General features: G+C 42.3%; 102 protein-coding genes and 1 tRNA gene (2 of these 103 cut by a window edge). 68 read left to right on the forward strand and 35 right to left on the reverse strand.

What is annotated here, in order from left to right:
- From atpH to LX73_RS01550, 9 genes are all read left to right on the forward strand, one after another.
- A protein-coding gene (gene atpH / locus LX73_RS01510) for an ATP synthase F1 subunit delta (RefSeq protein ID WP_148897698.1) crosses the window boundary here: on the forward strand, positions 1-186 show its end. Its footprint begins 363 nt before the window's first position; only the last 186 of its 549 coding nucleotides appear in the window; its start codon lies beyond the left edge, outside the window; its stop codon occupies positions 184-186.
- A gap of 31 nt (positions 187-217) precedes the next feature.
- A complete protein-coding gene (atpA, locus tag LX73_RS01515) occupies positions 218-1,843 on the forward strand; it encodes a F0F1 ATP synthase subunit alpha (protein ID WP_148897699.1) in 1,626 nt (541 codons plus the stop codon).
- Between the two features lie 3 nt (positions 1,844-1,846).
- Positions 1,847-2,737, forward strand: coding sequence for an ATP synthase F1 subunit gamma (gene atpG / locus LX73_RS01520; protein ID WP_148897700.1), 891 nt, complete (start codon positions 1,847-1,849; stop codon positions 2,735-2,737).
- 14 nt (positions 2,738-2,751) lie between these two features.
- Positions 2,752-2,840 (forward strand) — tRNA-Ser (locus tag LX73_RS01525).
- A gap of 103 nt (positions 2,841-2,943) precedes the next feature.
- Positions 2,944-4,392: a TolC family protein gene (locus LX73_RS01530; protein WP_148897701.1), complete on the forward strand. Its 1,449-nt coding sequence runs from the start codon at positions 2,944-2,946 to the stop codon at positions 4,390-4,392.
- A 1-nt stretch (position 4,393) separates the two neighbouring features.
- Positions 4,394-5,002: an MlaC/ttg2D family ABC transporter substrate-binding protein gene (locus tag LX73_RS01535; RefSeq protein ID WP_148897702.1), complete on the forward strand. Its 609-nt coding sequence runs from the start codon at positions 4,394-4,396 to the stop codon at positions 5,000-5,002.
- 58 nt (positions 5,003-5,060) lie between these two features.
- Entirely contained in the window at positions 5,061-6,083 is a 1,023-nt protein-coding gene (locus LX73_RS01540; RefSeq protein ID WP_148897703.1) for a glycosyltransferase family protein, read from the forward strand.
- Positions 6,084-6,088: 5 nt separating this feature from the next.
- The gene (locus LX73_RS01545) at positions 6,089-7,528 is read left to right on the forward strand and encodes a capsule assembly Wzi family protein (protein WP_148897704.1); all 1,440 of its coding nucleotides are present in this window, start codon (positions 6,089-6,091) and stop codon (positions 7,526-7,528) included.
- A gap of 51 nt (positions 7,529-7,579) precedes the next feature.
- The gene (locus LX73_RS01550; RefSeq protein ID WP_148897705.1) at positions 7,580-8,542 is read left to right on the forward strand and encodes a hypothetical protein; all 963 of its coding nucleotides are present in this window, start codon (positions 7,580-7,582) and stop codon (positions 8,540-8,542) included.
- Between the two features lie 30 nt (positions 8,543-8,572).
- Here LX73_RS01550 and LX73_RS01555 read toward each other — a convergent pair whose 3' ends face one another.
- Positions 8,573-9,367: a glycosyltransferase family 2 protein gene (locus tag LX73_RS01555; protein ID WP_148897706.1), complete on the reverse strand. Its 795-nt coding sequence runs from the start codon at positions 9,365-9,367 to the stop codon at positions 8,573-8,575.
- Positions 9,368-9,629: 262 nt separating this feature from the next.
- Between LX73_RS01555 and LX73_RS01560 the strand changes: the two genes are divergently transcribed.
- From LX73_RS01560 to LX73_RS01580, 5 genes are all read left to right on the forward strand, one after another.
- Positions 9,630-10,403: a DUF3047 domain-containing protein gene (locus LX73_RS01560; protein WP_148897707.1), complete on the forward strand. Its 774-nt coding sequence runs from the start codon at positions 9,630-9,632 to the stop codon at positions 10,401-10,403.
- Positions 10,404-10,492: 89 nt separating this feature from the next.
- Positions 10,493-12,997, forward strand: coding sequence for an efflux RND transporter permease subunit (locus tag LX73_RS01565; protein ID WP_148897708.1), 2,505 nt, complete (start codon positions 10,493-10,495; stop codon positions 12,995-12,997).
- 458 nt (positions 12,998-13,455) lie between these two features.
- Positions 13,456-14,838, forward strand: coding sequence for a magnesium transporter (gene mgtE / locus LX73_RS01570; RefSeq protein WP_148897709.1), 1,383 nt, complete (start codon positions 13,456-13,458; stop codon positions 14,836-14,838).
- A 32-nt stretch (positions 14,839-14,870) separates the two neighbouring features.
- Positions 14,871-15,719 (forward strand): thymidylate synthase, encoded by an 849-nt coding sequence (locus tag LX73_RS01575; protein WP_148897710.1) that lies wholly within the window; start codon positions 14,871-14,873, stop codon positions 15,717-15,719.
- Complete coding sequence (locus LX73_RS01580) at positions 15,716-16,189, forward strand: dihydrofolate reductase (RefSeq protein WP_148897711.1); 474 nt, start codon at positions 15,716-15,718, stop codon at positions 16,187-16,189. The genes LX73_RS01575 and LX73_RS01580 overlap by 4 nt, the downstream gene beginning before the upstream one ends.
- A gap of 161 nt (positions 16,190-16,350) precedes the next feature.
- Here the strand turns inward: LX73_RS01580 and LX73_RS01585 are convergent, their stop codons facing one another.
- Together LX73_RS01585 and LX73_RS01590 are read right to left on the reverse strand one after the other, a co-directional pair.
- On the reverse strand, positions 16,351-17,607 hold the full coding sequence (locus LX73_RS01585) for an HD domain-containing protein (protein ID WP_148897712.1): 1,257 nt from the start codon (positions 17,605-17,607) through the stop codon (positions 16,351-16,353).
- A gap of 65 nt (positions 17,608-17,672) precedes the next feature.
- Positions 17,673-18,119: an acyl-CoA thioesterase gene (locus tag LX73_RS01590; protein WP_148897713.1), complete on the reverse strand. Its 447-nt coding sequence runs from the start codon at positions 18,117-18,119 to the stop codon at positions 17,673-17,675.
- Between the two features lie 152 nt (positions 18,120-18,271).
- On the opposite strand from LX73_RS01590, the gene LX73_RS01595 reads away from it, so the two are divergent.
- A complete protein-coding gene (locus LX73_RS01595) occupies positions 18,272-19,351 on the forward strand; it encodes a M20/M25/M40 family metallo-hydrolase (RefSeq protein WP_148897714.1) in 1,080 nt (359 codons plus the stop codon).
- A 59-nt stretch (positions 19,352-19,410) separates the two neighbouring features.
- Positions 19,411-21,390: a M1 family metallopeptidase gene (locus LX73_RS01600; RefSeq protein ID WP_148897715.1), complete on the forward strand. Its 1,980-nt coding sequence runs from the start codon at positions 19,411-19,413 to the stop codon at positions 21,388-21,390.
- A gap of 93 nt (positions 21,391-21,483) precedes the next feature.
- Here LX73_RS01600 and LX73_RS01605 read toward each other — a convergent pair whose 3' ends face one another.
- From LX73_RS01605 to LX73_RS01620, 4 genes are all read right to left on the reverse strand, one after another.
- Positions 21,484-22,416, reverse strand: a complete 933-nt coding sequence (locus tag LX73_RS01605; RefSeq protein WP_148897716.1) for an L-threonylcarbamoyladenylate synthase — start codon at positions 22,414-22,416, stop codon at positions 21,484-21,486.
- Positions 22,409-25,756 carry a transcription-repair coupling factor gene (gene mfd, locus LX73_RS01610; protein WP_148897717.1) on the reverse strand — a complete coding sequence of 1,116 codons (3,348 nt, stop codon included), beginning with the start codon at positions 25,754-25,756 and terminating at the stop codon, positions 22,409-22,411. The genes LX73_RS01605 and mfd overlap by 8 nt, the downstream gene beginning before the upstream one ends.
- 130 nt (positions 25,757-25,886) lie before the next feature.
- Complete coding sequence (locus tag LX73_RS01615) at positions 25,887-26,879, reverse strand: vWA domain-containing protein (RefSeq protein ID WP_148897718.1); 993 nt, start codon at positions 26,877-26,879, stop codon at positions 25,887-25,889.
- The gene (locus LX73_RS01620; protein ID WP_148897719.1) at positions 26,876-27,994 is read right to left on the reverse strand and encodes a hypothetical protein; all 1,119 of its coding nucleotides are present in this window, start codon (positions 27,992-27,994) and stop codon (positions 26,876-26,878) included. Before LX73_RS01620 ends, LX73_RS01615 begins: the two co-directional genes overlap by 4 nt.
- Positions 27,995-28,098: 104 nt before the next feature.
- Between LX73_RS01620 and LX73_RS01625 the strand changes: the two genes are divergently transcribed.
- Positions 28,099-29,415, forward strand: coding sequence for a peptidoglycan DD-metalloendopeptidase family protein (locus tag LX73_RS01625; RefSeq protein ID WP_148897720.1), 1,317 nt, complete (start codon positions 28,099-28,101; stop codon positions 29,413-29,415).
- Here LX73_RS01625 and LX73_RS01630 read toward each other — a convergent pair.
- On the reverse strand, positions 29,383-30,258 hold the full coding sequence (locus tag LX73_RS01630; RefSeq protein ID WP_148897721.1) for a DUF58 domain-containing protein: 876 nt from the start codon (positions 30,256-30,258) through the stop codon (positions 29,383-29,385). The genes LX73_RS01625 and LX73_RS01630 overlap by 33 nt on opposite strands.
- A 339-nt stretch (positions 30,259-30,597) precedes the next feature.
- On the opposite strand from LX73_RS01630, the gene LX73_RS01635 reads away from it, so the two are divergent.
- The 8 genes from LX73_RS01635 to tkt all read left to right on the forward strand — a co-directional run bounded on the left by LX73_RS01635 (position 30,598) and on the right by tkt (position 38,808).
- Positions 30,598-30,924 (forward strand): helix-turn-helix domain-containing protein, encoded by a 327-nt coding sequence (locus tag LX73_RS01635; RefSeq protein ID WP_148897722.1) that lies wholly within the window; start codon positions 30,598-30,600, stop codon positions 30,922-30,924.
- 93 nt (positions 30,925-31,017) lie between these two features.
- Entirely contained in the window at positions 31,018-32,130 is a 1,113-nt protein-coding gene (gene ald / locus LX73_RS01640; RefSeq protein ID WP_148897723.1) for an alanine dehydrogenase, read from the forward strand.
- A 210-nt stretch (positions 32,131-32,340) separates the two neighbouring features.
- A complete protein-coding gene (locus LX73_RS01645; RefSeq protein ID WP_148897724.1) occupies positions 32,341-33,141 on the forward strand; it encodes a ParA family protein in 801 nt (266 codons plus the stop codon).
- Positions 33,142-33,155: 14 nt separating this feature from the next.
- Complete coding sequence (locus LX73_RS01650) at positions 33,156-34,097, forward strand: ParB/RepB/Spo0J family partition protein (RefSeq protein ID WP_148897725.1); 942 nt, start codon at positions 33,156-33,158, stop codon at positions 34,095-34,097.
- Positions 34,081-34,713, forward strand: coding sequence for a DUF5683 domain-containing protein (locus LX73_RS01655; protein WP_148897726.1), 633 nt, complete (start codon positions 34,081-34,083; stop codon positions 34,711-34,713). Before LX73_RS01650 ends, LX73_RS01655 begins: the two co-directional genes overlap by 17 nt.
- 6 nt (positions 34,714-34,719) lie before the next feature.
- Positions 34,720-35,424 carry an LOG family protein gene (locus tag LX73_RS01660; protein ID WP_148897727.1) on the forward strand — a complete coding sequence of 235 codons (705 nt, stop codon included), beginning with the start codon at positions 34,720-34,722 and terminating at the stop codon, positions 35,422-35,424.
- A 214-nt stretch (positions 35,425-35,638) separates the two neighbouring features.
- Positions 35,639-36,661 carry a tetratricopeptide repeat protein gene (locus LX73_RS01665; RefSeq protein ID WP_148897728.1) on the forward strand — a complete coding sequence of 341 codons (1,023 nt, stop codon included), beginning with the start codon at positions 35,639-35,641 and terminating at the stop codon, positions 36,659-36,661.
- 140 nt (positions 36,662-36,801) lie between these two features.
- Entirely contained in the window at positions 36,802-38,808 is a 2,007-nt protein-coding gene (tkt, locus tag LX73_RS01670; protein WP_148897729.1) for a transketolase, read from the forward strand.
- A gap of 13 nt (positions 38,809-38,821) precedes the next feature.
- Here tkt and LX73_RS01675 read toward each other — a convergent pair whose 3' ends face one another.
- On the reverse strand, positions 38,822-39,967 hold the full coding sequence (locus LX73_RS01675; RefSeq protein WP_148897730.1) for a PP2C family protein-serine/threonine phosphatase: 1,146 nt from the start codon (positions 39,965-39,967) through the stop codon (positions 38,822-38,824).
- Between the two features lie 129 nt (positions 39,968-40,096).
- On the opposite strand from LX73_RS01675, the gene polA reads away from it, so the two are divergent.
- Positions 40,097-42,874 (forward strand): DNA polymerase I, encoded by a 2,778-nt coding sequence (gene polA, locus LX73_RS01680; RefSeq protein ID WP_148897731.1) that lies wholly within the window; start codon positions 40,097-40,099, stop codon positions 42,872-42,874.
- On the opposite strand, the gene LX73_RS01685 is transcribed toward polA, so the two are convergent.
- The 8 genes from LX73_RS01685 to LX73_RS01720 all read right to left on the reverse strand — a co-directional run bounded on the left by LX73_RS01685 (position 42,871) and on the right by LX73_RS01720 (position 55,637).
- Positions 42,871-43,263, reverse strand: a complete 393-nt coding sequence (locus LX73_RS01685) for a DUF2914 domain-containing protein (protein WP_148897732.1) — start codon at positions 43,261-43,263, stop codon at positions 42,871-42,873. The genes polA and LX73_RS01685 overlap by 4 nt on opposite strands.
- 84 nt (positions 43,264-43,347) lie before the next feature.
- Positions 43,348-43,971 carry a trimeric intracellular cation channel family protein gene (locus tag LX73_RS01690; protein WP_148897733.1) on the reverse strand — a complete coding sequence of 208 codons (624 nt, stop codon included), beginning with the start codon at positions 43,969-43,971 and terminating at the stop codon, positions 43,348-43,350.
- A gap of 110 nt (positions 43,972-44,081) precedes the next feature.
- Complete coding sequence (locus LX73_RS01695) at positions 44,082-45,206, reverse strand: DUF6588 family protein (protein ID WP_148897734.1); 1,125 nt, start codon at positions 45,204-45,206, stop codon at positions 44,082-44,084.
- A gap of 77 nt (positions 45,207-45,283) precedes the next feature.
- Positions 45,284-46,210 (reverse strand): ribosome small subunit-dependent GTPase A, encoded by a 927-nt coding sequence (rsgA, locus tag LX73_RS01700; RefSeq protein ID WP_148897735.1) that lies wholly within the window; start codon positions 46,208-46,210, stop codon positions 45,284-45,286.
- Positions 46,211-46,308: 98 nt separating this feature from the next.
- Positions 46,309-48,837: an endopeptidase La gene (gene lon / locus LX73_RS01705; RefSeq protein WP_148897736.1), complete on the reverse strand. Its 2,529-nt coding sequence runs from the start codon at positions 48,835-48,837 to the stop codon at positions 46,309-46,311.
- Positions 48,838-48,995: 158 nt separating this feature from the next.
- Positions 48,996-50,489 carry a DUF5723 family protein gene (locus LX73_RS01710; RefSeq protein WP_148897737.1) on the reverse strand — a complete coding sequence of 498 codons (1,494 nt, stop codon included), beginning with the start codon at positions 50,487-50,489 and terminating at the stop codon, positions 48,996-48,998.
- A gap of 82 nt (positions 50,490-50,571) precedes the next feature.
- A complete protein-coding gene (locus LX73_RS01715) occupies positions 50,572-52,839 on the reverse strand; it encodes an ATP-dependent helicase (RefSeq protein WP_148897738.1) in 2,268 nt (755 codons plus the stop codon).
- Positions 52,840-52,937: 98 nt separating this feature from the next.
- The gene (locus LX73_RS01720) at positions 52,938-55,637 is read right to left on the reverse strand and encodes a valine--tRNA ligase (protein WP_211359337.1); all 2,700 of its coding nucleotides are present in this window, start codon (positions 55,635-55,637) and stop codon (positions 52,938-52,940) included.
- Positions 55,638-55,922: 285 nt separating this feature from the next.
- On the opposite strand from LX73_RS01720, the gene LX73_RS01725 reads away from it, so the two are divergent.
- A complete protein-coding gene (locus LX73_RS01725) occupies positions 55,923-56,168 on the forward strand; it encodes a hypothetical protein (protein WP_148897739.1) in 246 nt (81 codons plus the stop codon).
- Positions 56,169-56,441: 273 nt separating this feature from the next.
- Here the strand turns inward: LX73_RS01725 and rsmB are convergent, their stop codons facing one another.
- Both rsmB and LX73_RS01735 read right to left on the reverse strand, forming a co-directional pair.
- Entirely contained in the window at positions 56,442-57,761 is a 1,320-nt protein-coding gene (gene rsmB / locus LX73_RS01730; RefSeq protein WP_148897740.1) for a 16S rRNA (cytosine(967)-C(5))-methyltransferase RsmB, read from the reverse strand.
- 178 nt (positions 57,762-57,939) lie between these two features.
- Complete coding sequence (locus tag LX73_RS01735; protein ID WP_148897741.1) at positions 57,940-59,511, reverse strand: DUF4139 domain-containing protein; 1,572 nt, start codon at positions 59,509-59,511, stop codon at positions 57,940-57,942.
- A 221-nt stretch (positions 59,512-59,732) separates the two neighbouring features.
- Between LX73_RS01735 and atpD the strand changes: the two genes are divergently transcribed.
- Positions 59,733-61,235, forward strand: coding sequence for a F0F1 ATP synthase subunit beta (atpD, locus tag LX73_RS01740; RefSeq protein WP_148897742.1), 1,503 nt, complete (start codon positions 59,733-59,735; stop codon positions 61,233-61,235).
- A 9-nt stretch (positions 61,236-61,244) separates the two neighbouring features.
- Positions 61,245-61,664 carry a F0F1 ATP synthase subunit epsilon gene (locus tag LX73_RS01745; protein WP_148897743.1) on the forward strand — a complete coding sequence of 140 codons (420 nt, stop codon included), beginning with the start codon at positions 61,245-61,247 and terminating at the stop codon, positions 61,662-61,664.
- 466 nt (positions 61,665-62,130) lie between these two features.
- On the opposite strand, the gene LX73_RS01750 is transcribed toward LX73_RS01745, so the two are convergent.
- The 3 genes from LX73_RS01750 to LX73_RS01760 are packed head-to-tail and all read right to left on the reverse strand — an operon-like array spanning position 62,131 to position 66,316.
- Positions 62,131-64,494, reverse strand: a complete 2,364-nt coding sequence (locus LX73_RS01750) for a penicillin-binding protein 1A (RefSeq protein ID WP_148897744.1) — start codon at positions 64,492-64,494, stop codon at positions 62,131-62,133.
- 8 nt (positions 64,495-64,502) lie between these two features.
- The gene (locus tag LX73_RS01755) at positions 64,503-65,282 is read right to left on the reverse strand and encodes a UDP-2,3-diacylglucosamine diphosphatase (RefSeq protein ID WP_148897745.1); all 780 of its coding nucleotides are present in this window, start codon (positions 65,280-65,282) and stop codon (positions 64,503-64,505) included.
- Between the two features lie 14 nt (positions 65,283-65,296).
- A complete protein-coding gene (locus LX73_RS01760) occupies positions 65,297-66,316 on the reverse strand; it encodes a polyprenyl synthetase family protein (RefSeq protein WP_148897746.1) in 1,020 nt (339 codons plus the stop codon).
- A 148-nt stretch (positions 66,317-66,464) separates the two neighbouring features.
- Here LX73_RS01760 and LX73_RS01765 point away from each other — a divergent pair, with 148 nt between their 5' ends.
- The 11 genes from LX73_RS01765 (at position 66,465) to rnc (ending at position 75,267) form a co-directional block, all read left to right on the forward strand.
- Positions 66,465-67,751, forward strand: a complete 1,287-nt coding sequence (locus LX73_RS01765; protein ID WP_148897747.1) for a glucose-6-phosphate isomerase — start codon at positions 66,465-66,467, stop codon at positions 67,749-67,751.
- Positions 67,752-67,755: 4 nt separating this feature from the next.
- On the forward strand, positions 67,756-68,424 hold the full coding sequence (locus LX73_RS01770; protein ID WP_148897748.1) for a deoxynucleoside kinase: 669 nt from the start codon (positions 67,756-67,758) through the stop codon (positions 68,422-68,424).
- 46 nt (positions 68,425-68,470) lie between these two features.
- A complete protein-coding gene (locus tag LX73_RS01775) occupies positions 68,471-68,989 on the forward strand; it encodes a YceD family protein (protein WP_148897749.1) in 519 nt (172 codons plus the stop codon).
- A gap of 24 nt (positions 68,990-69,013) precedes the next feature.
- Positions 69,014-69,190, forward strand: a complete 177-nt coding sequence (rpmF, locus tag LX73_RS01780) for a 50S ribosomal protein L32 (RefSeq protein ID WP_148897750.1) — start codon at positions 69,014-69,016, stop codon at positions 69,188-69,190.
- A 23-nt stretch (positions 69,191-69,213) separates the two neighbouring features.
- Entirely contained in the window at positions 69,214-70,197 is a 984-nt protein-coding gene (gene plsX, locus LX73_RS01785) for a phosphate acyltransferase PlsX (protein ID WP_148897751.1), read from the forward strand.
- A gap of 12 nt (positions 70,198-70,209) precedes the next feature.
- The gene (locus LX73_RS01790; RefSeq protein WP_148897752.1) at positions 70,210-71,205 is read left to right on the forward strand and encodes a beta-ketoacyl-ACP synthase III; all 996 of its coding nucleotides are present in this window, start codon (positions 70,210-70,212) and stop codon (positions 71,203-71,205) included.
- Positions 71,205-72,092, forward strand: coding sequence for an ACP S-malonyltransferase (gene fabD, locus LX73_RS01795; protein WP_148897753.1), 888 nt, complete (start codon positions 71,205-71,207; stop codon positions 72,090-72,092). The genes LX73_RS01790 and fabD overlap by 1 nt, the downstream gene beginning before the upstream one ends.
- Before the next feature lie 20 nt (positions 72,093-72,112).
- Positions 72,113-72,862: a 3-oxoacyl-[acyl-carrier-protein] reductase gene (gene fabG / locus LX73_RS01800; RefSeq protein WP_148897754.1), complete on the forward strand. Its 750-nt coding sequence runs from the start codon at positions 72,113-72,115 to the stop codon at positions 72,860-72,862.
- A gap of 137 nt (positions 72,863-72,999) precedes the next feature.
- Positions 73,000-73,236 (forward strand): acyl carrier protein, encoded by a 237-nt coding sequence (locus tag LX73_RS01805; protein WP_148897755.1) that lies wholly within the window; start codon positions 73,000-73,002, stop codon positions 73,234-73,236.
- A gap of 27 nt (positions 73,237-73,263) precedes the next feature.
- A complete protein-coding gene (gene fabF, locus LX73_RS01810; protein WP_148897756.1) occupies positions 73,264-74,511 on the forward strand; it encodes a beta-ketoacyl-ACP synthase II in 1,248 nt (415 codons plus the stop codon).
- Between the two features lie 3 nt (positions 74,512-74,514).
- Positions 74,515-75,267, forward strand: coding sequence for a ribonuclease III (rnc, locus tag LX73_RS01815; protein WP_148897757.1), 753 nt, complete (start codon positions 74,515-74,517; stop codon positions 75,265-75,267).
- Here the strand turns inward: rnc and dnaB are convergent.
- From dnaB to LX73_RS01875, 12 genes are all read right to left on the reverse strand, one after another.
- Positions 75,264-76,784: a replicative DNA helicase gene (dnaB, locus tag LX73_RS01820; protein WP_148897758.1), complete on the reverse strand. Its 1,521-nt coding sequence runs from the start codon at positions 76,782-76,784 to the stop codon at positions 75,264-75,266. The two genes, rnc and dnaB, sit on opposite strands and share 4 nt — an antisense overlap.
- A 138-nt stretch (positions 76,785-76,922) precedes the next feature.
- On the reverse strand, positions 76,923-77,798 hold the full coding sequence (locus LX73_RS01825; protein WP_148897759.1) for a uracil-DNA glycosylase: 876 nt from the start codon (positions 77,796-77,798) through the stop codon (positions 76,923-76,925).
- A gap of 291 nt (positions 77,799-78,089) precedes the next feature.
- The gene (gene mtaB, locus LX73_RS01830) at positions 78,090-79,424 is read right to left on the reverse strand and encodes a tRNA (N(6)-L-threonylcarbamoyladenosine(37)-C(2))-methylthiotransferase MtaB (RefSeq protein WP_148897760.1); all 1,335 of its coding nucleotides are present in this window, start codon (positions 79,422-79,424) and stop codon (positions 78,090-78,092) included.
- Between the two features lie 178 nt (positions 79,425-79,602).
- Positions 79,603-80,622: an NADH-quinone oxidoreductase subunit NuoH gene (gene nuoH, locus LX73_RS01835; RefSeq protein WP_148897761.1), complete on the reverse strand. Its 1,020-nt coding sequence runs from the start codon at positions 80,620-80,622 to the stop codon at positions 79,603-79,605.
- A 13-nt stretch (positions 80,623-80,635) separates the two neighbouring features.
- Positions 80,636-82,378, reverse strand: coding sequence for an NADH-quinone oxidoreductase subunit G (locus tag LX73_RS01840; RefSeq protein ID WP_148897762.1), 1,743 nt, complete (start codon positions 82,376-82,378; stop codon positions 80,636-80,638).
- Between the two features lie 105 nt (positions 82,379-82,483).
- Positions 82,484-83,773 carry an NADH-quinone oxidoreductase subunit NuoF gene (gene nuoF, locus LX73_RS01845; RefSeq protein WP_148897763.1) on the reverse strand — a complete coding sequence of 430 codons (1,290 nt, stop codon included), beginning with the start codon at positions 83,771-83,773 and terminating at the stop codon, positions 82,484-82,486.
- Positions 83,773-84,324, reverse strand: coding sequence for an NADH-quinone oxidoreductase subunit NuoE family protein (locus tag LX73_RS01850; RefSeq protein ID WP_148897764.1), 552 nt, complete (start codon positions 84,322-84,324; stop codon positions 83,773-83,775). The genes nuoF and LX73_RS01850 overlap by 1 nt, the downstream gene beginning before the upstream one ends.
- 72 nt (positions 84,325-84,396) lie before the next feature.
- On the reverse strand, positions 84,397-85,689 hold the full coding sequence (gene nuoD / locus LX73_RS01855; RefSeq protein WP_148897765.1) for an NADH dehydrogenase (quinone) subunit D: 1,293 nt from the start codon (positions 85,687-85,689) through the stop codon (positions 84,397-84,399).
- Positions 85,690-85,698: 9 nt separating this feature from the next.
- A complete protein-coding gene (locus LX73_RS01860) occupies positions 85,699-86,211 on the reverse strand; it encodes an NADH-quinone oxidoreductase subunit C (RefSeq protein ID WP_148897766.1) in 513 nt (170 codons plus the stop codon).
- Between the two features lies 1 nt (position 86,212).
- A complete protein-coding gene (locus tag LX73_RS01865; protein WP_148897767.1) occupies positions 86,213-86,695 on the reverse strand; it encodes an NADH-quinone oxidoreductase subunit B in 483 nt (160 codons plus the stop codon).
- Between the two features lie 15 nt (positions 86,696-86,710).
- Positions 86,711-87,091 (reverse strand): NADH-quinone oxidoreductase subunit A, encoded by a 381-nt coding sequence (locus tag LX73_RS01870; protein ID WP_148897768.1) that lies wholly within the window; start codon positions 87,089-87,091, stop codon positions 86,711-86,713.
- Between the two features lie 151 nt (positions 87,092-87,242).
- Positions 87,243-87,617 (reverse strand): Mth938-like domain-containing protein, encoded by a 375-nt coding sequence (locus tag LX73_RS01875; protein WP_148897769.1) that lies wholly within the window; start codon positions 87,615-87,617, stop codon positions 87,243-87,245.
- Between the two features lie 147 nt (positions 87,618-87,764).
- On the opposite strand from LX73_RS01875, the gene LX73_RS01880 reads away from it, so the two are divergent.
- The 15 genes from LX73_RS01880 to pssA all read left to right on the forward strand — a co-directional run bounded on the left by LX73_RS01880 (position 87,765) and on the right by pssA (position 101,652).
- Positions 87,765-88,337, forward strand: coding sequence for a bifunctional nuclease family protein (locus LX73_RS01880; protein WP_148897770.1), 573 nt, complete (start codon positions 87,765-87,767; stop codon positions 88,335-88,337).
- A gap of 5 nt (positions 88,338-88,342) precedes the next feature.
- On the forward strand, positions 88,343-89,965 hold the full coding sequence (gene bshC / locus LX73_RS01885) for a bacillithiol biosynthesis cysteine-adding enzyme BshC (RefSeq protein WP_170245550.1): 1,623 nt from the start codon (positions 88,343-88,345) through the stop codon (positions 89,963-89,965).
- Position 89,966: 1 nt separating this feature from the next.
- Positions 89,967-90,542 (forward strand): 5-formyltetrahydrofolate cyclo-ligase, encoded by a 576-nt coding sequence (locus LX73_RS01890; protein WP_148897772.1) that lies wholly within the window; start codon positions 89,967-89,969, stop codon positions 90,540-90,542.
- Positions 90,543-90,622: 80 nt separating this feature from the next.
- A complete protein-coding gene (locus LX73_RS13155; protein ID WP_211359339.1) occupies positions 90,623-91,306 on the forward strand; it encodes a PspC domain-containing protein in 684 nt (227 codons plus the stop codon).
- 103 nt (positions 91,307-91,409) lie between these two features.
- Positions 91,410-92,009, forward strand: a complete 600-nt coding sequence (tmk, locus tag LX73_RS01900; protein WP_148897773.1) for a dTMP kinase — start codon at positions 91,410-91,412, stop codon at positions 92,007-92,009.
- A gap of 165 nt (positions 92,010-92,174) precedes the next feature.
- A complete protein-coding gene (locus tag LX73_RS13160) occupies positions 92,175-92,834 on the forward strand; it encodes a DUF4331 family protein (RefSeq protein ID WP_148897774.1) in 660 nt (219 codons plus the stop codon).
- A gap of 26 nt (positions 92,835-92,860) precedes the next feature.
- The gene (locus LX73_RS13165; RefSeq protein ID WP_148897775.1) at positions 92,861-93,400 is read left to right on the forward strand and encodes a DUF4331 family protein; all 540 of its coding nucleotides are present in this window, start codon (positions 92,861-92,863) and stop codon (positions 93,398-93,400) included.
- A 112-nt stretch (positions 93,401-93,512) separates the two neighbouring features.
- Positions 93,513-94,838 carry a tetratricopeptide repeat protein gene (locus LX73_RS01915; protein ID WP_148897776.1) on the forward strand — a complete coding sequence of 442 codons (1,326 nt, stop codon included), beginning with the start codon at positions 93,513-93,515 and terminating at the stop codon, positions 94,836-94,838.
- A gap of 189 nt (positions 94,839-95,027) precedes the next feature.
- Positions 95,028-95,531, forward strand: coding sequence for an SRPBCC family protein (locus tag LX73_RS01920; RefSeq protein ID WP_148897777.1), 504 nt, complete (start codon positions 95,028-95,030; stop codon positions 95,529-95,531).
- 281 nt (positions 95,532-95,812) lie between these two features.
- Positions 95,813-96,673: a shikimate dehydrogenase gene (gene aroE / locus LX73_RS01925; protein WP_148897778.1), complete on the forward strand. Its 861-nt coding sequence runs from the start codon at positions 95,813-95,815 to the stop codon at positions 96,671-96,673.
- Positions 96,654-97,424 carry a peptidoglycan editing factor PgeF gene (gene pgeF, locus LX73_RS01930; RefSeq protein ID WP_148897779.1) on the forward strand — a complete coding sequence of 257 codons (771 nt, stop codon included), beginning with the start codon at positions 96,654-96,656 and terminating at the stop codon, positions 97,422-97,424. Before aroE ends, pgeF begins: the two co-directional genes overlap by 20 nt.
- 234 nt (positions 97,425-97,658) lie before the next feature.
- Positions 97,659-98,807: a 1-deoxy-D-xylulose-5-phosphate reductoisomerase gene (locus LX73_RS01935; protein WP_148897780.1), complete on the forward strand. Its 1,149-nt coding sequence runs from the start codon at positions 97,659-97,661 to the stop codon at positions 98,805-98,807.
- 18 nt (positions 98,808-98,825) lie between these two features.
- Complete coding sequence (rseP, locus tag LX73_RS01940; protein ID WP_148897781.1) at positions 98,826-100,160, forward strand: RIP metalloprotease RseP; 1,335 nt, start codon at positions 98,826-98,828, stop codon at positions 100,158-100,160.
- Between the two features lie 21 nt (positions 100,161-100,181).
- On the forward strand, positions 100,182-100,832 hold the full coding sequence (locus LX73_RS01945; RefSeq protein WP_148897782.1) for a phosphatidylserine decarboxylase family protein: 651 nt from the start codon (positions 100,182-100,184) through the stop codon (positions 100,830-100,832).
- A gap of 1 nt (position 100,833) precedes the next feature.
- Positions 100,834-101,652 (forward strand): CDP-diacylglycerol--serine O-phosphatidyltransferase, encoded by an 819-nt coding sequence (gene pssA / locus LX73_RS01950; protein ID WP_148897783.1) that lies wholly within the window; start codon positions 100,834-100,836, stop codon positions 101,650-101,652.
- 147 nt (positions 101,653-101,799) lie between these two features.
- On the opposite strand, the gene LX73_RS01955 is transcribed toward pssA, so the two are convergent.
- Entirely contained in the window at positions 101,800-102,744 is a 945-nt protein-coding gene (locus LX73_RS01955; protein ID WP_148897784.1) for a PorV/PorQ family protein, read from the reverse strand.
- Positions 102,745-103,091: 347 nt separating this feature from the next.
- On the opposite strand from LX73_RS01955, the gene trpE reads away from it, so the two are divergent.
- The 13 genes from trpE to bioD form a co-directional block, all read left to right on the forward strand.
- On the forward strand, positions 103,092-104,555 hold the full coding sequence (gene trpE / locus LX73_RS01960) for an anthranilate synthase component I (RefSeq protein WP_148897785.1): 1,464 nt from the start codon (positions 103,092-103,094) through the stop codon (positions 104,553-104,555).
- A gap of 101 nt (positions 104,556-104,656) precedes the next feature.
- On the forward strand, positions 104,657-105,643 hold the full coding sequence (gene trpS / locus LX73_RS01965; protein WP_148897786.1) for a tryptophan--tRNA ligase: 987 nt from the start codon (positions 104,657-104,659) through the stop codon (positions 105,641-105,643).
- 64 nt (positions 105,644-105,707) lie between these two features.
- Positions 105,708-106,295: an anthranilate synthase component II gene (locus tag LX73_RS01970; protein ID WP_148897787.1), complete on the forward strand. Its 588-nt coding sequence runs from the start codon at positions 105,708-105,710 to the stop codon at positions 106,293-106,295.
- 7 nt (positions 106,296-106,302) lie between these two features.
- The gene (gene trpD, locus LX73_RS01975) at positions 106,303-107,340 is read left to right on the forward strand and encodes an anthranilate phosphoribosyltransferase (RefSeq protein WP_148897788.1); all 1,038 of its coding nucleotides are present in this window, start codon (positions 106,303-106,305) and stop codon (positions 107,338-107,340) included.
- Between the two features lie 3 nt (positions 107,341-107,343).
- Complete coding sequence (gene trpC / locus LX73_RS01980; protein WP_148897789.1) at positions 107,344-108,153, forward strand: indole-3-glycerol phosphate synthase TrpC; 810 nt, start codon at positions 107,344-107,346, stop codon at positions 108,151-108,153.
- A 6-nt stretch (positions 108,154-108,159) separates the two neighbouring features.
- Positions 108,160-108,834: a phosphoribosylanthranilate isomerase gene (locus LX73_RS01985; protein ID WP_148897790.1), complete on the forward strand. Its 675-nt coding sequence runs from the start codon at positions 108,160-108,162 to the stop codon at positions 108,832-108,834.
- A 109-nt stretch (positions 108,835-108,943) separates the two neighbouring features.
- Complete coding sequence (trpB, locus tag LX73_RS01990) at positions 108,944-110,131, forward strand: tryptophan synthase subunit beta (protein WP_148897791.1); 1,188 nt, start codon at positions 108,944-108,946, stop codon at positions 110,129-110,131.
- 118 nt (positions 110,132-110,249) lie between these two features.
- Positions 110,250-111,062 (forward strand): tryptophan synthase subunit alpha, encoded by an 813-nt coding sequence (gene trpA / locus LX73_RS01995; RefSeq protein ID WP_148897792.1) that lies wholly within the window; start codon positions 110,250-110,252, stop codon positions 111,060-111,062.
- A gap of 24 nt (positions 111,063-111,086) precedes the next feature.
- Entirely contained in the window at positions 111,087-112,199 is a 1,113-nt protein-coding gene (locus LX73_RS02000; RefSeq protein ID WP_148897793.1) for a DUF4837 family protein, read from the forward strand.
- Between the two features lie 3 nt (positions 112,200-112,202).
- Positions 112,203-113,372 carry an 8-amino-7-oxononanoate synthase gene (gene bioF / locus LX73_RS02005; protein WP_211359340.1) on the forward strand — a complete coding sequence of 390 codons (1,170 nt, stop codon included), beginning with the start codon at positions 112,203-112,205 and terminating at the stop codon, positions 113,370-113,372.
- Complete coding sequence (locus LX73_RS02010; RefSeq protein ID WP_148897794.1) at positions 113,365-114,042, forward strand: alpha/beta fold hydrolase; 678 nt, start codon at positions 113,365-113,367, stop codon at positions 114,040-114,042. Before bioF ends, LX73_RS02010 begins: the two co-directional genes overlap by 8 nt.
- A 33-nt stretch (positions 114,043-114,075) precedes the next feature.
- Positions 114,076-114,885, forward strand: a complete 810-nt coding sequence (locus tag LX73_RS02015) for a methyltransferase domain-containing protein (protein WP_148897795.1) — start codon at positions 114,076-114,078, stop codon at positions 114,883-114,885.
- Positions 114,886-114,924: 39 nt separating this feature from the next.
- Positions 114,925-115,343, forward strand: the 5' portion of a protein-coding gene (bioD, locus tag LX73_RS02020; RefSeq protein WP_148897796.1) for a dethiobiotin synthase. It continues 211 nt past the right edge of the window; only the first 419 of its 630 coding nucleotides appear in the window; it begins with the start codon at positions 114,925-114,927; its stop codon lies off the right edge, out of view.

Genomic DNA, 115,343 nt, shown 5'->3' on the forward strand with positions numbered 1-115,343 from the left:
CAGCAAGAAGAGTTACACGATGAACTTGAGGAAAAAACACAAAAAACAGTTGAAATGAATGTCACCGTTGATGAAGATCTTAAAGGTGGTATGGCCATCCGTATTGATGACACAGTTATCGACGGTACGGTTAAGCACAAGCTTGAAAAGCTTAAAGAAGAATTATTCTCAGCCACTGTAAAATAGCAATTATACGTTTTAAACAATATTAGAACCAATGAGTCAAGTTAGACCAGACGAAGTTTCTTCAATACTACGTAAACAATTATCCGGCTTTGATGACGAAGCTGATACCTATGATGTGGGAACAGTCCTCGAGGTAGGGGATGGTATTGCCCGCGTGTATGGATTGTCTAAAGTACAGGCCGGTGAACTTGTTAATTTGCCTGATTCAATAGATGAAGACGGCAATTCCATTCGTGGGATGGTATTAAACCTTGAGGAAGACAATGTTGGCGTAGTTCTTTTTGGTGGAACCAGCGCTGTCGAAGAAGGTGATACTGTTCGTCGAACCAAAGAAATTGCATCCATTAATGTAGGTGACGGACTCCTTGGTCGAGTTATCGATCCACTGGGACGTCCGCTCGATGGTGACGGCCCTATTTCTGGGGATACCATTCGTATCCCGCTGGAGCGAAAAGCACCCGGTGTTATTTACCGTGAGCCAGTAAAAGAGCCGCTTCAAACTGGGATTAAGGCTATTGACTCGTTGATTCCGATTGGACGTGGGCAGCGTGAACTTATTATTGGTGATCGTCAAACGGGTAAAACGTCGGTTGCAGTTGACACAATTATTAACCAGAAAGAAACGCAGGATACTGACAAACCTGTTCACTGTATTTATGTAGCTGTTGGACAGAAAGGTTCTACCGTTGCGGGAATTGCTAAGTCTCTGGAGGATAATGATGCAATCGATTATTCAACTATTGTTTCCGCTCCTGCAAGTGTTTCTGCACCAATGCGATTTATTGCGCCTTTTGCCGGTGCAGCAATTGGAGAATATTTTCGAGATACAGGACGCCACGCACTGGTAATTTATGATGATCTTTCTAAGCAGGCGGTAGCGTATCGTGAGCTTTCCCTCTTGCTTAAGCGTCCACCGGGGCGTGAGGCATATCCTGGCGACGTGTTTTACTTGCACAGTCGTCTGCTTGAGCGTGCTGCGAAAATTATTGACGATGATGAAATTGCAAAGCAGATGAATAATGTGCCGGAGGAACTACAACCCAAAATGAAGGGGGGCGGTTCGTTGACAGCACTGCCAATTATTGAAACGCAGGCCGGTGATGTTTCTGCTTATATCCCGACAAATGTTATTTCGATTACAGACGGACAAATTTTCCTCGATATTGATCTGTTTAACTCTGGTGTCCGTCCTGCTATTGATGTTGGTACTTCGGTATCACGAGTGGGAGGTTCTGCACAGGTTGACGCGATGAATGATCTCTCGGGAACAATGAAGCTTGACTTGGCACAGTATCGGGAGCTCGAGGCCTTTGCAAAATTCGGCTCGGATCTTGATCCTGCTACACAGCGCCAGCTAAAACGTGGTGAGCGGACTGTTGAGCTGCTCAAGCAGGATATTTATGAGCCGCGTCCTGTTGAAGATCAAGTTGCACTCTTGAAAACGAATGATGAGGGTGTGCTTGACAAACTTGATGTTGATCAGGTGCAGGAATTTGAGAAGAAATTTCTTGAAACCATTCATGTTAAGTACAGTGAGGAGTTAGCTGAAGTTGGTGACTCTGGAGAACTTAGTGATGAATTGGGTGAGCAGTTGGTAGAAACAGCAAAGACTATTATTGATCAGATTAATGCTGCATCAGAAGACGAGGACGAATAACAGATGGCGAATCTTCGTGACATACGAAATCGAATAGAATCGATTAAAAACACGCAGCAGATTACCCGTGCTATGAAAATGGTTGCTGCTGCTAAGCTTCGAAAGGCTCAAGATCGAATAATTGAGACGCGTCCTTATGCTTCAAAGATGAAAGAAGTAGTAGGACGGATGGTCAAGAGCGGGTCTGATGAAAATGTATTGTTAGACAAGCCCGAATCGACTGATAAGTTGCTTCTTATCGTCGTAAGCTCTGACCGTGGTCTTTGTGGTGCTTTTAACAATAACTTATTTAAGGTTGTAAAGAGCACTATTGATGAGCAATACAGCGAATACCAAGAAAATGGTAACTTATCGCTTATATGTATTGGTCGTCAGGCTACTAAGCATTTTGGGAAGCGAGACTATGAGATCGAAGCGGAACTTCCGGGTTTTTGGGATGAGATTGAGTTTTATAAAGCGACCGAAATAATGAAATCAGTAACAGCTGATTTCAAATCTGGTAAATTTGATGAGGTCAAACTGATTTACAATGAATTTAAATCGGTGATTGCCCAAAATCGTTTGGTAGAGCAAGTTTTACCCATTGATGCTGATGGTTTGGTTGGAGAGGAAGAAGAACTTGAAGATGATACCGAGTATATCTTTGAGCCTGATACAGATCAAATTCTTGAAAAATTACTACCATTACACTTGAACTTGCAGTTGTGGAAGGCTATCCTAGAGTCGAATGCAGCAGAGCAAGGTGCACGTATGACGGCGATGGATAATGCCACAGAGAATGCACAGGAAATGAAAGAAGATCTCCAGCTTGAATACAATCGTGCTCGACAAAGTGCTATTACTACTGAGATATCTGAAATTATATCTGGTGCACAGGCACTCGAAGATGCATAATTATTGATTTTTTTGGAGGGATGGCAGAGCCTGGTTGATTGCACCGGTCTTGAAAACCGGCAGGCCCTCGCGGGTCTCGGGGGTTCGAATCCCTCTCCCTCCGCTCAACTACACCAAGGTTGGTAGAGTATTTTACTCTTTTATCTTGGTATTTATGAAATAGATGGTAGCCTCTTCCTGATGGAAGGGGCTATTTTTTTAAATAAATGTCCACAGTACTCGTTAGGTTTATGATGATGAATAATAAATCCCAGATATATAGAATTATAGTGGCAACGGTTTTGCTATTGGCCTTGGGTGTCGGGATCCCTTTGAGTAGCTGGGCTCAGCAAGATACGGTTGAAGTTTCGCTGCAGGAGTTTATTAACAAAGGGCTAGAAAACTCCGAAAAAATAAATTACGAAAAGCAAAAAGTACGGCTTGCGGAAAACAAAGTGAAGCAGGCTCGTTCTCAGCGAATTTTACCTAAATTGGAACTTAGTACCCAACATGGAATAGTCCCCGGTGTAGAAAGTGATGTACCGGGACTTGCTAAAGACGAGTATTATTTGGATCCCGACCTCGAAAATGACTGGCAAGACTGGGGTATTTTTACAAGAGCGGAGATTAATGCTGTGCAGCCGTTGTTTTCATGGGGTGCCCTCAAAAATGCTGTAAATGCAGCACGTTCTGCAGCAGTAGCAGCACAAAAACAATTTAAAAAACAAAAAGCTGATCTTAGGCTGCGCCTTTTTGATCTATATCAAAGTTATTTACTTACCAGTGAAATTGTTCGGCTTTTGGATGATGCAGAGGATAAAATTGCCGATATAGAAAAGCAGATCAAAAAGAAGCAGAGCGAAAAGAATTCTGACTTTGATGATTCTGATGAATTTAAGTTTGAGATCTATAAGTCTGAGTTTGAAATCCGGGCAGCTGAGGTACGTCAAAATGCAGCAACTACTCAGCGCATTTGGAATTATGTGCTACAAGCTGATTCCGGAACGGTATATATGCCGGATACGTACTTTCTGGATCCTTCGTCTCAAAAGATTAAAGAAATAGCTTTTTATCGGAGTAAAGCTATGTCCAGCCGAGCAGAAATTAATGCGGCTGAAGCTGGTATAGAGGCGGCAGAGTATGGCTTGCAGGCCCTTAAGCAAAAGAACTATCCTGCATTGTTTTTAGGATTAACAGCTAGTTATGCTAATACTCCCAATAGGCCTCGGCAGAGTAATCCATTTATCATCAATAATTCAAATTATGCTACGGCTACATTTGGAGTGGGGATACGACAAAATCTTAATTTTTTAAGCATGAAGAATGACCTGGAGAAAGGTCGAGTGCAGAAAAAACAGGCAAAATATTTGAAAGAGGCGGCCGTTGAAGGTATTGTTCTTGAAATTAATGAGGCTTATAAAGAAGCTTCGCTTTCCCGCATCAAGGTAGATAAAACTGATAAGGCATTGGTAGCAGGAAAAAAATGGCTTCGACAGGAACAATTGGACTATGACTTCGGTACAGGAGAAACCAAAGATCTGATAGATGCATTGAAAAAAGAACTTGAATTACGTGTGCGTCTCAAACGTGAGATCTTTCAGCTCAATACTAATATGGCTGAGTTGTATCGAAAATCAGGTCTGCCAATAACTAAAATTATGACAGAGGAAGAGTAGTATGGTAACGATCAAAAAATTTAGTTCTGCATTATTGCTTTTATTAGTGACTGCAGCTTTTATCAATCCCATTGATGGATGGGCGCAACAAGAACGTCCTGATATTAAACAATTGCTGGAAGATCGCGATCAGGAAATTAAAGAGCTGATAGGTCCAAAAGGTACTGAATATACGACTGAACAGCGTAATAAGCTTAAAGACATTATAAATGCTATCATTGATTATCGAGCAATGGCCCAATATGCTTTGCAAGAGACCTATGATACGCTTTCTACAGACCAGCGGGACGAATTTATCGACCTGTTTTCTACCATTGTCCGTGACCATTCTTTAAATAATCTGGATATATATCGGGCGGATGTACGGTACCAAGAAATAAATCGGGTTAAAGATACTGCAGTGGTAAAGACGCTTGCACAGTTAGAAAAGGTACGGACGCCGGTAACTTATAAAATGATGTATGAGCAAGAGAATCAACAGTGGGTAGTTACGGATATGATTATTGATGATGTTTCTACTGCTGGGTCTTATCGCCGGCAGTTTCAAAGTATTATTAGAAAAAAAGGATATGATTCTCTATTAAAAACACTTCGAAAGAAAGTACAATAGCGGACTTTAGTAAGGGATGGGATAGTTCGTATATTACGATGAATTTTTAACGGTTTCTATGTTAAAATCTGTACAACACAATAAGTTGGCGCCCGAGGGATACGTCTATAATACGTATGGGCACCCCAAATATTTAAAGCATGCTGTTGCATCGGTTGTATCGTTACGTCGCTATGACAAGAAGCGTCCGGTAGCCTTAGCGTGCGAAGAGAAGCATAAAAATATTTTGGAGGAACACGGACTGTCAGATTTGTTTGACCATATTGAAATTTTGCCGGCTGAACATGCTTCGATTGTGGGTTTTAAGCATCATATTCACAAGTTCATGTTTTTTGATAAAAATATTTTTCTAGATAGTGATATTATTTGGTGTAAGAATCCCGATTCCTTGTGGCAGTCTTTTGAGCCGTATCCTTTTACAATTACGGGTACGCAGATTTCGGATAACTTTTTTGGCGGTCCCAAAAATATTGGCATCATTGGCGATTTGTTGTTCCGGCGTCGCCAGCGTACGCTCAATCATTTTGGATTAACCTATTTAAGTAGGGTGCAAACAGGACTGATTTATGCTCAGGATTTTAATCTGACGAAAAAGATGTGTGAGCTGGCTCAGCAGATGTTGAGCCGAAAAGATGAGACTCATTTTCGCAGTCGCACCTTGGAGGAAGGACGCAGTGAGGAAACTTGCGAGTGGAGTATAGCCATGGCTATGTCGAAGCTTGATTTGCCGGTTTATCCATGGCTGCAGGGACATACCAGTCCTCAGCTTGATTATATTGCTGACTATACCTCCCACGATCCTGATTTTGAATATGTAGTATGTAAGTATTATTGCGATCAGTTTGTATATAATTTCCGAGGCTTACAAGTCAAATGGCTTCGCAAGCTGTTAACTTCTCTTTTTTCACTAATACCTGGCAAAGGAGATTATTTAAAAACAACGCCTTATTGCCTGCATTTTGGATGGTATCATCAAAAACAGCCCTTCTTTGAATTTTCTGAACGTACATGGAATGGGTTGAAAAAAGAGAAATACCGAGATCTTTTGGAAGATAAAAATCGACTTGTAGAGAACGGATAGCTTTTATGAATTTTTCTTTTCGTTATGGATGCTGTATTGGTCTGCTATTATTGCTAACAATTCCCTCGCTTATTTTAGGGCAGGATAAGAAGTCCTTGAACTATGGTATTAGTACTTCTGCCTATTCTGCTATCGGCGACAGCGAACTCCCTTTTTGGTTGTATGCCAATACCGACGGCCGGGTGGATAAGGAGTCGGCTAATTTCATTACGCGGCTATACAGCCATTATAGCTCATCAAATGATAATGGGACTTTGCGATTTGGAACAGGAATAGATGTTACTTCTCGTTATTCTCAAAGTAACAGTCTTTTCTTTAATGAGCTTTATGGATTAATCGGGTATAAGTTTTTAAATCTAAAAGTTGGTCGTTTTTATAATACGATCGGGCTGAATGATTCCGACTTAACAATGGGCTCGATGCAGGTTAGCCGAAATGCCACGCCGGTTCCCAAGATTGAGCTGTCCACAAATGGCTTTACGGATATCCCTTTTACAAAGGGTTATGTACAGTTTAAAACCATGCTTTCTCATGGATGGCTGGAGGAGAATCGCTTTGTGCGCAATGCGTATTTGCATCAAAAGTATTTTTATTTAAAGGTAGATCTTGACAATGTTGAACTAATTGGCGGCGGTATCCATAATGTTGTTTGGGGTGGGGATCATGCGAATCTTGGTCGGTTGCCATCTTCTTTTGCTGATTTTGTAGATGTAGTTCTAGGTTCTTCTGCCTCCGCTGACAGTAATGCCCCCGGCAGTGATATTACAAACGCTATAGGCAATTCGGTGGCAGCGTATGATTTTGGTATCAAAGTTGATGCTCAAAATTTTGATTTTAAGGCATATCGCCTTTTTTACCTTGAAGATCGAGTTTCAACCCGATTCCGGAGTCCATGGGATGGAACTTGGGGTGCAGGCATTGAATTTTCTGAACAAGATCAATTTGTCAATGAGATCTTGTGGGAACATATGAACACCAAGCGGCAGGATTCATTTGACTATGAGCCAAGAGGTAGCGCCAGTTATTATTATAATGGAATTTATCGGTCCGGTTGGGCATATCAAGGAAGGGTGTTAGGTAATCCACTAATTACGTATGGAACCAACCCCAACTTTTTGGGAAGAGGTGATATTGCTAATAATATAATTATCGCCCATCATTTGGGATTAAAAGGCCAACCTACTGACCGCTTCCACTATAAGGTATTTTTTACGTATTCGAGAAACTATGGAACGGTTGTTGATCAGAAACAGGAGAGTCCAACCATTCCCATAAGCGAATTGAGAGTTGACAATTATTCCACCTTATTGAAGGGCAATTACTTGCTTTTACCATATTCGGGCATTAGCCTCACGGCATCAGTTGCATTTGATATTGGCGATTTGTACCAGTCCGATAGAATTGGTTTACAATTAGGAATTCGTTGGAACAATTTTTTGAAATAGGTTGATGAGTAAACGAATATTTCGAGTAGTTTTGCATCAAATACTTGTTGAATGACTGAGGAAGCTAAAAATCAAGAATGGAAGTCATACCTAAAGAAGGGCATACGATATCTTCTGCAGGCTATTATTATTGGTTATTTAGGGTACAAGCTTTATGAGATTGGTTTTAGAACAGTTGTTGAATCATTACCGGTCAATCCGTTTTTCTACCTGCTCTTTTTTGTAATTTATTTCTCATTGCCGATTTCCGAAATTTTTATTTATGGTGTCAAGTGGGATTTTCGCGGATTTCGGGCTTTTCTGGTATTTGTTCAGAAGAAAGTGTTGAATACCGATGTACTTGGATATTCAGGAGAGTTTTATCTTTTCTATTGGGCCAAAGAAAAGTTGGGCATAGCATCTGTAGAGGCCATGAAGTTTGTCAAGGATAACAATATTCTTTCTTCCCTGTCTTCAACATTTGTTTCGGTTATCCTACTTATTTTCTTTTTAAGTGAGGGGCACATCGATCTTGCAGATTATATTCCCCAGTTCGAGAATAATCTTATGTATCTTTGGATTGCATTGGGCATTTTGGTTGTCGGTTTTATTGCCTATAAGTTCAGAACGTATATACTAAGTGTGGGTCTTAAAGAAGCCCTGACTATCTCAGGTATTTATACCGGCCGTCTTATTTTTATCAACTTTGTGCAGGTATTTCAATACTATATTGCAGAACCAACAGTACCTTGGGCGGTATGGTTTACTTTAATGGCTGTTGAAATTATGTCGACCCGCATTCCCTTTTTGCCGAGCCGAGATGTGTTATTTGCCAGTTTGGCCCTGGAAATGGCTACTGTCATGAATGTACCCGAAGCGCAAATTACCGGTGTAATTACAGCTAATCTTATTTTGAAGAAGTTAGTTGGGGCCTCATCATTTCTTTTGAGTTCAGTAACCCAAACAAAGCTTCCTGTCAATCCGGAAGAAATTAACTCAAACAGTTTTGAAGAAGAGGAGTCACTTCAAGAGTAATGGATCATGCTCGAAGTTGACGAGATGTTACTATAATAGGCCTAGCCCTTTTGAGTCTTGAAGGTATCTTTTAAATGCTTTTCGTTGATCTTCTGTTATTTGGAATCGGGGATGTTGAAATTGATCCCCTTTGACAAATTTATACCAGACGTAAAGAATTGCATCTTTGGGATTATTTCGGATGCGTCGCAGAAAATGGTCTTTTTCCCAGGTGTTGGACCCATGGTAACAGCGAATAAAAAGGTGAGAGTAATCATCTGAAAGCTGTAAATAACGTCGTTCCATCCATTCGTTTAAATAAACAGTATCTTCAGCACGCCGAGTGTGAGGATATCGGATATCCGCATTAGCACGGTGCATAATACTGCCGGGAATACCGTTTGATAAATACCCTACATAGGGATGGTTCATATATGGTTCTTCATCAAGGTGCATGAGAGAGCCCGAGAGGCAACAGGCATCATATCCCTCCATGAGTTTATTCACCTGGATCTCAATACGTTTGGGATGGTACCAGTCATCATCATCCCATTGCACTAAAAAATCGCCGTTTGCTTCTTCCAGTGATTTGTTACGAAGTTTCCCCAACGTATTTTCCGGTTTGTTCTCCAACTTTACATAGGTTACTTCCTGAGAGGGCAGGGGGGCTAAAATATCATCCAGATCTTGGTTACCATCATCAATGATAACCAGTTCTTTATTGTCATGAGTTTGGTTCCGGAAGCATCGAACTGCTCGTTTCATTAACTGCTTTCGATTAGCAGTAACGGTGAGACAGCTAACTTTGGGAGTTTCTGAAACTGTTCCCTGATTCGGTTCGGACATAAAAAAATGAAATGTTATCTTGGTCTGTTTTACAGGTGGCTAATATTAAAGAATATTTTGGAAAAGCTCATAGATTTAATTCATCAGAAGATGGTTCATTATATAAAAATTGTTGGGTGAGGGAAGTATTTAAGGAGTGTCATCCGATTAAGATGATAAGAGAACAAATAATATTCGAGAGCAAACGTTACTGATTCGAATATTGTATTAAAGAAGTATGGGTAAAGTGAAAATAGATATCAAGTTTAAGCTATAGGCGTAGATGATTAATATCAGTAAAGTTAAGTTCGGAATTGTTGCAGCATTATTTGTAATTATTTTTGTTAATCCGGTATTTGTGGTGGGCCAATCCCCCGACGCTATACAGAAAAAAGATGGCATTGTACTATTAGAAAACTTCGAAGATGATCCGGTAGGTGGGTTTCCGCTGGAATGGTATGATCGTGATGGTAATAAAAAATTAGTTAACCACAGTAAGAAGTTTACCAAAAATTACCTTTATAAAGTAGCACAGGATTCGGGGAATAAATTTTTGCACTATGAAGGCACAGCGGCTAAGCATATCAACCTCCCGTTGATCAATGAAGACAAAGAGAATATTTACAATATTAATCTCTACGAGACTCCTGTTCTCTCGTGGAAAATTCGGGCGCACGAGCTACCCAAAAATGCACGAGAGAATGATGACGATGTAAATGACTCGGTAGCAAGTATTTATGTAGCTTTTGATATGGGGCGCGTTGCCTTATTCAAGAAAGTGCCTAAAACTATTCGTTACTCTTGGAGCAGTACATTGCAGAAAGGGAAGACCGCTTCAAAACTTTTTGGTAACCAACAGATTATTATTGTTAAGTCAGGCAAAGAAGATAGCGGTAAATGGATTACATTTGAGCGAAACCTTGTAGAAGATTATCGCCGCATGTTTGGGGATGATCCGCCCAAAACACCGATAGCAATTTTAATTCTAAGTGATGGTGATAGTACTGGGAGCTTTGTAAAAGCCGATTATGATGATATCATGTTAAAGCCTGAGTAATAATACTGTAATTAAGAGAGGCTAAATAAGTTTATTTAAAATGGTTAACTTCATCGCTTCTAAAAAGAATTCGTTGATCGGGTAGCTACATGCACAAATTTTTACAGTTTTTTCGACCTCTTATAAAATTTAACTACAACTATCCCTACTGGGTATTAGGTACAACAGCATTAGCAGCTATTGTGCTTGGCAGTTTTGCAGTTCAACTCACAGTTGACACTGATCTTGCTAATCTGCTACCAGATCAAAACCCTCATGTAAAATCACTTGACAAGCTACAGGAAACGGTCGGAGGGGAGACGGCCATGTCAGTGGCTATAAAGTCGCCCAGCTTTGAGGATAACAAAGCCTTTGCCCGTGATCTTATTGACAGTACGCTTGCGATGTATGATAACAAGCGGGATGCGCCCTTTTTTGAGCGGGTCTCATTTCGCAGAGAAACAACATTCTTAGAAAATAATGCTCTTTATTTTGCAACCAACAACGAACTGAGTGATATCAAGACCTATCTGAAGGAAGAGATTCAAAAAGCCAAAGAAGATGCTAATCCTTTCTTGGTAGATTTTGGTGAAGATGAAGAATCAGCATCAGAAGAAGAAAGTATGAGCGATTTTGAAGAAAGTTACAACGCTCTCATTCCTTCAGAGTACGCCATCAGTCCCGACAGCACGGTGATGGTTGTCGAATTTTACCCTACCGGTTCTAAGAGCAATTTGAGCTATCTGCGGCGTATGTTTAGCTCGTATGATTCACTTCTTGCCGAGATTAATCCTCAGTCGTATAACCAGGCCATGGAAGTAGAATATGGCGGACGATTAAAGCGGCACCTGTCCGAGATTGATTCCATAATGAATGACGTTTTCAATAGCTTTGCTTCAGGTATATCCAGTGTAATACTGTTGGTAATGCTATATTTCTCTTTTAAAAAATATACCAACTATCGTTCTGCTTCCAATGGTGAGGAGAGCAGTTTCTGGATCCATTTAATTCGCTTGCCGGTGCCGGCACTGGTCATAGGTATTCCATTGCTTATTAGCTTAGCATGGACTTTTGGGATCACCTACTTTGTACTCGGATCACTTAATACAATGACTTCCGTATTATTTGTGATTCTTTTTGGAATGGGGATTGACTACGGTATTCACTTTTATGCCCGATATATAGAGTTTCGGGCAGAAGGTACGCCTATTCTGGAAGCATTTTATCAAACCTATGATAATACCGGATCGGCTATAGTAGTAAGTGGATTTACGACGGCCTTTTCATTATTTGTGTTGATATTAGCCCAGTTCAGAGGGTTTTCAGAATTTGGATTTATAGCAGGTTCAGGCATTATTCTGGCACTGTTGAGCATGCTCTATATTATGCCGTCGGTGTTGCTCATATTTGAACGACTCAATTGGATTAAGTTTAATGAACGAGAAGTTGTTTCAAATGATAATTCCGACTCTATGATGAATCGATTTCCCATGGCGCGGAACCTGGTTGTACTGGGATTGGTGATCTCAGTTTTTGTGGGTATGAACTATCAAAAACTGGGCTTTGAGTATGATTTTGGTAAGTTGGAGCCTGAGTTTTCAGAATATGAGCAGTTTAATAAGATGGCTGGGCAGGTCTCCCACTCTGATAAGCGAAATCCTGCCTACATTCTTGCTGACAATCAGCAGCAGGTGATTGAAATTGTGGATAAAATTCGCCAGAAAATGAAGACCGACAGTACACCTACTGTGCTCAGCGTAGAGGCTCTTCCGGAACGATTTCCCACTTCAGAGGAAGCTAATAATGAGAAGCTCAAAGAAATAGCTGAAGTCCGCTCTTTGCTTAATGACCCTTTTCTCAAAGAACAGGACGATCCCCAGCTGGATAAGCTTCGAAAAGCAGCCCAAACACAGCAGAAGCTGGATGTAGATCAGATACCGGATTATTTCAAAAATCAGTTTTTAAATAAACAGGGCGAAGTTGGGAATTTTGTGATTGTATATCCCAGTGTGGGTCTTGCCGACGGGGAAAAATCCATCGCTTTTAAAAATGATATCGGCAAAATAACGCTTGATAGTGGCAAGACCTTCCACGCAGCGAGTACTTCGATTATTGCAGCTGAGATGTTGGAGCTAATGCGTAGTGAAAGCCCTTGGATGGTTGGTGCTACCTTTACTGTGGTGTTTTTGTTAATGCTGGTAGCTTTTCGCTCATTGAAGTGGACTATTATTGCTATGCTGCCGCTTACCGTAGGGTTAGTGTGGCTTTTTGGAATTATGATGCTTACCGGAATGATGTTCAACTTTTATAATCTGGTGGTATTACCTGCAATCCTGGGAATAGGGGAAGACAATGGAGTCCATCTTGCCAGTCGATATCGTGAGGAAGGGAGTAACAGTATGTGGGAGGTACTTTCAAGTACGGGCCAGCATGTGACGATCGGTTCTCTTACAACCATGCTTGGATTTTCTGGACTGTTGTTAACCAATCACCCGGGCTTACAGTCCATCGGGGAAATTGCTGTTATTGGTATCGGGATGACACTGATTGCTGCACTCACATTTTTACCGGCACTTATTCAATGGCTCGACGATCGCAACTGGATTCGCTTCTGATCTTCCAACACCGAGATCGATATTGTGATCACTGATTTTCTACGGCCAATAATAAGTATCCAGCATTTAGGCTCTTCCTCTTTACGGTCTCCAGAATGTGGGAGTAAAAATTAAGGAAACGGTAACAGTTTTGATTTGATCAAAGTTGCTCTTAGGTCCCAATTCGTCTCATTTCGCCCAATGATATCAACAATCCAATGCTGGCTCTGATTGACGATTTCATTTCAAAGCACATTGTGGACATAATTAGCACGCCCAAACCACATGGAATAAGATAGAGCACAAAAAAGTTGAACACAGGGCGCTAAATGTCTGAACCTCCAGTTTCGTCTAGTTCTTATTGGTAGGATAGCTTTGGATGCAATTATTTGTGATCTTCAATCTGCAATTTGTACATTCCCAACGATAAACCCGCGGTTTAAAATCCCGGTAATTGTAAATATGGAAAAGATATTCCAATGATCGTTCATTTACTGAAACCTGAATTTGACGAACTTATTGAGGCCAAAGACTGGGTGGCACTTAAGGATATACTTAATGATGTGCCGGCTGTTGATGTAGCTGAACTGCTCGAGGAGCTGGATGCCGAAATTGCGATTGTGATTTTTCGCCTCCTGAAAAAGCAGAAAGCGGCTGATGTATTTACCTATTTGAGCTCGAGTACCGGTCTTGAGTTAATGAATATGTTTACCGCTCAACAGCTCAGCGAGGTGATGTCAAACCTGGAACCTGATGAACGAGTAGCGTTGATGGAGGAGTTGCCCGGCCACCTTACTCAGCGGGTAATAAATTCCATGAAGACGGATGATCGCAAGTTGGTGCAGCAGTTGCTCGGCTATCCTGATGAGAGCGTAGGGCGGTTAATGACTCCTCGCTATGTAAAGGTGAAAAAGCATTGGACTATTCAAAAGGCTATGGATCATATCCGTAAATTTGGCCACAGCGTAGAGACAGTAAATGTTATTTATGTAGTTGATGAAAATGAGCAGCTTATCGATGATCTTCGGCTCAACCAGCTTATTTTAGCTGATCCTGAAGCGACCATAGACACCTTGATGGACGAAAGTTTTGAGGCACTGAGTGCATTTGATGATCAGGAAGATGCGGTAAAGATGCTCAGTAAATACGATCGGGTGGCCATGCCGGTGGTTGATTCAGATGGCATTCTTGTAGGTATTGTAACAGTAGATGATGTTATTGATGTAGCCGAGGAGGAAACCACCGAGGATATGCAGCTGATGGCCGGTATGGATGTGCTGGATGACTACTATTCCCAGACTTCAATATTTCACATGGTGAAAAAACGAATTGGCTGGTTGGCATTTTTATTCGTGGGACAGCTTTTTACTGCTACTGCCATGGGAGCTTATGAAAGTGTCATTGCCAATGCGGTATTTCTGTCACTGTTTATTCCGATGATTATATCAACGGGTGGTAACTCTGGGACACAGGCAGCGACACTCATTATTCGTGCCTTATCTACCGATGATATTAGTATGAGTGAATGGTTTAGGGTATTAGGGCGTGAATTGTTGTCCGGGTTAATGCTGGGTTTGATTATGGCTATTGTTGGCTTTTTGGTGATCATAAGCTGGGGATTTGTTACCACAGGTGGATTAAGTGAGGAACTTGTGTTAAGTGCATTAGTGGTGGGGCTTAGCCTGATTGGAGTCGTGCTGTGGGGAAATCTAAGTGGTTCTATGTTACCGTTTGCACTTTCAAAAATGGGATTAGACCCAGCTGTAACCTCTGCTCCGTTTGTATCAACGTTAAGTGATGTTACTGGAATTGTTATTTATTTTTCCATTGCTATTGCCTTACTTGAAGGGGTAGTACTTTAACCAAAAGATGAATTGTTAGCAGTGATAAACTCATGAAACAATATCTGGATTTAGTAAACAGCGTATTAGAAAATGGGACCCAAAAAGAAAATCGTACGGGTATCGATACTATCTCGAATTTTTCGGAATTTTATAAGGTCGATCTTTCTGAGGGCTTTCCGCTGTTGACGACTAAAAAAATGTACTTTCGGTCTGTTATCCTTGAAATGCTGTGGTACTTGCGCGGCGAAGATCACATCCGCTGGCTCCGAGATGAAAAAGACTGTCATATTTGGGATGAATGGGCAGACGAGGATGGCAATGTAGGACCTATCTATCCGGTTATGTGGCGACGTTTCCCTTATCATGAAGAGGAGGAGGTACGGTTCGAGGGGAATGCCTCGCACATTGTAAATTCGATGTGGGTTAAGAAAGAATTTGATCAGGTACAGCGTGCTATTAATATGCTTAAAGAAAATCCCAACAGCCGTCGTATTGTTGTAAGTGCCTGGCATCCGGGCCTGCTCGACCAAATGGCTCTGCCGCCCTGCCATGTGATGTACATTTTTAATGTCACTGATGGTAAGCTCAATTGCCATCTTACTCAGCGTTCAGGAGACATTGCACTTGGAATTCCTTTTAATCTGGCGTGCTATTCGGCGCTTACTATGGCTATTGCCAATGAAGTAGGGCTAGAATATGGAGAGTTTGCCCACACCATTGTGGATGCGCACATTTATGAAAATCATGTGGAGGGTCTAAAAGAACAGTTAGAGCGTGAGCCACGCGAACTCCCAACGCTTGAAATTGCTGATAAGCCGGTTGATGATCTTGTCTTTGAGGACTTTGAACTTAAAAATTATGATCATCATCCCGCTATTAACTTTGAGGTGGCTGTATGACCCTTGCTGCAATTGTAGCGCACGATCCCCAGTTGGTCATTGGCAATGAAGGTGATTTGCCGTGGCATTATTCTGAGGACCTGCAGTATTTCAAAGAAACAACAATGGGGCATCCCATTATTATGGGGCGTATTGTTTTTGAAGAGCTAGGTGAAGAGCCGCTGCCCGGTCGCGAAAATATTGTTCTCAGCCGCAGCAAAGAGTATGATCATGTGCCTGCTTTTTCGTCATTTGATGATGCTATTGAGCACGTTAAAGATGAAGAGCTGGTGTTTTTGATCGGCGGCGAAGAAATTTACCGACAGTTTTTGTTTCGGGTGGATAAACTTTATGTAACCGAAATTCACCAGGCATATGAGGGGGATACTTTCTTTCCGGAATATCGCGATGAAATTGGCAACGTGTGGAAAGAAGTTAGCCGTGAGGACAAAGATGATCTTTCGTTTGTCGTTTATGAGCGGGTAGATTAGATATGTTACCATTGAGGTACTAAGAACACGACGGGTTTTCTCTATCTTATCTGGCTTGTAGCTGCTATCCAATGAAAAAATTACAAAAGTTATGCTAATTCGTTTGGTAGCACACTGAGTACTGCCGAGGGTAAAAACGTTCTCGTTCTCTCAGTGATTGTTTATATTTCAATATCTTTCAGATGTACTACATAAGGTTTTACCACAGGTTCAGTGAGGGCAATAATATTTTGGGTATCCGCTGCTTTTGAAAACTCAACCGCTTTATCTTTTTCCTCTAAAATCCAGATACCTTCATTTTCATAGCGATAGGCTTCGCTATAGCTCACAGCAAAGTTATAGTAGTATTTTGATGAAGTCTCATCATGAGGGAGTCCTCTATCTTTAAGCGATCTCTGGGTTTTGACCTTTACTTTTTCCGTAAGTTCGTCTGAGGGCTTGTTATCCAAAAAGGTTGTTCTAAACAAAGACCGCGATTGAAATCGTTTGCAAAGATTAGCGAGAACAGGATCATCTTCATATTGCCAGTATTTGATACTTTGGAACACATCATTATCGTCAAGGCGCAGATATTTTTTAAGTACCTTTTTGGGAATTTCTTTTTTTGCACTTGGTTGTTCTTCAAGGAAAAACTGCAGGGCAGGGGAGGCGTGATACAGATCTGTTCCTGATTGTATAAGCTCCCGCACGCGCTGAAAAATGTTGCGAATTAAAATATCAGCACTTAATACAGTTTTATGAAGATATACCTGCATATACATTAATCGCCGCGCAAGAATATAGTTCTCTATTGCATAAATGCCCTTCTTTTCGATTACAATGTTTCCCTTATGTACACGCATGGTTTTCAGGATACGCTCAATGCCTACCGACCCTTCATATACAGATGTAAAAGCACTGTCGCGCTTCAGGTAATCCAGCCGGTCTATATCAAGCTGGGATGAAATAAGTTGGTTCAGGAAGGGTTTCTTAGGATACTGATCGGTAAATATTTTTATAGCTGTATCCAGTGCACCGTCCATTTCTTCATTGAGATGACGCATGACGGCCAGAGTCATCTTTTCGTGGTGGAAATCTTCAATAAGATTGAATTCTAACGTATGCGAAAGGGGACCATGGCCAACATCGTGTAGTAAGACTGCAATTAGTGTGCCTTCATATTCGGCCGGGCTAATAGTGGTATCTTTTTCGCGAAGATTATTGAGCGTTTGTTGGGCAAGCTCCATGGCACCCAAGGCGTGAGAAAACCGAGAGTGTTCGGCTGCAGGAAAGACTAGATATCCCAGTCCCATTTGCTTAATACGTCGTAATCGCTGAATATACGGATGGTCGATCAGGTCTAGGATAATACCTTTTGGCACGGTAATGAAACCGTGAATGGGATCGTTAAAAATTTTGTACTGCGTACTCTTATCCATCTGGTTATTATTAGAACTTCATTATATCAGTTTTTACAAATCCTGAATTGCTTAAAATAAAAATGTTAGTCAAAAAGGCTATCTGGTAATATAACTTCATTTGTGTTGGCGATGTCAGGTAGTCGGGCAGGACGCTGTTTTTCAAGGTCAAACCAAACACCGTGCGCTTTGGCCACCGAAGCCAGCTTCTTGTCATCAGCTGTGTAAATAGCTTGAAAGCTGGTGATGCTGGAGTTACCGAGTTCTTTAATGCCGGATCCAATGAGCAGATCGGCGGGGTATTCCACGGGAGAAATAAAGTCAATTTCAATATTCGCCAGTACAAAACTATAGTGGCTTTTCATCTGCTCGGCAAAGCTGGGGACCTGACGGATAAAATTGATGCGTGCCTCCTCATAATACGTACTGAAAATAGCATTATTAACATGGTTTAGCGGATCTAAATCCCGAAAGCGAATGGGGAGCTTACTCCAGTACGGGAAATGGTCTTGTTGATATTTTGGTCGATGCATAAGTCTGATTATAAGCTAGTAATGGTGAACTCAAAGATGTGATCTTCTGTGGCTAAATCAAAAGATGATCACTATGAAATTACATTTAGTTGATCACTGTTGAATGTTTATATTCTGAAACTTGAAAAGAAAAATGAATGTAATATTGAACTATGTTTGACAACACAGAAAAAGAATTTCTCGAAAAATTATTGATCACTCCCAGCCCCACCGGTTTTGAATCCGCTGGACAAAAGGTCTGGAAAAATTATGTCACCGACTTCGCTGATAAGGTACAGGCGGATGCTTACGGTTCTGCCAGTGCTAAACTCAATACCAGTTTTGATGTGGTTACGGTGATGATTGAAGCTCACTGTGATGAAATTGGCATGATTGTGCAGCATATCACTGACGAGGGATATATTTACGTAAACAAGCTGGGTGGCAGCGATTCGACTATTGCACGTGCTAAACGTGTTCATATCCATACAAGAGAGGGTATAGTATCAGGTGTAACAGGTAATACAGCTATCCATTTACAAGAGAAGAAAAATGGTGGTGGTGAGGAACCTGCTTGGAAAGATATTTACATCGACATTGGTGCCGAAGATAAAGAAGAGGCCCAGAAGATGGTACAGGTGGGTAACCCAATTACCTATGCCGATGAGTTTGATTACTTGTCTGATGATATTCTGTCGGGCCGTGGTGTTGACAATCGCATTGGCGGATTTATGATTGCACAGGTGCTCAAAAATTTGACCGAACGACGTGATGAGCTGGATGTAAATGTGGTAGCTCTGAACTCCGTACAGGAGGAGGTAGGCGGGTATGGGGCCCGTATGATGAGTTATCGTATTGATCCCGATTTTGCCATGGTGACTGATGTAACGCACGCTACGGATACGCCCGGTATCAGTCAGAAAGAACACGGGCAAGTAAAACTGAAAAAAGGACCCGTTATGCAGCACGGCGGTGCGAACCACCCCAATATTGTAGAATTTGTAGAAGATGTTAGTGACGAGCAGGAAATCGATATCCAACATGCAGCTACGAGTGTACGTACCGGCACTGATACCGACAGTATTTTCTATCAGAAAGCAGGTATTCCAAGTGCGCTGATTTCTCTGCCATTACGTTATATGCATTCGCCCGTTGAGACAACGTCTATGACGGATGTACAGTCTCTTATCTCATTAATGACCGAATCAATTTTAGCCCTGGATCCCGACCAAACTTTTCACGTATTGGAGTGATCCAGACGTTAAACCAATAGTACATTGCAATTATAAAGCAAATTAAACCGATCATTCTTATGAAACGAAGATCTACACTTGTTCTGCTTTTGGCGCTGTTTATGGTTGCTCCATTATATGGCCAGCAGACAAACACTGTTCAAGAAGCTTTTTTACCCTTTGATACCGGTCGTAGTACCGACTATAGAACGGCCGGCGGGGCTCCGGGAGCTGATTACTGGCAAAATTCAGCTGATTACGAAATTGATGCTCAGCTTCAGCCTTCGAAGCATAAAGTAAAAACATCTATTACCATACACTACACGAATAACAGCCCCAATGATTTGGAATTTGTATGGCTCAAGCTTGACCAAAACCTTTTTGATAAAGATTCCTGGGGAGCTAAGCTAACACCTTATGAGGGTTCACGATTTGGGAATAAGGCTTTTGACGGCGGTATTACGCTTAACAAGGTGTCAGTTTCTCAAAATGGATCTTCTTACAATCCGGAGAAACATAGCGTTGGTACAAACCTGAAGCTCGAATTACAGGATGCGCTCGAAGCCAAAGGTGGTAAGGCCACAATCACGATTGATTACACGTTTATTATTCCTGAATACGGATCCGACCGTCTGGGCCGTCTGGAAACGAAGAACGGTATTATTTACCAAGTGGCGCAATGGTATCCGCGCATGGCCGTCTATGACGATGTAAAAGGGTGGAATATTCTACCTTATTTAGGCGCGGGTGAGTTTTATATGGATTACGGAACCTTTGATTATTCCATTACAGCCCCGTCGGATTATATTGTTGCAGCATCCGGAAAGCTGGAGAATCCTGACGAAGTACTAACGAACCAACAGCAGCGCCGATGGAAGAAGGCAACGAATAGTGATGAACGTGTGTATATTATCAACAAAGAGGAGGTAGGCACCGATGCTTCTCGTCCACAGGGTAGTAAGAAGCTTACTTGGGAATACAAGATTGAGAATGCCCGCGATGTCGCTTGGGCTGCTTCAAAATCCTTTATCTGGGATGCAGCACGCATCAACTTACCTGACGGTAAGCAGTCGCTGGCTATGTCGCTATATCCCGAAGAAAGTGCAGGAGACTCTGCTTGGGGACGGTCAACAGAATATGTAAAAGGCAGTATTGAATTTTATTCAGATTATCTGAAATCATATCCTTACCCCACTGCCATAAATGTTGCAGGAACAGTAGGCGGCATGGAATACCCCGGTATTGTGTTTTGCAGCTGGAAGGCTACTGAGGGAGGATTATGGGGCGTAACAGATCACGAGTTTGGTCATATCTGGTTTCCCATGATTGTAGGATCAAACGAGCGCGAACACGCCTGGATGGATGAAGGCTTCAATACGTTTATCAATAGTTTAAGCACTAAGAATTTTAATGATGGAGAATACTACAGTCCTTCGACGCCGCGCGATGTTGCTGATTGGCTTGATAGTCCAAAGTCGGAGCCTATCCTTTCGGCACCTGACCAGGTACAGCCGGGTAACTTGGGCATTGTAGCATATTATAAACCATCATTAGGGCTGCAGATGCTCCGTGAATCTATTATTGGTCCGGAGTTGTTTGATGAAGCCTTTACCGAATATCTCGATCGCTGGGCTTACAAGCACCCTACACCCAATGATTTCTTTAATACGATGGAGGATGTAAGTGGTCGTGAGCTAGACTGGTTCTGGAGAGGATGGTTTAAAAAGGCATGGAGTTTGGATCAGGCTGTAGATTCCGTTAGCTATATTGAGGGCGACCCATCTGAGGGTTCTCTGATCAGCATCAGCAATAATGATAAGATGGTAATGCCGGTGAAAATGAAAATTACGCAGTCTAATGGTAATACCGAGACGGTTCGCCTGCCGGTGCAAGTTTGGCACCGCGGTAACAGCTGGACTATGGATTACAATTCGAATTCGAAAATTGAAAAGGTTGTGATTGATCCGAAGAAGGAATTTCCAGATGTGAATTCCGAGAACAATATTTGGAAGTCAGAACCGACGGATGAGAAAAAAATGAAGGGTTCGTCCGGTAATTAAGAATAAATAAATCTAGCAAAAAGGTCTGCTCGTTGATGAGCAGACCTTTTTTATTTATTAATACCTTTTCCCAAAAAGGTGCTGTTTTTTTTACTACCCAATAGCTTTTTCGATGCGGTTGAGTAGTGGAGATACCATTGGTTTTGTTAGCAGGTTCTTGGAAAATGGCTCTACGGCGATGGTTGTAAAATTACCATGATCAGCCTGTCGAAATCGGTCGTACAATTCGTGAGCCATACGCTCATAATCTCCCTGATAATGTAGAATGTTATCAGTTGTTGTTTTTTGAGGACGGTTATGCAGTATATAGAGGGTACTATCATCAGTAAGGTCAGCGTCTTCTGTCATCCATCGAACCGTAGCTGTTGGGGAATAATGGGTATATTTTGTACCCGGACTTTTAGCTGGGGTATTGTCGCCGGTGCTTTTAGTGATCTCAACTTTTTTATCAATTACCTGCTCAATTTGCTTTGCACTTATGGCACCGGGACGATAAATACGGTATGGCTCTTGTGATACGTCAAGCACCGTTGATTCTAGCCCAATATTAGTTTCACCCGCATTAATGACGGGAAAATCATCGCCAAAATCTTCTTTTACGTGTTTAGGTTTGGTAGGGCTGGGCCGTCCCGAGGAATTAGCACTAGGGGCGACCAGCGGTCCGGTTTGTGTAATAAGCTGTTGAGACAGTGGATGATTGGGCCAGCGGAGCGCTACGGTATCAAGTCCTGCAGTAATAATATCCAGCACTTCCGGTTTCTTACGAAAGATTAACGTAAGCGGACCGGGCCAGAAGGCATCCATTAACTTTTCGGCATCATCGTGAATGTCTGTTGCAAAATCTTGTACTTGTCGACGATCTGAAACATGTACAATAAGCGGGTTGTCCGCGGGACGCCCCTTGATTTTAAATACCTTTTGGATGGCATTTCGATTTTGAGCATCTGCACCCAGCCCATACACTGTTTCGGTCGGGAAGGCTACCGGCTGCCCTTCTTTTATGAGTGAGATATATTGATTAAGCAAGGTTAACCTCTTTACGTTTTGATGTAGTTAGTTCCTTTAAAAACTCTGCAGCAGCCTCCAGATTCGGAATATCGTGAATTACAAAGCGTACACGGTCGTCTTTTTGAACCAACTTAAACCGATCTTCGGCATTGTCCTGCATCTTTTTGAGCAACATTTGAAATCGGTCCCCATAAAATTCTTCACCCAGTTCAGAATCATGTTTGGGTAAATTGAGCCACATACGATCAGAACGGATGCGTGCTTTGGTGACAAACAGTTCTGAAGCATAATGTGTAATAACAGTAGAGGTAATAAGATTTTGTGCTGCATCCGTAATGGGACCAAATCGGTCTTCCACCTCTTCTTTCCATTCGTGGATTTCTTCAAGCGATTCAGCACCGGCCAGCTTTCGATAGAGGTTCAACCGTTCTACATTATCCGATACATAATCGTCTTCAAGCAGGGCAGGGCGGTCAAATTCAACTTGTGTATCGGGGCGCTCTATCTCTACTTCTACATCATCAAACACATCGTTAAACTCTTGTTCTTTAAGCTCTTTAACAGCGTCATTGAGAATCTTTTGATACAAGTCAAAGCCAAGGTCATTAATGTAACCGCTCTGTTCAGCACCCAGGATGTCGCCGGCACCGCGAATGTCAAGATCACGCATGGCAATATTAAAGCCAGATCCGAGATCTGAAAATTCTTCGAGTGCAAGTAGCCGCTTTCTTGCTTCATCAGTAAGCGATTTTATATCTGGTGTAATCAGATAACAAAATGCTTTGCGGTTGGATCGGCCTACACGTCCACGAAGCTGATGCAGTTCGGCCAGCCCAAAGTGGTCGGCACGGTTAATAATCATTGTATTGGCGTTGGGGATGTCGATGCCGTTTTCCACAATATTAGTAGAGAGCAGTACGTCAAATTTGTGGTCATAAAAATCTTCGATAATGTTTTCGAGCTTTGAAGAGCTCATCTGTCCGTGGGCGTAGCGGATGCGCACATCGGGTACCATCTTACGTACCATATTAGCTACCGACTCAATATTCTTAACTCGGTTGTGGATAAAGAAAACCTGCCCGCCGCGGGCCGTTTCCTGGGTAATGGCATCCCGAATTAAATCTTCATCGAAGCTATGTATTTGTGTTTGTACCGGCTGACGGTTCTTTGGCGGTGTGTTGATGATGCTGAGGTCACGTGCACCCATCAGCGAAAACTGTAGTGTCCGCGGGATAGGTGTGGCAGTCAGGGTTAGAACATCGATAGTAGCACGGTATTCTTTGAGCCTTTCTTTTGCTTTGACGCCAAAACGTTGTTCTTCATCCACAACAAGTAGTCCCAGATCATCAAAATCCACATCTTCGGATGTCAGCCGGTGGGTTCCTACCACGATATCTACCTTGCCTTCTTTAAGCTTCTTGATAGTTTCTTTTTGCTCTTTTCGCGATCGAAAGCGGGAGAGGACATCCACCGTAATAGGAAAATCTTCCATCCGCTCAGCAAATGTCTTGTAGTGCTGATCGGCCAGAATAGTGGTTGGTACCAGCACAGCTACTTGTTTATGATCCATTACAGCTTTAAAAGCAGCACGGACAGCCACTTCAGTTTTACCAAAACCCACATCGCCACAGATAAGACGGTCCATGGGCGTGGTGCTTTGCATATCATCTTTAACTGCCTCGATAGCCTCGCGCTGGTCAGGCGTTTCTACAAATTCAAAGCGGGCTTCCATCTCAGTTTGCCAAGAAGTATCCCGCGAAAAATCGAAGGCTTTTTTAGATTTACGTTTTGCATACAGTTCTATAAGATCACGCGCAATGTCTTTGACCTTGTCTTTTGTCTCGGCCTTTTTGCGTGCCCAGCGGCCTGATCCTAGCTTGCTGATACGGGGACTGGTCCCTTCTTTACCAGAATACTTCTGAATTTTATGCAGGCTCGAGACGTTTACGTAAAGCACCGAATTTTCCTGGTATCGCAGTACCACTGATTCTTGTTCAATACCGCGAACTTCTATTTTTTTGAATCCCGCAAATTTCCCGATCCCATAATCGACGTGGACCACATAATCTCCCACATTGAGGTCGCGCAGCTCCTTTACTGAAATATTATTTTTGTGCTTCTTACGGCGGACCTTTGGCCGGTGATAGCGATTAAAAATCTGATGGTCCGTAAATACGGCTAGCCCTTGTTTGTTAAGGGTAAATCCCTCGTGGATAGTTTCTACAGAAAGATGGTAGCGCAGTTCTTTAGATGGTTCACCAAGCAGTTCTTCAAAACGGTCACGTTGCCCCTCATTATCGCAGAGAATATAGGTATCAAAACTTTGATTGGTCAGCGACTTTATTTTGTCGCGCAATAGTTTAATACTGCCGTTAAAATCAGGCTGAGGCTTGGCGTCGAGACGGTAAGTCCAATCCACAGTTTCTTCCTCCGAAAAGCCCCCCATATAAATAAGCGGATGATTATCCAGTGACTGTTCAAAATGTTCAGGACTCACGAAAAGTTTATCAGGGGATAGGTGTTCTTCATCCTGGTCCAGTTCGTCATAAGTGCTTACAGCTTCTGTATATTGATCCTCTATTTCACCATGGATAAGCGAGTGATTAAGCATGATGATGACGGTATCATCATCGAAATAGGAGAGAAGACTACTTTTTTGGTCTTGGCGAAGTCCTGAAGCATCGGGGACAAATCGAACGGCATTTAAAAATGAGACAGACCGCTGAGAATCAGGGTCAAATTCTCGAATAGAATCAACTTCGTTACCGAAAAATTGCAGTCGGATAGGGTATTCACCTGAAAAAGGGTAGACATCCAAAATACCGCCCCGATGGGCAAATTCTCCGGGGTGATTTACAAATTTTACCGGTTCGTAATCCTGATCTACGAGTTGTTCTTTTAGTTGGGCTGGATCAACAGTTTCTTCAATCTCTATTGTGATGGAAGCTTGGGCAAAATCATCTGGAGCTACTATTTTTTCAAAAATAGCAGGAGCTGAAGTGATAGTGAGAGATTTAGGATCATTTATTACTTTTTCAAGTACCTGCGAACGTTGTACTACCGGTGCGCTGTTGGTAATCTGCTGTTCATCATAGGGATTATGTCCCGTGGTGGGGAAAAAATTGGCATGTGATATATCAAGATTTTCGAGATCACCCTGCATAAATTCAGCAGATTCTGTATCTGGATGGATGACAACCAGTTTATCATATTTTTGTGCAAGTTTGGCAACAAGCATGGATGGGGTAGATCCCACGAAGTGGTCCAGAAATACTGTATGCTTATTATTGATTTGGGTATGCAATTGCTGCCACGGCACTTGGGCAGAAAATGTTTTAAGAACAGACTGTAACGCCATGAAAAAAGAAGAGATTAAAATTTATGCTTTTAGAAATGCTGGCTTAAAAATAAGTAATTAAACAGTCTTTTTCTGTTCTCTGAGGGGATCTTTTTAACACAATTGGAAGGTTCAGAGTTGTTTATGATTGCTACTCAATTGCTTTTCTGAAAAGGAACTGGTCAGAAACAAGTGCGAGAATAAACAACAGGATGGCAGGCAACAGAAATCGCGGATACAGATCGGTGTAATCCGTGTAGATAATCTCATCGATTTCTGATTTTTCGAGTTGGTCTATCTTGTTATAAATTTCTTTAAGACTTTCGGTATCTGTAGCACGAAAGTAGGCGCCGCCCGTCATGTTAGCAATCTGTTTGAGCATTTCTTCATCAATATTTACTTCAATATTGCGTGTACGACGCCCAAAAACGGGATCATTGACAGGGTAAGGGGCGGTACCCCGTGTTCCGGCGCCAATGGTATAAACTTTAATATCGTACGAAAGTGCCAGGTCGGCGGCTGTAACAGGGTCAATTTCACCGGAATTGTTTTGTCCGTCGGTAAGCAGAATGATGACTTTACTTTTGGCCTCACTTTTTTTCAAGCGGTTGACAGCTGTGGCTATGCCCATGCCGATAGCCGTTCCGTCTTCTACTGTGCCCATTTCTACGTCACCAAGAAGTTTTTTGAGTAAATCATAATCCAAAGTAGGGGGCACCATGGTAAAACTTTTGCGGGCAAAAAGGACGAGCCCAATGCGGTCTGAAACACGTTTATTGATAAAGCTTTTAGCAACGTCTTTGGCCGCTTCCAGTCGATTGGGTTTAAGATCTTGGGCTTTCATAGAAGTTGAAATATCAAGCGTAAGCACAATGTCGATACCTTCAGCATTGCGCTCTACTGTGGTGTTTTCGTACTGGGGGCGAGCCAGTGCAAGCACTACGAGTCCGAATGCAATCCATTGCAATATCGGTGCAGCCCAAATGCCGTACGAACGCCAGCTTTTGGATAGTTTTTGCAACTCTGAGGTATCCGAAAACAGAAGGCTTGGAGTGTTTTTCCAGCCGATCTTCCAGACATGATATCCGATAATCGGAATCAGTAAAAGTAATAACCATAACCATTGTGGATTTGCCCAACTCATGCTTCACCCTCTGTGGTCTCTTGCTGTTCTTGTTGAAAACGACGGCGTTTCTTCTCCATTTTTTTACGGTGTCGGCGACGAAGGTAATCGATACGGGGACTGTCAACTTCACTGGCGCGACCCAGAAATTGATTAGCTTTTGCTATGGCACGGTTAGCTTGTTTGGTCGTAGGTGTAAAGTTAGCAAACTTGACCATGTCTGCCTCTTGTAGTACTGCTTTTGTGTCTTCAAGAAGCTTGTCATCTACTGCACGTTTTTTAAGCATTAATAGTAGTTCTCTGCTGGTGGATTCCAATGCAGGCAGAGTATAGGTGGATTCGTAATATTGTCGAATAGCATCACCCAGCGTGATGTAGAATTGCTTGAATTCTTCCTGAGTTTGAGGATTGGCGTCCTCGAGCTTTTTAATAGATTGTTGCAGCTGCGTAATGGGGTTGGTGAAAGCCGTAGGCTGAAATGATGGCTGGGATTCTGGTTCTTTTGTCTCTTCCTGTTTTTGATAATAATAGTAGTAATACCAATAACAACCAGCGCCGATAAGGAGTAATCCACCTAAAATGTAAGGCCACCATGCAGATGCAAAAGCGAAAATAGGTTTTAGGGGACGGAAAGATTGTTCTTGCTCAGAAAGTACGCTGCTAAAGCGTATTGGCACGGGATTTGTATATTGGGTAGTGGTATCTTGTCCCAGTATCAGCATCACCGGTAGTTGGGGAATGGTAGTATCAGCGGTACCAAAGAATTGTATTTTGTAGGCTACACTATCTTTAAAAGATGAAGCTTGGTATTGTTTACGGGATCGAATATCAAAGACGTCACCAAAATTTGAGGAGTCGGGAAAGATGATCTTATCGTATTCTTTGTTGCGGTCCAGCACAATGGTGTAGCCAAAAATATCTCCTACCTGTAGTGAGTCAATAGCTGCAAACTCACTTACCGACTGTGCATTGGCATGGGTTGCAAAAAGGCTGGTAACACCAATACAGATAGTGATGATAAAATTTCGCAAAGTCTTTTTACTCACTTTTTTGCCGGTGATAATTCTGTGTGATTTGCAATGTTTATCAGTAGTTACCGTTAATACCGCCGCTAAAAATAGAAAAAATCTATCCATTCAGAAAAACCTATACCACAGATAAAATAATTAAGATTATTTTGATGTGAATTCGATTTATGAAAATGCTATGTTAGCAGACAGTTTTTAAAACAAGAAATACTATGTATCGCATAATTTTATTAAGTATTGTTGGCTTTGGGATAATCATGGGATGTAGCCCTGACCGGCCTGTTGATAGCGATCAGTCAAAAGAGGTTACAGTAGCTGCTGCAAAAGATACCATGTGTATTCCTCATCAAGATAAATTTGGGCTCCCTATCAATGGAATAAAAGTGGCAGATTATACTGTCAAACGAAATGAAAGCCTATATCTTATACTTAATAAGCTGGGGTTTAATGCTCAGGAAATATATAATGCTTCGCGTCGGGCAAAACAGGTTATAGATTTAGATAACTTTAAGCCTGGTCAACGATACCGTGTATATTTTTCTGCCGACAGTACGAATCGGGTCAAAAAACTTCTTTGGCAGCCGAGTAAATTGGAATATGTTGTTTTCAACTGGACACAGGATTCGTTAGAAATTTCTCGAGCTGCCCGGCAGCTGAATACCAAAAAAGCGATGTTCTCGGGTACGATAGAGAACTCACTTTATAAAACAATTCATCGACAAGGCGCCCATCCTGTTTTAGCGTATAAAATGGCCAATATTTTTGCATGGCAAATAAATTTTTTTGGATTACGTCCCGGCGACTCGTTTAAGGTATTGTACGATAAAACATTTGTCGAAGATGAATTTTTAGGAGTGGAAAATATTTTAGCTGCTGAATTTACTCATCGTGGGGAGACCTACAAAGCCTATAAATTTAGCCGAGGTGGGATTGACGGGTATTTTGATGAGGAAGGGAATAGCGTGGAAAAGGCCTTGCTGAAGGCTCCATTTGAATTTAACCAGCGCATTAGTTCAGGTTACACCTCAAGTCGTTATCATCCGATCCTAAAAAAAAATATGCCGCATCGCGGGGTAGATTATGCAGCACCTGTTGGTACGCCAGTATTGGCGGTAGGGGATGGGGTTGTTACCGAAGCGCAATATCGCGGTGCTAACGGTAATATTATTAAAATAGATCATAATTCTACCTACCGGACGGCCTATTTACACCTCCATGGATTTGCGGACGGTATTCACCGTGGAGCTTCCGTAGAACAGGGACAAATTATTGGGTATGTTGGTTCTACAGGTCGATCCACAGGTCCGCATTTGGATTATCGATTGTATAAAAATGACCGTGCTGTCAACTCCCGAACAGTTGATTTACCATCTTCAAAGGGTATACCAGACAGTTTGATGGATCATTTTATGGAAAGGAGAGAAGCATTGGCTCGTCAGCTCGAAAAGGATAAGGAAAAACAAAAAATAACGTCTCTGACTGCTGACGTACAGTGGTTAGTACCGATGTACACGGCGGCGAAAAAATGACATCAGCGGACGAACGTAAGAAGTATTTGTGTTTAACTCGATAGTATCAATTTTCATCCGTAAAAATTGATCCCGCAGTTCGTTTTTGAGGGCTTTCCGTTGTTTTTTGTATTTCTTTCGGATAGCTTCGCTGGATGAATCAACCAATACTTCTTCACCCGTTTCGGCATCGCGGAGCGGAATAAGTCCCAGATCAGGTAGTTCATCCTCGAGCTCATCATTGATTAGGATATTTACCAAATCGTGTTTCTGGCTGGTGATTTTCATTTGCTTATCGTATCCCTCATCTTGAAAGTCACTAGCAAGAATGACAATAGCGCGACGGTTCAGCAGCCGATTTACGTAAGAGAGTGCACCGCTCACATCTGTGCCGGTTCCTTGTGGCTCGTTGGTTAACAATTCGCGGATAAGTCGTAATACATGCTTGCGGCCTTTCTTGGGTGGAATCACCTTTTCAATTTCATCCGAAAAGAGTACAAGGCCTACCTTGTCGCCGTTTTTGATGGCACTAAAGGCCAGTACGGCACATATTTCGATAGAAAGTTCTCTTTTGCTTTGATTGTGGCTGCCAAAAATTCCGCTGGCAGAAATATCTACGCACAGCATCAGGGTTTGTTCACGCTCTTCCTCGAACTGCTTGATGAAAGGGTCGCCGGTACGGGCAGTAACATTCCAGTCGATCTGACGAATGTCGTCGCCATAGTTGTATTCACGGACCTCCGAAAATTCCATTCCGCGCCCTTTAAAGGCTGATTGATATTCACCACCTAAGATATTGTTAACCATTCCTTTAGTTCGAATCTCGATCTTTCGAACTTTTTGGAGTATCTCTTTTGAAATCATAATCCGGATTTTTACTTACATGATCATTGCAAGGATAATGCAATTACGTGGTATTTGAAAGCTCAAGATTTAGGTATTTTTGGGAGCCTCTAAATGGGATATAAGTTTTGTTTTTTATGAAAAAAAGCTGATATTACTGAGCGCCCTGAAACGGGTGTCTCTCTTGATGAATAGTCAGGGCCTCACAACTGATACTTGTGAGGCCTTATTTTTTTTAAAAAAGGGATTTGCCGATCTTTGTTCTTAATTGATGAGTCTGCTTTAGACTTTTAATTGCCCATCTTCTAGAACAGTTCTTAACAGTTTATTAATGGTTAGGTAACTGTTTGTTCAGATGAAATGCTTGTATTACAGCCTATCATATTTTTTGATACAGTTATACATCAGCACATGATTATTGGAAATAAATTTAGTGAAAAGTACCATCAATTTCTTATTGAGATTGGAAAGTTAGCGAATGGGGATACATCATTAAAAATTTCAGTTAAAGACATTAATACAAATCTATGTCTTGATCGCACAGAGATTAAGAACCTCTTGGAATATCTGGAAGAGCTGGGTTACATTAATATCCAGACTATTGGTGGGCCCTTGCTTTATGGCCATATCTCTATTACTGAATCGGGTTTGACAAAATTTAGAGAGCTTGAAAAACAAAAAGAGTAAAGAAAGTCATGTTGTTATATTAATTTTCTGATAAAATTTACCTACCTTTTGCACGGATTTTATCAACTTATTTACTAACAAAACTTTATAACTATGGTTATTGGTGTACCAAAAGAAATTAAATCGCATGAAAACCGAGTAGCTCTTTTGCCCGGGGGCGTGATGAAAATGAAACGTAACGGTCATGATGTTCTCATTGAAAAAGGAGCTGGCATAAATAGTGGGTTCCCCGATGAGAAATATGAAGAGGCCGGAGCATCTATTGTTGATGATGTGGACAATCTATGGGAACAATCAGAGATGATCATGAAAGTTAAAGAGCCTATAGAAGTAGAATATGACCGGATGCAGGAGGGACAAATAATCTTCACTTATTTTCACTTTGCTGCCAGCCAAACGTTGACTGAAGCCGTTGTTGATTCGGGATGTATTGCTATTGCTTACGAAACTGTTGAAAAAGCTGATGGTTCCTTGCCGTTGCTGGTGCCTATGAGTGAAGTAGCCGGACGGATGGCTTCGCAGGAGGGGGCCAAATATCTTGAAAAATCACAGGGCGGCCGTGGAATACTGCTTGGAGGTATCCCCGGCGTAAAACCAGCCAATGTAATGGTGATTGGCGGCGGCATTGTAGGGGTTAATGCTGCAAAAATTGCTGCCGGCATGGGCGCCAATACAACCATCATGGATATTGATATGCAGCGTTTGCGCTATCTGGATGATGTAATGTCAGATAATGTGGACACCATGTTTTCCTCACAAGCGAATATCAAAAGCTTGCTCCCGAATACTGATATGATTATTGGTGCTGTACTCAAACCCGGAGCAAAAGCTCCCCACTTGGTTACTCGTGAAATGTTGGGAGATATGCAGAAAGGGGCAGTATTAGTTGATGTGGCAATTGATCAGGGCGGTTGTTTTGAAACCTCAAAACCTACCACCCATGAAGATCCTATCTACGAAGTTGATGATATCGTTCACTACTGCGTAACAAATATGCCTGGTGCTGTTCCCTATACTTCAACACTGGGGCTCACGAATGTAACGCTGTCTTATGCCGTGAATATTGCTAATAAAGGCTGGAAGCAGGCGTTACAAGACGATAGTGAGCTGCAAAAAGGACTCAATATTGCTAACGGACAGATTGTTTACCGTGATGTAGCTGATGCCTTTGACATGCCTCATACCGATATATCCGAGGTAGTATAATGGATCTTCGGGAATATTATTTCCCGGTTTTTCTGGTAAAAATAGGCGTAAAATAAATTATTAGCTGATAAGTTGTAATATCATGTGATGCAGTCTAATAGGATTGTTGATAAGTGGGTTAACAATTTGTTAATAAGTATTTTTGTTTACCGAGTAACATCCTATTATATTTTCTTTTCACAGCGTTATTAATTCTTATATACTTTGCACATGGGTAAAATCATTTCCATTGCCAATCAAAAAGGAGGTGTTGGTAAAACAACATCCGCTATTAATCTAGCTGCAAGTTTGGCTGCTGTTGAACATTCTACTCTTCTTATTGATATTGATCCGCAGAGTAATACAACCAGTGGGCTTGGAATTGAAGCCAAGACCATAACCAACTCTATTTATGAGGTTATGGTAGGCGGGATTGAGGCCGCTGATGCTGTTTGTGAGACGGAGCTTCCCTTTTTGGAAATTCTGCCTTCTCATATTAATCTTGTAGGAGCAGAGATAGAAATGATTGATCGGGATGAACGCGAACGCATCCTGGAGAAAGCCATTGGCGATTTAAAAGACCAGTACGATTTTATTGTGATTGACTGCCCGCCTTCGTTGGGGCTTCTTACCATTAACGCTCTTACGGCATCACACTCGGTGCTTATTCCCGTACAATGCGAATATTTTGCGCTCGAAGGGCTCGGACAGTTGTTAAACACCATTAAGATCGTACGACAGCATTTGAATACCGAACTCGAAATCGAGGGCGTGCTTCTTACAATGTATGATGGACGTACACGGTTGTCTGATCAAGTAGCTGATGAGGTCCGCAAATATTTCGAGGATCGTGTTTTTGAGTCTATTATCAACCGTAATGTTCGCTTGGCAGAAGCACCCAGCTTTGGTAAACCCGCGGTGCTGTATGATTCGACGAGTGTTGGGGCAGAGAATTATTTGGCACTGGCCCGCGAAATTATTCATCGAAATAAAGATTTGTTTGAAAATAGTCCTGTGCTGGCTGAAAGTTAAACCGTTGATCATTTATGGCTTCAAAAAAAGTTTTGGGTAAAGGTTTAGGTGCTTTTTTTCCGGAATATAATGAGGATGATGAGGCGTCAACTTCTCAAGGTGAATCGGAAGCTAGTCAAGAGGGGGAATCGCCGTATGTAGAGCCCAAAAAGCGAGTTAATGTAGTACTTGAAGTGCCGGTTGAGAATATACGTCCCAATCCGCATCAGCCTCGCAGTGAGTTTAATAAGGATCGCCTTGCTGAGCTTGCTGGTTCTATCAAAAAGCATGGATTAATTCAACCGATCACCGTTCGGTATATTGGTGAAAAACGATTTGAGCTAATCAGCGGAGAACGTCGCCTGCGCGCAGCAAAACAGGCAGGTATTGAAGAAATCCCTGCTTATATTCGTGAAGTAAATGACGAAGATATTATTTCTTTTGCGCTGATTGAGAATATTCAGCGCGAAGATTTGAATCCTATTGAAGTAGCTTTAGGTTATCAGCGTCTGATAGAAGAAGCCGGATATACTCAGGCAGAAGTAGCCGAACGGGTGGGAAAAAGTAGAACGACTGTTACGAATATGTTACGGTTGTTGAACTTGCCAGCTTATATTCAGGCCGGCCTTCGAGATCAGCAGATATCAATGGGGCACGCGCGGGCTCTTCTGCCGGTAGAAGATGAAGAGGATCAGAAAGAGATTTTTAATAAAGTCATCGACAATGGCTACTCTGTAAGAAAAACCGAAAAGGCTGTAAATGCACTTTCCAAAGAGCCTCAACAAAAACAAAGTGCTGAGACTGAAGAAGATGATAAAAATGAGGCTATATTAGATGAAATATCTGACCGTCTGCGCCGTAAGCTAAGTACAAAAGTTAATATTAAGCCCAAAAAGAATGGTGGCGAAATACATATCGAATATTATTCGGATGATGAACTCGATCGCCTGCTCGATTTGTTTGATTCTATTTCTTAGCCTTTCTCTTGTTGGAGTTTTAGCTACTACAGGTTATTCGCAGTCACCGATTTCGGCGAAAGAGAACTTTCTTGCCTCACAGCTGCAAAATCCTACTTACTTTAATGCAGCTACTGATACCACATGGTCAGATCGTAATCCTGGGTTGCCGAATCCCAAAAGCGTAATGTTTAAATCCATGATGATACCCGGTTGGGGACAGGTGGCGAATGATCAGATTTGGAAGGTACCTATTGTCTATGGTCTTTTAGGGGGGCTGGGATGGTACAGCGTACGCATGACTAAACGATACCATGATTACAGAGCCGCTTTTTATAATCTGAATCCCAAGACGCCTGATGATATGAAATTTGGTCCTACTCCGGGATATATTTCTCAGAATGCAAATACTGAACAGCTTAGATCCATACGAAATAAGTTTCGTAACCGCAGAGATCTGATTTACGTGGGTATTTTTTTGGCGTATGGACTTAATATTGTTGATGCATTTGTTTATGCTCACATGCGATCATTTGATGTGTCAGATGATCTTAGCTTAAGGACCAATATAGGCCCGACAGTTACGGCTCAGGCCGCGCCGGGATTTTCGTTATCAATAGATTTTGTAACAAGGTGATTATTTATGAGTAATTCTGAAAAAAAGGAACAACTACAGGTCCCTGAGAAATTTGATGAAACGCATTCCAGTGATACTTGGAGTGTTTTTAAAATTATGGGAGAGTTTGTGGAGGGATTTGACAAGCTGTTCAAAATTGGACCGTGTGTGTCCATTTTTGGATCAGCACGTACTCCTGAAGAAGATCCATATTATGAGATGGCGCAATATGCGGCCAAAGAAATGACTAAGCAGGGGTTTGGAGTTATAACTGGCGGCGGTCCGGGTATTATGGAGGCGGCCAACCGCGGAGCACAGCAAGGTGGCGGTAAATCAGTAGGAGTAGGTATTACCTTGCCCCATGAACAGGGATTAAATAAATATGTGGATGAGGATTATACCATTTACTTCAATTATTTCTTTGCTCGTAAGGTAATGTTTGTAAAATATGCGCAGGGCTTCATCGTTTTTCCGGGTGGTTTTGGCACCTTGGATGAGTTTTTTGAAGCATTGACCTTGATTCAAACAAATAAAGTATCAAAATTTCCGGTGGTCTTAGTTGGTACTGATTATTGGGGTGGTCTTGCTGATTGGATTGAAACGAGAATGGTGGAGAAAGGAACTATTGCTTCAGATGATGTAAATTTATTTCATCTGACTGATGACCCTGATGAAGCGATAAATATTGTATGTGATTTTTATCAAAAGCATACGCTTAGCCCCAATTTTTAGACTACCTGTTGCAATAAGTTCATATTATTATTTACAATAAATATCGATATTTACTGTTATAGTAATAATTGAAACAAAATTTTAGCTTTGGGATATTAAGTTACAAAGGAAAGATGTTTTAAAGTTGTTAACTAATGTATATTTCCTTTTAAAAAGGATATTTAATTAGTTACTTTAGTTTGTTTTTAAAATCTAACACCAAACTGTACGAATAATGAAGTTCTTAAAATTAAGTCTTACAACCGTAATAGTAAGCATTTTGTTATTGGGATTGAATATGCAGGCCAATGCCCAGAGTAAAAGAGCTGCTATCAAATCTTATAATAAAGCTCTTGACCTTTCCAAATCCGGTGAATATGAGCAAGCGATTAATGTTTTAACTCAAGTAGTGGTACAAGCCGAAGAATTGGGTGAAGAAGGGAAAGATATTCTCAAACGTTCGCAACAAAAGCTGCCGCAGGTTCACTATCAGCTGGCTATTGAAAAATACAAGGCATTTAAAAATAATAAGAACTTGGAGAATATTGATGCGGCTATTGAAGAATTTAGAAATACAAAAGATGTAGCCGAAGAATATGGTGATGATAAACGAGCCCAGAAAGCAAATGGGATTGTTACTCAGCTCATGTACAGCAAATCACTAGTACAATTTAATCAGTCAAATCATGAGCAGGCATTAGCTACTTTAAATCAGGTCATTGAACGCAATGCCAACTATGCCAAGGCCTATTACCAGAAAGGAATTGTGATAAAGAATATGGATTCCAAAAATTTGGAGAAGGCTATAACACAGTTCGACAAAGCTATAGAAGTAGCTGAGGAGACGGGTGATAATCAAATTGTTACCAAAGCTCGTAAATCTGCTCGTGACGAACTTGTATATCGTGGCGTTAAGGCTACAGAAAATAAAAAAGTTGATCGTGCACTTGAGCTTTTACAACGTGCGTTAACCTACGATTCTAGTTCTGCCAAAACACATTACCGACTGGCAGAAGCGTATAATAAAACACAAGATTGGCAAAAAGCTCTCGACCATGCACAGAAAGGACTTGAAAACGAAAGTGGTGGAAAAACAGAAAAGGCCAGAATTTACTTTGAGCTTGCTACTGCCTATCAGGGAATGGGTGATAAGGAAAATGCGTGCACGGCTTTTGGCAACGCAGCCTATGGTTCATTTAAATCACCGGCAGAACATGCTATGGAATATGATCTTAAGTGCGAAAATACTACCAACTAGAGTATAATAGTTACCTACTCTTACAAGGCCTCCGAAACGGAGGCCTTTTTTATTTTATAGACTTTTATGTGGGTTGGTCTTTAACTATTTTTGGCCTCCTGTTTAAGATTTTAATCATTAATTTTGCCATACATTCCACCATGGACCATAACATAAAATCGCTCGACGAATTATGTGTCAACACCATAAGAACGTTATCAATGGATGCTGTGCAAGCAGCAGAGTCGGGCCACCCGGGCATGCCGATGGGGATGGCCGATGCTGCCTATGTACTATGGACTCAATTTTTGACGCACGATCCTGCACATCCCAACTGGTATGACAGAGATCGATTTGTCTTGTCAGCGGGCCATGGATCTATGCTTCTGTATAGTCTTTTGCACCTTACCGGTTACGATTTATCATTGCAGGAGCTTAAAGATTTTCGCCAACTGGATAGCCTTACACCCGGTCATCCCGAATATGGACATACACCCGGCGTAGAAACAACAACCGGTCCGTTGGGACAGGGGTTTGCTACAGGCGTCGGAATGGCAATGGCAGAGCGGCATATGGCAGCCAAATTTAATGAAGAGAACTTCGAAATTACTGACCATTACACATACGGTATCGTTAGTGATGGAGATTTAATGGAAGGCATTTCGCAGGAGGCGGCATCACTAGCCGGACATCTGGAGCTTGGAAAAATCATTTATTTATATGATGATAATGAGATTTCTATTGACGGCAGCACAGACTTAGCTTTTACTGAAGATGTAACACAGCGGTTTCAAGCAAGCGGATGGCACACCGAAGAAATTGACGGTCATGATCGCGGTGCGATATCAAAAGCAATAGAGCAGGCACAGGCTGAACCTAATAAGCCATCACTTATCCGTTGCCACACCCATATTGGATTTGGGAGCCCAAACAAACAGGACAGTGCTGCATCACACGGAGCTCCACTGGGAGAAGAGGAACTGAAAAAGACAAAAGAAAATCTGGGTTGGGATCCCAGTGCTAAATTCCATATTCCCGAGGATGTACTCAATCATTTTCGTTCAGCTAAAGAGGAGGGGGCGCAAGATTACGAACAGTGGAAAGTACTTTTTGAAAATTATGAAGAGGAGTACTCGAATCAAGGGCAAACATTTTCTGCGGCATTATCGCGTGAGCTTCCCACTAATTTTGATAACGTTCTGCCGAATTTTGAGGCCGATGCAGAGGGAATGGCTACCCGCGCCGCTTCGGGTACGGTCATACAGTCGCTTGCGGCAGAGGTTCCACATCTTTTAGGGGGATCAGCTGATTTAACCGGCAGTAATAAAACGTGGATTGATGACGCCGGCATTTTTGATTCTTCTGATTACAGTGGACAAAATATCCACTTTGGAGTGCGTGAGCATGCTATGGGAGCAGCTCTTAATGGTATAGCTTTGCACAAGGGAGCCATACCATTTGGTGGCACATTTTTAATTTTTTCTGACTATTGCCGTCCGGCCATTCGAATTGCAGCCCTTTCTGAAATCCCCTCAATATTTGTATTTACGCACGACAGCATCGGATTGGGTGAAGATGGTCCTACCCATCAGCCTGTTGAGCATTTGGCCTCGCTACGTGCTATGCCTAATACCTTGGTGCTTCGTCCTGCTGATGCTAATGAAGTAGCATGGTGTTGGAAGGCAGCGCTAGAACATACAGAAGGACCATCGCTGTTAGCCTTAACTCGACAAAGTATTCCTGTTTTTAGGCGTAATACTGATAATGATGTTTCTCAAACAATGCGCGGTGCATATATTTTGGCAGATTCTGAACAAGACCAGCCGGATGCCATTTTAATGGGCAGCGGATCAGAAGTACAGTATGCTGTAAAAGCCAAGCAGATCCTTGCAGAGCGTGATATTGATGCTCGGGTAGTAAGTATGCCCTCGTGGGAGCTATTCCGTCGGCAGGAAGAGGAATACAAGCAGCAAGTGTTACCCAAAGAAGTTACAGCCCGCTTGTCGGTAGAGGCAGCTGCTACGCTGGGATGGCGCGAATGGGTAGGTACCGAAGGAACAACAATTGGACTTGATCACTTTGGCGCTTCTGCTCCTTACCAGGATATTTATAATAAATTTGGGATTACACCGCAACGAATTGCCGACGAAGCTGAACAACTGGTATAAGCGTAATCACTCACTACTTTTTGTGATGCACACATGTGAATGTGATATCATCAGTTTGATTTTCGGTACCCATAAAATTTTCCAGCGATGATGTTATTTTTTGGATAATTGTTTTGGCATGTAGGGATCCATATACGCTAAGAATGCCGTCCAACCGGTCTTCACCATAGGCTTCTCCCAGTTCATTACGCGCCTCCGTAAGCCCATCGGTGTAGAAAAGAATGCTGTCGCCGGGCTTGAAATGAAATTTCTTTTCTTTGAGGTGTGCTTTGAGATTTTCAGAAGAAGTCATTCCCAGTGCGTAACCGTCAGAGCGTAAATCAAAGGTAGCATCCCGTTCATTACTGAAAAACAGAGGGGCATTGTGACCTGCACGTGCAAAAATAAAGTTGTCTTCATCATTAGGGAAAAACGCAGCACAAGCGGTAACAAATGTTTGATCTCTAATACTGGATTTCACATAGTTGTTGAGTTCGATAAATAGTTCTTTGGGCCCCGGGTTATTTTTTTCGATGAGGAGGTGAACAAGCGCCTGCATACGAACCATATACAATGCGGCAGAAAGTCCTTTGCCGGCCACATCAGCGATGATAATATACGTACCTGTTTTTGTTTCAATAATATCCACATAGTCGCCACCAACATATTTAGCTGTATTGGCAAAAGAGTAAATTTCAAGAAGGTCCTTCTTATGCTCCATGTTGGGTAGCAGGCTCAGTTGAATTTCACGAGCAAGGTCCATCTCACGTTTTACATCCGATTTTTCAAGTAACTCCATGAGCAGAAGCATCAACATAGATCCAAAAGCAAAAGGCAATAAAAGATCATAGAAGATGATAAAACCCGATATCTGAAAAAAGCTGAAGAGATAATGACCCAGAAAGGCGACGAGTGAAAGTCCAAATAAAAGTCTTCTTGTAGGATTAAGTCGCTGGGTAAGAGATGAAAACAAGCGCAAAAATTTGACATGTCCCGGTAAATCGGAAACTTTTGTTTGCTCTGAATCTTCATGTAAGGCATCCACATAGAGCTGTTTCAACCGGTCAGTATCATCGGTAAACTCTTTACCAATACGTTCCCGGGTCATCCCGGAGACATATTCCTTATAGAATGATTTTGTATTTTGAAACGCTGATTGTGCTTCGTTTTTTAGTCCCATATAAAATGATCATTTGCGTGTTGATGTATAGTACTTATTCGAAAAGGATTGCAAAAAGTTTTACCTTTCTTGGGTCGGCAAATAAGTTCGAGATCAATATTTCATTAATTACAAAAAAATTAAACCAGAATGTCGAAAAGTCTTTTATTTTTGCTAGATGGTATGGCTTTGGCATACCGTTCTCATTATGCATTTATCAACAGTAATTTACAGAATTCCGAGGGTATTCCCACAGGACCAATTATGGGATTTGCCAATACCTTGGAAAAACTGCTTGATGAGCATGAACCCAGTCATATTGCGGTTGTATGGGATACTGATGCCCCAACTTTTCGTCACAAAATGGATGAAGATTATAAAGCCAATCGCCCGCCGCAGCCCGAAGAGCTCACTGTCGGAATTCCACTGATCAAAGAGATGCTGGATTATTACGGCATCGAAAATATTGAACAGGATGGTTTTGAAGCTGATGATATTATTGGGACGATAGCTGATCGTGCTAATGCAGAGGATGTGGATGTCTTTTTAGTGACTCCGGACAAAGATTTTATGCAGCTTGTGCACGATCATATTACAATGTATAAGCCCGATAATCAGGAAGGTGGATTTAATCTCATAGATCGTGAGGGTGTAAAAGATTATTTTGGTGTTTATCCCGAAAAGGTGATCGATGTATTAGCCATTTTGGGTGATAAATCTGATAACATTCCCGGCGTTAAGGGTATAGGCAAAAAAGGAGCCCCGAAACTTATCAATAAATATGGTACGCTGGAGGCTGCTATTGAAGATGCACCGAATATGAGTTCAAAACGACACCGTGAAGGGCTTCAGGAATATGAAGAAGAAGCGCTGCATGCAAAGGAGATGGTAACCATCAAAACGGATGTGCCCAATACGATTAATTGGGAAGATTTGGATTGGGATGGGGCCCACGACGAAGAGCTTGGCGAATTTTTTAAACGGATGGAATTCCGTAGACTCACCAAGCAGTATCTCGGAGAGGAAATCGAGCGATCTATGGATAAAAAGTCTGAGCCAGCGGATGAAAACCAAGGAGACCTGTTCGTTAGTGATGATGAAGGATCATCATCGTCATTAGATCATTACGAGGAGGAAGAGGTAAAGTATCAGTTAATAGATACTGCCGAAGAGTTAAAGGATTTAGTAGCAGAACTTCAGGGAAGTGGTACCCTCTGTTTTGATACTGAGACCGATGGTATAGATCCAATAGAAAATGATTTAGTGGGTATTTCACTGTCTGTCGAACAGGGAACGGCCTATTATGTTCCGGTAAATGTTGAAGGCGGCATTGATCTTGATGAAGCAAGATCACTGTTAGAACCACTTTTTACGAATGAAGAGTCTTTAAAAGTGGCTCATAATTTTAAGTTTGATTATATGATGCTCCGCCGGGCCGGATTAGATGTTAAAGGACAGGCTTTTGATACGATGATTGCCGGTTATCTGCTTGATGCCGATCAGAAGTTAAAAATGGATAAGCTAACCCAAAAATATTTGAATTATGAGACTATTGAGATTACTGAATTGATCGGAGAGGGACGGAAGCAAAAAACGATGGATGAGCTTGATCCTTCTGAAATTACGGTATATGCATGTGAAGATGCAGATATTACCTTACAACTTTATAAGGTATTGTCCGAAGCATTGGCTGAGGACGATCTAACTGAGATTGCAGAGACCCTGGAGTTTCCATTGATGGAAGTATTGGCCAAGATGGAGCTTGATGGTATACTGGTGGATCGGTCAATGCTGGAGGATTTTTCGGGTACCTTGCGCGAAGATTTACTGGAAATTGAAGAAAAAATTTATGAGAAAGCGGGCACTGAGTTTAATATCAATTCTCCCAAGCAGCTGGGAGAAGTACTGTTTGACCGAATGGGATTGCCGCCGGGCAAGAAGACAAAGACGGGGCAATATTCGACTGCTGAGTCGGTACTTAAAAAGTTGGCAGCTGACTATGAGATGCCGGATCTTATTCTTGAGTACCGGGCATTAAAAAAATTAAAATCAACCTATGTTGATGCACTTCCAAAACTGATTAATGAAGAAACGGGACGCATCCATACAGATTTTAATCAGACCATAGCTGCAACGGGACGTTTAACCTCTTCGAATCCGAATTTGCAGAATATTCCCATTCGTACGAAGAGGGGACGAGAAATTCGCAAAGCATTTGTAGCTCCCGAGGGCATGCAGTTGCTTTCGGCGGATTATTCGCAGGTGGAACTTCGCGTAATCGCATCAATGTCGGGAGATGAAAATATGATTGAGGCTTTTAAAAACGACGAGGATATTCACTCTCGTACGGCTAAAGAAATTTTCGATCTGGAATCCATTGATAATGTTACTTCAGATCATCGCCGTAAGGCTAAAGAGGTAAACTTTGGTATCCCTTATGGAGTAAGTGCTTACGGCTTAGCTAACAGGCTGGGCATTAGCAATGATGAGGGCAAGAAGATGATTGATCAGTATTTTGAGCGTTTTCCAGGTATTTTAGAATACATTAACGAAACCAAGGAATTTGCCAAAGAGCACGGTTATGTAAAGACACTGATGGGACGACGCCGGTATATTCCGCAGATTAATGCCGGCAACTGGAATGTCCGTTCTTATGCTGAACGGACGGCCATAAATATGCCCATACAGGGAACAGCCGCCGATATTATTAAACAGGCCATGATTGATATCCAACGATATCTTGAAGAGCATCAACTGGAAACGAACATGCTGCTACAGGTGCATGATGAACTTATCTTTGAAGTCCCCGATCAGGAGTGTGATACCACACCTGCGAAGCTTAAGGAACTTATGGAAGCAGCGTATGAACTTTCATGTCCGCTAAAGGTTGATATGGGGTTAGCCGATGACTGGCTTGAGGCACATTAATTATGTATGGTGAAAGATTGTTCCGCAATCACATTTCCCTTACTGTCTTCAACTTCTACGCGCCAATCTCCTGTCCAGGTTGGTAAAATAGATTTTGAACTCCAGGTTCGCCAGCGCGAACTGGGAGCGATAGTTAAGGGTATGCGTGCTTTCTCTTCGCCATCATAATACCAAGCATGATTAATTTGAGTGCTGTCTGTGGCATCTTTGATTATTGTATAACAATAGATTGTGCCAACATCAGCAGTAAAAGTAGTGTCAATGCCTATGGCTTCGTGTTTTTCAACAGCGGTAGCCAGTTTGATATCCTCAACTTCTAAGTTTTGGGCGTGAGCGATGCCAGAAATAAATAAGAAAAGAGCTAAAAGAGATACTTTATAAATGTTCATAGCAAGAAGATTAAATTAATGACCGTTGGGTGTGTCATCTTATTATGATAAATGATACATACTTTTAGGTATCATTAACAAATATTATTCCTCTAGCTTAAACCGTGGAAGGTGTAAGTTCCACTGTATAGCTGCCAGTCGCAGACCAATGACAATGCCCATGCTTAAGATGATAACAAGAGAAGAGGCCCAGCCGGTAAGCTGTAGCAAGAGGTAAGCAGTAGCACCGGCCAGTGCCGCAGTAGCATAGATATCCCGCTGCATGATGAGCGGTATTTCATTACTTAAGACATCACGGATAAGTCCTCCTACGGTACCGGTTATGGCAGCCATAATAACAATTATAACATCATTGGATACGACCGTTTGGGTAATTTGTGCGCCGGTAATGGTGAATACGGCTAGTCCCAGTGCATCCGCCAATAGCAAGAATTTTTGGGGTGGTTCTTTATGACGGGTGTACCAGATGGTTAGAAGTGCTGCTATAATAATTACGGATAAGTAAAGTGGATCTGCAATCCAGAAGACAGGATGTCGGTCGAGCAAAAGGTCGCGCGTGGTACCGCCACCAACGGCAGTGACTACAGCAATGATTACGACCCCTAACAGGTCCAGGCTTTTGCGTCCTGCGGCCAGTGCACCTGAGATAGCAAATACGCCAACCCCAAACAGATCAAGAAGATATAGCAGTTGAATTTCGTCTAGCATTTATTCTTGTTGGTAACTCAGTTCTTGGTAGGCGAACTTTTCATATTTTAAAAGAAAAAAGGGAATTCAACGAAATTGAACTCCCTTTTTGAAATTTACTAATGGGCTGATTATCGAAAGCTGATTCCTGCACCAAGGTTAAAGGTTGAATAATCGGCCAATTTATAAGAGCCTGATATATGAATAACAGAAAGTTTAATTCGAAAGCCGGCTAGGGCATGAAAACTGTTGCTGCCGTCAAGTTCTATATCAATGGGTTCGTCTAAGGTTTCAACTCTGAGTGGCTCTGCTGCAGTGGGATTTGATGGCTGAAAGTTCGGATTTGCACCGACAGTGGGATAGCTTCCCGGGGTAGAAATTGACACAGTTGAAGACTCAAGGCCAATTCCGCCATACACTGAAATAAAAGGTAGTGTCTTTCCAACGAGAGCGTTCGCAGTAAAAGCTTTCGTATCAACGTCAACTTTTTGGCCATCCCAGGTTGATGATTGAGGGGTATATGGATTTTTGACATTATTTCGCCCTCCAACGACATCCTCACCTGTTATTCTAAAACCGGAAAAGACATTCTGCTTGGTATAGCCCACCATAATTGAAAGATCTACAGGAATACGGTTTCCTCCGGGTAACCATTGATTCAGACCGTGTTTTACGCCGAAACCAAACTGTTTAAAGCTACCGTAATCCTGTACTTCAAACTCGGGAATGTACCGTAGCATAATTTCGGTATCTTTGATTAATCCTAATCCTGCTTTTAACTCAGGGGCCGGTACATAACCAAAACCAGTACCGCCGGGAAGGTCAAAATTAAAGAGTTCCTCTTGAATACCATCACTGTCAACATCGTCAAAAGAAGCTAATGTAGGTCCTGAGGCGTCACTACCACTAATAGTTTGAGCTATAGGATTCGCTCCTGCATTTTGCAGTTCTAGTTCCTGTAGTCCAATTTGAGTTACATCAAAAGTTTTATCGGCGCCTGGCACAACGGCAAGTCCCGAAGACAGGGTGATATCAAAACCAAATTTACTGTGCGTTTTTGCGGTATTGGTCCAACCGGTATTAAGTCCGGCTCCAGAGCCATTTCCAAAAGGCTTTAGATATTCTTCGACCAGAATATTGGCATCGTTTATTCCCGACTGTAAAATTTGGCTAACATCTCCGAGTTGTGCTTTGGCAGTATTAGCTGAAAAACCTAAAACAAGAAGAACAATAAATGTTTGAAATAATTTCTTCATAATATTTAGCTAATTAAGGTTAACAGGATCCCTGATGATAATACAATTTTTGTTACTGTTCTATTATACTCTAAATATTAATCATCTTCCAATGATTCAAGCATGTGCAAATAGGATTGATAACGGCTGGCATCAATATCGCCATTTTCAAAAGCCTGAACAACGCCACAGCCAGGTTCATGGCTGTGCGTACAGTTATTAAATTTGCACTGCTTGCGGGGCTCAAGCATTTCCGGAAAGAAAAGGGAGAGTTCCCAAGGATCAAAATTTACGAGCCCGAATTCTCGAATGCCGGGCGTGTCAACCAGGTAACCGTCATTGACCAGCGGCAATAGCTTGGCAAAAGTGGTAGTATGTTTACCCTTTTCATTGTAGGATGATATGTCACGAACTTTGCGATTTATATTGGGGTTAATATGATTCAGTAAGCTTGTTTTCCCCACGCCCGAAAGACCTACCATGACAGATGTTTTTTGGTGCAAATCGTTTTTTAGGGATTCAATAGAATCCTCATCATAGATACTTGTTTGCAATACCTCATAGCCAATTGATTGGTACAGGTCGGTAAGATAATGTACTTGGTGACGAGAATCTTCACACAGATCCATTTTATTAAAGACAATGCGACCGTTCACTTGATAGGCTTCACAGGTTACCAGAAAGCGGTCAATAAACTGCTGCTTTATATTTGGCTTTTTGATGGATTGGACAACATAGGCCTGATCAATATTGGCTGCTAATATTTGGTTCCCTTGCTGGTGGTGCGTTGCTTTACGTATGAGATAGTTTTGGCGATCTTCAATCTCCTTGATACTTCCCGATCCGTCATCATTAATCGTAAAATGTACAAAGTCACCCACCGCAATGGGGTTGGTTAGGGCACTGTTATCAAGGCGAAATCGACCGGGGAGCCTACACTGTATGTTTGCTGTACTTTCCTGCTCATCATAAGAAACTTCATACCAGCTACCGGTTGACTCTACAACTTGTCCACGATGTGCCAAATAAAAAGAAGTTTGGTTAAGAGGTTGTGTTAAGTCTAAAAATAACGAAGTCACCCCGATAAATCGAGGTGACTTCACATTCTTAACAACACAGAAAATTATTCCATGACAACCGTTTCTTTAGTAGCGTCCTGAGACGGTTTGCCATTCTTCTGTTTGTACATCTCACTAACTTCGAAGCGTTTAGCGGGATCTTTAACCGGTTCATCTTCAAGCACAATATCCAGCAGAGGATCCATGCGTTCAAGATATTGGACCTCAAGATCTCCGAGCACATCATCTTCGATTTCGGCTACATCCTTTTCGTTTTTCTTGGGAAGCAGTACCTTTTCGATACCTGAACGCTTGGCTGCCAGTACTTTTTCTTTGATACCGCCAACAGGAAGAACGAGTCCCCGGAGGGTAATTTCGCCGGTCATAGCCAGCGTGCCTTTTACTTTACGCTGAGTAAAGATTGACGATACGGCTGAGAAGATTGAAATCCCGGCAGAAGGTCCGTCTTTAGGCACTGCGCCTTTGGGTACGTGAATGTGCAGATCCCAATAGTTAAATGCTTCTTCAGGGATATTAAGCTCTTCAGAATGGGCCTTAAGGTATGACATTGCCAGCATAGCCGATTCTTTCATTACATCGCCCAGCTGACCTGTAATATGAATTTTACCCGTACCTTTGGATACGCTTGCTTCAATAAAGAGGATATCGCCGCCATAGGGTGTCCATGCCAAGCCGGTAGCTACGCCCGGTACTTTGGTACGTTCGGCGACTTCTGAGAAGTACTTGCGTTTGCCGAGGTAATCCTGCAAGTCATCAGCTTCAACACTGTGGGGCTCATCTTCGCCTTTGGCAATTTTCGCAGCTATGCCACGACAGACTGATCCAATTTCACGTTCGAGTGATCGTACCCCGGATTCACGCGTATATTGGTCAATTATTTTGCTTATGGCGTCTTCGGAAATTGAGATTTGATCTTCATTAAGACCATTTTCTTCGATTTGCTTTGGCATTAAGTGCTCATCAGCAATTTTAGCTTTTTCCTGTAGTGTATATCCGCTGATGTTGATGATTTCCATACGATCTCGCAGCGGAGCAGGAATAGTATCCAGTGAGTTTGCCGTGGCGATAAATAATACTTTCGACAGATCATATTCCAGCTCTAAGTAGTTATCGGCAAAACTATCGTTTTGCTCCGGATCAAGTACCTCGAGCAGGGCAGAGGTGGGATCTCCACGATAATCCGAGCCTACCTTGTCAATTTCGTCAAGCATCATCACCGGATTGCTAGTTTCAGCTTTTTTCATTCCACGCAAAATACGTCCCGGCAGGGCACCGATATAGGTTCTGCGGTGTCCACGAATTTCAGCTTCATCGTGAATGCCACCCAAGCTAAAGCGTTCAAATTTGCGATTTAGTGCCCGTGCAATAGATTTACCGAGTGAGGTTTTTCCCACGCCTGGAGGGCCGTAGAAGCAAAGGATAGGGGCTTTCATATCATTTTTAAGCTTTAGCACAGCCAGATACTCAATGATACGTTCTTTTACCTTTTTGAGTCCATAATGGTCCTCATCAAGTACCTCTTGGGCATTTTCCAAGTCCAGGTTATCGTCCGAATAGGTGTCCCACGGCAGGTCTAAAATCCATTCGATATAATTGTGGATAACGCCGTAATTAGGCGATGAGTTGGGTGTACGCTCAAGCCGTGTAAGTTGCTTTTCAGCTGTTTCTTGTGCCTCTTCGGGCAGATTTTTTTCTTTCAGCTGTTTTCGCAGTTGTTCAACTTCCTGGTGTTGACCTTCTTCTCCCAGTGCTTCTTGTATGGCCTTCATCTGTTGGCGCAGGTAAAAATCGCGCTGTTGTTCATCAATGTCAGATTTGACCTTCGTACGGATCTCTTCGCTCAGATTCAGTACTTGTAATTCTTTGTTCAGGAATTCCATCACGCGTTCAATGCGTTCGGAAAAAGATTGAATCTCAAGAACTTCCTGTTTGTCTTCGATAGAAACATTCAGGTTCGAAGAAATAAAGTTCAGCAGAAAATTGGGACTGCTGATATTGTTGATTGCCACCGAAGCTTCAGAGGGGATGTTCGGAGAGAGGTTGACAATTTTGGTTGCCGTCTCTTTGACCGAACGGATGGAGGCGTCAAGCTCTACGCCCTCAACATCTATTTCTTGTTTATAGGGTTTTACTTGAGCTTTGAAATAAGGATCTTTTTGCAAAAACTCTTCAACTTCAAATGTAGTTTTACCCTGTATAACAACGCTCCGGCTGCCATCGGGCATCTTAATGAGTTTTAAGATTTCTGCAACCGTTCCAACCTTGTACAGGTCTTGCGGATCGGGATCTTCGTTCTCTTCATCCTTTTGGCTGACCACGCCAATCGTTTTATCGGATTCGTATGCTTCTTTAACAAGTTCGAGGGAACGATCACGTCCAACAGTAATGGGAACAACTACTCCCGGAAAAAGAACAGTATTTTTAAGGGGAAGAATAGGCAATTCATCCGGTATTTCGGCATCTGTTAATGCTTTTTCCTCTTCTTCGGACATCAGAGGAATAGCCTGCTCAAAGTCATCAAACTGATCTTCAAGGTCTTCAAAATCGGCAATATTGTTGAAGATGTTATCCATGGATAAATTATTTGTTCAAAATTTTCTTAATTTGATATGTAGTGGTGCAAATAAGAAGCCAAGCTTAAACTGCCTACCAATTAGTCAGGATTACTGGCAAAATAACAATAAGTGGAGGTATTATAGAATAAGATTGACAGCTTGACATATACGATCGTTTACAAATGAAGTTCGATACCGGCAAAAGCCCCACCCCCAAAATCAGTGGTAAAGGTTTTAGAGCGAAATAGGATTTGTGCTCCCACATTAAAATCCCAGTGTTGTGTTTCAATTCCCGTTCCCATACTAAGGTGAGTAGGGATTCCTGCAGCCAAGCGAGCTCCCGTCCTGATAGGAACATTCGGATGCGGACGGGCTTCTAGCCCCAGATGAAGTGCCAGTTTTGTACTCGTGAAAGCAGTATTTCTAAGCCCGAGCGTTAAGTCTCCCATAAGTTTTATCCGTTTGAGTTCGAGCAATATGCCAGTATTAATAGAGCTGGGGAGTAGGGCAGTGTAGTTATCCAGATTGTTTTTTTGTGCTGCCAGTAGGGGATTTGGAAGCTTGTTAGCGGAATCGAAGTAATTGATATACTGCCCATCAGCCCCGATAAACATTGACCGGGCTGCTGATTGCTGTTTGGTAACTATCAGCGAGTCGCGCGGCGTTGAAATTTGCATCGGATCATCAGTGTAGCGTACAAATCCAATATCATTAATTGAAAAGCTTACTCGTATTGATCGATTGATTACTCCATCATCCTCACCAACAGAAGGTAATTTTTTACCCAATGGAATCAGGTAGGTAAGTCCAAAATCGACGCCCATGCCGTAACCGGTATTGTCAATACTATAATTCCGGTCGTAGTTATTTTGGATCGCTTGCCGGGCATTTGGGTTCGATCGGTAGTCATCAACAGAACGTGAATATTTACCCGTTGAGCTATACGTAAACTGATCTGTCAATAACGTATTTTGATTATCGCCTGATTTGAAATACTTGGCATCATACGAAAAATTCAAACTAGGACCGGCCAGCACCAATTTCGGTGAGATACCGATATAGAGTTCATTAACACCGGAAAACCAACCATTTACAAACGTAAAGCTCTGGGCATAGCCTACTGAAAATTCATACAAATGATTGCGCTGTTGGGTCAGTTGAAAATTCCGTACCGAACTATTTTCTAAGGTTGTGAAGTTCTGATCATACCATCCGCGTCCTACTTCGATACGAGAGCCATACCGTGCTCGTGCAGCAATAGAAAAAGCCTTGTCTTTACCTTGCCAAACGGCCCCGCCGAGCAGAATATCTGCCCGACTTTGGTGCTGCGACAATAAGTCTTTCCCGGCATAATTTTGATCTAAAATAGTTTGTCGTTGTTCACTTGTAATCCCAGTAGTATTAGGGTTAGGAGGGAAATAAGAATCAGTAAAATTAAAGAACTGCCGGCCTGCTGCACCGCTTGAAAGTACGGGTTCATACAGGATGCCAATGCTGCCTACCTGCAGATGCCATCGTCCGGACTGATCAGTTATAGCCAGGTTTGCGGGATTCCAAAAGGTAGCTTCAACGTCACTGATATAGGCTGTACCGCCGCTGCCTAGTGAGGTGTTTCGCGCTCCGAGAATAGGTTGTGCCTGCAGTGAGACCAACCCCAGAATTAGCACCATCACTATAATACTGCAGATGGCTATAAAAAGCCTTTTGTTTGGAAAGATGGATTCCACCATGTCCTAATAATACTGAATACGTTTATCCGACAACTTCTAGTTTAGCGGCACGAAGCATTAATGTTTTACGTCCGCGATCTTTGAAGAACACTACTACTTTTGTCTTTTCGCCTTGGCCGCTTCGGCTGATAATTTTACCGGGCCCAAAAACATTATGTTCTACTTGAGCTCCTACCTGAAAAGGATCTCCATCGGGATTGTCATAGTGAATCTTTGTACCGCCCGAGGATTTATTGTTTTTGTTGTATTGAGGTTTTTGCCGGTCATATTCAACGTGGTTGCCGCTGTTGTTATTCTGATTACTATTCTTAGACGAAGAAAAGGCGTTGTCATTTTGTTTGATAGATGCTCCTGTTTCTGTACGGACGACATCGGAGCTTACCTCATCGAGAAACCGAGAACGTTTTTTTCGTTGTTCTTCGCCATATTTATAGCGGCTTCGGCAATGACTAAAAAACAAATCCTGCTGGGCACGGGTTATAGCTACATAGAACAACCGTCGCTCTTCTTCAATATTAACTTCTTCATTATCTCGGCTACCTACAGGAAAAAGCTCTTCCTCCAATCCTACAACAAAGACCGCAGGGAACTCAAGTCCTTTGGCAGCATGGACAGTCATCATTGTTACTGCCGGTTTGTCTTCATCATATTTGTCAGTATCAGTAATAAGACTTATTTCCTGAAGGAAAGCACTGAGCGTGGCATTTGCGTTATCTTTTTCAAAATAGGAGATAGCGTTTTCGAGCTCCAGGATGTTTTCGCGGCGGGTCATAGACTTGGGCGAATTTTCTTCGACCAACGATTTCATATATCCTGATTTTTCAAGCAGTTTTTTGGTTACATCAATAAGCTTTTTACCGTTGGCAAGGTCACGTTTAAGTTCGTTGATCATTGCCACAAAATCTTTGACACTGTTTTCCGCAGGAGTATAGATATCCGCTTCTTCTACATTTTTAAGAATCTCCCACAGTGACTGGCCAGTTTCGCGCGCCCGAAGCATCAAGCCTTGCATTGATTTATTGCCAATGCCTCGGGAGGGTTCGTTAATTATCCGTCGCAAATTAGTATCATCATGGGGATTGATCAGCAGTGTCAGGTAGGCTAGGACATCCTTAATCTCCTTGCGCTGATAAAATGAAAGTCCGCCTACCAGCTGATAGGTAATTCCTTTGCGTCGAAAAGTTTCTTCAAAAACGCGGCTCTGATAGTTTGTGCGATATAGAATGGCAAAATCTCCGAAATCATACCCCTTGCGCCTCTTAAGTTTCTGGATATAATCAGCCACTCTGTTTGCTTCATCTCGCTCATCGTAATTATCAAGTACGGTGATCATATCACCTGTGTCGTTATCCGTCCACAGGGTTTTATCTAGCTGGCTGTCATTCTTTTTAATAATAGAATCAGCTGCCTTCAATATTGCCTTTGTGGAGCGATAATTTTGCTCCAGTGGAATTTTTACAGCATCTTCATAGTCATTTTTAAAATCCAGGATATTGCGGATATCGGCTCCACGAAATGAATAAATGCTTTGAGCATCATCACCTACTACGCACAAGTTTTTGTACTTTTCGGCCAGCATATTGGTGACGGTATATTGGGCATGATTTGTATCCTGATACTCGTCAATAAGAATATATTTAAACCGATCCTGATATTTGGCGAGCACCTCATCATACTTGTTAAAGAGTTCAATTGGTTTGATGAGCAGGTCATCAAAATCCATGGCATTGTTGTGCTTTAGCCGCTGTACATAAATATCATAGATGGTAGCTGTAATTTCATCAAGCGTGCTATGGACAAACTTTTCGTTGTATTGACCTGGATGGATAAGCTCATTTTTGGCATCGCTGATACGCCGCTGCAAAATACGTGGCTTTATTTCTTTGGGATCATAGCTGTTTTCCCGCAGAATTTGCTTAATTGCATTCTTAGAGTCATCAGTATCATAAATAGAATAATCGGAGTTGAACCCAATTTTTTCTGCCTCATATCGTAGAATTTTGGAAAATACTGAGTGGAAGGTACCCATCCACAGCCGACGAGCTTGGTCTCCAATAAGTTCACCAATGCGTTCTTTCATTTCGGTGGCTGCCTTATTGGTGAAAGTAAGTGCTAAAATTTCATTGGGTGTTGCTTTTTGCTGTTGGATAAGATACGCAATGCGATAAGTAAGTACGCGTGTTTTGCCACTTCCGGCTCCGGCTACAATAAGTAGGGGACCCTCACCGTGCCGCACTGCACGCTGCTGTTGTTTATTTAAATCGTGAATAAAATCAGGCTCTTGGGGCATAAATGGATCTAAAGAATTTTAAGCTTAGCAAACATGGATGTTCGTATAAGCAAAAGAAATTTATTGGGTGTACCGAAAAAAGTACTTTCTGCGTTCTATTAATCCAGCTCGTTTAAAATTGTTTGCAGTTTTTTGAGATTCGTTTCGGTGTCTTCTTTTTTATCTCGCTCTTTCTGAACCACATCCTCAGGCGCATTATTAATGAAGCCGTCATTATTTAACTTGCCTTCAATAGATTTTAAGAATCCTTTAAGGCGATCAATTTCTTTCTGGATGCGTTCCCGTTCCTTGTCGAGATCAATGAGTCCTTCAAGGGGCACAAAAATTTCCGTTCCTTCAACAATAGCAGAAGCGGATGTATCCGGCTTTTTCAGATCTGCCTGAACTTCAAGATTGGCAATGGACTGCAGCTTATGGAAAATCCATTCATTTTCGCGAAGAGCCTCAGCCATTTCTTCATCCTTGGCCTTAATCATCAGATCAATATCATCATTGGGGCTTAATTTAAATTCGGCCCGAATATTTCTGACTGATGAGATCATCCGCTGAATGACATCAAAGAGCTGTAGATCAGATTCTGCAACCGCTGATTGGTCGAACTCCGGCCATTCGGCAACAATGATTGCTTCATCGGTATTGCGATTGCGGATGTGCTGCCAAATTTCTTCGGTGATAAACGGCATAAATGGATGCAGCAGCTTCATCAGCTGTTCAAAGAAATTGAATCCGCGAGATAAGCGCTCCTCGGGAATACTGGCGCCCGGTTCATCCGCTTTAATCAGCTCGATGTACCAGTCGCAGAAATCATCCCAGATTAGTGAGTAAATTTTATGTAGTGCTTCGTTGATACGAAAATTTTCAAAATCTTTGTTGATAGCATCGATGGTCTCGTGCAGACGAGAGAGCATCCAGCGATCCACTAAGTTGTCATCGTTAATATCGAGTTCCTGATCCAATTCTGAATCCTCTGTACGATTCATGGAGAGGAATCGAAACGCATTCCAGATTTTATTGGCAAAATTTCGCCCCTGTTCACAAAGTTCTTCCTCAAAAAGAAGATCATTACCGGCAGGGGAGGAGAACAACATCCCCACGCGGACGCCATCAGTCCCGTATTCTTCCATCAGTTTAATGGGATCGGGCGAATTGCCCAGCGATTTTGACATTTTGCGGCGCTGACTGTCGCGGACAATCCCCGTATAATAAACATTGCTGAATGGCTTTTCGTCACAGAATTCATATCCGGAGATGATCATCCGGGCGACCCAGAAAAACATAATTTCGGGAGCTGTAACCAGATCTTGCGTAGGATAGTAATATTCAAGTTCTTCATTTGCTTCGCCCGTTTTGATGAATTCAGGATCGAAAACAGTAATTGGCCAGAGCCATGATGAAAACCATGTATCTAGCACGTCTTCATCTTGGCTGATATCGTCAGCAGTTAAATCGCTATTGTCGTATTTTTCGCGTGCCTTTTCAATAGCCTCATCTTGTGTTTTAGCGATCACATAATCATCCTTGTCATCGCCGTAGTACCAGGCCGGAATACGCTGCCCCCACCAGAGCTGTCGAGAAATACACCAGTCGCGGATATTTTCCATCCAGTGGTTATATTCATTTTTAAACTTGGATGGATGAAACTGAATATTGTCATTCATCACGTTTTCGTGGGCCGGCTTCGAGAGCTCATCCATCTTGCAGAACCACTGCAGCGACAGCCGCGGCTCAATGATAGCATCGGTTCGCTCGGAATAGCCCACCTTGTTGGTCATCTCTTCAATTTCTACCAGCTGATCCGCATCCTCGAGATCTTGTATAACTAGCTCTCGAGCCTCAAAGCGGTTTTTACCAATGTGATGTTCGGCCGCTTCGCTGAGCGTTCCGTCGGGATTGAGCATATCAATAATTTCCAGATCATGCTTTTTCCCGATCTCGTAGTCATTTTCGTCATGGGCTGGCGTAATTTTTAGACAACCGGTGCCGTATTCCATATCCACATAATCATCTGCAATAATGGGTACTTCGCGCTCCACAACGGGGATAATAGCTGTTTTCCCGATTAGGTCCTGGTAGCGTTCATCATCAGGATGTACGCATACAGCGGTATCTGCTAAAATTGTTTCGGGACGTGTTGTCGCAATTGTAACCCACTCGTCACTGTCCTTAATCTTATAACGGACGTGATAGAGTTTGGAGGTTTCCTCACGGTGAATAACCTCTTCATCAGAGAGGGCGGTTTGCGCTTCCGGATCCCAGTTAATCATCCGCTTACCACGATAAATATAGCCGCGTTCGTAGAGTTCTATAAAACAGTCGATAACGGCTTCGTATAAATCATCTTCCAGCGTAAATCGTGTTCGCTCCCAGTCACAAGAGGCTCCGAGTTTGCGCAACTGCTGCAGGATAATACCGCCGTGCTCGTCAGTCCAGTCCCAGGCGTGTTCTAAAAATTCTTCGCGGGTCAGGTCGGCTTTGGTAATACCTTCATCCCGCAGTTTTTGCACTACTTTGGCTTCAGTAGCAATAGAAGCATGATCGGTTCCTGGTACCCAGCAGGCATTTTTATCCTGCATTCGGGCGCGGCGAACTAGCACATCCTGAATGGTATTATTAAGCATGTGTCCCATGTGCAGTACACCTGTCACATTAGGCGGGGGGATGACGACGGTATATGATTCGCGGTCGTCGGGTTCGGAATGGAAAAAGCCGTTATCCTCCCAGAAGTCGTACCATTTGTCTTCGATACTACTGGGATCAAAATGTTTAGGAATGTCTTGCGAAGCCGTGGGGGTATCCAAAATTACAATAAACTATTTTACAAATTGATGTTATCGCTAATAAGATCGGGAAGATACGAAAAAGGAAAGAAGATGTAGAGTAGATTCCCAAATCTATTTAACAAGAAATCGCAGGTAGAACGATCCAGTTTTATCAGAAATAATGATCCTGATTAAGGATAACTGCTGCAAAAAGAGTTATTGGCTAATTAATGCTAAATAACAATTGTTTCTTGGATTTTGAATATATGATAATTGGACTTGGATAAGCTAAAATATCTATTCATCTAATTAGTTTAGAGTATTATGGAGGGGAGGACACAGATTCGCGGTTATTTCCATCCTACGAATATTGGCATTTCTCTTTCATTTGAAGAGCAGGCGGGGAATGCTCTGCTAAATCTGAAGCACGAGAATACTTTGAATACACATAATCTGGATTTTACTATCAAAAAGACGGGGGGGGAGGAGGAGCTGAACTTTGAGATTGTTACAGTAGAAGATGAAAAACAATTTTATACTACTCACATTAAGCTCATCTCCTTTTATTAAAGATGACCGGGCCTCTATTTTAACTAATTTTCCCTATTCCTCAACTGATACACTTGAAATTCAAAAACAAGGTGACAGTAATTCGTTCTATACTACAAAAGTATGGTACAAGAATGAGCTTATTTGGGGTTAAAGAACAAGGGCAGAATCAGAGATATTATTTTAAGATCACAAAAAGGTTAGGTCGAGTTGATTGAAAGAGCCAAGGTTAAGGCTATAGAGGTGGGTATGATATCCGTTTACTAACCTGCTTTATTTATATTGATCTGTGGCTTATTTCACTCGCTTTAGCAGTACGCCAAAGTGTCCGTCGCAATTATGCTTGTGCGGCAGAGTTTGGTAGGCTAGGCCACCGTGAGCAATAGTTTCATCCGGCACATAACCTTCGACTGTTTGTAGCTCAAAATTATCGTGTCGGTCAAGAAACTGCATCACCTGTTCCATATTTTCCTCCTCTTCCAGGGAACAAGTGCTATACACTAGTCGCCCGCCTTTTTTGACCATCTTGGCCGCCGAATCAAGCAGTTTTGACTGCAGTTCTACTGCATTTTCGAGTCCTTCCTTATCGCGGCGCCAGCGCAGGTCGGCACGCTTGCTGAGTACACCTGTACCGGTGCAGGGAGCGTCGAGCAGTACGGCGTCGGCTTCGTCAAGTTCAACATCGGTAACGTCGGCACGGCGGACCCGAATATTTTCTGCATGGTAGGAAAGAGCACTCTCGGCCAGCTTGTCGAGCCGGTCAGAAGAGATGTCAACAGCAAGGATATCACCTTCGCCATCCATAAGATCTGATAATACAATACTTTTTGTTCCCGGTGCAGCACAAAGGTCATAAATAGACTCGTCAGATTGAGGATCCAGCAGGTAAGGAGCAAAGCCAGCACCTATATCCTGGACTTGACAAAATCCTTTATCCAGCCATCCTTTTGAGATAAATGGTGCTACACTTTCCACTTCAAAGTAGCCGGGTAACCAGTCGCTCTGATGGAACTCAATATTATTTTTGGTCATCCGCAGCTTAAAATTTTCTGTCTTAGTGCGCAGGTTATTGGCGCGGATAAAATAAACCGGTCGGCTGTTGTTGGCCCGCATAAGCTTGAAGGCCTCCCGTTCGCCAAAGCGGTCGGTCCATCGTTCCACCAGCCATTCGGGATGTGAAAAGGTAGTAGCAATCAGTTTTGTGCGATCTTCAAAATTTGGTTTTGGAAGATCATCAATATCGCGCTGTAGGTTGCGAAGAATAGCGTTCGTCAGATCGCCGGTACGAGACCCCAACTTGAGCTTGGAAATTTCAACAGATTCATTAATTGCCGCATAGTCAGGCGTGCTATCCATGAAAACCATATCATAGACACCCAGCCGCAAAATATTTTTAAGGCTGGTTTTCATTTCGTCAATTGTAACATTAGAAAACTGGTCAATCAGAAAATCAAGATAGCTGCGCCGACGCAAAATATTCTGGACGTATTCACGCACTTCTGCGCGACCACGCGACTCAAGACGATCCGCTTTAGAATAGTTGAGAACGTTATTTTCATCAAATTCAATTAGTATTTCTACACTTACAGAACGAGCAGATGCTTCAGTTTCCAATGCAATATTCGTTTAAGTTAATTTTTACAGTGAGACCGTACGATTATTTGACGAAATTTATTACTGTTTAATCCAAATGTTACTTTCATAGATCAATAATCATATTGGATTATGACAGGTTGCCAAAAATACAGTTTTCGCAGAGGAGTTGCTAATGGATATTTCCAGAAATTCAAGGTTAATTGTTCTTCTGAATTTTCTTCCCTGATGGATATTCCAGCACATAGCGAATTTGTTTATTTTGTGATTGCCCAGGCTCGAGGTTGAGCGTCCAGTGCAGTTTACCGGTAGATGATTCATACTGTGCTCCGGACCGTTCCTGTAGGTTCACTTTAATATCTTCATTTGTGGATACCGGAATTTGGTCAACCAGCTTAAGTTTTACGGTACGTTTCTTATTGTTTTTGACTGTCAGCCGCCAGGCTTTAGTTTCGCGTACTTTATTTCCAAAAAAGTTTTTTTCACTAAACTTTTTGATTCGTGTGCGTTCCAGTGCAATATTTTCGTCTTTGCCCAATGAAACTGTAAGCGTATCGTTGGCGGTATTGGGATTGAGGCTTGATTGTCCTACAAATTTTTGTTCAAAATAAAGATTCATTGGTCCCGATAATAAATTTCTGTTTTCCCAGTCTGCTATATGAGCTGTAAGGTATGCCGTTTTATTAGCTTTGGGCATGGCGTAGTACTCATAATTGGTAGGAATGCTATACTCTTTAGCGGTTACCGTCTTGGCCGAGCCGTTGCCGGGCACAGAGTAGGGTACGGCGATATCAAACTGAAAAGAGGTCTGGTTTTGGCTGACGCTAGTTTCGACACCAGACATTTTAGGTGTGTTGGCAGCTGCATCCATGTTGGCCTCTCTTGCTTGCATGTTGGCTCTGGCTGTAGGGGATTCATAAAAGCTGAGAAAGCTGGGCTCAAAAGAGGGGAGAGTGGTATTGCTTCTGGGATTAGCTGATGAAATGCTCAGTGAAATATTATCCCAGTTTATACCTGTTGATTGATATACATCAGCTTTATACGTGAGTTGGACCGGATCAGCAATATTATTGACTCGTAGATCATATCGAGGTTTCCACCCGGCCCGGGAAGTAAAATAGCTGAATTGAAGTGTTATCGTTTGCTGTTTCTTGGATCTAATTTCTGCCAGAATAACGGCTGACTTACGTTGTTGTTCTTGTTGTATCTTATCGATCTTTTTCTGGACCTTTTCTTTCTTCGCGCTCAACTCGTCGATTGTATCTTGAATTTTAATCTTTCCCTGTTCAATATCAGTAAGTTGCTCTCGAAAGTATTGCATGGCCTGCTTAAGTTCTGATACTGATATTTTTTCATTCCCTTTTTGTAACTTCCTGTTATCCATCAGGATATCGAGCTCATAGTTCAAAACCTTTTGCTCTGCCTTTTTCTTTGAAATATTGGTTTTAATATTTTCCAAGCTTTCTTGCAGAGAATGCAAAGAATCTGTTACCGTCGGACTATGGGTTTGTTTCTGTACTGAAAGCAGTGTCACAGGCTGATTGGCTGAAACAGTGATAGAATTTTCGGACAACGAATTTGTAAGTCCATCCAGACTCACTTCATTAATACCCTCTTGTAAAGTAATTTCTACAGATCGCCTGATTTGTGCGCCCGACCGAAATACGGTGGCATGTTCAATAGTTGAAGGAGGCCGGCTATTATCAGCAGACTGTGTTGGTTGGAAAGGAACAACAAGTAGCGTGAAAATGATAGAAAGCAGTAGATTCATAGCATACTATTTTATTATCACAATAATTAAAGATGACGATACAACGATTAAAGATGAGAAATTATTGAACAAAATTCTCCAATAAAGGTTGAATAAATTTGTAAGTAAGACTTTGCCTTTTTTAGTAAAAAGCCCTAACTTTTCCCGCTTCCAGACTGATGGGAGAATAAGATTTTACAGCTCTAACATTTTCAATAAATAATCATTTTTAACTGCCATAAATAATGAATAAAGGAACCGTTGCACAAGTTATTGGTCCGGTAGTGGATGTTGATTTTGATCAGGGAGACATTCCGCCGGTGCTTAATGCACTTTATATCGAACGTGAAGACAATTCTAAACTTTATCTGGAAGTTGCCCAGCATCTCGGTGAAAGTCGCGTGCGTACCATTGCGATGGATTCAACCGACGGACTGGTTCGCGAAATGGATGTGGTCGATACCGGATCACCTATTTCTATGCCGGTAGGCGAAGATATCAGGGGCCGCGTATTTAATGTAGTCGGCGAACCTATTGATGGTATTGAGCCGCCCAAAGGTGATCGCAAGTATCCTATTCACCGATCAGCACCCGACTTCGAAGATCTGGCAACGTCAACTGAAATGCTCGAAACAGGCATTAAGGTTATTGATCTATTATGTCCGTATGCTAAGGGTGGCAAGACCGGGCTGTTTGGCGGTGCCGGTGTAGGCAAGACGGTTCTTATTCAGGAATTGATTAACAATATTGCTAAAGGTCACGGTGGACTCTCAGTATTTGCCGGTGTTGGTGAGCGTACTCGCGAAGGGAATGATCTGATTCGCGAAATGATTGAGGCCGGAATTATTGACTATGGCGAAGAGTTTAAAGAAGAATTTGAAAAAGGAAACTGGGATCTTAGCAAGGTAGATAAGGACGCACTGAAAGAGTCTAAGGCGACCTTTGCATTTGGACAGATGAACGAACCCCCCGGGGCTCGTGCTCGTGTAGCTCTTTCAGGGCTGACGCTAGCTGAGTATTTCCGTGAAGAGGTTTCCCGCGATATTCTGCTCTTTATTGACAATATTTTCCGATTTACGCAGGCCGGATCTGAGGTATCAGCTCTATTGGGGCGTATGCCTTCAGCCGTAGGTTACCAGCCTACGTTGGCTACCGAGATGGGTAACCTGCAAGAACGTATTACCTCTACTAAAGGAGGTTCCATTACTTCTGTACAGGCTGTATATGTTCCTGCGGATGACTTGACGGACCCTGCACCGGCTACGACTTTTGCTCACTTGGATGCAACGACGGTTCTTGACCGTGGACTCACACAGATTGGTATTTATCCTGCTGTAGATCCGCTGGATTCTTCTTCTCGAATTCTGGATCCCCACGTTGTGGGCGAAGAGCACTATAACACAGCCCAGCGTGTGATTGAGATCCTACAGAAGTATAAAGATCTGCAGGATATTATTGCTATTCTGGGTATGGATGAGCTTTCTGATGAAGATAAAACTGTTGTAGCTCGTGCCCGACGCATTCAGCGTTTTCTCAGTCAGCCATTCTTTGTTGCTGAGCAATTTACGGGTCAGCCTGGTAAGTACATTAACGTGGATGACACCGTGAAAGGCTTTAAGAAGATTCTGGATGGTGAGCTTGATCACCTGCCGGAAAAAGCATTCTACATGGTAGGAACCATTGAAGAAGCTGAAGAAAAAGGCGAAGAGCTTTTGGCCGAAGAAGAAGCCGAAGCTGCTGAATAGAGGTAACTGATGAATAACTTTCATGCACAAATTTTAACCCCGGAAGGTTCTCTTTTTGATGAAGAGGTGACTGGGGTTCGGGTACCCGGAGAAATGGGAAGCTTTGAAGTGAAGACACTTCATGCGAATATCATTTCTTCGCTTGATGTAGGTAAAATTCTGATTCGCAAAGCAACCGGAGAAGAACAGCACTTTGCTGTGACCGGCGGTTTTGTAGAAGTAGTTGATAGTAAGCTTACACTATTGGCTGAGGCCGCTGAACCAGTCGAAGAAATCGATGTTGAGCGAGCTAAAAATGCCAAACAGCGAGCTGAGGAACGTCTTGATGCTGATGATGCTGATATTGATAAGGAGCGGGCTCAAAAAGCACTCAAGCGAGCTAAAAATAGAATTAAACTGGCTGCTGATATTACAGTGAATACCCAATAGCAGCTGGTAATAATTGAGTATATATTAAGGGCAGCCTTATCGAAGGCTGCCTTTTTTATTGGTATAAAAAAAATACAAATGGTATGATCCAAAATTTATAATCGTTGCTCTAAATATTTCAATCTCTCTACTTTGTAAAAAAGCTATTATGCACAAAATATACTTTATATCGTAAGCTAAGTTCCTGCTTCTCTCACCAAGAGCGCTCTGTTGTCTAATATTTTTTTGTTGATTAGTTTGGTCTTGGGAGAAGGAACAGACGCTTCTATGAAGTCTGGTAAGAGGTAGTGGAGTTGAAAATAAATTGACTTATTACAGTCTGATAAGTGGGAGAGGAGATCCCCAAAATAGAATGATGGATAAGATAAGTTTTTGGTATAGTAGGTACGTGATATTCAATCCATTTTCTATAAAGCTGATGTGATCAGTTTCATAGACGAAACCAGTATTTTGTAAACAGCTGCAATTACCAGTCGATACGTCCGGTTCCAGTTTTACGGCTGTTGTCTACGCTGTCGGGATCCTGAGGCATCACAAAGCCCGGCGGTTGTTGAAAGGAATCGTAGCTCCAAGGCGCTTCCGGATCATCTGATGCTAAGTTAATAAACTTGCCTACAATTGGCAGGGCAGAACGGGCTCCCTGACCGATACTATAATTTAGATCTGTGGGAAAGCGAATCATACGGTTTTCACCGCCTACCCATGAGCCCATCACAATGTGGGGCATCATACCTACGAACCAGTTGTCGGCGCTATTTTGGGTGGTTCCTGTTTTGCCGGCTACATCTTGACGCACGCCATAGACGTTGCGCAGACGAACTCCTGTTCCGTAATAGTCATCACCGCCGCGGATGACTCCGCGCATCATATCAACCATCATATAAGCCGTCTTGGGACTAATAACTTCATCCCGATATTCGGGATTATATTCTTTGATGACGTTTCCTTCTTTGTCCTCAATGCGGGTTATGGCAATGGGATCGATATGGACGCCTTGATTGGCAAAAGTAGTATAGGCGCTAACTAGTTCCAGCAACGATACCTCGGCCGTGCCCAGCGCGATAGAGGGGTAGGCCGGCGTATCAGACATATCAATTCCTAAATTAGACGCCATCTGCTTTATTTTTCGGGCTGCGGGATCTAAGTCTTCAAGTTTGGTTGTATTAGGTGCTCCGGCAATTTCGGGAAGTAATCTTACGGTCACATTATTGAGACTTCTTGCCAGCGCTTGTCTCAGTGGAATCATTTCCGGTCCTGATGGAATATGGGGATCTTTTGGTTTCCAAGCTTTGCCATTGCGATCGTAAAAGACACTCGGGTATTTCGAAAATTTATGATAGGGTTTATAGCCGTTATCCACTGCAACTGAATATACAAATGGCTTAAAGGTAGAGCCGGCTTGCCGCTGCGATTGGGAAACGTGATCGTATTGAACATTTCCATAATTCGATCCACCAACCCAGGCTAATATATTTCCATTATTGGGATCAATACCTACAAAACCGGCTTCTAACCGTGTTTCAGCCCGTTTTACTGAATCAACAAAAGCACTGTCGGCAAATAAACTATCAAATACAACTGATTCCTGATCAGTATTATACTTGGAAAACGCATTTTTGTACCGATCGGTTTTTCGGATAAAGGCTCGTAAGAAGCTAGGATATTTATCCCAAAAGCGCCTCATATATCCGCCATTCTTAATTGCTTTTTTACATACTGAAAGTGGGGCATCCCCTGTGGTCCATTCACATTCATAGATGGTTTGTAGAGAATCCAGCTTAGTACGCAGTGCTTTTTCGGCATATTTCTGCAGCCGAGAGTCGATGGTCGTATAAATGGTTAATCCATCTTTATAAAGATTATAGCCATTTTTTTGTGTCCATTTTTCTACTTTTTTGCGGACATATTCACCAAAATACCGGCTTTCCTGACCAGTCTCAGACGGCGGGTGATAGTTTAATGATATTGGTTCGTTTCGCAATTTATTATATACCGCATCGCTGATGAATTCATGTTTATTGAGCAAATAGAGTACGGTATTACGTCGCGAGCGGGCATTTTCTGGATTAATTCGAGGATTATAGAGATATACAGCGTTGAGTGATCCTACTAGCGTAGCTGCCTGAGAGATCGTTAGATCTTTAGCGTCTTTACCATAGTGTGTTAAGGCAGCCGACTGAATACCAAAAGCGCTATTGGGAAACTCTACGGTATTTAAATACATCTCAATGATTTCGCGCTTGGTATAATTCTGCTCAATTTTTATAGCAGTGATCATTTCTCTAAACTTGCGGATAAGCGAAAATTCCCGCCCGATCTTTTTGTATAAATTGCGGGCAAGTTGTTGAGAAATTGTGGAAGCGCCGCGAATATTTCCTGTTGTGGTGATTTGGTAAATTGCAGCAAAAATTCCCTGCATGTCTATTCCCCAGTGATTATAAAAGCGGTGGTCTTCGGTAGCGATCAGGGCATCCACAATGTGGGAGGACATTTTTTCAATGGGTACATAAGTTCGATTTTCGGTATAGAAGCGGTCAAGCACCACACCATCGCGGCTCTTAAGTTCTGAGGCAACGGCGGTTTCGGGATTTTCGAGCTGCTCCACCGATGGGAGTCCCTGCAACAAATAGATAAAGAATCCGAGTGCAGCAACAAGTATAATACCTATCGTTGTACCTCCCCATTTCAATGTTCTCGATGAAAATCGATCCCAAAGATTTGATCCGCTTTGGGGTTGGGAATTATTCTTTTGAGTCTTGGATTTTTGGTGCCGGTATTCGGGATCGTTAAAATAACGATCCATATCATTGTCTTGGTTTTCGTTGCTCATTTAGCTTGTTATTCGAAATGGTTTAAAGACTGTGATTGGGGATTCCAGCGCATCAGAGAAAGTTTGTCATCATCGTATAACGCTAGTGTTTGATGAGCACAAAAGGTACCCAAATTTATATAGGTTCCGAAAGTAAAATGTTTCGTTCGGGGTATATGATCATGTCCGCATAAAATAATATCAATATCAGATTCTTTGAGCGTTTTTTTAGCCCAGTTGTTTAAGGTTTGGGCTTTTTTATCATCATCCACAGAATCAATAAAACGTGTGAACCGGGCAAAATATTTCATGATAGTGATACCCATTCGGGGCGGAAGTAACTTTTGATACCACTGCACAAATGTAGGGTGATGTAAGAACCTGTGTAGTGGCGGATAGGGGAGTTCAAGATTCGTATCGGCTAGCCCGTCGCCGTGTAAGATCATCAGTTTTTTGCTATTAATCGAGCATGTTATAGAATTATGAACGACCTCAAATCCTTGTTGGGAAAGGTAGTCTCGGGTCCAGTGGTCATGGTTACCGGTAATAAATGGGGTTACGCCGACGCTGGTATTATATTCCCGGAAATGATTGAGCACCTTTTTACCAAGTTGGGGTACAGCATCGGGATAGGCCATCCAGTAATCAAAAAAATCACCAGCAATAATAATTCGGATGTCGTTCTGGCGGCAGTATTTGAGAAGCTGCAGCAGCTCGGATTCGATTTTGGCATTTTTATCATCCGAGAATCCTCCCAGGTGGATATCTGAAATAAACAGCAGAGGTTGGGAAAGGCTAGAGGTATCCATCGGGCGAAGATAGGTTATTTTTTGCGCTCGATGATATAAGTTATGAGATCCTCGAAGCTGGTACGAGCTTCCGACTCGGGGAGGGTGCGAAGTTTAGTTAGTGCCTGATCAGCATAATCATTCATTATGGAACGGGCGTAGGTAATGCCGCCGTGATCATGCACAAAAGATACAATTTCGTCAATATCTGCCTGCTTTTTCTTAGGTTTGTGCATCAGGTATCGGGCACGGATTTTCTGTCGGAGAGATGCATTTTCCAGTGCCTTAATAAAAGGTAGAGTCACTTTTCGTTCTTCAATGTCTTTGCGTGTGGGCTTGCCCACATCATCTACACCATAGTCAAAAAGATCATCCCGGATTTGAAAAGCAATCCCAGTATACATGCCGATGTCATGCATCATTTTGTGCATCTTTGGATCGTCGGTGGCTGAGATAGCTCCGCATTCACAGCACGAAGCGATCAGGCTGGCCGTTTTTTCTGAAATGACTTTAAAATAATATTCCTCGTCCATGTTAAAGAGCCGAGCTGCCTTAAATTGGCGCAGTTCGCCTTCACTCATTTGCTTGACGGCCTTGGAAAGTACTTTCAACAGTTTGAACTCTTCGTGGTCCAGGGCGGTCAGCAATCCTTTTGAAAGTAGAAAATCCCCGAGTAGTACGCCCGCTTTGTTATTCCATACTTTATTAATACTCAAAAATCCACGGCGCAATTCGGCTTCATCAACCACATCATCGTGAATGAGCGTGGCTGTATGCAGCAGCTCAATCATAGTGGCAGCTACATAACTTCGTTCGGTTACATCTCCGAACAGTCGTGCAGACATAAAGACAAGTGTGGGGCGTATTTCTTTCCCTTTTTGCCGCAGCAGATACTGTACAATCTTGTCAAGCATCCATACATCAGTACGCAGCGCTTGTTTGTAAAAGGATCGAAATTCTGATAAGCTGTCGGCTACAGGGGCTGTAATATCCTGTAATGTCTTCTTCTTTTTTCGATTAAATGTAGTAGCTTTTTCGAGCTGGGTGTCAATCATGGGAAATATTTTGCAACTGAGTGGTTCATCCTCAAATAAAAGTTGAAATTTAGCAATTATTCAGCTTTAATACTCCATCAATTTGAAGTCTCGAAAGCGCCTTAATATAGAATTTGTACCGCTAATTATTAAATAATCCTGATGATAAATGATTGATGTTGATGTAAGCCGGGCAGAAAAATTCCTTTCGGAGGAAAATCTGCATCAGGCAAAGGTTACTGCTGCGGATGCACTGAAAACAGTACGTCAGCAGAACGGAGAAGGTGCAGAATGGCTGGGATGGCGATCACTTTTAGATGATCCCAATGATGCTATCCTTGAACAGCTTGATCGATTGGGAACTGCTATCAGGGAAGAAGCAGATGTTTTTCTTGTTTGTGGAATCGGCGGTTCTTATCTGGGAGCGCGGGCTGTTATTGAAGCACTGTCCCCATTTTTCAATCAAGAGGCACCTGAAATTATTTATGTGGGTCACCACATGAGCGGTGGATATTTGCAAGAGCTGATCGAATATCTTGATACACCAAAGGTTGATGGTGAACCCAAGAGTGTATATTGTAATGTGATATCAAAATCGGGGACTACACTTGAAACTGCTCTTTCTTTTCGAAAGATTCGAAATTGGATGGGTAATACCTATCCTGATTCACTACAACAACGCATTATTTGTACTACAAGCAGTGAGGGAGGTGCTCTCAACAAGCTTATTGATGAATATGACTTTCAAAAATTTGTGATTCCTGATGATGTGGGCGGCCGATTTTCGGTGCTTACGCCGGTAGGATTATTTCCTATGGCGGTGGCGGGTATCGACATCCGGAGCCTTTTTTACGGAGCAGTAACTGAATACGAAAAGCTCGAAAATGAGGCAGAAATACTGATTAATTATGCTGCCGTAAAATATGCCCTTTATCAAAAGGGCAAGCAGATGGATGTGCTTACTTCATTTGAGCCAGAGCTATCAGGACTTTGTGGCTGGCTTCAACAACTGCTGGGCGAAAGTGAGGGTAAAAAACAAAAGGGAATGTTGCCCGTTACGGCCAGCTATTCTACAGATTTACACAGCTTGGGACAGTTTATGCAAGATGGGTCGCGCACAATGATGGAGACTTTTATTACAGTTCAAAAATCTGATACCTCATTTACGGTGGAAGAAACTGAATCAAATAATGATGAACTTAATTATCTTGCGGGGAAGTCATTCCATGATATTAACAGCAAGGCTCGTAAAGGTACAATTAGTGCTCATACCGAGGGCGGGGTGCCATGTATTTCTGTCAATATAGAAGTGCTTAATGCTTCACAGGTAGGAGCGTTTATTTATTTTTATGAGTTGTTTACCGCTGTCTATTGTTATTGTTTGGGAGTAAATCCCTTTACCCAACCGGGCGTAGAAAATTATAAAAAAAGAATGTATAAATTGTTGGATAAATAAGCTGATGAGTAAAAGTAATAAAAACGAACAGGACATAGAGCAGGATTCTGATAATTTGAAATTTATTGCCGTTGCTGGCAATATTGGTGCTGGAAAGTCTTCACTAACGAAGTTGTTGGCAAACCATTTTAGCTGGGAACCATTTTATGAATCAGTGGATAATAATCCTTATCTGTCTGATTTTTATGAGGATATGCGCCGATGGAGTTTTAACCTTCAGATCTATTTTCTTTCTAGCCGATTTCGGCACCAAAAGCAGATGTTGCAAAAAGAGGGGAGGTTTGTGCAGGATCGCACGATTTATGAAGATGTAGAGATTTTTGCTAAAAACCTGCACAACATGGGGCTGATGAGTGACCGCGACTTTGAGAACTACAAAGCTCTTTTCGAAGAGATGACCGATTACCTGCAGCCGCCTAGCTTATTGATTTATATTCGCGCGCAAGTGCCCACGCTAGTAGAACAGATCCAGCAGCGGGGGCGTGAATATGAAAATACTATTCGCATTGAATATCTGGAGCGACTTAATGGTTTGTATGAAGATTGGATTGACAGATACCCCCACCAGAAGCTTATTATTGATACTGATGACCTCGATTTTGTAAATAATGATGAAGACTTAGGACGCATTATAGAGCTTGTTGAGCAGCGGTTATTTGGGTTGTTTAATTGATTGCAGAAATTGACAATTATTCATATTTTTGCAAGCAATTACAGTTATGTCAAAACTTGAGTTTAACATAGTAGAAATACCTGAAGGTGAAAGCCGGAAAACAGTTCGTCTGTCCGGTGATGACCTTGATTTATCACCACATACCTTTGAGGGGGGTGAAGTAGAATTGGTGTTTTATCGCACCCCTCATTTTATTCGGGTCAATTTTGAAGTGGAATCTGAAGTTGCATTGACTTGCGATCGCTCGCTGGAATCGTATATACAGCCGATAGTATCGGAATACGAGGTAGTTTTTAAGGTTGATGTGCGTGAAGAGTCTGAAGATGAAAATGGAGCTGTTCGACGGTTCGATTTTTCTACAAATACCTTGGATGTTGGTGATGAAGTGCGCGATACTATTGCACTGAATATCCCCATTAAAAAATTGCATCCGAAATTCATTGATGAAGATGGCACGCCAAAAGAGTTTGAGACAAAATCGTATGGTGATATTCCGGATGAGGAAGAAGGTGAATCGGAGATGGCAGATTCCAGGTGGGAGAAACTGAAAGAACTTAAGAATTAATATAAATATTATTACTAATTCATAATGGCACAACCAAAACGACAACATTCCAAATCTCGACAAGGTAAACGCCGATCTCATAATAAGATCGGAGAGCCAACACTGGCAGAGTGTAGTAACTGTGGAGCTTTCCACCGTTACCATCACATCTGTAAAGAATGCGGTTTCTATCGTGGCCGGCAAATTATTGATGTAAATTAATAACCGCAGAAAATTTTCCTTTCATGATTATTGCTGTAGATGCTGCGGGGGGCGACCATTATCCCGAAAATCCAGTTAAAGGTTCTATTCAGGCACTTAACGATCGCGATGATCTGACGATCATTCTTGTCGGCCCGGAAGATTCGGTGAACAGCGAGCTTTCAAATTATGAATATGACCAAGAACGACTGTTGGTAGAGGATGCCCCCGAAGTTATTGGGATGGATGAATCTCCGGCACGAGCCGTAAAAACCAAGCAGAATTCATCAATTGTCAAGGGACTAGGGATGCATAAAGCCGGCAAGTGTGCTGGTTTTGTAAGTGCTGGTAACACGGGTGCTCTTTTGGCAGCTTCGACCTTCCTTTTAGGTAAGTTGGAAGGCGTTAGTCGTCCAACAATAGCTGCTGTATATCCCACTGTAAAAGGAGTACGTTTAATGCTGGATGTGGGTGCCAATCTTGAAGTACGTCCAGAAATGTTTTTACAGTTTGCTCGAATGGGTGAAATCTTTACCCGCGAAATTATGGATATTGATGATCCGCAAGTGGGGCTTTTAAATATTGGTGAAGAGCCGGAAAAGGGAACTGATACCTTGAAGGAGGCATTTACTGAATTAAAGTCGCTCCCAAATTTTGTAGGTAACGTTGAAGGACGAGATATTTTTGATGCCGGGGCTGATGTCTTTTTATGTGATGCGTTGGTAGGTAATGTCCTATTAAAATTTGGTGAGTCCATTCCTGCAGCATTAAAAAAGTTTATCAAATCGGGTATAGAGAAATTGGAGTTGGGACCCCAAGAGGCAAAAGCAGTTCAAAAAGTACTTAAGGTTTCTCTTTCTGAATTTGATGCTGACCGTATTGGGGGCGTTCCGTTCCTGGGTGTAGATGGTGTAAGCATGGTTGGACATGGCAGTAGCTCTCCATTGGCTGTAAAAAATATGATATTGAACGCTGTAAAATGCGTTGATCATGATATCAATGAAAAAATTGTAGCATCTCTTAAATAACTTTCTTTTTGAATGGCAGAAATTAATCGAGCAGTAATCACATCCGTAGGTCACTATTTGCCTGAACACCGGTTGACCAATGAAGATCTTGAGCAGATGGTGGAGACCAATGATGAGTGGATCCGCAAACGAACTGGCATTAAAGAGCGAAGAATTTTAAAGGATGATGATAAGGCGACATCATTTATGGGAGCGGAGGCGGCTCGCGAAGCGCTTAATGAGCGTGGAATTTCAGCCGATGAGATTGATACTATCGTCGTAGCTACGGTTACACCGGATTATTTGTTTCCTGCTACGGCGTGCATGGTGCAAGAAAAGATTGGTGCTTCTAATGCCTACGCATTTGATGTATCTGCAGCTTGCTCAGGATTTTTGTATGCACTGACCACCGGAGCCGGTTTTATTGAGTCGGGCAGGGCTGAAAAAGTTTTGGTAATCGGGTCTGACAAAATGAGCTCGATCGTTGACTATACCGACCGTTCTACTTGTATCTTATTTGGCGATGGCGCTGGAGCGGTATTGCTGGAGGCATCAGAAGATGAAACTGGAATTATCGATTATATTCATCACACCGAAGGAGATACTGATCTGGCATTATATCAGCCGGCAGGGGGTAGTTTAAATCCTGCGAGTGAACAGACGGTAGCTGATGGGTTGCACTATGCCAAACAGGATGGACGAAAGGTTTTTAAAAAAGCAACGGTGGGTATGGCCGATGTTTGTGAAGAAATTATGGAGGAACATCAACTTACCGCAGATGATATCGATTGGCTGGTGCCGCATCAGGCGAACAAAAGAATTATTGATGTTACCGCCAACCGCATTAATTTGGATGAAGATAAAGTAATGATAAATATTGATCGCTATGGTAATACAACCGCGGGCACGATTCCGCTTTGCCTGTACGATTGGAAAGAGGAACTTAGCCACGGAGATAAGCTTATTCTTGCAGCTTTTGGCGGTGGTTATACATGGGGATCAATTTATCTGAAGTGGGGGATCAAATAATGAGTACAGCATATTTATTTCCGGGACAAGGTGCACAATTTGTAGGAATGGGAGAGTCTCACTACCAGGAGAATGAGGTTTTTGCATCACTGGTAGATCGTGCCAATGAGATTCTTGGTTTTGACCTTAAGCAGATTATGTTCGAAGGTCCCGAGGAAAAGCTAAAGCAGACTGAATTTACGCAACCCGCTATCTTTTTACACTCAGTGGCCCGTTTTCAGATGCTTGATGCACATCCTGATATGGTGGCAGGACACAGCTTAGGAGAGTTTTCTGCTCTCGTGGCATGCGGAGCTATATCTTTTGAAGATGCATTGCAGATCGTCCGCCGCCGAGGTGAACTTATGCAACAGGCCGGTGAAGAAAATCCCGGTACAATGGCAGCGGTGATTGGTATGGATGACGAAGTGGTAGAAGAAAAATGCCGTGAAGCTACCGAGGCTATAGGAGAAGAAGTGATTGCTGCTAACTATAACTGTCCGGGCCAGATTGTAATATCGGGTAATATTGAGGCGGTAAAGAAAGCTGTTTCTCTTTTAAAAGACGAAGGTTGTCGATTAGCAAAAATGTTGCCAGTGAGTGGTGCTTTTCACTCATCACTGATGCAATCCGCTTATGATGGGCTTGAGGAAAGCCTGGGATCGCTTGATATAGCAGAACCTGATTGTCCTATTTACAGTAATTATACAGCACGGCCAACAGAAGATCCCGAAGAAATTCGAAGTAATGTATTAAATCAGCTTTTAAATCCCGTAAGATGGACACAGACGCTCCAGATCATGCATCAGCACGGGGCTGAGTCTTTTGTAGAAGTGGGGCCCGGGAAGGTGCTTCAGGGATTAGTCAAGCGTACGCTTGATAATGTAGAAATTAACGGATATCAATAATTACTTAACGTGTTTAGACTATGAGTTTATCACTTGAAGGTAAAACAGCACTAGTCACCGGCGGTAGCAGAGGTATTGGACGGTCTATTGCTCTTATGCTCGCAGAGTATGGAGCTGATGTAGCCCTGACGTATCACAGTTCAACAGATGCTGCCAATGAGGTTAAAGAAGAAATTGAAGACCTTGGTCGAAATGCCAAAGCGATTCAGGCTGATGCTGTTGATCTTGATCGTGCCGATGAGGTTGTTTCCGCAATTACTGATGACTGGGAAAAACTCGATATTCTGGTTAACAATGCCGGTATTACTAAGGATAACCTCATTCTGAGAATGAATGAGGAGCAGTGGGATCAGGTAATAGAAACTAATTTGAAAAGTATTTTTAATTACAGCAAGGCAGTTGCCAAGCCGATGATGCGCAACCGAGGCGGTTCCATTGTTAACATTAGTTCTGTTGTTGGTATTTCAGGAAATGCAGGGCAGAGTAATTATGCCGCATCCAAGGCCGGTATTATTGGATTTACGAAGTCGTACGCTAAAGAATTGGCCTCAAGAAATATTCGAGCCAATGTGGTAGCTCCCGGATATATTGTAACCGAAATGACCGATGAGCTTGATGAGGATCTTTTGGATGCTATTAAGGAGGATACACCGTTGGATCGGGCCGGTGAAGCTGAAGAAGTAGCGGCTACCGTGTTATTTCTATCCTCCGATTTAAGTTCTTACATTACCGGCGAAGTATTGCGCGTTGATGGCGGTATGGCAATGTAAGCTATTGTAAAGCGTATCAATGCATTGTAACTTACATAAGTGTGTTTTTTTATAATTAAATTGTATCTTCTGCTGATGATTATCAAAGTAGAAAATACATTGTTCTCATAAACTCGAAAATAAGCTAAATAACAATTATGTCACAAGACGTAGAAGCTAAGGTAAAAAATATCATCGTTGACAAATTAGGCGTTGATGAATCTGAAGTTACTCACGAAGCTAATTTTACAAATGATTTAGGTGCTGATTCACTTGATACTGTAGAACTCATTATGGAGTTTGAAAAAGAATTTGATATCAGTATTCCTGATGAAGATGCCGAAAATATTGCCACGGTAGGTAACGCAGTAGAATATCTGCAAGAGCAAGTATAATAACTATTTACGCTAAAAAACTTTAGCATGTCGAAACAACGCAGAGTTGTCATTACCGGAATTGGTGCCCTTACCCCTGTAGGTAAGACGGCACCAGATTTCTGGAATGGACTGATTTCAGGAAAGAGCGGCGCCCAACCGATAGAACATTTCGATACTTCAGAGTTTCCTACAAAGTTTGCGGCCCAAATTGATGGTTACGATCCCGAAGATTATTTCGATCGTAAAGAGGCTCGCCGCATGGATAAAGTATGTCAGTACGCACTTATCGCGGCTGAAGAAGCCATTGAGGATACAGGGCTAATGCTTGACGAAATCAATAAAGATAATGTGGCCGTAATTGTGGGAACCGGAATTGGAGGAATGATTACCTTCTATGAACAATCGGTAGCTCTACATGAGCATGGTCCCAAAGGGGTTTCGCCGTTCTTTATCCCTAAGCTTATTCCCGACATGGTAGCGGGACAAATTTCTATTAAATATGGGTTTAAAGGTCCCAATTTTTGTGCAGTCTCTGCATGTGCAACAGGATCTCATAACATTGCCCTGGCATATGATGCTATTCGTAACGGACAGTGTGATATGGCTGTTTCGGGCGGATCAGAAGCACCGGTATCAAAAGTAGGTGTTGCTGGTTTTAATTCCATGCGTGCCATGTCAACTCGTAACGATGACCCCAAGGCAGCATCACGACCGTTTGATAAAGATCGCGACGGTTTTGTGTTGGGTGAAGGTTCTGCTATTCTCTTTCTTGAAGAGTACGAGCGAGCGAAAGAACGTGGTGCTCAAATTTATGGTGAGATTGTAGGTTATGGATTTTCGGGTGATGCCCATCATATTACAGCTCCTGATCCGGATGGGGAAGGGGTCATTCTAGCCATAAACAGAGCATTGGATTCAGCAGAAATTGAGCCCGAAGAAGTTGATCACATCAATATGCATGGAACATCAACACCGCTAGGTGATATTGCCGAGACCAACTCTATTAAAAAAGTTTTCGGCGATCATGCGTACGAGATTAGTCACAACTCAACAAAATCGATGACGGGGCATTCTCTTGGTGCTGCTGGAGCGATGGAGGCGTTGGCAGCGATGCTCACTACTTATCATGGAACTATACCGCCTACAATCAATTTTGAAACACCCGATCCGGAATGCGATTTGGATTATACTTTCAATGAGTCAACTGTCCGAGATGTAAAATACGCGTTGAACAATGCATTTGGATTTGGTGGACACAACACTTCACTCGTATTCAAAAAATTTGATGAATAATTAATGTTAGATAAACTTCGGTCTTTTTTCGAAACTGACGCGAAGCATTTCCCTGAATACGAGGAACGGATTAAAGAACTGGAATCAATTATTGAGTTTTCAGTTAATGATCCGGGTATTTTTCTCCAGGCACTGCGGCATCGATCAACAGTAGAAGACGATCATTTTCCCTCCTCGGATTCGTATGAACGGCTGGAGTTTTTGGGAGATGCGGTTTTAGATCTCATTGTCACAGAGGTAATTTTTGATTTGTATCCTGAGAAAGATGAGGGATTTCTTACCAAACTAAGAGCCAAATTAGTCCGCGGTGATTCGCTGGCTATGTTTTCCCGTAAGTTACAATTGCATGATCTTATCCTTTTGGGAGATCGTGTCAAGGGACAAGGCGTAGCTCGGTCAAAGAGTGTATCGGCGGATGCTTTTGAAGCACTTGTCGGGGCAATTTATGTTGATTTAGGCTATGATAACTGCCTGACTTTTGTACGTAATGTGATTCGCAAACACGTGAATTTTGACAAATTGTTGGACTCTCTGGATAATTATAAAAGTTTGCTGCTTGAATATGCTCAAGCCCGCCAGTTAGCAATTCCCACCTATCATGTTATTGCTGAGCGGGGACCCGATCATGATAAAACATTTGAAGTAGAAACACGGGTTGATAAAGAGTCAGTAGCCGAAGGAGAAGGCAAGAGCAAAAAAGAAGCCGAACAACGAGCCGCTCGGAAAGCACTTAACAAGCTAAAAGAAAAAGATTAGAAAGGCGCCTCGTCATCTTCCCCGCCTTCGGGGCTGGGATTATGACCCATCGGAGGAGCACCGTCACCATTATTAGATGAATTACTGTTATTACCTTCACTGGCTTCCATAGGACCGGGGCTGGCGGAAGTGGGATTTTCAAAGCGGGCGTAATCCTTAATAAAGTACAGCGGTACTGTACCTACCGGGCCGTTACGCTGCTTGCCGATAATAAGTTCTGCCAGACCAGCTGTTGATTGCCCATCAGGCGTTGTTTTTATGCCATAGTATTCGGGCCGGTACAGAAAGCAGACAACATCGGCATCCTGTTCAATTGAGCCCGACTCTCGGAGATCGCTAAGCTGTGGGCGTTTATCACCGCCGCGTTGCTCAACAGCTCGGCTTAATTGAGAAAGGGCAACGACCGGTACATCCAAATCTTTCGCGAGTGCTTTGAGCCCGCGTGAAATAGAAGCAATTTCTTGTTCGCGTGTGCCAAAATTGCCTGAGGCTGTCATAAGCTGCAGATAATCTACAACAATAAGTCCGATGTCGTGTTCGCTTTTCAGACGCCGACACTTGGTACGCAGCTCCATAATGCTTAGCCCGGGTGTATCATCAACAAAAATATTAGCGGTAAATAATCGTCCTGCAGCATCAATAAGTCGTTTAAACTGCTTATCTTTAAGTTGACCTGAGCGTGCAGACTGTGCATCGATACGCCCCTCCATAGTTAATAGACGTTGTACTAGTGACTGATTGGACATCTCAAGGCTAAAAATAGCAACCTTTGTTTGTTTTTCGGGGTCTTGATGCAGGGCGGCATTTCGCGCTGTCGTTAGCACGTATGCTGTCTTACCCATTGAAGGTCTAGCTGCTACAATAATCAAATCTCCATCCTGCCAGCCGGCTGTGTATTTATCCACATCAGTGCCCGTAGGTACACCGGTAATACCCGATGATTTTCCTCTCATTTCCTCGAGATGCGAAAGTGTGTCTTTTAAGACATCCCCAATGGGTTGGGCCTGGGCCCGTTGCTTAGAGTTCGAGAGATCGAAGATACGCTGCTCAGCCCGATCGAGTACGTCAAAGGGATCAGAAGAACTGTCGTATGCTTCCTTAATGATATCGGTGCACCCCAGAATTAGATTTCGCTTTGTAGCTTTTTCTGAAATAATCTGGGCGTGATAATCAATGTTGGCCGCTGAACTTACCGAGCGGGTAAGTTCAGACAAATAACCTGCTCCGCCGCAGGTGTCAAGCAGTCCCTTGTCTCGGAGTTCATTTTCTACAGTGAGCAGGTCAAGAGGATTATCGCGTTCGTACAGATCTTGTAGAACCTCAAAAATATGTTGGTGCGCCGGCTTGTAAAAATCATTAGCCGATAGCATTTGCAGTGCTACGGTAGCAGCTTCATGTTCAATGAGCATGGCACCAAGTACCGCTTCTTCAACTTCAACGGCTTGGGGAGGGACCCGGCCACCATCTTCTAAAATATCAGAATCGTTACTTTTGTAATTGGAATTCTTTGATGCCATCCGTGCTGAAAATATAAATTGTTAAATTAATGAAGCTGAGCAAGTAGTGAGGCCCCAGCGAATCTTCGTTTTTGGATTAAACAGTATAAGAAATGGCAAACGTTATATGAAGCTGAATCATTAAAAAATAATGGGTTTTTATGGAGTGCCGCCCAGCTCATCATATCGTTTGCGGAGTAATTGTACATCTTCCCAGGTTGGCCGTTTCCATTTTTCGTGACGGAGTAGCGCGGCGGGATGATAAGTGGCAAGCAGCTGGTATTTGCCGCGAAAATCGTGGAATTGGCCGCGCATTTTGGTGAGGGATAGGTTTTTGTCCAACAGAGTTTGAACTGCTACTTTTCCTACTCCTAAAATTAATTTTGGGTCTACCAAATCAATCTGTCGAAGCAAAAAGGGTAGGCTTCGTTTCCGTTCTTCCGGTTTTGGATTTCTGTTGTTTGGCGGACGATGTTTGAGAATATTTGCGATATATACATCTTCTCGCTCAAAGTCTATAGCCCTCAAAATTTTATTGAGTAGTTTCCCAGCCTTACCCACAAATGGTTCGCCTTGTTTATCTTCTTCGGCACCGGGCGCTTCACCAATAATCATTAAGTCTGCATTAGGATTTCCTACGCCAAATACAAGCTGTGTACCGTCCAGGTCAGTTCGCAAGACATCTGCTTTTTGGCAAAGGCTTTCAAGCTCAGTCAGACTGTTACACTTATCGATTTCGTAATAAACGTCGTTTGAGTCATCTTGGTTGAAAAGTCCTTCTTGAGAGTCCAATGATTCGGAGTTTTGAGCAGTAGCCGTGGGAGTGTTCGTTTGTTTTTCCAATGGTTCCGAAACGCTATTCGAAGGGGAGGGAGGAGGCGGGGATTCTTTATTTTCAGATGTTGAATTTTCGCTTCCCCTTTCTTCTGTGGCAAAAGAAGTAGTACTAAAATCACCGTAAATTTCTCTCTCTTGTTCGATAAAAGAGTGGATTTGTTCAATCAGTTCTTCTGTGGTTTTTGAAGAGTCAGCCATGAAAATCTTGCACTAGATGATAATCAAAAAAAGAGTTTACGACTTTTCGTGATGTTTTTAAAGCACTGAAAGAAATTTTTAATAAATTGAACCCAAAATCTAATATCTGCGATTTGGCTATAGATTGATAGCTAAAATAAGCAGGAATACTATGCTGAATTTATTCAGGATTTATCTATCTAACTTTATGTTTAGATATACGATTTTTGCATTTAAATGCCTGGAAGCAAAGTTTTGAAATATTTTTCTACAATTTCATTCCATTGTTTCATCGCGGAGAATGAAAACCAATTACCCGACCAATTCGGCAATTGTACGCTCTTCTTCTTTTGCTTGTGGAGTAAGTTCACCAATCAGATAGCCATCTTTGGCGCGTGTCCCCAACCGAACAGGTAAAATCTTATTTTCATACTGTGGATTGTAAGGAATGCCGACCCGCACATAGTTGTCTGTCCATCCGAGCATGGCTCCATTGTGATTAGCACCTTCGAAGAGTACCGGACGAACTTGATCCGTAAAAGAAGTATCAAAATGGTAGCGCTTTTTCTTTGACAGGCGACGCAATTTGTGGGTCCGTTCTTTGCGGACACTATCCTGAACATTGTGTTCAATTTCCAGGGCATGGGTGTTGGGACGTTCTGAATAAGTAAACACGTGCAGGTAGGAGATCGGCAAATCAGATATAAAATCAAATGATTCTTGAAATAGCTCATCTGTTTCGCCGGGATGACCTGTAATGACATCCACACCGATAGCCGCATCTGGCATTAACTCTTTGATGAGCTCCACACGTTCTTTATAGAGTCCCGATTGGTACCGACGACGCATAAGCCCCAGCATTTCGTCGCTGCCGCTTTGCAGGGGCATATGAAAGTGCGGCTGCATTTTGTCTGAATCTGCTGTAAAACGGATAATATCTTCGTGCATCAGGTTTGGCTCAACTGATGAAAACCGAATGCGTTCCAGTTCCTGTATTTTATCAAGAGCTTGGATAAGCATAAAGAAATTTTCATCGGTACCGCGACCAAAATCTCCGGCGTTGACACCCGTTATAACTACCTCTTTGAAACCATCTTGGACCAAGAGCTCGGCATTCTTTACCACTGAAGAAATCTCAGGGCTACGACTTTCGCCCCTCGCCATGGGAATAGTACAAAAAGAGCAGTTGTAGCTACAGCCGTCCTGCACTTTAAGGAAGGCTCGTGTGCGGTCATCTGCTGAGAAAGCATTGTGAAAATCGACAGCTTCGTTAACATCCGAATTATAAACAATAGGTTCGGATCGTTTTTCAAAATCATCAAACAGTTCGAGCAGCTTAAATTTATTCTTAGCGCCCAGGATGGCATCAACGCCGTCAATATCTGCAATTTCATCAGGCTCAAGCTGTGCATAACAGCCAATGACGGCAACAAAAGCATCTGCATTTCTGCGAAGGGCGCGGCGGACGGTACTGCGGCAGGTGGCATTGGCACTTTGTGTGACCGAGCAGGTATTAATCACATAAATATCAGCCTTACTATCGAAATCAGTGATATGATAACCCTCTTCTTCAAAATCCTGCTGAATAGCCATGGTTTCTGAGTAATTCAGCTTACAGCCAAGGGTTTTAAATGCTACATCTTTCATGGTATAAAACCTTCAGGTTAGAGCAAAGGACATTTTATTATTTTGTCCTGAGGATTAAACATCTAGCTGATAAAAAATATTGAAAACGTACATAAATCTATAATGGCAAATATTTACTGCCATCAGGAGCATCGCTACAAATACGTACTGATTTGTTACCAGATTCTGCTAAATGCTATTATCCCAAATAGTGATGCCAGGCATAGATAATGATTGCGAGGCCAAGGAAGTTAAAAATGCTAATAGGAAGCAGTCGTTTCCATCCAAGTTTCATCACTTGATTATACTTAAACCGCGGAATCGTCCATCGCACCCAGATGTACGTAAAAATCCAGAATGCTGTTTTAACGGTAAATACAGAAATATCCAGAATGGCCTTAGCGGCAGTACCTGCTTCCGGTAATATTGATTCATAATATCCTGCCCAGGGCAGATGATAACCGCCAAAGAAAAATGTAGTGATAAGCATGCTGCCGATGACTACGTGCATGTATTCGGCCAGAAAGAACATCCCGAATTTCATAGAACTGTATTCGGTATGATAACCACCCACAAGCTCTTGTTCAGCTTCCGGCAAATCAAAAGGGTGACGGTTGGATTCAGCAAAAGCTGCAACTATAAAAATGACTGCCCCAATTGGGTTACGAAAAATATTCCACCAAAATTCTTGTGCATTAACAACATCAATAAAACTGAGAGAACCGGTAAATAAGATACAAGAGGCAATAGCCATGCCCATAGGCAATTCGTAGCTAATCATTTGCGCGGCGGCACGTAACCCGCCCAGCAAAGAATATTTACTGTTTGAGGCCCATCCACCGAGGGTAACGCCATAAACAGCTAATGAGTTTACGGCAAGCAAATAGAGCACGGCTGCATTGATATCGGTAACATAAAGTCCGTCTCCAAAAGGAATTACCGCCACAGTCATCAGTGCAGTAATTACCGGAATCATGGGAGCAATAGCATGGATTGTTTTAAATCCCTGTGTTGGAGTGACATCTTCTTTAAGAAGCAGCTTTAAAACGTCGGCAATTGGTTGAAATAGCCCCAGTGGTCCTACGCGGTTGGGGCCATATCGATTTTGAATAAATGCAGCTACACGACGTTCGGCATATACGGCAATAGCTGCTGAATTGAGTAGCATAAAAAGTGCTACTCCTAAAACGATGTATGATGTGGTAGTTACTGGTTCCATTCAAATAGTTGTTTTACGCTTGTTTTACTTCTTTTTGTTGGATGGGAAGTTGAACGCCATTTTCTTTGTCCATGCGTTCGTAGGAGATATCACTTAGTATATCGAATTGATTTCTGATATCAGCAAAAACATCCCGCGAATTCTGGTATTCAAATTCTAAGTTGATCCGCTCTGCCAGTTTATTTAGAAATTCCCAAACCGGCAGGCAATCCACCTTGTTTTCTTCGCTCACCCAGTTGTCAAAGTTGGTGCCATAACGATCAAGGCGACCTTCCGACATCTCCAGGTTGAGGCGACGGTTGGTGTATTTGGTTTCCTTTGCAGGATACGATCGCTGGATGCGCCCATCAATATTTACATAACTTGCCGCATGTTCTGCAACACATGTTATGGGGATTACTAAATCTGATTCTTTGGTTGTATCAGATTGGTTGGTTGCAAATGAAATGGTATATGTATCGTCCAGGTCATCAGCTGATAAAACTTCGCGGCCTACCAAGTCATCTGAGAGAATAATAACGACTTCGGTATTAGAAACGATTGATTTAAGCGTATCGCTATCGGTTTCATCGAGATTGATTGCACGGCAACCGTTTGTATTCGGTGCCTGATCGTCAGTAATCAAGAAATCATCACCGGCACCGGGAATAATATGCGTTGCAAACTTGGCGTTTGTGGTTCCTAAAAGATTAAAAAACTTGTTAACCGCATAATTTTCTTCGACTGATGCATGGGGGCTGCCAATAAGCGCAATCTCCTGAGTATCATGTGCTTCCAGTACTTCGGCAAATGTCTCAATAGCGTTATTCCACGAAGTATCGGACTGATTATCGCCATCCAGTTTTATAGACGGCCGAGAAACACGGTTGTCATTAAACAGTTCGTAGGCCTTGCGCCCAGCATCGGGCATCCAGTGGTCGTTGACCTCTTGGTTTTCTCGAGGTGTGATACGCAGTACTTCATTGTCCCGCGTCCACAAATCAACGTTGCAGCCTTTGCCGTTAGTAATATCGATACTGGGTGTTTGATTCATTTCCCAAACACGTGCTTTAAAACGGAAATCGCTGGAGGTTAGCGCGCCAACCGGACAGATATCCACAGTATTCATGGAGTATGGATCGTCAAAAGTTTCGCCCGGCCCAGTTTGTGGGTAGTTACTGTCGCCACGCTCGACAATTGTAAGCTGATTGGTCTCACTAATTTCTTCGGTAAAGCGCACACATCGTGTACAGTTGATACATCGCTCGGCATCCATTGTCACGCGGGGACCAAGCTCAACGCGTTTAGGTTTATGCACCTTTTTTACTTCAAACCGGCTGCCTTCTGGTCCGTATTTATAAGTCTGAATCTGAAGCGGACATTCACCGGCCTGATCGCAAATAGGGCAGTCGAGCGGATGGTTCACAAGAATGAACTCAAGATTATCCTTTTGTGCCCGCTCAATTTCTTCGGATGTCTCTTGTGTGTGTACAACCATGCCATCCTGCAAAGGGGTAGAGCAGGAAGTCTGTGGTTTTGGGAACCACCGAATTTTGCGGTCTCCGTTTTCGTCCAGCTCAAATTCGCCGGTTTCTCGGTCTTTTACCGGTGTACCTACTTTGACCATACATTGGCGACAGTTGGCCGGTATCGACATGGATGGGTGATAACAAAAGAATGGGACTTCCAAGCCTTGGTCCAGAATAAACTGGAGCAGCATTTCATCCTGTTCTTCGTCAAATTCGTAACGTGTACCGTCTATAAATACTTCAGGCATTGTTCTGTGTTATTTTAGGAACGCGGATGACACGGATTATTCAGATCTACATCAATATTAATTCATGTGTAAATCCGTTTATCCGCCAGATCCGTGTTCTAATTGTTACGCAACAGCGTGAACTGATTTTTTACAGCGTTCTTCGAATTCATCTCTAAATCGGTTTATGGTGTGACGCACAGGCCATACGGCGGCATCCGCCAAGGCACAAATAGTACGTCCTTCCATCTGGTTACCAACATCGAGAAGGAGATCAAGATCTTTCATTTCTCCTTCACCGTTTTTAATCTTTAATAATACTTTTTCTAGCCAGCCGGTACCTTCACGACAGGGGGTACATTGGCCACAAGATTCATGATGGTAGAAGTGAGCAATACGCCACAGCACATCTACCATATCGGTATCTTCATCCATCACAACCATGCCGGCAGTTCCCATCATGGAACCGGCTTCCTTCAGTGAATCAGAATTCATGGTTACGCCTTCAAGCTGATCGGCCCGCAGGGGAGGAGTAGAAGATCCACCGGGAATGATAGCTTTCAAATCTTTTCCTCCCCGAATACCTCCGGCAACATCATTAATTAAATCCATTACCGGTACACCAGAGGCGTACTCATATACACCGGGCTGATTAACATGTCCTGAAATTCCATAAAGTACAGGTCCCGGATGCTCCTCGGCACCAATATCACCATACCAGTCGGCACCGTTATTAATGACTAACGGTACATTCGCTAATGTTTCAATATTGTTAATGGTTGTTGGTCGTCCCCACAATCCCTTTTGAGCAGGGAAAGGCGGTTTTACACGCGGATAGCCCCGTTTCCCTTCCAGTGATTCAAGCATTGAAGTTTCTTCACCGCAGATATATGCTCCAGCTCCATAGGTAATTTCCATATCTATAGAGATGTCGGTACCGAGAATATTTTCACCTAAATATCCTTTCTCATAGGCGTCGTCGACGGCATCCTGAAACATATCTACCCAAGAGATATATTCGCCACGAATATAGACGTAAATATTGTCGATAGCCATTGCATAGGAAGCAATGAGAGCACCTTCAATAAAGAGATGTGGGTTATACTCAAAAATCTTGCGATCCTTGAACGTACCTGGCTCAGACTCATCGCCGTTGCAGGCAAGATAACGAGGACCACCGTCGGGATCGGGCATAAAACTCCATTTGAGTCCGGCATTAAAGCCGGCACCGCCGCGACCGCGAATATTAGCTTGTTTTACTTCATCAATGACATGGTCACGCGACCAATGTCCTTGGTCTTTTAAAATAGTTTTTAGTGCATTATATCCACCATTATCCTCATATACCCCAATTTGTTGTAGGTTAGGGATGTCAGGAATAAGCAGCGGTTCGAATGATTTCCAGTCTTGAGCCATTATTCTGCAGCAGCTTGATTTCGTTTTTCCAGTTCCGGCATATCCATTGATTCAAACTCAGGCTTTTGGCCGTTTTTCAAATTTTCTATAAGATCGTCTACTTTTTCTTTAGTAAGGTTGTTTACGTATTCTCCATTGGTAACCTGCAACATCGGAGCATATCCGCAGGCGCCGAGGCATTCTACTTCTTTAACCGTAAACATACCGTCCTCTGTTGTTTCACCAGCTTCAATGCCCAGCTTATCTTCGATGTGATGCAGTATTTCATACCCACCACAGAGTTGGCAGCTTAGACAAGTACATACATCGAGCACAAATTTACCTTGTTCTTCTTTGTAATACTGAGTATAGAAGCTGGCAACGCCATGCACATGTGATTTGGGTAAGTCCAGTGTTTCGGCAACCAAGTTTTGTACTTCCGGTTCTACATGTCCGTACTTTCGCTGAGCAACCCATAAAACCTGCAAGGTTGCAGCCTTGGCCGTTGGAAACTTGGCCTTGATCTTATCTATTTCTTTAAGTTCTTCGTCTGTAAATGACAATTCAGCCATTGGTTTAGTCTTGAGTTTTTTAGTCGTAAGCCATGAGGTCTTTTCTCAGGGCTTATGACTCGCTACTAATTTCTATTTGTCAGAGTCTCCCATTACCGGATCAACTCCGCCGATCATTATTACAGTATCTGCTACCATCTCTCCATCCAGCATATTTTCTAATGCCTGTAGATTAGCATAAGATGGTGATTTAATGCCCATACGCCAGGGATGACCGGTGCCATCGCTTTGGATAAAATATCCCAGTTCTCCTTTGGGCGCTTCAATAGAATGAAATGACTCATTACCTTTCGGTGGACATATGCCCGTGTCGGTCATCATAAAATCGTGAATCATGCCTTCCATTGAGTAATATACTTCATCCTTTGACGGATAGGCTTCCTTGGCATTATCGACACGAACAGGACCTTTTGGAAGCTTATCAAGACATTGACGAATGATGCGAATACTTTCGTGCATTTCTTCCATCCGTACATAATAACGTGCCAGGTTATCGCCCTCTAATCGAGTTGGGATTTCGAACTCTACCTCATCATAACGAGCGTACGGATCGAAATCACGAATGTCATATGCATAACCCGAACCGCGTAGGGTAGGGCCGGTTGCTCCAATTTCTAAGGCCTCTTCGGTAGATAATACGCCTACTTCACGATTACGATCAAAGAAAATTCGGTTTCGATCTAATAACCCGTGAAAATCTTTAAGCTCTTGTGGAAATTCATCAATAAAATCTTTGATCATGGCTAGCGCATCATCCGTAAGATCATTGGCTACACCGCCAATGCGCGCATGTGAAATAGTAAATCGATGTCCGCCGATGTGATCAAAAATATCGTATAGTTTTTCTCGTTCTCGGAAAGTCCACAAGAAGAATGATACAGCACCGGTATCTTGAACCATTGTTCCGAGCCAAAGCAGATGCGAAGATATTCGAGCTAATTCACAGCCAATCATTCGTATGTAATGAGCTCGTTCTGGTACCTCAACTTCAGCAACCTTTTCTACCGCTGTACAAAATGCCACATTATTGCTGTACGGAGACAGATAATCCGTACGGTCGGTATAAGGCATGAACTCCTGATACGTCTTGTTTTCAGCCATCTTTTCAATTCCCCGATGCAAATAGCCAATATCGAGTTTGGCCTTTTCAATGAGCTCGCCATTTAATTGCAAGATGAGCCGCAGTACTCCGTGTGTAGCCGGATGTTGAGGTCCCATATTAAGTACCATCTTGGTATTGAGGGGATCATCCTCATCCAACATCTCAACGGTGGTATGCTTGTCTTCCAGAGCATCATATAGCGATTCTTGATGCTCTTTAAAAAATTGTGGATCTACTCCTTGTTTAATATGCTTAGTTTCCATAAAACTGATTTATTCGGTATCGGGAGTTGAGCTCGGCAATTCAATAGAACCGGGAATTCCAAGTAATGGGAATTCTTTTCTTAGTGGATAATAGTCAAAATCCTCCGGCATATATATACGTCGCATGTCGGGATGGTTGTTAAAAGTTACGCCAAACATATCATAGACCTGTCGCTCATGCCAGTTGGCGGATTCCCAGACCTCAGTAACAGAATCTACCGTCGGGTTTTCCTCTTCCAGCCACACTTTCAGAAACAAACGCTCCCGATCTCGCAGCGATACGAGATTATAAATTACTTCAAAGCGTTCATCGGATGTAAAGCGGTCGGTACCCAGTATATCTGCCAGATAAATAAAATGATATTCTTCTTTAAGTTCCTTGCAAATATCAACAATATGATCCGGTTCAACCCGAATAAATGTATCGCCGGTTGATTTATAAATATCGATAAGCGCATCCGAAAATTGTTCGGAAAGCTGATCAACTACGTTTCGAAGATTTTCAGATAGTTCCAAATTCATATTAGGTATCGAGCATTACAGAGTGTTCGGTACGAATCTTGTCTTGAATTTTCATCAGCGCATGTAACAGCGCATCGGGACGGGGCGGGCATCCTGATACATAAGCATCAACCGGCAAGAAATTATCGCAGCCTTGCACAACACCATAACAGCGATGCATACCGCCGGTAGAGGCACAAGCTCCCATAGCAATACACCATTTGGGGTCTGGCATTTGATCCCAAATACGCCGGATGGCATGTGACATCTTATAATTAACCCATCCAGCCACAATCATCACATCGCTTTGGCGCGGTGAAAAACGCATAACTTCAGAGCCAAACCGTGCCGCATCATACTTTGGACCGGCAAATGCCATCATTTCAATAGCACAGCAGGCCAACCCCATAGGCATAGGCCAGGCAGCATTAGAACGTGCCCAATTTGTTAGCGAGTCAATTTTAGTGGTGAAATAACCGTCACCAAGTGCACTTTCAATACCCATAATTACAGGCTTATATTAATTAAACATTCCATCTTCTTTCATATCCCAGTCGAGCATACCTTTTTTAACCAAGTAAATGAGTCCAACAAAAAGTTCTGCAATAAAGATCACCATCGACACGAGGGTAGCTACTTCATAATCAAGAAAGCTAACCGCCCAGGGATAGACAAATACTACTTCGATATCAAAAACAATAAAAGCGATGGCTACAAGATAAAAACTGATAGAATATCGGTCTGATGCTTCGCCAACCGGATCCATGCCACTTTCATAAGGGTCAAGCTTGATTTTATTGGGGCGGTAAGGACCCAAAATTTTAGAAAGGGTCATCAGTAAAATAGCCAACACAATGGCTATGCTACCGAGAATAAGGATTGGTAAATAGTTCGAAAGCATCAGTTAATATCTGTTTGGTTGAGTCAGTCGGAAATTAGGGTCAATCGCTTGTAATGTCAATAAAATTCAGATGCAGAATATAGGATTTATGATACCCAAAACATACAAAATTTTAGGCCGTTTCTTATTTAAAATGAGTTTAATCTATGTATTAGCAAGTGGAGTGTATAAGGGCACCAATAGCTTGCGAAGATCGCAGTTCATTATATTTTTGGGCGGCTTTCTCGGTTTCCAGAATATAAAAATCGATTCCACGCTCGTTAAGCCATTGTTTGGTTTTGTTACATACTTGCAGACGCTGTTGAAATCCCTGTGAAAGGATGACTACTTCAGCGCCGTTGTCCAGCAGTTCTTCGACATCTGCGGGCTGGATACCGGGCTTGTGATGCGTGCCGGTTTCGTTCCAATCCCATTTCCGCGAACCATTCGGAAATAGTTTTACATCTTTATATGTTTTGTCATTGTCAAGATGGACCTGTCCCCATTCGACAGACCTAATTTTAGGGGATGTATTTGAAGGTGTCATAGTAGTGAATGATTTATTGCTATTTATTTAAACATTTAGACCAAAAAATTCGTTTATTTATTAGGTATTTTGATAGTTTACGGCAACCATAAAAATCAGTAAATTTGTTTCTAAATTAAACAATCACTAAAAAGGTTTTTTGAATCATTGAATAAAGTAAAGGTGGACATAATGGGGCTTTCAACGAGTCCCAGCAGCGGTGGAGCTTATGCACTAATCCTAAATGAAGTGGATGGCAACAGGCGTTTGCCTATTATTATAGGTACGTTTGAGGCGCAGGCCATTGCGTTAGAATTAGAGCATATTAAGCCGCCCCGGCCGATGACGCATGACCTGCTTAAGAACATAATAGAGAATTTTGGTACTAATGTTGATGAGGTATTCATAAATGACCTCAGCGAAGGCACCTTCTTTGCCAAGATTTTGTACGAGGATAATGGTCAGCAGATGGAGCAGGATGCACGGCCCAGCGATGCTATTGCACTGGCTGTTCGATTTGGAGCCTCTATTTTTGTGGATGCTGAAGTGCTTGAAGAAGCTGGCATTATCTCAGAAGGAGATGAGCCTACTGATTTGACGTCTACTTCAGAAGCACAAGATCAGCCTAAAGAGCTGACCAAGCTGGAAAAGCTAGAAAATGAACTTCAAACTGCGATTGATACCGAAAATTATGAAAAGGCAGCCCGACTTAGAGATGAAATTCAAAAATTAAAAGGCTAGGGGCATTGCGATTATCAAATTATTCGTTTGAGAAACTTCCATTTTCCGATCTTTTTAAAACGTATGTTAGCAATTTTGATGCACTGAGTGCTTATTTTGAAACGAACCCTTTCGACGAGGAGGCTATTGCTCAAAAAGCCGAACAGTTTACATTTTCGGGTAACCGGGCCAAAACTGTTGAGTTACTTAAGGACTTTAATCAAGATTTTGAGCTGGAACAGGCTGCAATTGATAACCTTGATCGATTAAAAGCTTCAGATTCACTGGCTGTAGTAACTGGACAACAGTTGGGGATCTACGGTGGGCCGCTTTATACGATTCTTAAAATTATAAGTACTATTTGGCGGGCACGGCAGCTAGAAGATACGTTAGATCGACCGGTTATTCCCATCTTTTGGCTTGCGGATGAAGATCACGATTACGAAGAAGTGCGAAAGCTATCGGTATTGAACAATCACAGCCATGAGGTCGAAGAGTTTGCCTTACCGCCTAAAGATGGAGATTTGCCTACCGTGGCAGAGCTTACCATTCCTTCGGAGATATCTGACTTTAGAGAAGGTCTCAAAGAAACTCTTTATAATACTGATTTTTCAGATGATCTTTGGCAGTTACTGGATGGAAATTTTCAATCGGGGATTACCTTTCGACAGGCATTTGGTAATTTTATAAGTGCTCTTTTTTCGAAACACGGGTTGGTATTAGCGGGTAGCAACCATTCGGATATTAAGGATTATAGCCGACAGTGTCTTACCCAATCTGTTAGTAAATCTGAGAAAATTCGAGCGTCGCTGAATACTCAAACAGCTGCCGTAGCTGATACATACCATCAGCAAGTAACGCTTTACGATTCAAATCTGTTTTATTTAGATGATGCCTCTGGCCGAACTAAGGTTATGCATAATGGAGAAGGTTGGGAAACCGACTCCGGAAAAGAATGGAGCAGCGAACAGTTGGTAAATGCAATTAATGATGATCCGGAGCATTTTTCCCCCAATGTTTTTTTGCGCCCCATTTTACAGGATACTTTACTGCCAACCATCGGATATGTGGCAGGACCCGGTGAAATAGCGTATTACGCTCAAATGAAAGAGATGTATTCTTGTTTTGGTTTAGAGATGCCTGTTATCTTTCCTCGTTTAAGTGCTACATTTGTAGAACCCGCTATTGATCGTATTTGCAAGGAGTTGCCATTTGAGTTGCACGAATATGCCGAGCGTATCGAAGATCTGGAATCAAATTTTGTTGATCATACTGAAGATCATGACCTTGAAACATTCTTTACCGATTGGAAAGAAAAGGTCCAGCAGCTTGTCAATCCCAAGAAAAGAGACATCGCTGACATTGATCCTACATTAGAAGGAGCAGTGGGAAAGGCTAACGCTGCATATTTTAATGAATTGGATAAGCTAAAAGGCAAAGTATATAGGGCAGTTAAACAGCAGGAAAATACCCAGTTGAAGCGCATTCGGCGAATAAAGGCCAACCTTTTCCCTGACAACGAATTGCAGGAGCGGCTGGTGGCAGCAATGTTCTATATGAATAAGTACGGCATTGATATATGGGATGATCTGCTGGAATCATTGGATGAGGATGAAGAATTTAATCGGCATAAACTGATTTATCTGTAAAGTGGGAGACCAAGAGCGTAAAAATGAGCTTCGCAGCAAAATGTTGCAGCAGCGGGAGGCTATTGCGGCCGATCAATTTTATACCGTTTCTAATGTGATCATTAATCGGTTGATCCGGCAACCCGAATATACAGATGCCCAAACTGTACATTGTTATGTATCGATGAATGATCGTCGGGAGGTTAATACTCATAAGCTTCTCAAACAGATGCTGAGGCAGGGGAAAAAGGTGGTGGTGCCGATCACTAATTTTCACGATAGCACGCTTACCCATATTCAATTATCCTCATTTGAGGATTTAATGCCTAACAAATGGGGTGTGTTGGAGCCTGACAGCGGTGAAGAAGTTTCGATATCTGAAGTGGAGCTGGTTATTGTGCCGATGGTGGCAGCTGATGAACAGGGCAATAGAATAGGATATGGCAAGGGATTTTATGATCGTTTTTTAGCTGAAATAGATTGCCCGACCGTGGGACTTATTTTTGAACAAAATATTGTTCCACATGTGCCTACAGAAGATTTTGATATCCCGTTGGATGTAATTCTTACAGAAGAACGGGTGATACATACTGATTAAAATTACGGTACAATTGTAACAAAATTGTTATATACTCGTAACAGAAGTTGTTGTAAATATCTCCCCAAAAAGACCTGATTATGAGTAGTAAATCAAAGCAGCAAAATCTGGATTCCCTGATGGATTTTGAAGACAGTGAACTTCGAAATACCATGCAGGATTTTTTAAAGCAAGAAAAAGAAAGTGATCGAAACGTCTGGAACTTTGCCACTATTTCGGGCATAGCAATGGTTTTCGTAGGTATGCTTTTTTTGGTTCAGATGCTTGGGCTGGGAATTGGAGCTAACTTTTCGGGACTGATTGAAGTAATGCCATATGTTGGTGGAGTTTTAGTCACGCTAGTAGGATTTGGATTTTTAGTGGGTGACCGGAAAAAGCAAAAACAGCAACCTGAAAGAGGTGCTACAAATACTGAAAATTTTAATTTCGACGATCATTTTAAAGATACTGAAGGTACTGAAGATTACACTATAAATGATGACCTCGGATCTAGGAAAGAAGCAAAATCCAAATCTGACAGTTCTGCCTTTGACAATTTTGCTTTCAGTCAGTCAAAGAAACTGTATAAGTCACGAACAGATAAAAAGATATCAGGTGTCTGCGGAGGTCTGGCGCGGTATTTTGGAATTAGTTCTACTGTAATCCGATTCTTATTTTTCTTTGCTCTTATTGCAGGATGGGGAGCGCCATTTCTTATATACATTGCATTAGCAATTGTCCTTGACAAAGAACCCCCGGAACTGATGGACGATTTTAGCTATTGATTTTTTGCGATAGCTTTTTGCTGTGACTTTATATTTCAATTCATTGGTAGCAGGATGATTGTTATATTTCCGCAAACAGAATTATAAATAGATAAGGGATCTGGTGTTTATAACGTTCGAAGGCATTGACGGGAGCGGGAAGTCCACACAAATTAAAAACCTTGTACAAAAGCTTCGTCAAACAGGGGCAGAGGTACAAACCTTTCGTGATCCGGGTGGACCTGAAGTCTCAGAGAGAGTACGAGATCTACTGTTAAGCCCTGATTTTGAGATCGATCCCGTGACAGAATTATTGCTTTTTTCCTCGGCTCGGTCCCAGCTTGTAGCCGAATGCGTTTTGCCTAATCTGGAGCAAGGTTCTGTTGTAATTCTTGATCGGTTTTATGATTCAACAACAGCATACCAGGGGTACGGCCGAAAATCAGTTTCGCTGAATGAAATCCAAAAGCTCAATAATATAGCCAGCCATGGGCGTAAGCCTGACATTACAATATACATGAAGCTGTCACTGGCCGAAGCCAAAGAGCGATTGCCCGAAAAAAAAGACCGGATGGAACAGGCAGGGGATTCGTTTTTTGGAAAAGTAATCGAGGGATTTAATAAACTTGCTGAAGCTGAGGATCGCTTTTTTACTGTAGATGCCACAGAACCTGCAGAGAGAGTTCATAAAGAAATATGGAAGCACGTGCAGGCTCATCTTTAATCTGCTGTAGTTGGTTATTGGGAGAGAATAAATATAAGTGGTGCTTAAAATCGTTTTAAGCCTGTCTTAATTTATTTTCAGAAAAAATAAATCTGCTCTGGAAGAACAGTCGTATGTATGGATGAAGCGATAAGGTTTTAATCCTAAATAAACATACAAACTGTTATGAACTTAAAGAAAATACTTTTAATTAGCGGTTCTATTTTAGTTATAGCGGCCGTTGGAATTTTTGCTGCAGACCATATCGATGCGCCTGCAGTAGAAGGAACAACCAGCGATATTACGGATCTTTATGCCTTCCAGGCTCCAGATAATAATAGCAACTTGGTGTTTAACGTAAATACGCAAGGGCTTCTGTCGCCATCGGCTACACAGAATGCTTCATTTGATCCCAGTCAAATGATCGAAATTAATATCGATAATAACGGGGATCTGGTAGAAGATTTGGTCATCCAGTGTGTTTTTACCGAAAATGAAGTATTCGCTTACGGGCCTACGGCACCACCATCAACCGGTACAACCTCGGGAGTAAATCTGGATGCACAGCAGGTAAGTACCGAAATCACCCAGTCTGGAGAAAGTCCTGTGGTAGGTACCAGCAATGGCATCAGCCTCTTTGCCGGTCCGCGTGATGATCCCTTCTTCTTCGATTTTGAGCGTTACACAGCCATTATCAATGGAAATGAGTCTAGCTTTCGCGATCCCGGTGTAGATACTTTTGCTGGCACAAATGTGATGTCGCTTGTAGTTGAAGTCCCCAAAAATATGTTGGGCAATGCCGAAACGCTGAATGTTTGGGCTACAACTAATTCACGAACAAATTAATTACAAAACTATAGCAGGTATTATTTATGAAGTCTTTTAAACTTTTATCACTCTTATTTTTAGCAGCAACCTTAACGTTACTTGGCTGCGGTGACGACAATGGTCCCGAACCGCCGGTTCCCCAAGATGCGATGTTTTCGCAATCTGATCAGGTAGGCCGCCCGGCTATAAACACGGTGTTTGTTTCTTCAGGCAGCAAAGATGCGTTCAACACGACTGTACCCTCTAATATGAAGGGGCAGTACCAGCAACCCTTTGAAAATAAGCTGATGGCGTTGAATCCTAATTATAGCAAAAATGCCCTGGGACAAAATGCAGCTACTTTTACCACATTACTTTCTAATGATGTGCTGAATGTAGCTACCAGCGGTAAGACCACCTTTTTTGATGGGCAAAATGTGTTGACGGGGCGTTCGCTCAGTGATGATGTCATTGATACAGAACTATTGCTGATTTTTGGCGGTCCCGATGGTTCAGAAAATCCGGGTCTTACATCCGATAATGTGGACAGTAACGACAAGAACTTCCTAGACTCGTTCCCATATCTTGCTGCTCCGCATCAATAAAGTTTAGAAACACTTAATTTTTAGTCTTTATTCCGCACAGCCGGAGTATTATAGCTCCCGTTGTGCGGGATTTTAATATTAGCTAACAATGAATTACAGACGAAATTTGATAATGAAAACGATTAAGTCACTTATTGCTTGCGTATTAGGAATATTTGTAATTGGAGCCTGCAGTTCTCAGTCAACTCAGAAAAAGATTGTAGATGAGGCACAGATTAAAAAGTATTTATCCGAACAGCAGTTTACAGAAAATTCCGGATTAACAGATGTTCAAAAGAATATTTCGTTTTGGAAGGACCAGTTATCTGATGATCCTGGGAGCATGACCAATCGCGGCAAGTTGGCTGCAGCCTATTCCAGCCGATTTGGAATCACAAAAGACATCAATGACTTACACCGGGCTGACAGTTTATATAATATAGTTATTGAGCAAGCCGGAGGACGTACACCCGGGAATCTGCAGGCACTAGCTCAGACCGCTATTACAAAGCATGATTTTAAGTCTGCGCTCAAATACAGTCAACAGGCATTAGAGATCGGTGATGAAAAGGAAGCTTCTTTGTTACTGCTATTTGACAGTATGATGGAAACCGGAGATTACGAGTTGGCGAAGAAGAACTTACATCGCCTGAAGAACGAGCACAATTTTGGCTACATGATTCGTAAATCAAAATACAAAGACTACGAGGGACAGCTAGACTCTGCAATTACTTATATGGAAAAGGCAAGTAAATTGGTTGATCATGATAATAACGTTTTTGCCTGGTCGCTTAGTAATCTCGGGGATATGTATGGGCATGCCGGAAATGTTCAAAAATCCTACAATACCTATCTAGAAGTATTGAAAGCAGAGAACTCAAGGGCATCTTATCTTCATGTGCTTAAGGGTATTGCATGGATAGCCTATGCCCACGATCGCAATTTAGATTTTGCCCGAGAGGTTTTACGCTTTGTAAAGGAACAAAGCATGTCGCCGGATGTACACCTTACCCTTGCTGAGATAGCAGAGTTCAACGGTAATCAGGAGAAGAAAACAATGCATCTTCAAACATTTACCGAAGAAGCTCAAAAAGCTGCTTATCTTGGGATGTACAATTCGTACCTTATCGATCTTGCAATAACAGAATCTGAGGATTTTGATCGGGCACAAAAGCTTATTTCAAAAGAGCTTAACAACCGTTCAACGCCCCAAATTTACGATCTGAAAGCATGGATGCATTTTCATCAGGGGAATCACCAGAAAGCACTAAAGATTGTACAAGAAAGAGTAGAGGGACAAGCCCATGAACCGGTGCCTGCCTATCACATGGCCAAAATTTATCAGGCCAATGGGATGAAGGATAAAGCCCGAAAAAATTATGAACAGCTGTTGGAAGGTAGTTTTGAGTTAGGACCCGTTACCACAAATGATATAAATCAGCAGCTTTCGAAGCTTTGATTGAAGAAGTAAAAATCAGTAATATTACTGACTGATAAAAAGGGGGCAACCGCAAAAACAAAATTAATTGTTGATTAGGCAAAAAATGGTTATTTTTATCTCATTGTGGGAAAATCCTAATTGAAAATTGAAAACCTGCTTTTCAACACATTCAATTACTAATCATAACCAATCTCGAAGTAACAAATTATGGCGCACGAAAGAATTGAAGTTGACCTGCCTCTAGCCAAAGTTTATGAATACTTAAGCGACCCTGCTTACTTTCCTCACTTTTTTGAGCGTATTGAAAGAGTTAATAAAATTAACTCCCAAACTTTTGAATTGTCCACCACATTGGCCGGTGAGCCTTTTGAGTGGACAACTAATATCATTGATGATCTGCGGAATACACGGTTCGCCTGGATTACTATTAATGGTAATCTAAACCAAACCGGTACTATCCGATTTACTCCGCTCGATAATGGAGAGCGTACACGTGTCGATTTTAGCCTTGATTACCGTACATTTTACGGTGAGCCGGGCGAAGAGCTGGCTGAATTTATTCAGGGCTTGCCGGCACAGATGAAAAAAGATCTTCAACGTTTCAAGGAGGAAGCTGAAGACGGTATGTTTAAGCAAAATGCCGACGATACGCTTTCCGCTATTGAGGAAGAAGAAAAGGAAGCTGAGGCAGAAGAAGAGGCTGCTGCCTAATAAGCTTTTAAATCAATTCTAGGTATAAAATGCGCACTTCAAGGTGCGCATTTTTTTTATCTATACTTTTTAGTGTTTTAAGTCTTTATGTTATCCTGAACCAACTAATGAGTTGGATCAGGATTTATTTCAAGATTTCCTAAAGCGATTCATTCTGTAATTGATTAATACTCCCTGACTTTAGGAGATCTTGGATTAGGATTTGAGATAACAGAGAATAGCTTCAGCATTATAATACACAATATTATATCCCAACTGCTAACGAGTACTTTTTGGTGTCTATGAACCTGACAAACTTTCTACAAAGTGATCGTGCTGATAACCCGCACTATCTATTATTAGGTCATCCGGTGGAACACAGTTGGTCACCGTTGATGCATAATACTGCATTGAAGTTTTATGATATGAGTGCTCGTTACTTTGCGGTAGATCTACAAAATAATGAATTTAGCAGACTCAGTTCATACTTGAACTCTCCAACTTTTCTGGGAGCTAATGTTACCATTCCTTATAAGCAGATGATCAGTGATTATTTGGATGATACCGATACTATTGCAAAGGATATTGGTGCGGTTAATACCATTGTGAAAGAGAGTGGAAGGCTATGGGGGGCAAACACAGACTGCGTGGGATTTACGGCTCCGCTGGAAAGCCTTGAGCACCAGCTGAAGGATGGCAGCGCAATTGTTTTTGGAACAGGTGGTGCAGCAAAGGCAGTTGTTGCAGGACTTGAAAAAAAAGGTATCGAAGAAATTTATCTTATTTCCAGAAATCCACATAGCCAAACATTTTTTAATGATTATAGTTATGTAAATATTGAGTCTTATCACAGTTGGACAACATTCGCTGATGAGACGGCTATTATCGTTAATACTACTCCGTTGGGTATGCATCCCAAGGTTAATGAGTCGCCGGTCCGTGAATCAGAAAAAGAAAGTCTAGCTAATTCAATATGTTATGATCTTGTCTATAATCCACTTGAAACCACATTTTTACAGCAAGCCCAGTCAGTAGGAGCCGAAACCATCAGCGGATTGGAGATGTTAATTCATCAGGGTAGTAGATCATTTGAATATTGGACTGGTCGCCCGTTTCCCATAGGAACCGTAAGAGAAAAACTTTATGAGCAACTCAAAAACTGAGCTGTCCGTCATTTCACCTAAAATATTAGACGAGCAAGCGGAGGTCAGGGCATGGTTTACACTTAAAAATCCTCAATATAAGGTTGATGACCAGCTTGCTTCTGGGTTAAACCTTGGCCGCAATACCCCCGAGCACAAAAATGTGATCAATCGAAACCGAACCACTTTATATGAGACACTAGATATTAATCCACAGTGGGTAGCAACGGCTGATCAAGTCCACAGCAATAAAATAGAAGAAATAACTGAAGGAGGAACATTTAAGGCAACAGATGGACTGATTACCCGGATACCGGGTCTTACATTAGCGATACAAGTTGCTGATTGTGCTGCTATATTGCTATGGGATGAACACAACAAGATAGTAGCTGCCCTGCATGCCGGATGGCGTGGGGCTGTGGCAGATATTGTGCCCATGAGTATTGAGCATATGACCGCACTAGGCGGGGATCCTCAAAAGACAAAAGCATTTGTAAGCCCATGTATTTCAGTTGCCAATTTTGAAGTGGGTCACGAGGTGGCCGAACAGTTTCCTGATCAGTTTGTAGATTATGAGAGTTATAAGAAACCACACGTAGATTTAAAAAGATTTTTGGAACAGCAGCTTCGAGAAGGGGGATTACTGGAATCTAATATTGAAATCCGTTCGGAGTGTACTATTGCTAACGCCGAGCAGTTTTATTCTTATCGCCGCGAAGGAGATCAAAGTGGGCGGATGATGGCACTTATCCAAATAAGCGAGCATTCATAACAGAACATGATGTTTTTGATCCGTGAAGGCGGATTATCTTGGTTGGCTTTTGTTCTCAATACAAGGTCTGCAACTTCGAGACGAAATCGATATTTAGTAGCCCACCACGATCTTCTGCTGATACTTTTATTGTTAGGCTGTTATAAGCCAATCTATATAGTGTTACTGCATAATCTATTCTGACTTCTACTTGATTTTATCTATCTTCATGTTCTTTTGAATTGAGAGAAACGAATGGTGAAGCAGAAAAATCTCGTCATATTAGGTTCTACCGGATCTATCGGTCAACAGGCGCTGGAGGTTGTTGGGGAGCATCCCAAAGAGTTTAGCATTACAGCGCTGACCTGTAACACCAGCTGGCAAAAGATCGTAGAGCAGGCCAAGTTGTTCCAGCCCGACTATGTTTGGGTACAAAACAAATATATAGATGAGACTACGGAAGCTCTTTCTCAAAGTGATACCGAGGTGATAAGTGGACATCAGCATTTGCTTGATTTGGCTACTTTAGATGAGGCCGACGTTATCTTGAACAGCTTAGTTGGTTATGCAGGATTTGAACCAACTATTGAGGCCATAAAAGCTGATAAAACAGTAGCGCTTGCCAATAAAGAGTCTTTGGTTGTAGGGGGCGAACTGATTAATGATTTGTTGGGGAATAACAATGCCCGGCTGATACCTGTAGATTCTGAACACAGTGCTATTTTACAGTGTTTGGAAGGAGAAGACAGAGATACGATGGACAAGCTGATTATAACCGCAAGCGGCGGTCCTTTTCGTACGTGGACTAAACAGCAGATGCAGGATATTACTGTTGAGGATGCGCTTGATCATCCGAACTGGTCTATGGGCGCTAAAATTACCATTGATTCAGCGACAATGATGAATAAGGGATTGGAAATTATTGAAGCGTATCAGTTGTTCGATTTGCCGCTTTCAAAGATTGAAGCTGTGGTACATCCACAAAGTGTTATTCATTCTATTGTTACTTTTACCGATGGTTCGAGCAAAGCACAGCTTGGGCCGCCGACCATGAAGGTGCCCATTTTATATGCGCTTAGTTATCCTGATCGGTTGGCATGCGAGGCTCCACTGCTGGATTGGAGCCAAGCCTTTGATTTAACATTTGAACCGGCTGATACAGATCGATTTCCGTGTTTGAAACTAGCGATAGATGCGGCTAAAGAGGGCGGTTTGGCTCCGGCTATCCTTAATGCCGCAAATGAAATTGCTGTGCATCGTTTTTTGAATGAAGAAATTGCCTATATTAAAATTCCGACAATTATTGAAAACTGTTTAAATGAAATATCCTGTGCTACTGAAATTTCGCTGGATACGTTAAGAAACATAGATCAACAGACCAGAGAATTAGCTTTAACATTATAAATTGTATCGTTACGCTTCATGGAATGGATTGTAAGTTTACTTTCAACGCTGGGTATTTTTGCTGCTGCACTACTTATTTTGGTATTCGTTCACGAGCTGGGTCACTTTTTAGCGGCTAAGCTTTTTGGAATGCGTGTAGAGCGGTTTTCACTGGGATTTCCACCGCGTATATTTGGAATTCAGAAGGGAGAAACTGATTACTGTCTTGGTGCTACACCGCTTGGCGGGTATGTAAAAATTACGGGGATGATGGATGAAGCTATGGAAACCGACCATCTGGATGAAGAGCCCAAACCCTGGGAGTTTCGAAGTAAGCCGGTTTGGCAGCGTATTATCGTAATTACGGCGGGTGTTATTTTCAATATGATATTAGCCTTCTTTATTTTTGGCGGATTGGCATATACATCCGGCAAAACAAAAGTTGAGTTGGATAGCGTAGATGGTATTTATGTAGCGGAAAAATCATTGCCGGCACGTGCGGGTTTCCAAACAGGTGACAAACTTATTGGCGTCAATGGTAAGGAGGTTCCCTATTTTAATGATCTTTTTGCTCCTGATAAGATGCTGTCGTCTTCCCTAAGCTTTATGGTGATGCGTGATGGATCCCGAACTACAGTAAATGTTGCCGATAGCCTTATTGATGATATTGGCAATCAGGGATTTATCAGCATTGCAGATGCACTCCCAAGCCGAATAAGCCGTACAGTAGAGGGGAGTCCCGCCGATAAAGTGGGTATTAAGGGCGGGGATATAATAACAGCGATTAATGGTAACGAAATTCGTTATTGGAAACAGCTGGTAGACAAAATTAATACTGCTACCGATCCCATGGAAATTACCGTCAACAGGGCAGGCAAGCAGATGAAGTTTGTAGTTAGTCCCAATGAAAATAACAAGCTGGGAATTTATGCTCCTACCGACGACGTATTTGATATCGTTCAGTTTGAATATGACTTGGTAGAATCTGCCCGCGTGGGAGTAGAGGAAACATATTCAACGGTATCGGGCATTATAGGTGGGTTTAGCAAAATGTTTTCGGGAGATATTTCTGTTCGCAAAAATTTAGGTGGACCAGTAGCCATAGCAAATGTTACAAAACAGGCAACGGAGTCGGGGGGCTTTGCAGGATTTTGGAATATTACGGCCTTTTTGAGTATAACACTGGCGATTATGAATATTTTGCCTATCCCTGTTCTTGATGGCGGTCATCTTATGTTTTTAATTTACGAAGGTGTTACGCGTCGTGAACCATCCCCAAAGGTGAAAATGGCGCTGCAGCAAATTGGCTTTCTGCTTCTTATTGCGCTTATGATTTTTGTTACCTTTAATGACATTCTTCGACAGTTCGGCTAATCTGGAATTAATAACTCATTTATGTTTGCACGAGACGGTTATACAACAATTATTGTAACTACGCTTTTTGCGATCATGGTCTGTGGGCTCGGGTATTATATGGGACACTGGACATCTTACGTCCTATATACATCAATGGTACTGCTGGTCGCTTTTATCTTGTTCTTTTTCCGGGATCCCGATCGTGAAATTACCGAAGGTGATAACCTGATTTTATCTCCGGCCGATGGAAATATTGTACAAATCAAAGAAGTACAAGAAGATAAATATATCAAAGGGAAGGCCCTGCAGATTAGTATTTTCTTATCCCCGATGGATGTACACGTCAACCGTGTGCCGGTAAAAGGGGAGTTGGAGTATTTGGAGTATGAGCCGGGCATTTTTCTGGTTGCTTATGATCACCGCGCCTCCGACTTGAATGAGCGTGCAGATTTTGGAGTTCGTCATCCCTCGGGAACAAAAATATTTTTCCGGCAGATTACTGGTTTTCTTGCCCGGCGTATTGTTTATCATATTACCAAAGGAGATGAATTAAGAACAGGCGACCGTTTTGGGATGATGAAGTTTGGTTCTAGAATGGATATACTTGTTCCTCCAGAAGTGGATGTAAACGTTTCGGAAGGCGAAAAAGCAGTAGCAGGACAAACAATTTTAGCGACTATCAACGCATAGCATGAAATATCCCATACAAAAGTGGAAGCGGTTTAGGCGCAAGCGTAAAAAAAAGAAGGGCGATAAGTCTGACAAGCAAATTCCCCGTACGGTTATTCCCAGTTTTTTTACACTGATGAATTTGTTTTGTGGATTTCTGGCAATTATCAGTGTTGCCGAAGGCCGATTATTTTTTGGAGCCTGGCTTATTGTTTTTGCCGGTTTGTTTGACGCTCTTGATGGTTTTATGGCCCGCCTCTCTAATGCTACCAGTCAGTTTGGTATTGAATTGGACTCCATCAGTGATGTAGTCTCTTTTGGTGTAGCCCCCGGATTTTTGCTCTATAAGTTTGGGCTTGATGAAATGCTGTTTGCCGGCATTATTTTAAGTGCGCTTACTCCCATTTGTGGTGCTGTACGCCTTGCTCGCTATAATGTAGATGTACAGGAAAGCCGCGACGATTTTTTTAAAGGTTTACCAACACCGGGACAGGCTATTATGATTGCATCTTTTTATCTGACCTTTTACGACCGGCTAGAAATGTTTGAAATATTTGAATACGGACTGAATACCGTATTGGTGCCGCTTATTATTTTGTTATCATTTCTGATGGTTAGTACCATTCCATTTGATAAAATTCCCAGCTTTGAAAAAGAAGCCATTAAAAAGCATAAAGGTAAGTTTACGCTGTTTATTTTTTATGGGATACTCATCGTTATCTTCCAGGAGGTAGGTTTGATGATTGTGTTTTCAGCCTTTATTCTAAAAGCGATTATCCTGGGTGCTTATTTTTTCTGGAAAGAAATTTTTGATGATGATTTTCTGGAAGAATCTCACTAGCGTGATTGTTTTTATTTAAAACAATTCCTGCCATTCTGTTTCAAGACCAAGACAATTTAATATCCCATTTTAAGTCTTTCCTTGAAGAATAGGCAAAATATTAATCTGTTGTATCACTTCAGATTGAAAAAGGACAGAGGCGAAAGGTCAAAATTGATAGTTTATCCCTAATGAATGTGCAGTGCCAAATCCTGTTTCAAAGGGGGAAAGACTGTAGTTGGCACGTACGGATCCAATAGTAAATTCTGCCCCGGCACTCCAGCGGCGAACGGTATCACCGGCATTATAGCCGGATTGCAAGGTAATAGTCTCTGCAACTTCAAGTTGAACGGCCATGGTAGTGTAGGGAGTGGCCCGCGTGGTTGACTGTGTAGTATTTTGTATCTGATTAGTTGGTATCACCCAGTCGTTTAGCAGTTGCATCGTAATTGGAAAATTATTTTGTGGAGCTGTAAAAGTAATAACCTCAATATTTATCCCTGCTTTAAAACGAGTAGGCAATGTACTTGCTTCTGACCGAAGCTCATTCATTTGTCCAAGATTAAGAAAGCTTGTTCCCAAATGGATACGATCATTCCACAATTTTGTGGCAGCACCAAAGCTAGCTGAATATCCCGATGCACTGTAGATATAATATTCCTCCCACAAATACTGAAGCGTAGCTCCCAATGTTATCGGACCAACCTGATGAGCATATGCGCCACTGAGTGATAAAAAGCTTATCGAGAAGGTACCATTTGCCGGACCGGCTTGGTTACCCCGAAGTGCAATATTATCAGTTTGAGCTCCAAGAAATCCAAAGGCCAGTGCCCGTGGCCCTTTTTTAAAATTGACAGCCGCATGAGCAATTGACAGACCTGCAATCCAAGAGCTGTAGTCGGCATTAAGGTTAGAACTGGGTTCCAATGCTAAATTAGCGGGATTGGCATAAATGTCAGATCCTCCCAGTAAGCTAGCTGTTACTGTTTCATTGAGTGCCAATGCTTTGGTACCGGGACCAATAGTGAGCAGCTCTAGACCGTTACTCTGGGCAAAACTACAACAGCTTATTCCAAGCAATAAAATACAAAAACTTATTTTTTTGATACGCATGCTCCTAACTGAAATCTGAATACGATCTATTTTCTGGGAAAAACTTATAATTGTATCTGTTCTAATATAGGTTTTATTTATAGCAAATAAACGTGTTGATTTTCGAGTGCCCGCCCATTATCTTCAGGTCGTTATGGAAAAATCTACTCATAAAAATGTCAGTTGGTGGTGGCTCCGATAAATTGGAGCAGTGGCATTCTTATGAGTTAGATTTATACATCGATCTTAGCAAGCCCACTGCAGTCAAGCTGGAGTGGGCTTTTTTGTTTTTAAAAGGTTGGCATTACAACTAAAGTAGTTAAAAATAATTTTCTTAAGACCCCGTGTCCTAGCGGCAGAAAAAAATTATGGAACTAGAAAAATTTAAACAACTAGCAGACAATTATACTGCTATTCCGGTATATCGCCGATTAATGGCCGATGTACTGACTCCGGTTTCACTGTTTTTATCTTTGCGAAAAGACAGTAAATATCCCTTTTTGCTGGAATCTGTGGAAGGGGGAGAACAGGTAGCTCGGTATTCTTTTTTAGGCCGAAATCCGTACCAGATACTGCAATATGATGGCCAAAATGTAGAGTTGAAAAAAAATAATAGCACCCAGCAGCTTGACCAATCTTACTTTGAAGCGTTGAGAACATTAACGACCCAGCATCGCGAACCTGATATTCCCGAATTGCCTCGGCTGTCGGGTGGGGCGGTAGGGTTTTCATCCTACGATACCGTTCGGGAGATCGAAGAGCTCGGAAATGTCCCAGAAGATGATACTGATATCCCCGAAGCTATCTGGGCGTTTTATGATGAAGTATTTGCCTTTGACCATGTAAAGCAGCAGGTCATCATTATAAATACGGTGTTTGTAGATGATGAAACTACGGATGTTGAGAATTTATATACCAAGGCACAGGATCGACTCGATGAGCTAGAGGAATTGGTCTATCAGCCGGAGCATGCATCGGATTCATTTTCCATAAACCCCGATGCATTGACCAGTAATGTGGAGCAGCACGAATTTGAAGAGATGGTACAGCAGGCCCAGCAGTATATTTATGAAGGGGATATCTTTCAGGTAGTACTTTCGCAGCGGTTTGAAACAGACTTTAATGGGGATCGTTTTATGTTGTATCGCGCGTTGCGGATGGTGAACCCATCACCGTACTTATTTTTTCTGGACTTTGAAGATTTTGCACTGGTGGGATCATCACCTGAGGTGTTGGTACGCGTACAGGATGATACAGCCCAGCTGTTACCCATCGCAGGTACACGTCCGCGCGGACAGACGCCTGAAGAAGATTTAGAGTTGGAACAAGATCTCAAAAACGATCCCAAAGAAATTGCAGAGCACGTTATGCTGGTGGATTTAGGAAGAAATGATTTATCTCGGGTTTGCAAGCCGTCCACTGTACGTCCTGTCCGTGAGCAGGTAATTGAGCGTTACTCCCATGTGATGCATATTGTTTCAGATATAAAAGGCGAGCTGGCTGAAGATCAGACCTCGGTAGATGCGTTGATGCGTTGTTTCCCCGCAGGAACAGTTAGTGGAGCACCTAAAATTCGGGCTATGGAAATTATTGACGAGCTGGAACCAACTAAGCGCGGTCCCTATGCCGGGGCAGTGGGCTACTTTGATTTCTCCGGTAATATGGATACTTGCATTGTCATCCGTACCATGATGGTTACCGGATCAAAAGTCTATATACAGGCCGGGGCTGGTATTGTGGCTGACAGTGATCCCAAGAAAGAATATCTTGAAACAAAAAATAAGGCCGATGCACTGGTAGAAGCACTCAGCGTAGCGTTGGAAATTGAATAGGAATTAAACCACAGAGTAATGCAGAGAATGACATCGAGATAATCAAACCTCTGTTGACTCTATAGTTAACACAATAACATTATTGAAAAAATAGACGAACAATGAACACGATTTTATCAGGTATTCAGTCATCAGGTAAATTGCACCTTGGCAATTATTTCGGTGCGTTGCGTCAGCACATACAGATGCAGGAAGAAGGTGATGCCTTTTACTTTATTGCTAATTACCATTCTCTTACGTCTATAAATGACGGTGAAGAGATTAGGCAAAATACTATTGACGTTGCCCTCGATTATTTAGCCTTGGGCTTAGATCCCGACAAAGCTACGTTTTTTGTACAGAGTGATGTACCCCAACATGCCGAGCTGGCGTGGATTTTAGGTACTTTTTGTCCCGTTAGCCTGATGGAAAAGGGCGTTGCTTATAAGGATAAAATACAGCAGGGGCTAAAGCCAAACATTGGCTTGTTTACCTATCCTATTTTACAAGCAGCAGATATCTTGATGTATGATGCCGACCTTGTGCCTGTGGGCAAAGATCAAAAGCAAAATATTGAAATCTGTCGCGATCTGGCTGGTAAGTTTAATCATAATTATGGGGAAGAGCTGCTAAAGCTTCCTGAACCACATATTTTGGAATCTGTAGCCGTTGTTCCCGGCATTGACGGGCAAAAGATGAGTAAATCATACGATAATACCATTGGAATTTTTGATGAGGGCAAAACACTTGAGAAACAAGTGATGTCTATCCAAACGGATTCTACACCATTGGATGAACCTAAAGATCCTGAAAGTTGCAATGTTTTTGCACTTATCAAGTTATTTGCTGATGAGGAAAAACAAAATGAGATTGCCCAAAAATATCGGGATGGTGGTTATGGCTACGGTCATGCCAAAAAGGAATTGCTGGCAATGATCGAAGACTATTTTGCGGAAGCACGTGCCAAGCGCAAAGAGTTGGCTCAAGATCTGGACACCGTCCGAGATATTCTGAGTGAAGGCGGAAAAAAAGCTCGTGCACGAGCAGAAAAGGTCATGGAGCCAGTACGTGAGGCTACAGGACTGCTAAAAAGTTATGATTTTAAGTAAAACTATATGCTTTAAAATCCTCTTGGAAGAATATTGAAGAGGATAATATTAAAATGTAAGAACAATGATTTTAATCATAGACAATTACGATTCATTTACTTATAACCTCGTTCACATTGTAGCTGAGCATACTGATAACTACCGGGTCATCCGTAATGATGATCTTTCTCTGGATGAGGTGGCAGAGCTTGACTTGGAAGGTATTCTTATTTCTCCCGGACCCGGCCGTCCGGAAGAGGCGGGCATAACCAAGCCGGTGGTTAAAGAATTAGGAAGAACCGTCCCCATTCTTGGTGTTTGTCTGGGACATCAGGCTATTGGAGAAGTTTTTGGCGGCAAAATTGTGCAGGCCCCGACATTAATGCACGGTAAAACATCGAATATCAGTCATGACAATAAGTCTATATTCAACGATATTCCCCAAGAATTTACGGCAACACGTTATCATTCGCTGGTGTTGGATCCCGCCCAAATTCCAGATCAGTTGGAGGTTACCGCACGCAGCGAGGATGAAGTGATTATGGGGATACGGCATCATCAGCATCCTATAGAAGGAATCCAGTTTCATCCGGAAAGCTTGTTAACTAAAGCCGGACCAAAGCTGATAACAAACTGGTTACAGCAAATTAAAACTGAACCTAAATTGACGTAAAACAGAGATGGATTTTAAACAAATATTAGAAAAGTTAGCAGAACGACAGGACTTAACGCAAAGCGAAGCTAAGAATGCCTTACAGAGTATTATTGAAGGTGAAGTTGGTGTAGAACGAACCACTGCTTTTTTACTGGGTATGCGCTCAAAGGGAGAAACAATAGAAGAACTAACATCTTTTGTGCAGGTGATGCGCGATGCAGCTATTTCTCCGGATGTACCGGTTGAAGGAGCAGTTGACTTGTGTGGTACCGGAGGTGATAACTCGGGAACGTTTAATATTTCAACGGCCGCTATGTTTGTGGTGGCAGGGGCAGGAGTACCCGTTTTGAAGCACGGAAATCGCAGTGTGTCAAGCCAAAGCGGCAGTGCAGATGTTTTAGAGGCACTTGATATTGTGGCCACTCTGCAGAAAGAACAAATTGAGCATGTATTTGATGAAATTAATGCCTGCTTTATGATGGCTCCAAATTTCCATCCGGCTATGAAGCACGTGATGCCGGCACGGCAGGTGCTGGGTATTCGTTCATTTTTTAACACTATGGGGCCATTACTTAATCCGGCAGGAGTTCGCCGGCAGGTCGTTGGGGCTTTTGATAAACGTACCGCAGGCCAAATTGCGGATATCTTATCTAATTTAGATTCGGAGCGCGTATATAGTGTTCATGCTCGTGATGGTCTGGATGAGTTTAGCCTCAGTGCGCCCACCTTTGTATATGAAATTGAAGATAATGAGCTTAAAACGGAACGAGAATTTGATGCGGCTTCACTCAGATTTGATCCGGTAAGCCTGCAAGATCTCCAGGGTGGTGATCGATTCTTCAATGCAAATATTATCCGTTCTGTGCTAGAAGGTAATGCCAAGCCGGCACATCGTAACATTGTACTGCTAAATGCTACGTTTGGTATTCATGTATCTGGCAAAGCCGATTCACTAGAGCAGGCTAAGAAAATGGCTATTGAGAGTATTGATTCGGGAGCAGCACTACAATTGTTGCACCGGATGAGTGAAGCAACAAATGATATCATGGAGGTAAGTGAATAATTTATGGCTAATATTTTAGATGAGATTGTAGAGCAAACGGTTGCTGATCTTAAAAAACGAAAGCGTAAAGTCACCTATAACGACTTGGGCAATATGGATTTATTTGAGAAACCCTCGAAAAATTTTAAGGGTGCACTACAGCTTGATAATGATGTGGCCATTATTGCAGAAATTAAAAAAGCATCGCCTTCAAAAGGACTCATCCGCCCGGATTTTTATCCAAAACAGATCGCTCGACAGTATCAGGACGGGGGAGCAGCTGCAATATCTGTACTTACTGATGCTCCTGCCTTTAAAGGTAGTTTAGAATATTTAGAAATTGCATCTAAGGAAGTCGATATACCATTGCTGCGCAAAGATTTCATTGTAGATCCATACCAGGTGAAAGAAGCCAAAGCTTACGGTGCTGATGCTGTGTTATTAATTGCCACAATTACGGATGGTCATCAGCTGCAGGAATTATTGCACGCTGCAAAGGAATTTGAGCTACAAGCTCTGGTAGAATGCTATTCGGAAGACGATACTGAATATATTAATTTTGACCATATGGATATACTTGGCGTTAATAATCGTGATCTTCGTACCTTTGGGGTTGACTTGCACCGCGGCGTAGAATTACTGCAAAATGCACCAGAAGATATGGTGTTGGTTTCAGAAAGTGGACTCAGTAATGCCGAAGATCTACAGTTTTTGTTTGATAATGATATTGATGCTGCGCTGATTGGAGAATACTTTATGCGACAGGATAACCCAGGGCAGGCAGTGGCAGAGCTAAAATCAGAATTTAAGAATTTAATTACTCAAGAAACGTAAAGATAGATGTTTGCAGATCCTGAAGAACGAACAAAAGTAAAAATTTGTGGAATTACATCACTTGAAGATGCGCGCTTTGTATCTGGTGCGTTGGCTCATTATATGGGGTTTATCTTTTATGAAGACAGCTCGCGCCATATTACCCCGGCAAAGGCGGGCGCCATTATCAATTGGCTGCACGGCCCAGACTGTGTAGGTGTATTTGTTAATCAGCCGCTGGATGATGTGAACATGATAGGTCGGCAGACTGGCATCGATTATGTGCAGCTGCATGGCAACGAAAATCCGGATTACTGTTCGCTGGTGGACAAACCGATCATAAAGGCCATTCACGTAGAGGAAGATGATACCACATCAGATTTAAAGAGTCGCATTGAGCCGTATCTCGACCACGTGGAATACCTTTTGTTTGATACCAAGATCGAAGGCGAATGGGGCGGGACCGGCCAGTCGTTTGAATGGTCAATATTGGATGACGTAGCGGATGGCGTACCATACTTTTTGGCCGGTGGATTAAATCGCGATAACATTAGGACAGCCTGCAAGCAGGTACATCCTTATGCTGTTGATGTTTCCAGTGGATTAGAAGCCAAGCCGGGTGTTAAAGACTTTGACAAGGTGGAAAAATTCATGGAAGAAATGCGAGATATTTGGGATCAACAAGAGATTGGCGAATTATAGTTTTGAGTATAAATATTGAGTAGAAAAGCTTATATCATCCTGAACCGAAGCTCTGAGCGTGTTTCAGTAATTCCTTTCAGGAGCTAACTTAAAATACAAGAATTTTGAAATGACATATAATCTACCAACAAAAGAAGGATATTACGGTAATTTTGGAGGCAAGTTTGTCCCCGAAATACTTATTCCGGTACTCGAGGAGCTGGAAGAAGCCTATGAAGAGGCTTGGAATGATAATTCCTTTCGTAAAGAATACCACCAATTGCTGGATGAATATGTTGGCCGGCCGACAAAGCTAACTTACGCTAACCGACTGACTGACCACTATGGTAAGGCCAGAATTTATCTTAAACGCGAGGATTTATGTCATACCGGTGCACATAAAATTAATAACGCTGTTGGACAGATTTTACTGGCGCAGCGTATGGGCAAAGATCGGATTATTGCTGAGACGGGTGCCGGTCAGCATGGTGTGGCAACTGCTACGGCCTGCGCAAAGTTTGGCGTTGATTGTATTGTTTATATGGGCGCTGAAGATATGGAACGTCAGAAACTAAATGTAGAACGTATGCGGTTGCTTGGTACCGAAGTACGGCCCGTAACCAGTGGTTCTGAGACCCTGAAAGATGCGACCAACGAGGCTATTCGCGACTGGGTGACCAACGTAGAAGATACGTTTTACATTATCGGTTCGGTGGTAGGCCCCCATCCGTATCCCAAGATGGTGCGCAATTTTCATCAGGTAATTGGAGACGAAACGAGACAACAGCTGCAAAAAGCCGAGGATACAGAAGTCCCTGATTATCTATTGGCCTGTGTAGGCGGGGGATCTAATGCAATGGGGATATTCTATCCCTTTATTGATGATGAATCCGTCGAGATGTATGGACTGGAAGCCGCCGGACATGGTGCCAATACAGATCAAACAGCTGCGACACTTACTATCGGTCAACCCGGTGTGCTGCATGGATCTATGAGCTATCTCTTACATAATTCTGAAGGCCAAATTCAGTTAGCACACTCTATATCTGCCGGACTCGATTATCCGGGTATCGGGCCCGAGCATTCGTATTTACATGACAGTGGGCGCGTAACGTACAAAGGTATCACAGATGAAAAGGCCATGGAGGGGGTGAAGCTGCTTTCCGAGACAGAAGGAATTATTCCTGCTTTGGAGACTGCTCACGCCGTATCCTACCTCGATGAACTAATGCCTAGGACATCCAAAGATGAAATTGTAGTACTGAATTGTTCCGGCCGCGGAGATAAGGATATGGGCACAATCTCAAAAAATTTATAATTATTGAAATTAAATGCAGTTTATTTGGGCTAAATAGATTACCGCAGAAAGTTAGAAATTTTCTAATTGCGAAAATTTGCTTGACCTCTGTAAACTGTGTTCTATCAAATGACTCATAATGATTAAAACAGATAATAGAATAACGCAGCTTTTTGAACGTAACGAAGGTTCAGAAAAAATAATGAGCCTGTTTCTTACGGCGGGCTATCCCGATCTGGAGGCCACGGTGGACCTTATACTTGGCTTTGAGAAAAACGGTGCTGAAATGATAGAACTGGGCATGCCATTCAGCGATCCGCTAGCCGATGGTCCCACCATTCAGTATTCGAGTAATGTGGCTATAGAGCAAGGTATAACCATGAAAAAAATACTGCACATCGTAGAACAGGTACGGGAGGAGTCGAATATCCCCATTATTTTAATGGGTTACATCAATCCCGTATTGCGGTATGGAACTGAAGAATTTTGTAAAGATGCTGCTGAAGCGGGAGTAGATGGATTGATTATTCCGGATATTCCCGTTGAAGAATCGAAGGTCTTAACTGATAAAGTGGCAAAATATGACTTGCCGATGATTTATCTGGTAGCACCCAACACTTCTGATGAACGCATGCGTAAGATTGATCAACAGTCGCAAGGCTTTGTATATTGCGTGTCGGTAACGGGGGTAACCGGTGCACGAGAGGGTGATGAGATAGCCCAATCTGTACAGCGATTTATAGGTCGTGTAAAAGAAAATGTGACTAAAAATCCCCAAATGGTGGGTTTTGGTATTAAATCCCACGAAGACGCCCAGCGCATTGCTGCTGATATGGATGGGTTCATTGTAGGGAGTGCAGTTATTGATACGATTAGAGAACATTATCTGGAAGAAGGATGGAAGGACGAAGTATTTGCTTTTGTTCGGTCGTTAAAGTATGGTAAAGAGTAATTTGAAAATGAGATTATCAAATTTATGAAATTATCGATTAAAGTATTTATTGTTCTTCTTTCAGCTCTGTGGATAGGATGTGAGGGAGACTATCGCCAAAAGGCCACTGGCAGCTTTGGGCAAGTTATAGTGGTAATGGATTCCAGCCAGTTTCAAAGCCAAACAGCGGAGGCTTTGCGTCAAACGTATGGTGAATGGACACAGACGATTCCTGGCAAACCGCCTCGTTTTGATCTTACATTTCGTGATTTTAATACCAATGACCAATTAGAGCAGCTTAAGCGTTATCGCAATCTCATTATTGCAGCTCCTATTACGGATAGTACGAATACGGCTGATTTTATGCGTGCACTTTTGAGCGAAGATGTAGAGCAACAAGTTCGCAGTGGAGAATCTTTTGCATTTCCAATTAAAGATCAGTGGTATCGCGATCAGTGGGTGATGTTGTTGTCGGCAACCAGTGATTCGGCTTTGGCAAAACAGATTCATAATTCACAGCAAACATTGACTGAAAATTTAGTTCAAAAAGAACTACAGCGCTGGAAGGCAGAAATTTATGACCAAGGGGAGAAGATTGCACTTGAGGACAGTGTCTGGGATAATCACGGATGGAAGATTCGTATCCAGCATGACTGGGTTAAACATCTTGACACAACGTACACACACAAAGGCGAAGAAAATAACTTTCTAACGATACGTCGCAAATTGCCAAACAACGACCGATGGTTTTGGGCATGGTGGAAGAAAGTTGACAATATTAATCAGGTGGACAATGACTGGATTAATGCTAAGCGCGATTCACTGATGAAAAAGTGGATTCGAGGCTCCAGAGATAGCTCGTATGTTACAACCGAGTACCGGCGTGAGGTAAATACAAAATCGTTTACATTAAATGATGATATTGCCTATGAAACACTCGGTACCTGGCGGATGACCAACGATGCTATGGGCGGACCATTTGCGAATTTAACGATCTTTGATGACGAATCGGGGCGATTATTCATGCTCGAATTTGGACAATTTGCTCCCAAATACAACAAGCGACGTTTTGTTCGGCAATTCCGGGCTATGCTACGCACCTTTGAAAGTGATTCAACCTGGAAATCACCGAATCAAGATTCAATGCAAGAGCAATAGAGCGTGAGTACCACTCCCAAAGATCATTTTATCGACGAAGCACTCAGAAAACGCAAAGATCAACATCGTTTTCGTGAACTAACCAGCTACCAGCCCAAAGGTACAACAGAGGTGCTAGATGACAGAGAAGAGCTGGTCAATTTTAGTGGCAACGATTATTTAGGGCTTTCAAAGCATCCCAAAGTAATAAATCGTGCTCAGGACTTTACTGAACAGTATGGCAGTGGGGCCACAGCCTCCCGTTTAATTAGTGGTACCTATACTATCCACAATAAACTGGAACAGAAAATAGCTCATACCTTTGGATGGGAGGCAGCACTTGTCTTTAACAGTGGTTTTCAGGCGAATAGCACCATCATTAGTACGCTGGCCAACCGGCATTCGTTAATTTTAGCCGATAAGTTGAGTCACAATAGCCTTCTGAATGGATCCCTGTCCAGCCGAGCCAGTTTTCGACGTTTTGCCCATAACGATACTGCTGACTTGGAAAGTCAGCTGAGTAGGGCAGTAGACAAAGATTATGATCGTATTATCGTCATAACAGAATCGCTATTTAGCATGGATGGGGATCGCAGTGATCTGGAAGCCATTGCTAAGCTATGTAAGAAATATGATGCCTGGCTGTTTGTGGATGATGCTCATGCTGTTGGTGTTTGGGGCACTAATGGATTGGGCCTTACGCACGGTGTTTCGGGTATTGATTTAGTGCTGGGTACTTGTGGCAAAGCTTTTGGTGCCTTTGGCGCTTTTCTCCTTTGCTCTTCTAAGATGAGGGATTATCTTATCAATTTTTGTGATGGATTTATTTATACGACGGCACTGCCGCCGGCAGTGATTGGTGCTGTTGAGGCCGGCCTGGATTTAATTCCTGATCTGTCGGAGCGCCGTAATAGGCTTTATACAAATATTAAAAGGATGAAAAAGGGCATAAGGCGGGCCGGTTTTCAAGTAGGCAATACAGAATCACAAATCATACCCATTATGGTAGGTGGGGAGGAACAGACGCTGGAGTTAGCTACTGCACTTGAAGATGCTGGTTTCCTAGCCACAGCTATTCGTCCGCCCACTGTGCCCAAGGGAAGTGCAAGGATTCGAATTACGCTTTCGTCAGCTCATACTAAAGAACAAATTGATCAATTTTTAACGACGCTAGATCAGCTAAACAATGAATAATTGCCAAATTATTGCGTATCACGGTTGGGGATTTGGAGCGGACTTTTGGAACAGTTGGCGCCAGTCGTTATCAAAGGTCGGAACATTTCAAGCCGTTGATCGAGGTTATTTTAATGCTCCCAATCAGGTAGGGGTTAATAAAAAAGATAATCCAGTGGTGTTTGTAGCGCATTCGCTTGGCCTTCATATGATAGATAAAGCGCTCTTTAAGGAAGTCGATTTATTGGTCGTTATTGGCGGATTTATGCACTTTCATCCGTATACGGCCCAGCATAAACGGCGATCGCGCTTTGTTTTGCAGGAGATGATTAACGATTTAGAAGTCCATCCCAAAGAAACATTACAGAAATTCTATGAAAACTGTTTCGCACCTCAAGATCCACCGGAAAATGAAATTCCTGACATAAATCATGAGCTGTTGATTGAGGACTTAAATGCACTGCAGATATCAGAACGCAAACCAGAAACACTGCATAAAGCCGACAGAATTTGTATTATACATGGGGCAGATGATCATATTGTTCCTAACAAAAAGGGTCGACAGATTTACAACCAGTGCCAGAAAAAAGCACAATACTTTGAGCTTAAAGATGCTGGGCATGCATTGCCTATAACGAATCATAAGCAGTGTATAGAATTTGTTACTCCTTTAATCAGACAACTTTCGTAACGAGCAAAAATTTATATTTAGTAGTATATCAGGATGAACGAATTAGCCCATCTCGACGAAGATTTAAAAAATGATATTTCTTCTGCCTTTGGTAAATCAGCTGAATATTATCAACAACATGCCGAGCTGCAAAAGCAAGCGGCTAATCGATTAATAGCCTCGCTGGAGCCGTGGAGAGATATTTTACCATCCGGACCCATTATTGAGTTGGGCTGCGGCACGGGTTTTGTTACCGAAGGCTTGGCGGAGCTTTATACTGACAAAGAAATACAGGTAACCGATCTTTCGGATCAGATGGTGGAGTTTTGCCAACAAAGATTTGCTGATTCATCGAACTTACAGTTTCGAGTTCAAGATGCCGAGGAAGTTTCTTATGATGATCCGCATTATGCTATGACGATCAGTGGATTTACGGCCCAATGGTTTGAGGATGCGGCACAGACGCTGGGTAAGTGGTTGCAGGCTACAAAGCCCGGTGGATTACTGTTAGTTTCTTTCCCCGGTAATGAGAGTTTCCCTGAGTGGGAAGAGAAATGCCAAGAGCTGGGACTGCCTTTTACGGCCAACAAGCTTCCCGACGTTGAAGAAATGGTTGTTAAAATGTCGGTAGGCCCCGCACAGGTAGATTATTATGAAGATACGGTAACACAATCGTTTGATAGTGCCGGACAGTTTTTTCGGCATTTAAAAAATGTTGGGGCAGCGACCCAAAAAGAAGGACGTGCTCTTTCCCCTAAAGAGCTTACAATGCTTATTAATCACTGGGATAATTCCACAGAAGGAAATATTGAGGTGAGTTATCATTTGGTCTTCTTGGCAGTAAAGAGAGATTATGATTCCTAAATTATTTTAATTCTAATCGTTTTAATCTAAGGTCTTAACATGGATTTGAAAGATTGGCCATCTCATATTTTTGTGACGGGAACCGATACAGGTATTGGTAAAACGGTTGTTTCAGCAATGTTGACGAAGGCATTGAATGCAAGCTACTGGAAGCCGATACAAGCTGGACTCGAAGAAGAAACTGATACTGAGTTTGTCCGCCGAACAACCGGCTTTTCTGAGGATCGCATTATTCCTGAGCGATATAGGTTGGAAACACCTATGTCGCCTCATGGAGCAGCTAAAATTGATGACGTTTATATTGAGATGTCAGACTTTTCGCTGCCGAAGTATGATACTGATCATCTGGTCGTAGAAGGCGCTGGTGGACTGATGGTTCCCATCAACGATGAGGACATGATTATTGATCTTATCAGTTATCTACAGTTACCAGTAGTGCTGGTTGCACGAAGCTCATT

It is taken from the genome of Fodinibius salinus, assembly GCF_008124865.1.
Lineage (GTDB): Bacteria > Bacteroidota > Rhodothermia > Balneolales > Balneolaceae > Fodinibius > Fodinibius salinus.

Bases quoted from the DNA above. Each gene is read 5' to 3' on its own strand.
- atpA (WP_148897699.1), top strand. From the start codon at position 218: ATGAGTCAAGTTAGACCAGACGAAGTTTCTTCAATACTACGTAAACAA.
- atpG (WP_148897700.1), top strand. From the start codon at position 1,847: ATGGCGAATCTTCGTGACATACGAAATCGAATAGAATCGATTAAAAAC.
- LX73_RS01530 (WP_148897701.1), top strand. From the start codon at position 2,944: ATGTCCACAGTACTCGTTAGGTTTATGATGATGAATAATAAATCCCAG.
- LX73_RS01535 (WP_148897702.1), top strand. From the start codon at position 4,394: ATGGTAACGATCAAAAAATTTAGTTCTGCATTATTGCTTTTATTAGTG.
- LX73_RS01540 (WP_148897703.1), top strand. From the start codon at position 5,061: ATGTTAAAATCTGTACAACACAATAAGTTGGCGCCCGAGGGATACGTC.
- LX73_RS01545 (WP_148897704.1), top strand. From the start codon at position 6,089: ATGAATTTTTCTTTTCGTTATGGATGCTGTATTGGTCTGCTATTATTG.
- LX73_RS01550 (WP_148897705.1), top strand. From the start codon at position 7,580: ATGACTGAGGAAGCTAAAAATCAAGAATGGAAGTCATACCTAAAGAAG.
- LX73_RS01555 (WP_148897706.1), bottom strand. From the start codon at position 9,367: ATGTCCGAACCGAATCAGGGAACAGTTTCAGAAACTCCCAAAGTTAGC.
- LX73_RS01560 (WP_148897707.1), top strand. From the start codon at position 9,630: ATGATTAATATCAGTAAAGTTAAGTTCGGAATTGTTGCAGCATTATTT.
- LX73_RS01565 (WP_148897708.1), top strand. From the start codon at position 10,493: ATGCACAAATTTTTACAGTTTTTTCGACCTCTTATAAAATTTAACTAC.
- mgtE (WP_148897709.1), top strand. From the start codon at position 13,456: ATGATCGTTCATTTACTGAAACCTGAATTTGACGAACTTATTGAGGCC.
- LX73_RS01575 (WP_148897710.1), top strand. From the start codon at position 14,871: ATGAAACAATATCTGGATTTAGTAAACAGCGTATTAGAAAATGGGACC.
- LX73_RS01580 (WP_148897711.1), top strand. From the start codon at position 15,716: ATGACCCTTGCTGCAATTGTAGCGCACGATCCCCAGTTGGTCATTGGC.
- LX73_RS01585 (WP_148897712.1), bottom strand. From the start codon at position 17,607: ATGGATAAGAGTACGCAGTACAAAATTTTTAACGATCCCATTCACGGT.
- LX73_RS01590 (WP_148897713.1), bottom strand. From the start codon at position 18,119: ATGCATCGACCAAAATATCAACAAGACCATTTCCCGTACTGGAGTAAG.
- LX73_RS01595 (WP_148897714.1), top strand. From the start codon at position 18,272: ATGTTTGACAACACAGAAAAAGAATTTCTCGAAAAATTATTGATCACT.
- LX73_RS01600 (WP_148897715.1), top strand. From the start codon at position 19,411: ATGAAACGAAGATCTACACTTGTTCTGCTTTTGGCGCTGTTTATGGTT.
- mfd (WP_148897717.1), bottom strand. From the start codon at position 25,756: ATGGCGTTACAGTCTGTTCTTAAAACATTTTCTGCCCAAGTGCCGTGG.
- LX73_RS01615 (WP_148897718.1), bottom strand. From the start codon at position 26,879: ATGAGTTGGGCAAATCCACAATGGTTATGGTTATTACTTTTACTGATT.
- LX73_RS01620 (WP_148897719.1), bottom strand. From the start codon at position 27,994: ATGGATAGATTTTTTCTATTTTTAGCGGCGGTATTAACGGTAACTACT.
- LX73_RS01625 (WP_148897720.1), top strand. From the start codon at position 28,099: ATGTATCGCATAATTTTATTAAGTATTGTTGGCTTTGGGATAATCATG.
- LX73_RS01630 (WP_148897721.1), bottom strand. From the start codon at position 30,258: ATGATTTCAAAAGAGATACTCCAAAAAGTTCGAAAGATCGAGATTCGA.
- LX73_RS01635 (WP_148897722.1), top strand. From the start codon at position 30,598: ATGCTTGTATTACAGCCTATCATATTTTTTGATACAGTTATACATCAG.
- ald (WP_148897723.1), top strand. From the start codon at position 31,018: ATGGTTATTGGTGTACCAAAAGAAATTAAATCGCATGAAAACCGAGTA.
- LX73_RS01645 (WP_148897724.1), top strand. From the start codon at position 32,341: ATGGGTAAAATCATTTCCATTGCCAATCAAAAAGGAGGTGTTGGTAAA.
- LX73_RS01650 (WP_148897725.1), top strand. From the start codon at position 33,156: ATGGCTTCAAAAAAAGTTTTGGGTAAAGGTTTAGGTGCTTTTTTTCCG.
- LX73_RS01660 (WP_148897727.1), top strand. From the start codon at position 34,720: ATGAGTAATTCTGAAAAAAAGGAACAACTACAGGTCCCTGAGAAATTT.
- LX73_RS01665 (WP_148897728.1), top strand. From the start codon at position 35,639: ATGAAGTTCTTAAAATTAAGTCTTACAACCGTAATAGTAAGCATTTTG.
- tkt (WP_148897729.1), top strand. From the start codon at position 36,802: ATGGACCATAACATAAAATCGCTCGACGAATTATGTGTCAACACCATA.
- LX73_RS01675 (WP_148897730.1), bottom strand. From the start codon at position 39,967: ATGGGACTAAAAAACGAAGCACAATCAGCGTTTCAAAATACAAAATCA.
- polA (WP_148897731.1), top strand. From the start codon at position 40,097: ATGTCGAAAAGTCTTTTATTTTTGCTAGATGGTATGGCTTTGGCATAC.
- LX73_RS01685 (WP_148897732.1), bottom strand. From the start codon at position 43,263: ATGAACATTTATAAAGTATCTCTTTTAGCTCTTTTCTTATTTATTTCT.
- LX73_RS01690 (WP_148897733.1), bottom strand. From the start codon at position 43,971: ATGCTAGACGAAATTCAACTGCTATATCTTCTTGATCTGTTTGGGGTT.
- LX73_RS01695 (WP_148897734.1), bottom strand. From the start codon at position 45,206: ATGAAGAAATTATTTCAAACATTTATTGTTCTTCTTGTTTTAGGTTTT.
- lon (WP_148897736.1), bottom strand. From the start codon at position 48,837: ATGGATAACATCTTCAACAATATTGCCGATTTTGAAGACCTTGAAGAT.
- LX73_RS01710 (WP_148897737.1), bottom strand. From the start codon at position 50,489: ATGGTGCTAATTCTGGGGTTGGTCTCACTGCAGGCACAACCTATTCTC.
- LX73_RS01715 (WP_148897738.1), bottom strand. From the start codon at position 52,839: ATGCCCCAAGAGCCTGATTTTATTCACGATTTAAATAAACAACAGCAG.
- LX73_RS01725 (WP_148897739.1), top strand. From the start codon at position 55,923: ATGGAGGGGAGGACACAGATTCGCGGTTATTTCCATCCTACGAATATT.
- LX73_RS01735 (WP_148897741.1), bottom strand. From the start codon at position 59,511: ATGAATCTACTGCTTTCTATCATTTTCACGCTACTTGTTGTTCCTTTC.
- LX73_RS01745 (WP_148897743.1), top strand. From the start codon at position 61,245: ATGAATAACTTTCATGCACAAATTTTAACCCCGGAAGGTTCTCTTTTT.
- LX73_RS01750 (WP_148897744.1), bottom strand. From the start codon at position 64,494: ATGAGCAACGAAAACCAAGACAATGATATGGATCGTTATTTTAACGAT.
- LX73_RS01755 (WP_148897745.1), bottom strand. From the start codon at position 65,282: ATGGATACCTCTAGCCTTTCCCAACCTCTGCTGTTTATTTCAGATATC.
- LX73_RS01760 (WP_148897746.1), bottom strand. From the start codon at position 66,316: ATGATTGACACCCAGCTCGAAAAAGCTACTACATTTAATCGAAAAAAG.
- LX73_RS01765 (WP_148897747.1), top strand. From the start codon at position 66,465: ATGATTGATGTTGATGTAAGCCGGGCAGAAAAATTCCTTTCGGAGGAA.
- LX73_RS01770 (WP_148897748.1), top strand. From the start codon at position 67,756: ATGAGTAAAAGTAATAAAAACGAACAGGACATAGAGCAGGATTCTGAT.
- LX73_RS01775 (WP_148897749.1), top strand. From the start codon at position 68,471: ATGTCAAAACTTGAGTTTAACATAGTAGAAATACCTGAAGGTGAAAGC.
- rpmF (WP_148897750.1), top strand. From the start codon at position 69,014: ATGGCACAACCAAAACGACAACATTCCAAATCTCGACAAGGTAAACGC.
- plsX (WP_148897751.1), top strand. From the start codon at position 69,214: ATGATTATTGCTGTAGATGCTGCGGGGGGCGACCATTATCCCGAAAAT.
- LX73_RS01790 (WP_148897752.1), top strand. From the start codon at position 70,210: ATGGCAGAAATTAATCGAGCAGTAATCACATCCGTAGGTCACTATTTG.
- fabD (WP_148897753.1), top strand. From the start codon at position 71,205: ATGAGTACAGCATATTTATTTCCGGGACAAGGTGCACAATTTGTAGGA.
- fabG (WP_148897754.1), top strand. From the start codon at position 72,113: ATGAGTTTATCACTTGAAGGTAAAACAGCACTAGTCACCGGCGGTAGC.
- LX73_RS01805 (WP_148897755.1), top strand. From the start codon at position 73,000: ATGTCACAAGACGTAGAAGCTAAGGTAAAAAATATCATCGTTGACAAA.
- fabF (WP_148897756.1), top strand. From the start codon at position 73,264: ATGTCGAAACAACGCAGAGTTGTCATTACCGGAATTGGTGCCCTTACC.
- rnc (WP_148897757.1), top strand. From the start codon at position 74,515: ATGTTAGATAAACTTCGGTCTTTTTTCGAAACTGACGCGAAGCATTTC.
- dnaB (WP_148897758.1), bottom strand. From the start codon at position 76,784: ATGGCATCAAAGAATTCCAATTACAAAAGTAACGATTCTGATATTTTA.
- LX73_RS01825 (WP_148897759.1), bottom strand. From the start codon at position 77,798: ATGGCTGACTCTTCAAAAACCACAGAAGAACTGATTGAACAAATCCAC.
- mtaB (WP_148897760.1), bottom strand. From the start codon at position 79,424: ATGAAAGATGTAGCATTTAAAACCCTTGGCTGTAAGCTGAATTACTCA.
- nuoH (WP_148897761.1), bottom strand. From the start codon at position 80,622: ATGGAACCAGTAACTACCACATCATACATCGTTTTAGGAGTAGCACTT.
- LX73_RS01840 (WP_148897762.1), bottom strand. From the start codon at position 82,378: ATGCCTGAAGTATTTATAGACGGTACACGTTACGAATTTGACGAAGAA.
- nuoF (WP_148897763.1), bottom strand. From the start codon at position 83,773: ATGGCTCAAGACTGGAAATCATTCGAACCGCTGCTTATTCCTGACATC.
- LX73_RS01850 (WP_148897764.1), bottom strand. From the start codon at position 84,324: ATGGCTGAATTGTCATTTACAGACGAAGAACTTAAAGAAATAGATAAG.
- nuoD (WP_148897765.1), bottom strand. From the start codon at position 85,689: ATGGAAACTAAGCATATTAAACAAGGAGTAGATCCACAATTTTTTAAA.
- LX73_RS01860 (WP_148897766.1), bottom strand. From the start codon at position 86,211: ATGAATTTGGAACTATCTGAAAATCTTCGAAACGTAGTTGATCAGCTT.
- LX73_RS01865 (WP_148897767.1), bottom strand. From the start codon at position 86,695: ATGGGTATTGAAAGTGCACTTGGTGACGGTTATTTCACCACTAAAATT.
- LX73_RS01870 (WP_148897768.1), bottom strand. From the start codon at position 87,091: ATGCTTTCGAACTATTTACCAATCCTTATTCTCGGTAGCATAGCCATT.
- LX73_RS01875 (WP_148897769.1), bottom strand. From the start codon at position 87,617: ATGACACCTTCAAATACATCCCCTAAAATTAGGTCTGTCGAATGGGGA.
- LX73_RS13155 (WP_211359339.1), top strand. From the start codon at position 90,623: ATGAGTAGTAAATCAAAGCAGCAAAATCTGGATTCCCTGATGGATTTT.
- LX73_RS13160 (WP_148897774.1), top strand. From the start codon at position 92,175: ATGAACTTAAAGAAAATACTTTTAATTAGCGGTTCTATTTTAGTTATA.
- LX73_RS13165 (WP_148897775.1), top strand. From the start codon at position 92,861: ATGAAGTCTTTTAAACTTTTATCACTCTTATTTTTAGCAGCAACCTTA.
- LX73_RS01915 (WP_148897776.1), top strand. From the start codon at position 93,513: ATGAAAACGATTAAGTCACTTATTGCTTGCGTATTAGGAATATTTGTA.
- LX73_RS01920 (WP_148897777.1), top strand. From the start codon at position 95,028: ATGGCGCACGAAAGAATTGAAGTTGACCTGCCTCTAGCCAAAGTTTAT.
- aroE (WP_148897778.1), top strand. From the start codon at position 95,813: ATGAACCTGACAAACTTTCTACAAAGTGATCGTGCTGATAACCCGCAC.
- pgeF (WP_148897779.1), top strand. From the start codon at position 96,654: ATGAGCAACTCAAAAACTGAGCTGTCCGTCATTTCACCTAAAATATTA.
- LX73_RS01935 (WP_148897780.1), top strand. From the start codon at position 97,659: ATGGTGAAGCAGAAAAATCTCGTCATATTAGGTTCTACCGGATCTATC.
- rseP (WP_148897781.1), top strand. From the start codon at position 98,826: ATGGAATGGATTGTAAGTTTACTTTCAACGCTGGGTATTTTTGCTGCT.
- LX73_RS01945 (WP_148897782.1), top strand. From the start codon at position 100,182: ATGTTTGCACGAGACGGTTATACAACAATTATTGTAACTACGCTTTTT.
- pssA (WP_148897783.1), top strand. From the start codon at position 100,834: ATGAAATATCCCATACAAAAGTGGAAGCGGTTTAGGCGCAAGCGTAAA.
- LX73_RS01955 (WP_148897784.1), bottom strand. From the start codon at position 102,744: ATGCGTATCAAAAAAATAAGTTTTTGTATTTTATTGCTTGGAATAAGC.
- trpE (WP_148897785.1), top strand. From the start codon at position 103,092: ATGGAACTAGAAAAATTTAAACAACTAGCAGACAATTATACTGCTATT.
- trpS (WP_148897786.1), top strand. From the start codon at position 104,657: ATGAACACGATTTTATCAGGTATTCAGTCATCAGGTAAATTGCACCTT.
- LX73_RS01970 (WP_148897787.1), top strand. From the start codon at position 105,708: ATGATTTTAATCATAGACAATTACGATTCATTTACTTATAACCTCGTT.
- trpD (WP_148897788.1), top strand. From the start codon at position 106,303: ATGGATTTTAAACAAATATTAGAAAAGTTAGCAGAACGACAGGACTTA.
- trpC (WP_148897789.1), top strand. From the start codon at position 107,344: ATGGCTAATATTTTAGATGAGATTGTAGAGCAAACGGTTGCTGATCTT.
- LX73_RS01985 (WP_148897790.1), top strand. From the start codon at position 108,160: ATGTTTGCAGATCCTGAAGAACGAACAAAAGTAAAAATTTGTGGAATT.
- trpB (WP_148897791.1), top strand. From the start codon at position 108,944: ATGACATATAATCTACCAACAAAAGAAGGATATTACGGTAATTTTGGA.
- trpA (WP_148897792.1), top strand. From the start codon at position 110,250: ATGATTAAAACAGATAATAGAATAACGCAGCTTTTTGAACGTAACGAA.
- LX73_RS02000 (WP_148897793.1), top strand. From the start codon at position 111,087: ATGAAATTATCGATTAAAGTATTTATTGTTCTTCTTTCAGCTCTGTGG.
- LX73_RS02010 (WP_148897794.1), top strand. From the start codon at position 113,365: ATGAATAATTGCCAAATTATTGCGTATCACGGTTGGGGATTTGGAGCG.
- LX73_RS02015 (WP_148897795.1), top strand. From the start codon at position 114,076: ATGAACGAATTAGCCCATCTCGACGAAGATTTAAAAAATGATATTTCT.